The sequence below is a fragment of the Nocardioides sp. CCNWLW239 genome (assembly GCF_037137035.1).
Classification (GTDB): Bacteria; Actinomycetota; Actinomycetes; order Propionibacteriales; family Nocardioidaceae; genus Nocardioides.
The window spans coordinates 94,730-205,535 of the sequence record NZ_JBBBNW010000008.1; the positions used below are offsets into that span (position 1 = coordinate 94,730).

General features: G+C 70.1%; 112 protein-coding genes, 1 tRNA gene, 1 pseudogene and 1 riboswitch (1 of these 115 only partly in view). Of the genes and pseudogenes, 70 read left to right on the forward strand and 44 right to left on the reverse strand.

Annotated elements, in window-relative coordinates; translation table 11 throughout:
* Positions 1–83 precede the first annotated feature (83 nt).
* Together WBG06_RS23960 and WBG06_RS23965 are read right to left on the reverse strand one after the other, a co-directional pair.
* Positions 84–386, reverse strand: a complete 303-nt coding sequence (locus WBG06_RS23960; RefSeq protein ID WP_336739936.1) for a hypothetical protein — start codon at positions 384–386, stop codon at positions 84–86.
* A gap of 48 nt (positions 387–434) precedes the next feature.
* A complete protein-coding gene (locus WBG06_RS23965; RefSeq protein ID WP_336739938.1) occupies positions 435–2,015 on the reverse strand; it encodes an alkaline phosphatase D family protein in 1,581 nt (526 codons plus the stop codon).
* A 189-nt stretch (positions 2,016–2,204) separates the two neighbouring features.
* On the opposite strand from WBG06_RS23965, the gene WBG06_RS23970 reads away from it, so the two are divergent.
* Positions 2,205–2,648: a hypothetical protein gene (locus WBG06_RS23970; protein ID WP_336739939.1), complete on the forward strand. Its 444-nt coding sequence runs from the start codon at positions 2,205–2,207 to the stop codon at positions 2,646–2,648.
* Here the strand turns inward: WBG06_RS23970 and WBG06_RS23975 are convergent.
* On the reverse strand, positions 2,621–3,865 hold the full coding sequence (locus WBG06_RS23975) for an RNA polymerase sigma factor (protein WP_336739941.1): 1,245 nt from the start codon (positions 3,863–3,865) through the stop codon (positions 2,621–2,623). The two genes, WBG06_RS23970 and WBG06_RS23975, sit on opposite strands and share 28 nt — an antisense overlap.
* Positions 3,866–3,901: 36 nt before the next feature.
* Here WBG06_RS23975 and WBG06_RS23980 point away from each other — a divergent pair, with 36 nt between their 5' ends.
* The 6 genes from WBG06_RS23980 (at position 3,902) to WBG06_RS24005 (ending at position 8,704) form a co-directional block, all read left to right on the forward strand.
* Complete coding sequence (locus WBG06_RS23980) at positions 3,902–4,270, forward strand: YciI family protein (RefSeq protein WP_336739943.1); 369 nt, start codon at positions 3,902–3,904, stop codon at positions 4,268–4,270.
* A 47-nt stretch (positions 4,271–4,317) separates the two neighbouring features.
* Positions 4,318–5,262 (forward strand): hypothetical protein, encoded by a 945-nt coding sequence (locus WBG06_RS23985; RefSeq protein WP_336739945.1) that lies wholly within the window; start codon positions 4,318–4,320, stop codon positions 5,260–5,262.
* 21 nt (positions 5,263–5,283) lie between these two features.
* A complete protein-coding gene (lepA, locus tag WBG06_RS23990) occupies positions 5,284–7,158 on the forward strand; it encodes a translation elongation factor 4 (protein ID WP_336739946.1) in 1,875 nt (624 codons plus the stop codon).
* Positions 7,155–7,673 carry a GNAT family N-acetyltransferase gene (locus WBG06_RS23995; RefSeq protein ID WP_336739947.1) on the forward strand — a complete coding sequence of 173 codons (519 nt, stop codon included), beginning with the start codon at positions 7,155–7,157 and terminating at the stop codon, positions 7,671–7,673. The genes lepA and WBG06_RS23995 overlap by 4 nt, the downstream gene beginning before the upstream one ends.
* 70 nt (positions 7,674–7,743) lie before the next feature.
* Entirely contained in the window at positions 7,744–8,220 is a 477-nt protein-coding gene (locus tag WBG06_RS24000; RefSeq protein WP_336739949.1) for a pyridoxamine 5'-phosphate oxidase family protein, read from the forward strand.
* 31 nt (positions 8,221–8,251) lie between these two features.
* A complete protein-coding gene (locus WBG06_RS24005; RefSeq protein ID WP_336739950.1) occupies positions 8,252–8,704 on the forward strand; it encodes an NUDIX hydrolase in 453 nt (150 codons plus the stop codon).
* Here the strand turns inward: WBG06_RS24005 and WBG06_RS24010 are convergent.
* A complete protein-coding gene (locus tag WBG06_RS24010; protein WP_336739951.1) occupies positions 8,689–9,213 on the reverse strand; it encodes a cupin domain-containing protein in 525 nt (174 codons plus the stop codon). The two genes, WBG06_RS24005 and WBG06_RS24010, sit on opposite strands and share 16 nt — an antisense overlap.
* A gap of 56 nt (positions 9,214–9,269) precedes the next feature.
* Here WBG06_RS24010 and WBG06_RS24015 point away from each other — a divergent pair, with 56 nt between their 5' ends.
* Positions 9,270–10,178, forward strand: a complete 909-nt coding sequence (locus WBG06_RS24015) for an aminoglycoside phosphotransferase family protein (protein WP_336739952.1) — start codon at positions 9,270–9,272, stop codon at positions 10,176–10,178.
* 6 nt (positions 10,179–10,184) lie between these two features.
* Here the strand turns inward: WBG06_RS24015 and WBG06_RS24020 are convergent, their stop codons facing one another.
* Both WBG06_RS24020 and WBG06_RS24025 read right to left on the reverse strand, forming a co-directional pair.
* A complete protein-coding gene (locus WBG06_RS24020; protein WP_336739953.1) occupies positions 10,185–11,012 on the reverse strand; it encodes a hypothetical protein in 828 nt (275 codons plus the stop codon).
* A complete protein-coding gene (locus WBG06_RS24025) occupies positions 11,009–11,515 on the reverse strand; it encodes a SigE family RNA polymerase sigma factor (RefSeq protein WP_336739954.1) in 507 nt (168 codons plus the stop codon). Before WBG06_RS24025 ends, WBG06_RS24020 begins: the two co-directional genes overlap by 4 nt.
* A gap of 152 nt (positions 11,516–11,667) precedes the next feature.
* Between WBG06_RS24025 and WBG06_RS24030 the strand changes: the two genes are divergently transcribed.
* The 8 genes from WBG06_RS24030 to WBG06_RS24065 all read left to right on the forward strand — a co-directional run bounded on the left by WBG06_RS24030 (position 11,668) and on the right by WBG06_RS24065 (position 23,421).
* Positions 11,668–13,212 (forward strand): family 10 glycosylhydrolase, encoded by a 1,545-nt coding sequence (locus WBG06_RS24030; RefSeq protein ID WP_336739956.1) that lies wholly within the window; start codon positions 11,668–11,670, stop codon positions 13,210–13,212.
* Between the two features lie 73 nt (positions 13,213–13,285).
* Positions 13,286–13,930 carry an MOSC domain-containing protein gene (locus WBG06_RS24035; protein WP_336739957.1) on the forward strand — a complete coding sequence of 215 codons (645 nt, stop codon included), beginning with the start codon at positions 13,286–13,288 and terminating at the stop codon, positions 13,928–13,930.
* A 72-nt stretch (positions 13,931–14,002) separates the two neighbouring features.
* The gene (locus WBG06_RS24040; RefSeq protein ID WP_336739959.1) at positions 14,003–14,515 is read left to right on the forward strand and encodes a winged helix-turn-helix domain-containing protein; all 513 of its coding nucleotides are present in this window, start codon (positions 14,003–14,005) and stop codon (positions 14,513–14,515) included.
* Positions 14,512–15,756 (forward strand): MFS transporter, encoded by a 1,245-nt coding sequence (locus tag WBG06_RS24045; protein WP_336739961.1) that lies wholly within the window; start codon positions 14,512–14,514, stop codon positions 15,754–15,756. Before WBG06_RS24040 ends, WBG06_RS24045 begins: the two co-directional genes overlap by 4 nt.
* Positions 15,753–17,516, forward strand: coding sequence for a serine hydrolase domain-containing protein (locus tag WBG06_RS24050; protein WP_336739962.1), 1,764 nt, complete (start codon positions 15,753–15,755; stop codon positions 17,514–17,516). The genes WBG06_RS24045 and WBG06_RS24050 overlap by 4 nt, the downstream gene beginning before the upstream one ends.
* 143 nt (positions 17,517–17,659) lie before the next feature.
* The gene (locus WBG06_RS24055; RefSeq protein WP_336739964.1) at positions 17,660–18,340 is read left to right on the forward strand and encodes a hypothetical protein; all 681 of its coding nucleotides are present in this window, start codon (positions 17,660–17,662) and stop codon (positions 18,338–18,340) included.
* Entirely contained in the window at positions 18,337–19,875 is a 1,539-nt protein-coding gene (locus WBG06_RS24060) for a DNA polymerase Y family protein (protein ID WP_336739966.1), read from the forward strand. The genes WBG06_RS24055 and WBG06_RS24060 overlap by 4 nt, the downstream gene beginning before the upstream one ends.
* 114 nt (positions 19,876–19,989) lie before the next feature.
* Entirely contained in the window at positions 19,990–23,421 is a 3,432-nt protein-coding gene (locus tag WBG06_RS24065) for an error-prone DNA polymerase (protein ID WP_336739968.1), read from the forward strand.
* 137 nt (positions 23,422–23,558) lie between these two features.
* Here WBG06_RS24065 and WBG06_RS24070 read toward each other — a convergent pair whose 3' ends face one another.
* Positions 23,559–24,266 carry a GNAT family N-acetyltransferase gene (locus tag WBG06_RS24070; protein WP_336739970.1) on the reverse strand — a complete coding sequence of 236 codons (708 nt, stop codon included), beginning with the start codon at positions 24,264–24,266 and terminating at the stop codon, positions 23,559–23,561.
* 69 nt (positions 24,267–24,335) lie between these two features.
* Here WBG06_RS24070 and hemW point away from each other — a divergent pair, with 69 nt between their 5' ends.
* Positions 24,336–25,547, forward strand: coding sequence for a radical SAM family heme chaperone HemW (gene hemW, locus WBG06_RS24075; RefSeq protein ID WP_336739972.1), 1,212 nt, complete (start codon positions 24,336–24,338; stop codon positions 25,545–25,547).
* A gap of 111 nt (positions 25,548–25,658) precedes the next feature.
* Entirely contained in the window at positions 25,659–25,853 is a 195-nt protein-coding gene (locus WBG06_RS24080) for a PspC domain-containing protein (RefSeq protein WP_336739974.1), read from the forward strand.
* On the opposite strand, the gene WBG06_RS24085 is transcribed toward WBG06_RS24080, so the two are convergent.
* Positions 25,847–26,695, reverse strand: coding sequence for a DUF3097 domain-containing protein (locus tag WBG06_RS24085; RefSeq protein WP_336739975.1), 849 nt, complete (start codon positions 26,693–26,695; stop codon positions 25,847–25,849). The genes WBG06_RS24080 and WBG06_RS24085 overlap by 7 nt on opposite strands.
* A gap of 19 nt (positions 26,696–26,714) precedes the next feature.
* A complete protein-coding gene (locus tag WBG06_RS24090) occupies positions 26,715–26,987 on the reverse strand; it encodes a hypothetical protein (RefSeq protein WP_336739977.1) in 273 nt (90 codons plus the stop codon).
* Positions 26,988–27,184: 197 nt separating this feature from the next.
* On the opposite strand from WBG06_RS24090, the gene hrcA reads away from it, so the two are divergent.
* From hrcA to WBG06_RS24140, 10 genes are all read left to right on the forward strand, one after another.
* Positions 27,185–28,207, forward strand: coding sequence for a heat-inducible transcriptional repressor HrcA (hrcA, locus tag WBG06_RS24095; protein WP_336739978.1), 1,023 nt, complete (start codon positions 27,185–27,187; stop codon positions 28,205–28,207).
* 40 nt (positions 28,208–28,247) lie between these two features.
* Positions 28,248–29,438 carry a molecular chaperone DnaJ gene (gene dnaJ / locus WBG06_RS24100; RefSeq protein ID WP_336739979.1) on the forward strand — a complete coding sequence of 397 codons (1,191 nt, stop codon included), beginning with the start codon at positions 28,248–28,250 and terminating at the stop codon, positions 29,436–29,438.
* A 3-nt stretch (positions 29,439–29,441) separates the two neighbouring features.
* Positions 29,442–30,185: a 16S rRNA (uracil(1498)-N(3))-methyltransferase gene (locus WBG06_RS24105; protein WP_336739981.1), complete on the forward strand. Its 744-nt coding sequence runs from the start codon at positions 29,442–29,444 to the stop codon at positions 30,183–30,185.
* 181 nt (positions 30,186–30,366) lie between these two features.
* Positions 30,367–30,933 carry a hypothetical protein gene (locus tag WBG06_RS24110; RefSeq protein WP_336739983.1) on the forward strand — a complete coding sequence of 189 codons (567 nt, stop codon included), beginning with the start codon at positions 30,367–30,369 and terminating at the stop codon, positions 30,931–30,933.
* Positions 30,934–31,029: 96 nt separating this feature from the next.
* Positions 31,030–31,512 carry a Gmad2 immunoglobulin-like domain-containing protein gene (locus tag WBG06_RS24115; RefSeq protein ID WP_336739985.1) on the forward strand — a complete coding sequence of 161 codons (483 nt, stop codon included), beginning with the start codon at positions 31,030–31,032 and terminating at the stop codon, positions 31,510–31,512.
* 15 nt (positions 31,513–31,527) lie between these two features.
* Positions 31,528–32,580, forward strand: coding sequence for a winged helix DNA-binding domain-containing protein (locus WBG06_RS24120; RefSeq protein WP_336739987.1), 1,053 nt, complete (start codon positions 31,528–31,530; stop codon positions 32,578–32,580).
* A gap of 91 nt (positions 32,581–32,671) precedes the next feature.
* Complete coding sequence (locus WBG06_RS24125; RefSeq protein ID WP_442945502.1) at positions 32,672–33,712, forward strand: PhoH family protein; 1,041 nt, start codon at positions 32,672–32,674, stop codon at positions 33,710–33,712.
* On the forward strand, positions 33,709–34,173 hold the full coding sequence (ybeY, locus tag WBG06_RS24130; RefSeq protein WP_328529513.1) for an rRNA maturation RNase YbeY: 465 nt from the start codon (positions 33,709–33,711) through the stop codon (positions 34,171–34,173). Before WBG06_RS24125 ends, ybeY begins: the two co-directional genes overlap by 4 nt.
* 20 nt (positions 34,174–34,193) lie before the next feature.
* Positions 34,194–35,558, forward strand: a complete 1,365-nt coding sequence (locus WBG06_RS24135; RefSeq protein ID WP_336739992.1) for a hemolysin family protein — start codon at positions 34,194–34,196, stop codon at positions 35,556–35,558.
* Positions 35,551–35,901: a cytidine deaminase gene (locus WBG06_RS24140; RefSeq protein ID WP_336739994.1), complete on the forward strand. Its 351-nt coding sequence runs from the start codon at positions 35,551–35,553 to the stop codon at positions 35,899–35,901. Before WBG06_RS24135 ends, WBG06_RS24140 begins: the two co-directional genes overlap by 8 nt.
* Here the strand turns inward: WBG06_RS24140 and WBG06_RS24145 are convergent.
* The gene (locus WBG06_RS24145) at positions 35,896–37,137 is read right to left on the reverse strand and encodes a PucR family transcriptional regulator (RefSeq protein WP_336739996.1); all 1,242 of its coding nucleotides are present in this window, start codon (positions 37,135–37,137) and stop codon (positions 35,896–35,898) included. The two genes, WBG06_RS24140 and WBG06_RS24145, sit on opposite strands and share 6 nt — an antisense overlap.
* A gap of 160 nt (positions 37,138–37,297) precedes the next feature.
* Here WBG06_RS24145 and WBG06_RS24150 point away from each other — a divergent pair, with 160 nt between their 5' ends.
* Complete coding sequence (locus WBG06_RS24150) at positions 37,298–38,161, forward strand: SGNH/GDSL hydrolase family protein (RefSeq protein ID WP_336739997.1); 864 nt, start codon at positions 37,298–37,300, stop codon at positions 38,159–38,161.
* Positions 38,162–38,164: 3 nt separating this feature from the next.
* On the opposite strand, the gene WBG06_RS24155 is transcribed toward WBG06_RS24150, so the two are convergent.
* The gene (locus tag WBG06_RS24155) at positions 38,165–38,455 is read right to left on the reverse strand and encodes a hypothetical protein (RefSeq protein WP_336739999.1); all 291 of its coding nucleotides are present in this window, start codon (positions 38,453–38,455) and stop codon (positions 38,165–38,167) included.
* Between the two features lie 122 nt (positions 38,456–38,577).
* On the opposite strand from WBG06_RS24155, the gene WBG06_RS24160 reads away from it, so the two are divergent.
* From WBG06_RS24160 to era, 6 genes are all read left to right on the forward strand, one after another.
* The gene (locus tag WBG06_RS24160; RefSeq protein WP_336740000.1) at positions 38,578–39,954 is read left to right on the forward strand and encodes an FAD-binding oxidoreductase; all 1,377 of its coding nucleotides are present in this window, start codon (positions 38,578–38,580) and stop codon (positions 39,952–39,954) included.
* Entirely contained in the window at positions 39,951–41,255 is a 1,305-nt protein-coding gene (locus WBG06_RS24165; RefSeq protein ID WP_336740002.1) for a class I SAM-dependent methyltransferase, read from the forward strand. The genes WBG06_RS24160 and WBG06_RS24165 overlap by 4 nt, the downstream gene beginning before the upstream one ends.
* A gap of 142 nt (positions 41,256–41,397) precedes the next feature.
* A complete protein-coding gene (locus WBG06_RS24170; RefSeq protein WP_336740004.1) occupies positions 41,398–41,934 on the forward strand; it encodes a pyridoxamine 5'-phosphate oxidase family protein in 537 nt (178 codons plus the stop codon).
* 1 nt (position 41,935) lies between these two features.
* The gene (locus tag WBG06_RS24175) at positions 41,936–42,295 is read left to right on the forward strand and encodes a VOC family protein (RefSeq protein WP_336740005.1); all 360 of its coding nucleotides are present in this window, start codon (positions 41,936–41,938) and stop codon (positions 42,293–42,295) included.
* A 25-nt stretch (positions 42,296–42,320) separates the two neighbouring features.
* Positions 42,321–43,100, forward strand: coding sequence for a siderophore-interacting protein (locus tag WBG06_RS24180; protein ID WP_336740007.1), 780 nt, complete (start codon positions 42,321–42,323; stop codon positions 43,098–43,100).
* Entirely contained in the window at positions 43,097–44,035 is a 939-nt protein-coding gene (era, locus tag WBG06_RS24185; protein WP_336740009.1) for a GTPase Era, read from the forward strand. Before WBG06_RS24180 ends, era begins: the two co-directional genes overlap by 4 nt.
* A gap of 15 nt (positions 44,036–44,050) precedes the next feature.
* Here the strand turns inward: era and WBG06_RS24190 are convergent, their stop codons facing one another.
* The 4 genes from WBG06_RS24190 to WBG06_RS24205 are packed head-to-tail and all read right to left on the reverse strand — an operon-like array spanning position 44,051 to position 46,660.
* Positions 44,051–44,893, reverse strand: coding sequence for a septum formation family protein (locus tag WBG06_RS24190; RefSeq protein ID WP_336740011.1), 843 nt, complete (start codon positions 44,891–44,893; stop codon positions 44,051–44,053).
* A gap of 2 nt (positions 44,894–44,895) precedes the next feature.
* On the reverse strand, positions 44,896–45,756 hold the full coding sequence (locus tag WBG06_RS24195; protein WP_336740012.1) for a septum formation family protein: 861 nt from the start codon (positions 45,754–45,756) through the stop codon (positions 44,896–44,898).
* A gap of 20 nt (positions 45,757–45,776) precedes the next feature.
* Entirely contained in the window at positions 45,777–46,265 is a 489-nt protein-coding gene (locus WBG06_RS24200; protein WP_336740014.1) for a flavodoxin family protein, read from the reverse strand.
* Positions 46,265–46,660 (reverse strand): pyridoxamine 5'-phosphate oxidase family protein, encoded by a 396-nt coding sequence (locus WBG06_RS24205; RefSeq protein WP_336740015.1) that lies wholly within the window; start codon positions 46,658–46,660, stop codon positions 46,265–46,267. Before WBG06_RS24205 ends, WBG06_RS24200 begins: the two co-directional genes overlap by 1 nt.
* A gap of 196 nt (positions 46,661–46,856) precedes the next feature.
* On the opposite strand from WBG06_RS24205, the gene leuA reads away from it, so the two are divergent.
* The gene (gene leuA, locus WBG06_RS24210) at positions 46,857–48,617 is read left to right on the forward strand and encodes a 2-isopropylmalate synthase (protein ID WP_336740017.1); all 1,761 of its coding nucleotides are present in this window, start codon (positions 46,857–46,859) and stop codon (positions 48,615–48,617) included.
* A 24-nt stretch (positions 48,618–48,641) separates the two neighbouring features.
* Here the strand turns inward: leuA and WBG06_RS24215 are convergent, their stop codons facing one another.
* A complete protein-coding gene (locus WBG06_RS24215) occupies positions 48,642–49,577 on the reverse strand; it encodes a DMT family transporter (protein ID WP_336740019.1) in 936 nt (311 codons plus the stop codon).
* 67 nt (positions 49,578–49,644) lie between these two features.
* Between WBG06_RS24215 and pdxR the strand changes: the two genes are divergently transcribed.
* Positions 49,645–51,021: a MocR-like pyridoxine biosynthesis transcription factor PdxR gene (gene pdxR / locus WBG06_RS24220; RefSeq protein WP_336740021.1), complete on the forward strand. Its 1,377-nt coding sequence runs from the start codon at positions 49,645–49,647 to the stop codon at positions 51,019–51,021.
* A gap of 6 nt (positions 51,022–51,027) precedes the next feature.
* On the opposite strand, the gene WBG06_RS24225 is transcribed toward pdxR, so the two are convergent.
* Both WBG06_RS24225 and WBG06_RS24230 read right to left on the reverse strand, forming a co-directional pair.
* Positions 51,028–52,773 carry a serine/threonine-protein kinase gene (locus tag WBG06_RS24225; RefSeq protein WP_336740023.1) on the reverse strand — a complete coding sequence of 582 codons (1,746 nt, stop codon included), beginning with the start codon at positions 52,771–52,773 and terminating at the stop codon, positions 51,028–51,030.
* A 126-nt stretch (positions 52,774–52,899) separates the two neighbouring features.
* A complete protein-coding gene (locus WBG06_RS24230; protein WP_336740024.1) occupies positions 52,900–53,709 on the reverse strand; it encodes an ion transporter in 810 nt (269 codons plus the stop codon).
* A gap of 121 nt (positions 53,710–53,830) precedes the next feature.
* Between WBG06_RS24230 and recO the strand changes: the two genes are divergently transcribed.
* The 3 genes and pseudogenes from recO to WBG06_RS24245 all read left to right on the forward strand — a co-directional run bounded on the left by recO (position 53,831) and on the right by WBG06_RS24245 (position 56,656).
* On the forward strand, positions 53,831–54,559 hold the full coding sequence (gene recO / locus WBG06_RS24235; RefSeq protein ID WP_336740025.1) for a DNA repair protein RecO: 729 nt from the start codon (positions 53,831–53,833) through the stop codon (positions 54,557–54,559).
* Between the two features lie 362 nt (positions 54,560–54,921).
* A pseudogene (locus WBG06_RS24240) lies at positions 54,922–55,731 on the forward strand (YibE/F family protein); the annotation flags it as partial.
* Positions 55,732–55,876: 145 nt separating this feature from the next.
* Positions 55,877–56,656, forward strand: a complete 780-nt coding sequence (locus tag WBG06_RS24245; RefSeq protein ID WP_336740027.1) for an isoprenyl transferase — start codon at positions 55,877–55,879, stop codon at positions 56,654–56,656.
* 100 nt (positions 56,657–56,756) lie between these two features.
* Here the strand turns inward: WBG06_RS24245 and WBG06_RS24250 are convergent, their stop codons facing one another.
* From WBG06_RS24250 to bioB, 8 genes are all read right to left on the reverse strand, one after another.
* Positions 56,757–57,149, reverse strand: a complete 393-nt coding sequence (locus WBG06_RS24250; RefSeq protein WP_336740028.1) for a Fur family transcriptional regulator — start codon at positions 57,147–57,149, stop codon at positions 56,757–56,759.
* The gene (locus tag WBG06_RS24255) at positions 57,136–58,155 is read right to left on the reverse strand and encodes a metal ABC transporter permease (RefSeq protein ID WP_336740029.1); all 1,020 of its coding nucleotides are present in this window, start codon (positions 58,153–58,155) and stop codon (positions 57,136–57,138) included. Before WBG06_RS24255 ends, WBG06_RS24250 begins: the two co-directional genes overlap by 14 nt.
* The gene (locus WBG06_RS24260; RefSeq protein WP_336740189.1) at positions 58,155–58,967 is read right to left on the reverse strand and encodes a metal ABC transporter ATP-binding protein; all 813 of its coding nucleotides are present in this window, start codon (positions 58,965–58,967) and stop codon (positions 58,155–58,157) included. Before WBG06_RS24260 ends, WBG06_RS24255 begins: the two co-directional genes overlap by 1 nt.
* Entirely contained in the window at positions 58,964–59,932 is a 969-nt protein-coding gene (locus WBG06_RS24265) for a metal ABC transporter substrate-binding protein (protein ID WP_336740031.1), read from the reverse strand. Before WBG06_RS24265 ends, WBG06_RS24260 begins: the two co-directional genes overlap by 4 nt.
* Positions 59,933–59,943: 11 nt before the next feature.
* Positions 59,944–60,591, reverse strand: a complete 648-nt coding sequence (gene bioD, locus WBG06_RS24270; RefSeq protein WP_336740033.1) for a dethiobiotin synthase — start codon at positions 60,589–60,591, stop codon at positions 59,944–59,946.
* Positions 60,592–60,706: 115 nt separating this feature from the next.
* Positions 60,707–61,840 (reverse strand): 8-amino-7-oxononanoate synthase, encoded by a 1,134-nt coding sequence (locus tag WBG06_RS24275; RefSeq protein ID WP_336740035.1) that lies wholly within the window; start codon positions 61,838–61,840, stop codon positions 60,707–60,709.
* A 1-nt stretch (position 61,841) separates the two neighbouring features.
* Positions 61,842–63,152 carry an adenosylmethionine--8-amino-7-oxononanoate transaminase gene (locus WBG06_RS24280; RefSeq protein ID WP_336740037.1) on the reverse strand — a complete coding sequence of 437 codons (1,311 nt, stop codon included), beginning with the start codon at positions 63,150–63,152 and terminating at the stop codon, positions 61,842–61,844.
* Entirely contained in the window at positions 63,133–64,296 is a 1,164-nt protein-coding gene (gene bioB / locus WBG06_RS24285) for a biotin synthase BioB (RefSeq protein WP_336740039.1), read from the reverse strand. Before bioB ends, WBG06_RS24280 begins: the two co-directional genes overlap by 20 nt.
* A 120-nt stretch (positions 64,297–64,416) precedes the next feature.
* Between bioB and WBG06_RS24290 the strand changes: the two genes are divergently transcribed.
* The 5 genes from WBG06_RS24290 to WBG06_RS24310 are packed head-to-tail and all read left to right on the forward strand — an operon-like array spanning position 64,417 to position 67,553.
* A complete protein-coding gene (locus WBG06_RS24290; protein ID WP_336740041.1) occupies positions 64,417–65,655 on the forward strand; it encodes an alpha/beta fold hydrolase in 1,239 nt (412 codons plus the stop codon).
* 5 nt (positions 65,656–65,660) lie between these two features.
* A complete protein-coding gene (locus tag WBG06_RS24295; protein ID WP_336740043.1) occupies positions 65,661–66,131 on the forward strand; it encodes a hypothetical protein in 471 nt (156 codons plus the stop codon).
* Positions 66,132–66,155: 24 nt separating this feature from the next.
* Positions 66,156–66,701, forward strand: a complete 546-nt coding sequence (locus tag WBG06_RS24300; protein ID WP_336740045.1) for a GrpB family protein — start codon at positions 66,156–66,158, stop codon at positions 66,699–66,701.
* Positions 66,701–67,384, forward strand: coding sequence for a polyprenyl diphosphate synthase (gene uppS, locus WBG06_RS24305; protein WP_336740047.1), 684 nt, complete (start codon positions 66,701–66,703; stop codon positions 67,382–67,384). The genes WBG06_RS24300 and uppS overlap by 1 nt, the downstream gene beginning before the upstream one ends.
* A gap of 34 nt (positions 67,385–67,418) precedes the next feature.
* Positions 67,419–67,553 carry a hypothetical protein gene (locus WBG06_RS24310; protein ID WP_336740049.1) on the forward strand — a complete coding sequence of 45 codons (135 nt, stop codon included), beginning with the start codon at positions 67,419–67,421 and terminating at the stop codon, positions 67,551–67,553.
* A gap of 4 nt (positions 67,554–67,557) precedes the next feature.
* On the opposite strand, the gene WBG06_RS24315 is transcribed toward WBG06_RS24310, so the two are convergent.
* Both WBG06_RS24315 and WBG06_RS24320 read right to left on the reverse strand, forming a co-directional pair.
* Complete coding sequence (locus tag WBG06_RS24315; RefSeq protein ID WP_336740051.1) at positions 67,558–67,890, reverse strand: hypothetical protein; 333 nt, start codon at positions 67,888–67,890, stop codon at positions 67,558–67,560.
* A 40-nt stretch (positions 67,891–67,930) separates the two neighbouring features.
* Positions 67,931–68,797: an SCO6745 family protein gene (locus WBG06_RS24320; RefSeq protein ID WP_336740054.1), complete on the reverse strand. Its 867-nt coding sequence runs from the start codon at positions 68,795–68,797 to the stop codon at positions 67,931–67,933.
* A 172-nt stretch (positions 68,798–68,969) separates the two neighbouring features.
* Between WBG06_RS24320 and WBG06_RS24325 the strand changes: the two genes are divergently transcribed.
* From WBG06_RS24325 to WBG06_RS24345, 5 genes are all read left to right on the forward strand, one after another.
* A complete protein-coding gene (locus WBG06_RS24325) occupies positions 68,970–70,370 on the forward strand; it encodes a glycine--tRNA ligase (RefSeq protein ID WP_336740056.1) in 1,401 nt (466 codons plus the stop codon).
* Between the two features lie 129 nt (positions 70,371–70,499).
* Complete coding sequence (locus WBG06_RS24330; protein WP_336740057.1) at positions 70,500–71,129, forward strand: hypothetical protein; 630 nt, start codon at positions 70,500–70,502, stop codon at positions 71,127–71,129.
* Between the two features lie 65 nt (positions 71,130–71,194).
* The gene (gene dusB / locus WBG06_RS24335; RefSeq protein WP_336740059.1) at positions 71,195–72,331 is read left to right on the forward strand and encodes a tRNA dihydrouridine synthase DusB; all 1,137 of its coding nucleotides are present in this window, start codon (positions 71,195–71,197) and stop codon (positions 72,329–72,331) included.
* 333 nt (positions 72,332–72,664) lie between these two features.
* On the forward strand, positions 72,665–73,435 hold the full coding sequence (locus WBG06_RS24340; protein ID WP_336740061.1) for a mucin-2 protein: 771 nt from the start codon (positions 72,665–72,667) through the stop codon (positions 73,433–73,435).
* A gap of 230 nt (positions 73,436–73,665) precedes the next feature.
* Positions 73,666–74,646 (forward strand): mucin-2 protein, encoded by a 981-nt coding sequence (locus WBG06_RS24345; protein WP_336740063.1) that lies wholly within the window; start codon positions 73,666–73,668, stop codon positions 74,644–74,646.
* Positions 74,647–74,692: 46 nt separating this feature from the next.
* Here WBG06_RS24345 and WBG06_RS24350 read toward each other — a convergent pair whose 3' ends face one another.
* Positions 74,693–75,535 carry an SDR family oxidoreductase gene (locus WBG06_RS24350; protein WP_336740064.1) on the reverse strand — a complete coding sequence of 281 codons (843 nt, stop codon included), beginning with the start codon at positions 75,533–75,535 and terminating at the stop codon, positions 74,693–74,695.
* 80 nt (positions 75,536–75,615) lie between these two features.
* Here WBG06_RS24350 and WBG06_RS24355 point away from each other — a divergent pair, with 80 nt between their 5' ends.
* The 5 genes from WBG06_RS24355 to WBG06_RS24375 all read left to right on the forward strand — a co-directional run bounded on the left by WBG06_RS24355 (position 75,616) and on the right by WBG06_RS24375 (position 78,927).
* Positions 75,616–76,077 (forward strand): Rrf2 family transcriptional regulator, encoded by a 462-nt coding sequence (locus tag WBG06_RS24355; RefSeq protein WP_336740065.1) that lies wholly within the window; start codon positions 75,616–75,618, stop codon positions 76,075–76,077.
* Positions 76,078–76,099: 22 nt separating this feature from the next.
* Positions 76,100–77,341, forward strand: a complete 1,242-nt coding sequence (locus WBG06_RS24360) for a deoxyguanosinetriphosphate triphosphohydrolase (protein ID WP_336740066.1) — start codon at positions 76,100–76,102, stop codon at positions 77,339–77,341.
* 139 nt (positions 77,342–77,480) lie between these two features.
* Entirely contained in the window at positions 77,481–77,810 is a 330-nt protein-coding gene (locus WBG06_RS24365; protein ID WP_336740068.1) for an ArsR/SmtB family transcription factor, read from the forward strand.
* Positions 77,807–78,286, forward strand: a complete 480-nt coding sequence (locus WBG06_RS24370; RefSeq protein WP_336740070.1) for an SRPBCC family protein — start codon at positions 77,807–77,809, stop codon at positions 78,284–78,286. Before WBG06_RS24365 ends, WBG06_RS24370 begins: the two co-directional genes overlap by 4 nt.
* Complete coding sequence (locus WBG06_RS24375; protein ID WP_336740072.1) at positions 78,283–78,927, forward strand: maleylpyruvate isomerase family mycothiol-dependent enzyme; 645 nt, start codon at positions 78,283–78,285, stop codon at positions 78,925–78,927. The genes WBG06_RS24370 and WBG06_RS24375 overlap by 4 nt, the downstream gene beginning before the upstream one ends.
* Here the strand turns inward: WBG06_RS24375 and WBG06_RS24380 are convergent.
* The gene (locus WBG06_RS24380) at positions 78,924–80,306 is read right to left on the reverse strand and encodes a GntP family permease (RefSeq protein WP_336740073.1); all 1,383 of its coding nucleotides are present in this window, start codon (positions 80,304–80,306) and stop codon (positions 78,924–78,926) included. The two genes, WBG06_RS24375 and WBG06_RS24380, sit on opposite strands and share 4 nt — an antisense overlap.
* Positions 80,307–80,371: 65 nt before the next feature.
* Here WBG06_RS24380 and WBG06_RS24385 point away from each other — a divergent pair, with 65 nt between their 5' ends.
* Positions 80,372–81,304: a 2-hydroxyacid dehydrogenase gene (locus WBG06_RS24385; protein WP_336740074.1), complete on the forward strand. Its 933-nt coding sequence runs from the start codon at positions 80,372–80,374 to the stop codon at positions 81,302–81,304.
* A gap of 72 nt (positions 81,305–81,376) precedes the next feature.
* Here WBG06_RS24385 and WBG06_RS24390 read toward each other — a convergent pair whose 3' ends face one another.
* Positions 81,377–84,739 (reverse strand): phosphodiester glycosidase family protein, encoded by a 3,363-nt coding sequence (locus WBG06_RS24390; RefSeq protein ID WP_336740076.1) that lies wholly within the window; start codon positions 84,737–84,739, stop codon positions 81,377–81,379.
* 77 nt (positions 84,740–84,816) lie between these two features.
* Between WBG06_RS24390 and WBG06_RS24395 the strand changes: the two genes are divergently transcribed.
* Positions 84,817–85,635, forward strand: a complete 819-nt coding sequence (locus WBG06_RS24395; RefSeq protein WP_336740078.1) for a carbon-nitrogen hydrolase family protein — start codon at positions 84,817–84,819, stop codon at positions 85,633–85,635.
* Here WBG06_RS24395 and WBG06_RS24400 read toward each other — a convergent pair whose 3' ends face one another.
* Positions 85,636–86,310 carry a class E sortase gene (locus WBG06_RS24400; RefSeq protein WP_336740080.1) on the reverse strand — a complete coding sequence of 225 codons (675 nt, stop codon included), beginning with the start codon at positions 86,308–86,310 and terminating at the stop codon, positions 85,636–85,638. It lies immediately after the preceding gene.
* A gap of 48 nt (positions 86,311–86,358) precedes the next feature.
* On the opposite strand from WBG06_RS24400, the gene dnaG reads away from it, so the two are divergent.
* The 7 genes from dnaG (at position 86,359) to WBG06_RS24435 (ending at position 95,164) form a co-directional block, all read left to right on the forward strand.
* Positions 86,359–88,245 (forward strand): DNA primase, encoded by a 1,887-nt coding sequence (dnaG, locus tag WBG06_RS24405; RefSeq protein WP_336740081.1) that lies wholly within the window; start codon positions 86,359–86,361, stop codon positions 88,243–88,245.
* A 66-nt stretch (positions 88,246–88,311) separates the two neighbouring features.
* Positions 88,312–88,384, forward strand: a tRNA-Asn gene (locus WBG06_RS24410).
* Between the two features lie 246 nt (positions 88,385–88,630).
* Entirely contained in the window at positions 88,631–89,425 is a 795-nt protein-coding gene (locus WBG06_RS24415; RefSeq protein WP_336740083.1) for an SDR family NAD(P)-dependent oxidoreductase, read from the forward strand.
* A gap of 135 nt (positions 89,426–89,560) precedes the next feature.
* Complete coding sequence (locus WBG06_RS24420) at positions 89,561–93,784, forward strand: S8 family serine peptidase (RefSeq protein WP_336740085.1); 4,224 nt, start codon at positions 89,561–89,563, stop codon at positions 93,782–93,784.
* 62 nt (positions 93,785–93,846) lie between these two features.
* On the forward strand, positions 93,847–94,092 hold the full coding sequence (locus WBG06_RS24425; protein ID WP_336740086.1) for a hypothetical protein: 246 nt from the start codon (positions 93,847–93,849) through the stop codon (positions 94,090–94,092).
* Positions 94,093–94,145: 53 nt separating this feature from the next.
* Positions 94,146–94,547, forward strand: a complete 402-nt coding sequence (locus tag WBG06_RS24430; RefSeq protein ID WP_336740087.1) for a DUF5709 domain-containing protein — start codon at positions 94,146–94,148, stop codon at positions 94,545–94,547.
* A 62-nt stretch (positions 94,548–94,609) separates the two neighbouring features.
* Entirely contained in the window at positions 94,610–95,164 is a 555-nt protein-coding gene (locus WBG06_RS24435; RefSeq protein ID WP_336740089.1) for a hemerythrin domain-containing protein, read from the forward strand.
* A 39-nt stretch (positions 95,165–95,203) separates the two neighbouring features.
* Here WBG06_RS24435 and WBG06_RS24440 read toward each other — a convergent pair whose 3' ends face one another.
* Complete coding sequence (locus WBG06_RS24440) at positions 95,204–95,665, reverse strand: DUF3817 domain-containing protein (RefSeq protein WP_336740091.1); 462 nt, start codon at positions 95,663–95,665, stop codon at positions 95,204–95,206.
* A 64-nt stretch (positions 95,666–95,729) separates the two neighbouring features.
* Between WBG06_RS24440 and WBG06_RS24445 the strand changes: the two genes are divergently transcribed.
* From WBG06_RS24445 to WBG06_RS24455, 3 genes are all read left to right on the forward strand, one after another.
* On the forward strand, positions 95,730–96,284 hold the full coding sequence (locus tag WBG06_RS24445; protein ID WP_336740093.1) for a Dps family protein: 555 nt from the start codon (positions 95,730–95,732) through the stop codon (positions 96,282–96,284).
* 11 nt (positions 96,285–96,295) lie between these two features.
* On the forward strand, positions 96,296–96,691 hold the full coding sequence (locus tag WBG06_RS24450; RefSeq protein ID WP_336740095.1) for a hypothetical protein: 396 nt from the start codon (positions 96,296–96,298) through the stop codon (positions 96,689–96,691).
* 94 nt (positions 96,692–96,785) lie between these two features.
* Positions 96,786–97,460, forward strand: coding sequence for a DUF6766 family protein (locus WBG06_RS24455; RefSeq protein WP_336740096.1), 675 nt, complete (start codon positions 96,786–96,788; stop codon positions 97,458–97,460).
* Between the two features lie 46 nt (positions 97,461–97,506).
* Here WBG06_RS24455 and WBG06_RS24460 read toward each other — a convergent pair whose 3' ends face one another.
* The 5 genes from WBG06_RS24460 to WBG06_RS24480 are packed head-to-tail and all read right to left on the reverse strand — an operon-like array spanning position 97,507 to position 101,586.
* Positions 97,507–98,523, reverse strand: a complete 1,017-nt coding sequence (locus tag WBG06_RS24460; RefSeq protein WP_336740098.1) for a DNA topoisomerase IB — start codon at positions 98,521–98,523, stop codon at positions 97,507–97,509.
* Between the two features lie 11 nt (positions 98,524–98,534).
* Positions 98,535–98,801, reverse strand: a complete 267-nt coding sequence (locus WBG06_RS24465; RefSeq protein WP_336740099.1) for a CDGSH iron-sulfur domain-containing protein — start codon at positions 98,799–98,801, stop codon at positions 98,535–98,537.
* Positions 98,798–99,751 (reverse strand): iron-containing redox enzyme family protein, encoded by a 954-nt coding sequence (locus WBG06_RS24470; RefSeq protein ID WP_336740101.1) that lies wholly within the window; start codon positions 99,749–99,751, stop codon positions 98,798–98,800. The genes WBG06_RS24465 and WBG06_RS24470 overlap by 4 nt, the downstream gene beginning before the upstream one ends.
* Before the next feature lies 1 nt (position 99,752).
* Complete coding sequence (locus tag WBG06_RS24475; RefSeq protein WP_336740102.1) at positions 99,753–100,412, reverse strand: class I SAM-dependent methyltransferase; 660 nt, start codon at positions 100,410–100,412, stop codon at positions 99,753–99,755.
* Between the two features lie 34 nt (positions 100,413–100,446).
* Positions 100,447–101,586: a carboxylate-amine ligase gene (locus WBG06_RS24480; RefSeq protein WP_336740104.1), complete on the reverse strand. Its 1,140-nt coding sequence runs from the start codon at positions 101,584–101,586 to the stop codon at positions 100,447–100,449.
* A 37-nt stretch (positions 101,587–101,623) separates the two neighbouring features.
* Between WBG06_RS24480 and WBG06_RS24485 the strand changes: the two genes are divergently transcribed.
* Both WBG06_RS24485 and WBG06_RS24490 read left to right on the forward strand, forming a co-directional pair.
* Entirely contained in the window at positions 101,624–102,448 is an 825-nt protein-coding gene (locus WBG06_RS24485) for a class II glutamine amidotransferase (RefSeq protein ID WP_336740106.1), read from the forward strand.
* Between the two features lie 159 nt (positions 102,449–102,607).
* Entirely contained in the window at positions 102,608–103,516 is a 909-nt protein-coding gene (locus WBG06_RS24490) for a S1C family serine protease (protein WP_336740108.1), read from the forward strand.
* A gap of 53 nt (positions 103,517–103,569) precedes the next feature.
* On the opposite strand, the gene WBG06_RS24495 is transcribed toward WBG06_RS24490, so the two are convergent.
* The 6 genes from WBG06_RS24495 to WBG06_RS24520 form a co-directional block, all read right to left on the reverse strand.
* The gene (locus WBG06_RS24495) at positions 103,570–105,087 is read right to left on the reverse strand and encodes an amino acid permease (protein ID WP_336740110.1); all 1,518 of its coding nucleotides are present in this window, start codon (positions 105,085–105,087) and stop codon (positions 103,570–103,572) included.
* The gene (locus WBG06_RS24500) at positions 105,084–105,299 is read right to left on the reverse strand and encodes a hypothetical protein (RefSeq protein WP_336740112.1); all 216 of its coding nucleotides are present in this window, start codon (positions 105,297–105,299) and stop codon (positions 105,084–105,086) included. Before WBG06_RS24500 ends, WBG06_RS24495 begins: the two co-directional genes overlap by 4 nt.
* A 109-nt stretch (positions 105,300–105,408) precedes the next feature.
* Entirely contained in the window at positions 105,409–106,176 is a 768-nt protein-coding gene (locus WBG06_RS24505) for an ABC transporter ATP-binding protein (RefSeq protein WP_336740113.1), read from the reverse strand.
* On the reverse strand, positions 106,173–107,162 hold the full coding sequence (locus WBG06_RS24510) for a FecCD family ABC transporter permease (protein WP_336740114.1): 990 nt from the start codon (positions 107,160–107,162) through the stop codon (positions 106,173–106,175). Before WBG06_RS24510 ends, WBG06_RS24505 begins: the two co-directional genes overlap by 4 nt.
* 128 nt (positions 107,163–107,290) lie before the next feature.
* Positions 107,291–108,343 (reverse strand): ABC transporter substrate-binding protein, encoded by a 1,053-nt coding sequence (locus tag WBG06_RS24515; RefSeq protein ID WP_336740116.1) that lies wholly within the window; start codon positions 108,341–108,343, stop codon positions 107,291–107,293.
* 54 nt (positions 108,344–108,397) lie between these two features.
* A riboswitch (cobalamin riboswitch) is annotated at positions 108,398–108,584 on the reverse strand.
* Between the two features lie 29 nt (positions 108,585–108,613).
* Complete coding sequence (locus WBG06_RS24520; protein WP_336740118.1) at positions 108,614–109,312, reverse strand: NAD(P)H-dependent oxidoreductase; 699 nt, start codon at positions 109,310–109,312, stop codon at positions 108,614–108,616.
* Between the two features lie 178 nt (positions 109,313–109,490).
* Here WBG06_RS24520 and WBG06_RS24525 point away from each other — a divergent pair, with 178 nt between their 5' ends.
* Positions 109,491–110,806, forward strand: the 5' portion of a protein-coding gene (locus tag WBG06_RS24525) for a sugar ABC transporter ATP-binding protein (RefSeq protein WP_336740120.1). The gene runs 211 nt beyond the window's last position; only the first 1,316 of its 1,527 coding nucleotides appear in the window; the start codon lies at positions 109,491–109,493; the stop codon falls past the right edge of the window.

Here is a 110,806-nt window from a genome sequence, read left to right on the forward strand (position 1 = left end):
GCGGAGGTCGGCTTTGAGTCCGTCGCCGGCGTCGCCGAGGGGTGCGGCTTTCCAGGTCTTGACCTGGCCGAACGTGACCGCCATCAGTTGCCGCCCAGGACGCCGCCGGCGGCGGCTCCGGCGGCGGCGTCCGCGGCTTCTACCTCGTTGAGCGCCTTCTGCATCCCCGTCGCAAGGTTCTGCGAGCTGTCGGCGGCGGCCCTGGTCTCATTGGTCCACAGGGTGCCCAGCTCGGACATGTAGCCGACCGACTCCGCCCCGGGGACCGCGGCCCCGGCCTTGCTCAGGTGACCGGCCGAGTCGGACTTGCGGATGTTGCTCTCGGCCTCTGTGGCGACCGTGATGGATGCCTTCATGTCCTTGGGGACGACATGGATTTCGCTCATGGTCTGATTGGTCCTCCTGGGCCCGAACGGGAGACGGCTAGCCGGACCTTAACGGAAACTCGGGTCCAGCGTCTTCGTAAAAAGAGCACCGCCGTCGACGTCACGCAGCGTGACGGTGAGCTGCCGCGTACCTCCGTCGATCTCGACCTCGCCGAAGAACTGGAAGCCGTCGGCGGGCGACGCGTTGGCGGCCGGGGGAGCGGCCACGAACTCGGCGGCCGCACCGAAGGTGGCGTCCAGCTTGTTGGGTCCGAAGGCGCCGGCGTTGAGCGGGCCGGAGACGAACTCCCAGAACGGGTCGAAGTCCTGGTAGGACGCCCGGTCCGGGGAGTAGGAGTGGGCGGCCGTGTAGTGGACGTCGGCGGTGAGCCAGACGTGGTTGCGGATGCCGAGGCGCTTGAGGCCGGTGAGCACCTTCGCGATGTCGAGCTCGCGGCCCAGCGGGGCGCCGCCGTCACCCTGGGCGATGCCCTCCTGCAGAGGACCGTCGGGGACGACCAGGCCGATCGGCAGGTCGGCGGCGATGACCTTCCAGGTGGCACGGGAGGCGGCCAGCTCGCGCAGCAGCCATCGGGTCTGGCGCTCGCCGAGCACTCCGCCGTCGGCGGTCGTCTCCGCGTCGGTCGTGTTGGCGTCCTTGTGGGTGCGCATGTCGAGGACGAAGAGGTCCATCAGCGGGCCGTAGGAGAGCTTGCGGTAGATCCGGCCGTCCGGGTCGGGGGAGGCGGAGCCGACCGGGATGTACTCGTGGAAGGCCTGCTTCGCCCGAGCGGCCAGCACGTCCACGCGCCGCTCGGTGTAGCGGCCGTCGTCGGGGAGGATCTCGCCCGGGTACCAGTTGTTGGTGACCTCGTGGTCGTCCCACTGCGCCACGATCGGCGTCTGGGCGAGGAAGGCGCGCCAGTTGTCGGCGAGCAGGTTGTAGGCGTACTGCCCGCGGAACTCGGCCAGCGTCTCGGCGACCTTGTGCTTCTCCTCGGTGACGATGTTGTTCCAGACCCGCCCGTCGGGGAGGGTCACGGTCGAGGTGAGAGGGCCGTCGGCGTAGACGTTGTCACCGGAGCTCAGGAAGAAGTCGGCCTCGCGTGCCGCCATCGCCGGCGCGATCCGGAAGCCGCCGAAGTCGGGGTTGGCGCCCCAGCCCTGGCCGGCGATGTCGCCGGACCACAGGAAGCGGATGTCCTGGCGCCTGCTCGGTGCGGTACGCAGCCGGCCCAGCTCCCAGGCGCTGCCGCGCCGCGGGTCGTCGGGGTCGACGGCACGGATCCGGTAGAAGTAGTCGCGCCCGCCCTCGAGTCCGTGGACGCGCAGCTCGCCGGTGAAGTCCGTCTTCGCGGTGACCACCGGTCCGTTGACGGGGCGCGCACGGCGGAACGACTCGTCGGTGGAGATCTCGGCGACCAGGCGCGAGGTCTTGTCGGCACGGCTCCACAGCACCCCGCCCCGGGCGCCGACGTCACCCGACTGGACGCCGTGGGTGAGCGTCGGTCGGTCGCCGCGGACGAAGGCGGGAGCAGAGGCGGGGACGGTGCGAGCGGCGTGAGCGGCTGCTGCGGTCGCGGGGAGGACGATTCCGGCACCGGCGGCGGCACCGAGGCCGAGGACGGAGCGGCGGTTGAGTGGGGTCATGAGCCAAACCTGCCGATGCCCGCGGAACTACCGGTGAGTTCCGCGGGTCGTGTCGGTGAACACGTACGCGGAAGGTGCTGTTCGCGGGTGAAAGAAATGTTTCTTTCACCGAGATGTCGAGATCCTCGGGCGGGATCCGAGAGAGGGGTGAAGGCCGGAGACGCCGGCCGCACACGGAGGAGCGACACCATGAACGACGAGTACGCCATGCCCGCAGCACCCGCCCCGAGCCCGGGCGTCCGCGCCCTGGACCGGCTGATCGGCACCTGGAAGGTGACCGGTGGAGCGGAGGGTGAGGTGACCTACCGCTGGATGGAAGGTGGCTACTTCCTGCTCCAGGACGTCCGCCTGGAGCAGTTCGGCCAGGTCACGACCGGGATCGAGGTGATCGGCAACCTGCGCCCCTTCGGCGAGGAGGCGAGCGCCGACGTGCACTCGCGCTACTACGACAACACCGGCGCCACCCTCGATTACGTCTACGAGCTCGACGGCGACACCCTCACCATCTGGGGCGGTGAGAAGGGCTCGCCGGTGAAGTTCGTCGGCACCTTCGACGAGGCCGGCGACGTCATGACCGGCGAGTGGGACTACGCCGGTCAGGGCGGCTACGAATCGACGATGACCCGAGTCTGAGCCGCGCGTCGCAGCAGATAGTCACGCTCGGCCTCGTTCGCGGTCAGCTCCGCAGCCGCCCGGAACTGGGCGGCTGCGGAGGGGTCGCGGCGCTGGTCCAGCAGGTGCGCCCGCACCGCCAGCACACGTTGCGCCGTCAGCGGGTCCTCGGCAAGGCCGTGCTCGGCGTCGAGCTCGTCCAGGAGACGAAGACCGACCACCGGCCCGAACGCGTGCGCCGCCGCGACGACCCGGCCCAGCCGGACCGGAGCAGTGGGCAGCGTACGTTCGAGCAGCAGGTAGAGACCGAGGATCTCGCGCCAGTCGGTGGCCGCCGCCGACTCCGCCTGAGCGTGGACGGCGGCGATCGCCGCCTGGAGCCGGAACGGGCCCGGGTCGCTGGTGTCCCACACCGCGTCCAGCACCGCCAGGCCTTCCTCGACCAACGTTCGGTCCCATCGGCGGCGGTCCTGCTCCGCCAACGGCACCAGGCCGAGGTCGGCGGTGGTGCGCGCCGGCCGACGCGCCTCGGTGAGCAGCATCAGCGCGAGCAGACCGCCGACCTCGCGCTCGCCGGGAGCCGCCTGCGCGAGCATCCGGGTCAGCCGGATGGACTCGTGTGCCAGGTCGACCCGGCCAAGCTCGGCTCCGGCGGTGGCGGTGTAGCCCTCGTTGAAGATCAGGTAGAGCACGTCCAGGACGGCTCCGACCCGCTCCGACAGGTCGGATCCCGCGGGCGGAGTGAACCGTGCGCCGGCCTTGCGCAGCGTCTGCTTCGCCCGGCTGATCCGGGTGCCCATGGTGGTCTCCGAGACGCCGTACGCATGGGCGATCTCGGCCGTCGTCAGCCCGCCCACGGCGCGGAGAGTCAGCGCCACCTGCCCGGTCCGCGACAGCGCCGGATGGCAGCACAGCAGCACCACGGTCAGACTGTCGTCGGTCGCCACCGCCGGTCCGGCCGGAACGGTCACCTCGGCGATCCCGACCTGGAGCTCGCGCCGGTGGGCAGCCTGCTCGGAACGCAGCAGGTCCACCATCCGCCGGTAGCCGATCCGGGTCAGCCAGGAGCGTGGGTTCTCCGGGACACCGTCGCGCGCCCACTGGATGCTGGCATCCAGCAACGCCTCCTGCACCGCGTCCTCGGCGGCCTCGAAGCGTCCGAAGCGGCGGACCAAGGCACCGAGGACGTACGGCGCCTCCGTGCGGAGGAGATCCTCGAGAACCGCTGGCCCGGTCATGCCGAGAGAGCCTAGTTCCGGCGCTAGATTCGCGACATGAAATACCTGTTGCTGGGATACACGCCCGCCGATGCGTGGGACGCCTCGGACACGGCTTCCGAGGAAGCGCTCGCCGCCTTCGCGGAGTACCAGAAGTTCGAGGAGGAGCTGGTCGCCAACGGCGAGCTCGTCAGCACCGAGGGGCTCGGGCACCCGGCGGTCTCGGTCACCGTACGGCCGGGCGCGGGTGGACCGGTCGCGACCGACGGTCCGTTCGCCGAGCTGAAGGAGGTGCTGGCCAGCTTCGCGGTCATCGACGTGGCCAGCCAGGAGCGCGCCATCGACATCGTGTCGCGGATCGTCGCGGTCCTCGGTGAGCCGATCGAGATCCGGCCGGTGATGGGAGACGACTTCACGCAGAGCTGATCAACCGGGGTGATCCGCTTGGGATGCGGGTGGCAGTATCTGCGGTGATGTGGGCCCGAAAGAACGCGTACGCGGCCGCGCTGCTGCTCCTGGCGGCGCCGGCCCTGTTCGGCTGCGCCGCCGAGCCGGCGGCCGAGGCGGAGTCCGCCTCACCGTCGATGCCTGGGAGCGCAGCGCCCGAACCGACGGCACCCGCGCCGTCGGCCAGCCCGCCGCCCCGCGCGCCGGAATCGCTCGAGATCCCGTCGGTCCCACCAGCCGAGGACCGCGGGATCGTCGAGGGCGGTGACCTGAGCTGGCCGCAGTGTCCCCAGGGGATGGGCATCAAGGAGCGCCGTACGCTCGGGCTGCCGATGCCGCTCGACTCGGCGGAGTACGTCGTCATCGGGCTCACCAACGGCCCCGCGTTCACCCCCAACCCGTGCCTGGCCTCGCAGGTCGAGTGGGCGAAGCAGAACAAGCGGATGACCTCGGCGTACGCGGTCGTCTCCTACCCCGAGGCGGCCACGCTCCGCGAGCGCGGCGAGGAGGGCCCCGGCGACCCGGAGACGAAGATCGGCCGGCTGACCAACGTCGGCTACCAGCAGGCGCGGTGGAACCTCGAGCAGATGGAGCGCGCCGGCCTGGAGTCACCGTCGGTCTGGCTCGACGTCGAGCCGGTCGCTGTCTGGGAGTGGTCCGACGACATCGCGGCCAACCAGGCGGTGGTCAAGGGTGCCGTGGCCGGCTATCAGGAAGCCGGGAAACGGGTCGGGGTCTACTCGATCGAAGGCCTGTGGACGCCGATCGTCGGCGACCTGCAGCTCCAGCTGCCGGAGTGGCGTCCGGCGGGCGAGACCTCGCGGGCCGCGGCGCTCGAGCGGTGCAGCGGTGAGTGGATGTTCCAAGGGGGTGCCGCGGTCATGGTGCAGTGGCTGGAGGACAGCCGCGACCGCAACGTGACCTGCCCCGGCGAGTCGGTGCAGCTGCCGCTTTGGTTCCATCAGTACTGAGCGTGGGAGGATGCCCCCATCATGAGTGCTGCCCCGAAGCCCGGTTCGACGGATCCGGCGATCATCCGCAACTTCTGCATCATCGCCCACATCGACCACGGCAAGTCGACCTTGGCCGACCGGATGCTGCAGCTGACAGGCGTGGTCGACGAACGGGCCGCGCGGGCGCAGTATCTCGACCGCATGGACATCGAGCGCGAGCGCGGGATCACGATCAAGTCCCAGGCCGTGCGGATGCCGTGGACGGTCACCGAGGGCCAGGAGAACGCGGTCGAGGGCGAGACGTACGTCCTCAACATGATCGACACCCCCGGTCACGTCGACTTCACCTACGAGGTCTCCCGGTCGCTGCAGGCGTGCGAGGCGGCGATCCTGCTCGTCGACGCCGCCCAGGGCATCGAGGCGCAGACGCTCGCGAACCTCTATCTCGCGATGGGTGCCGACCTGCACATCATCCCGGTGCTCAACAAGATCGACCTGCCGTCGGCCAACCCGGAGAAGTACGCTCTGGAGCTGGCCAACCTCGTCGGCTGCGAGCCCGAGGACGTCCTCCAGGTCTCGGCCAAGACCGGGCTCGGCGTCGAGGGGCTGCTCAACGAGATCGTGGCCCAGACCCCGGCTCCTGTCGGTGACCCCGACGCTCCGGCGCGGGCGCTGATCTTCGACTCGGTCTACGACACCTACCGCGGCGTGGTGACCTACGTCCGGGTCTTCGACGGCAAGCTGACCCACCGCGACAAGATCAAGATGATGTCGACCGGCGCGGTCCACGAGATGCTCGAGCTCGGCGTGATCAGCCCCGAGCCGGTCAAGGCCGACCACATCGGCGTCGGCGAGACCGGCTACCTGATCACCGGCGTGAAGGACGTCCGCCAGTCGCGCGTGGGTGACACCGTCACCGGCAACAACCGCCCGGCCACGGAGATGCTCGGCGGCTACTCCCACCCCAACCCGATGGTCTTCGCGGGGCTCTATCCGATCGACGGCGACCAGTACCCGGTCCTGCGTGAGGCGCTCGACAAGCTGCAGCTCAACGACGCGGCGCTGACGTACGAGCCGGAGACCTCGGGCGCGCTCGGCTTCGGTTTCCGCGTCGGCTTCCTCGGTCTGCTCCACATGGAGATCACCCGCGACCGGCTCGAGCGGGAGTTCAACCTCGACCTCATCTCCACCGCGCCCAACGTGGTCTACGACGTGATCATGGAGGACGGCTCCGAGCACATCGTCACCAACCCGTCGGAGTTCCCCGAGGGCAAGATCCGCGAGGTGCGTGAGCCGGTCGTCAACGCCACGATCCTCTCGCCGGCCGACTACATCGGCACGATCATGGAGCTGTGCCAGAAGAAGCGCGGCACCCTCGGCGGCATGGACTACCTCTCCGAGGACCGCGTCGAGATGCGCTACGTCCTCCCGATGGGCGAGATCGCCTTCGACTTCTTCGACCAGCTCAAGTCCTCGACCAAGGGCTACGCCTCCCTGAACTACGAGTTCAGCGGCGACCAGGCCGCCGACCTGGTCAAGGTCGACATCCTGCTCCAGGGCGAGCCCGTCGACGCGTTCTCCGCGATCATCCACCGCGACGCCGCCTACGGCTACGGCGTGATGATGGCCGGCAAGCTCAAGGACCTCATCCCGCGCCAGCAGTTCGAGGTGCCGATCCAGGCCGCGATCGGCGCCCGGGTCATCGCCCGCGAGACCATCCGAGCGATCCGCAAGGACGTCCTCGCCAAGTGCTACGGCGGTGACATCTCGCGTAAGCGCAAGCTGCTCGAGAAGCAGAAGGAGGGCAAGAAGCGGATGAAGATGGTCGGCCGCGTCGAGGTTCCCCAGGAAGCCTTCGTCGCCGCGCTCTCCACCACCCAGCCCTCCACCGACAAGGCCGCCGGCAAGAAGTGACGTACGAGGTCCTGCCCGTCCGCGACGACCAGTGGTCGATCGTCGCGTGGTTGTGGCAGGACTTCCGCCACGACCTCGGCTCGGTCGTCAACGGGTTCCCGCTGCCCGACGGGCGCTACCGGCACGAGTGGCTCGACGAATACCCGGCCGCGGACCGCTGCGGTTATCTGGCCTGGGCGCCCCACCCGACCACGGGTGACCCCGCTCCCGTCGGATTCGCGCTCGTTCGTGGGCTCGGTCTGGAGGAGCGGGTCATGCAGGCGTTCTTCGTCGTCCCTGCCGCGCGGCGGGGCGGTCTCGGGCGCGCCTTCGCGCTCGATGTCGTCGGGCGGCATCCTGGACCGTGGGCCATTCCCTTCCAGCACGACAACCTCGCTGCTGTCGCGTTCTGGCGGCGCGTTGCTGACGAGGCGTGGGGGTCACGGTGGGACGAGACCTTGGTTCCGGTTGCAGATCGGGCGGATGTGCCGCCGGATCATTGGATCCGGAGCGTCTCCTCGGACGAGCTTCGCTGAAGTTCGCTGAAAGGACTGTGCGCAAGAACGGTCGGGTCGACCGGGGCCGACCGATGGTTGAGTGGCATCCATGCGTACAGAACAGGTTCGGTTCCCGAAGGAGTACGGCACCCCGAGCGAGCTGCTGGCGTGGGAGGACGTACGTCGGCAGCTGGTCGAGGCGAAGCAGTTCTGGTTCGCGTTCGAGAGGCCGGGGCGGAGCCCGCACGTGACGCCGCTGGACGGGATCTGGTTCGAGGACAAGCTGGTCTACGGCGGCAGCCCCGAGACCCTGCACCGGCGGCTCGCGGCCGCGCATCCGAAGGTGACCGTGAACCTTCCCGACCCGTGGAAGCTCATGGTCATGGAGGGCGAGGTGCGGGAGACGAGCTTCGCGCCGGAGACCGCCGAGAAGATCGCGGGGCTGCTGAACGCGAAGTATCCCGAGTACGGCGAGAACGTCTTCGAGCCGAAGCACTACACCGCGGGTGCCCCGGTCGTGCACCCGCGCCGGATCAGGGCGTGGACGTCGTTTCCCCAGGACGCCACGGCGTTCGTCTTCGACTGATGTCGGAGTTGACCGCGCTAGTCTCGCAGGGATGCACTTCACCGACTACGACACCCGCGTGGCGGCGTACGCCGTCATCGTCGACGACGCGGGACGGATCCTGCTGAGCTGGTTCAACGGCAACCACCGCAACGACCCGGGGTGGACGCTCCCGGGCGGAGGTGTCGACTACGGCGAGCAGATGCCCGACGCGGTCGTGCGCGAGGTGAAGGAGGAGACCGGTTACGACGTCGTGGTCGGGTCTCCGCTCACGACCGACGTGCACGTCGTGCCGTTCGATCCGGGACGCCGGCCCTACCAGTCGACTCGGGTGATCTTCGCGGCGACCGTCACCGGCGGCGAGCTGGGCACGCTGGAGGTGAACGGGACGACCGACTTCGCCGCGTGGATCGGGCTGGATGACCCTGCGATCGAGGCAGAGTCGACCAGCCCCATCGTCCGGATGGGGATCGAGGCGCTGAAGGTCGCTCAGTCGACCCAGTAGTTGTCGTGGAGCTTGTAGAACTCGGCCATGTCGTCCGGACCGAGCTCGGTGCCCTCGGCGAGCTCGCGCAGGCCTTCGAAGTAGCCCTCTCGTGGCGCACCCGGGGTGAAGTGGAGCAGCATCGAGGCGGGCTCGTCGGTGGTGTTGCGGAACCCGTGCAGGCCGCCGACGGGCACGTGCACGAAGTCGCCGGCGCCGGCCGGGATCCACTCCTCGCCGTTGTAGATCCGCACGGTGCCGGTGAGCACGTAGAACGACTCGGCCACAGCACGGTGGAAGTGCGGCCCCGGACCGGTCTCGCCAGGGCCGAAGTGCCAGCGGTAGAGCCCGTAGTCACCGGCCGTCGTCGCTCCGGTCGCGAGATAGTCGACCTTCACCCCGTTGGGATAGGTGAGGTCGGGCGCGGTGGTGTCGGGACGGTAGAACGCCGAGACCTCACCGGCCTCGCCGTCGTAGCGCTCGGGCGGGTAGGGAACGCCCTTGGTCCCCATCGACTCTGGAAGTGACATGAGTCGAAATCTGCCCGATCCGCCCCGGGTTGGGAAGCGGATTTAAGGTTGCCGCCGTGACCCTCGTCCCGGACTCCTTCCTGGCTCTCGCGGCCAACGGGCCGTCGTGGGCGGCCTGGCTCGACGACCTCCCGAGCCTGCTGCGCGACCTGGTCGAGGAGTGGTCGCTGACCGTCGACGGCCGCTCCACCCACGGTAGGTGCGCCGTCGTGGTCCCGGTGCGCACCGCCGACGGCGAAGCCGCCGTGCTGAAGGTCGGCTGGCCGCACTGGGAGGCCGAGCACGAGGCGCTGGCGCTGCAGGTGTGGGGCGGTCGGGGTGCCGTACGTCTGCTGCGGGCCGACCCGAAGCGCTTCGCGCTGCTGCTCGAACGGCTGCACCCCGAGGATCTCTCGGAGATGTGGGACGTGCAGGCGTGCGAGATCGTCGGCGGGTTCTACCGTCGCCTGCATGTTCCGGCTCCGCCGCAGCTGCGTACGTTGTCACAGCAGGCCGCGCGCTGGGCGAGCGAGCTGGGGGAGAAGGAGCGTCGGCTTCCGGTGCCGCCGCGGATGGTCGATCAGGCACGGGCGATCGCGCGCGACTTCGCTGCGGACGAGGACACCGACGGGACGCTGATCCACGCCGACCTGCACTTCGCCAACGTCCTACGTGCCGATCGCGAGGAGTGGCTCGTGATCGACCCGAAGCCCCTCTCTGGCGACCCGCACTACGAGCTCGCGCCGATGCTGTGGAACCGCTTCGACGAGTACGCCGGCCGGATCCGCGACGGGGTGCGGGACCGGTTCTTCGCCCTCGTCGACGCCGCCGAGCTCGACGAGGACCGGGCCCGGGCGTGGGCGATCCTGCGGCTGCTGGTCAACGTCAAGGACGAGGTCGAGGACGACCAGGCGACCGACAAGGCTGGACCCGACAAGGAGTGGATCACCGCGATGATCTCGGTCGCGAAGGCGGTCCAGGACTGAGCGCCGTCAGTCGACCGGCCACTTCTTGTCCGGGACCGGCATCTCGCCGCCGATCCGCGTCCCGTCTGCGTCGTAGACGGCGAAACCGGCGGACTCCAGCTCGTTCGGCACCCCTTCCGCGCTGAGCCAGGCGACCGCGATGCCGCCGTTGATGACGCCGTCGACGTAGCCGTCACCGATCGTGAACTTCACCGACGCCGCCTCGGCGGGGACCGGCAGCATGAAGGTGACCGAGCTCTCGGTCCACGAGCGGCTGAAGGCCTCCCACGGACCCATGCGGGGGAAGGGCCTGATCCGGTCTGCCCCGCCGGCGACGTCCTCGGCCCGCGGACGGCTGGCGTCGGTCGTAGAGGCCGCGCACTCCATCAGATAGTCGTCGGTGTGGAACATCGCCCGCAGATAGCTCTCGTGCCGCGGACCGACGTCGGTGCGCCGCTCCGCGAAGATCGGGTAGAGGGTGGTGCGGTCCAGGGCGCCCGGCATCGACGGGTCCGCCTGCTCCTTCGTGTCCTTGGCGTCCTGGTCGGCCATCGGCAGGCAGGCGCGCTGGATCGTCGCGAGCTCGGTGTCGGACACGTTCGTGGGCTCGCCGCTCCAGGTCAGCACCGGCCGCTTGCCCTCCTCGGCGGGAGCGAGCTCGGTCGCCAGCGGGCCGCGCCCGACGATGGTGGTGACCACCAGGCCGGCCACGAGTGCGCAGGCGGTCGTGGCGGCGATCAGCAGCGACGTACGCCTCCGGCGGAGCCGGTCACCGCGCACCCGGATCTCGGTGAGCGGCCGGTCGAGGGTGAGGTCGCCGCTGGTGCGCAGGGCGTCTTCGAGGTCGGTGCTCATGAGAGGGTCCCTTCGGTGGCGAGATCGGCTCGCAGCGTGGCGAGCGCATGGTGCAGGTGGGCCGAGACGGTGCCTTGCGAGATCTCGAGGACGGCCGACGTGGTCGCCGTGTCGAGATCGAGGATGTAGCGCAGCGCCACCACCTCGCGCTGTCGCTTGGGCAGGCGGCTGACGGCGGCGATGAGGTCGCGGCGCCCGTCGAGGTCGAGATGCTCACTGTGCGCGTTCTCGTGCGAGCCGTCCTCGGACGGACCCACCTCGCCACGGCGCTTGCGCCACCAGGAGATGTCGGCGTTGACCGCGGTGCGCACGACCCAGGCGGCGGGCGACCGGGTGGTGCGGACCGTACGCCACCTCGCCCAGGCGCGGGCGAACGCCTCGGCCACGGCGTCCTCGGCGCGCCCCGGGGCGACGCCGCTGGCGACGGTCGCCCGCAGGCACCGGTCCTTGTGGGACGCGTAGAACGCGCCGAACTCTTCGAAGCTCACAGTCTGTTGACGCATCGGCACCCGGATCCCTTGAGTCGGTCGCGAGAGATTCTCGCCGGAAACTGATTCAGGCACCGGGTTGACGAGAACCACCTCCGCCGATCGCTCCCAGCCCCTACGCTCGATCAGCCGGCGACGGCGCCGGCCGCGGGACGACGGAGGTCGTGATGAGACGTTTCCTGTTCGCAGTGGTGAGTGTCGTGGCGCTGTTCGGGGCGATGATGGCCCCCGCGTCACCCGGGGCGGCGGAGAGCGACCCGCCCGAGCAGTGGCGGAGCCTGTGGGTCGACGGTTTCAACCGGGGCATCTACACCCCGGCGCAGGTCGACGACTTGGTCCAGGTCGCCCAGGACATGCATGTCAACGCGCTGATCGTGCAGACCGCCCGGCGCTGGGACTGCTTCTGCAACGACGCGCTCTATCCGCGTACGGACGCGGCCATCGACCCCGCCCCCTACGACCCGCTCCAGGAGATCATCACCGAGGCGCACGCGGCCGGGATCGAGGTCCACGCCTGGGTCAACGTCAACACGATGTGGAACTCCGCGACGGCACCCCGCTCGCCCGAGCACGCGTTCAACCAGCACGGCCCCACGGCGACCGGTGATGAGCGATGGCTGAACAAGAAGTACGACGGCACCGAGCGTGTGGGCGCGAACTCCTACGCCGACCCGGGCCACCCCGGCGTGGTCGACTACATCGTCGCGGGCGTCCAGTCGATCGTGCAGAACTACGACGTCGACGGGATCAACCTCGACTACGTCCGCTACCCCGACGGCTCCTCCACGACCACCCACAGCGACTGGGGCTACAACGACGTCTCGGTCGCTCGCTTCCAGGCGGCCACAGGACGAACGGACGTCCCGGCTCCGGCCGATGCCCAGTGGAGCCAGTGGCGACGTGACCAGGTCACCGGCCTGGTCCGCAAGATCTACCTCGGGCTCTGGTCGGTGGACCCGGGCGTACGGCTCTCGATGGACGCGATCACCTACGGCAACGGACCGCAGGCGGTGGGCGGCTGGACCAAGACCCGCACGTACGCCGAGGTCCTCCAGGACTGGAAGGGCTGGTTGGCCGAGGGGATCATGGACACTGCCGTGACCATGAACTACAAGCGCGACTGGCAGCCGGCGCAGGCGATGATGTACGACGAGTGGTCGGAGTTCCTCGCCGACAACCAGGCCGGCCGGCAGGCGGTCAACGGGCCGGCGCTCTACCTGAACTCGGTGGCCGACTCGGTGGCGCAGGCGTGGCAGGCGGTCACGCCGAGTGCTGCGGGCAACCAGGGCGCCGGCTGGAGCGGGTACGCCTACGCCAACCCGACTCGCGAGGCCCTGGCCGACCCGTCGAAGCGGCCCGCCGAGCTGGCCGCGCTGACGGCCGCGCTCGCCGGGCCGGGTGGTCCGTTCGAGGCGCCCGCTTCGGTGCCGGACATGCCCTGGAAGTCGGCTCCCGCCGACGGGCACGTGGCCGGCGTGGCCAGGCTCGCCGACGGCACGGTGCTCGACCAGACCGCCGTGACGCTGCGACCGCTCGGCCACGCGGGGCCGTCCCTGTCCGCGGCGGCCGACGGCTCGGGCTGGTTCGGCTTCGTGCACGTGCCGCCCGGGCTCTATCAGGTCCGCGTCGACGTGCCGCAGGGTGCCGACCAGCGTCCTGTCGATGTCGTACGTGTCGAGGCGGGAGAGATCGCGGAGGCCTCGTTCTCCTGAGCCGGACGCCTCGGCCGTGTCTCGCCCGGATAACCGTTCGACGGGCTCCGGGCCGGGCGGCGACACTAGGCGCATGCCAGTCGTGCGAAGCGTCAACGTCGGTCGGTCCCAGCCTGCTGAGTGGGCGGAGGTGGGTGCTACCTCGATGGAGAAGCTGCCGGTCGCGGAGCCGGTGACGGTCGGTGCCGAGGGGATCGTGACCGACTCCCAGACCGACCGTCGCCACCACGGCGGCCGGGAGCAGGCGGTCTACGTCTTCGCCCGCGAGGACCTGGACCTGTGGGGCTCGCGGTTGGGCGTGACGCTGCGCGACGGCCAGTTCGCGGAGAACCTCACCACCGAGGGGATCGACGTCAACGCGGCTCTGGTGGGGGAGCAGTGGCGGATCGGGACGGTGCTGCTGGAGGTCTGCAGCGTGCGTACGCCCTGCAACGACTTCAAGAACTGGATGGGCGTCTCCGGCTACGACAACGCCCGGTGGGTCAAGAGATTCACTGCCGAGGGGCGCCCTGGTCCCTACCTGCGCGTCCTCGAGGAGGGGCAGATCCAGGCCGGCGACGAGATCGTCGTCGTCCACCGTCCCGACCACGACATCACCGTCTCGACCCTCTTCAAAGCCCTCACCACCGACCGCAGCCTGCTCCCGAGCCTCCTCGGGATCGAGCGGCTCGGGGACAAGCCGCGGGCAGTGGCGGAGAAGTACGCGGCTACCCACTGACTCTCCAATAATTGTTTGACGGTTGTGCTCCGGACTCCCAGACTCACTCCCAAACAACTCTTGGGAGGTTTGGTGGACGAGGAGATCTCGCGACTGCGGGCGGCCGGGCACCCGCTGCGGCTTCGGATGCTGTCGCTGCTGACGGGTGCGGAGCTGTCGGCGGCGGAGGTGGCGCGCGAGCTCGACCTGACGCACGCCAACGCCTCCTACCATCTCCGGTTGCTCGAGAGCGCTGGGCTGCTCGAGGTTGCGGGGGAGGAGCGGATCCGCGGCGGGATCGCGAAGCGATATCAGTACGCGTGGCGCAGCGGCGCCGACCAGGGACCGCCGTCACCGGAGGACGACGAGGTCCACACCCGCGCGATCGCCGAGGAGCTCGTACGTCGCCGTCGCCTGCGCGCCGACGGCCCGGCCATCATCTCCGACGCGGAGATGTGGGTCGATCCCGATGTCTGGCAGCGGGTCCACGACCTCATCGAGCAGGCCAGCGGCCTGCTTCACGAGAACGCTCGTCCGCCGCGTACGGAAGGCACGATCCACGTGAACCTGACCGCTTCCGCGTTCGTGATGGGTGACGCCCGGTGAGCGTCAAGGAGAGCCTCTTCGTCCTCAAGGACCGTGATTTCGGCTGGTTCTTCGCCTCACGGTTCGTCAACCTCGCCGGCTCGTCGATGTCGCACGTGGCGCTCGCCTTCGCGGTGCTGGAGGTAACCCACTCGGCCTCGGCGCTGGGCTATGTGGTCGCCGCCCATACCGTCCCGATGGTCGTGTTCCTGCTGGTCGGAGGGGTGATCGCCGACCGGTTCCCGCGACGGCTGGTGCTGCAGCTGAGCAACCTCGCCTCGGCGGCGTCGCAGGCGGCAGCGGCGGCGCTGATCATCACCGGACAGGCCGAGATCTGGCAGCTCGTCGTCCTGCAGGCGATCAACGGCACCACGATGGCGATGGCCTTCCCGGCGATGCAGGGGATGGTGCCGCAGCTGGTCGCGAAGAAGGACCTGCAGCCGGCCAACCTGCTGCTCTCGATGTCGCGTGGCACCCTGACGATCCTGGGTCCCTCGGTCGCCGCCGGCCTCGTGGTCGGCGTCGGAGCGGGCTGGGCACTGGCCGTCGACGCGCTGACCTGGCTGCTCGCCGCGATCTTCCTGCTCCCGGTGCGGATCCCACCGCGTCCGACGGACGCAGAGAAGACCTCGGCTCTCGAGGACCTGCGCGCCGGGTGGACCTACGTCCGTGGCACGACGTGGCTGTGGGTCGTGGTGGTCGCCTTCATGGTGCTCAACGCGATGCAGTCCGGAGGGCTCAACGTGCTCGGCCCGGCGTACGCGAAGTCCTCCTCGCTCGGCGTCGAGGGCTGGGGTCTGGCCAACTCGGCGCTCGCTGCCGGGATGCTCGTGATGACGTTCGTGCTGATGCGAGCCACGATCCGGCGCCCGCTACGGGCGGGGATGTTCGGGATCATGGCGTTCTCGCTGCCCTTCTTCACGCTCGCGCTGTGGCCCGAGACCGTGCCGTTCGTCATCGCGATGGCCGTCGCCGGAGCGGGGGTCGAGATCTTCAGCCTGGGCTGGCAGCTCGCGATGCAGGAGAACGTCCCCGAGGAGATGCTCTCGCGCGCCTACTCCTACGACGCGCTCGGCTCCTTCGTCGCGATGCCGGTCGGGCAGCTGCTCTACGGACCGCTGGCGGGCTGGTTCGGGGCGCAGCCGGTCTTCCTGGCCAGCGGGATCCTCTATGTGTCGGTCTGCCTGGTCACGCTCGCGGTGCCCTCGGTGGTTAGGCTGCAACGCGTCGAGCAAACCGCCACCGAAGGAACGTCTGCATGAGTCTCAACACCGCCCTCGTCGACGAGCTCTTCCAGCAGCGCTTCGAGGAGAATCTGACCCCGGGGCTCGTCTACGGGGTCGTACGCGGCTCCGAGCTCCTCCACTCCGGCGCGTTCGGGGCGACGACCGAGGGTGGTCCGGCGCCGACCGCGGACAGCGTCTTCCGGATCGCGTCGATGTCGAAGTCGTTCACGGCGGCCGCGGTGCTGCTGCTGCGTGACCGTGGGCTGGTCGACCTCGACGAGGCGATCGCGCAGTACGTACCCGAGCTCGTCGACCAGGCTCCCTACTCCGCCGACTCGCCGGCGGTGACGCTGCGGCTGCTGCTCTCGATGTCGGCCGGGCTGCCGACCGACGACCCGTGGGGCGACCGGCAGGAGTCGCTGTCCTACGACGCATTCGGGACGTTCCTCGACGGAGGCTTCTCGACCGGGCGTGAGCCGGGCGTCGGGTTCGAATACTCCAACCTCGGCTATGCGCTGCTCGGCCGGGCGATCGAGAACGTCGTGGGCGGCTCGTCTCCCGAGGGCGCCAACCGCGATTTCGTCGAGCACGAGCTGCTCGCGCCGCTCGGGATGACCTCCTCGGCCTACTCCCCGTCTGCCGTGCCGAACCGGGTTCCGGGGCACGTGCCGCCGCTGCACCCGGCCTGGGCCGGCGACCGGCTCGAGGGCGCGACGACGTGGACCGCGGTGCCGCCGGTGGCGTCGGGGTCCTTCGCGGCGATGGGTGGTCTGCACTCCTCGGTCGCCGACCTGGCGCGCTGGGTCGGCGGGTTCCTGGACGCCTTCTCGTCGGGAGCCGACGGCCATCCGCTGTCGAAGGCGTCCCGGCTGGAGATGCAGCAGCTGCACCGGTTCGGTTCGGTGTCGGCCTCGCTGGATCTCGCGGGAGCCGAGGCGGGGGTCGGTGCGGTCGCCGCCGGCTACGGCTACGGCCTCATGATCGACCACGACAGCCGGCTCGGGCAGATCGTCCACCACTCCGGTGGCTACCCCGGCTACGGCTCGCGGATGGTCTGGCACCCGGCGACGAGGCTGGGTGTGATCACGCTGTCGAACAGCACGTACGCGGGTGCCGGCGTGACCGCCATGGCCGCGCTGCGCTCGCTGGTCTCCACGGAGCTCTCCGGAGAGGCGCCGCACCGGTTCTCGACGGTGGTCAAGGGCCTGCGGCCGCGGCTCGACTCGGCGCTCGAAGCCGCGGTCGAGCGGCTGCGTACCTTTGATCCTGCGGGCTCCGAGGTCTTCGCCTCGCCGGCTCTTTTCGCCGACAACGTGGAGCTGGACGCTCCCGACCCCGCGCGGCGCGTGCAGATCACCCAGGCGCGCGCGAAGGTCGGGCTGCCGCTCGGCGGCGCGCCCTACGGCTACTACTCCCGGGCGATGGGCGTCGCGCTGGCCGTGGTGCCGGCCGAGAAGGGCCGCTACGACATCGAGATCATGCTCTCGCCGGAGGCCGAGCCGCGCATCCAGACGCTGCGGGTGGTCGCCGTCCCCGACGCCCGCGAGAGCGTCATCGCCGCCGCCCGCGCCGCCCTCGAGGAGGACTGCCCGGTCATCGCCGCGATGCGCGCCTTCGGTGAGCCGGAGCTCATCACCACGCCGTTGTCGGGTGATGGCGCCTCGAAGGCCGACTTCCTCGTCGTGGCCGGTGCCACCTACTGGAAGGTCTCGGTGGCCAAGGCGGTGGAGGTCACCGCCCTCCCCACCTCCGACCACCCCCGTCTCGCCTACCTCGCCTCCGCGCTCCGCGGCTGAACCCCGCCGAGGCGTCACCCCCGCCGGCCGAGGCGTCAGTTCGGTCGGCCGAGATGGCATCTGGCTGCCCACTCGACCGACGCAGGTGACGTCTCGGCGACCCCACTCTTGCTCGGTTCGAACAAATGTTCGATACTCGTTGAGTGGGAGTGGTAGCGGGGATCGAACGACACCAGAAGCTGGCTCAGATCGAGCAGCTTCGGTCCAAGGTGCGACGGCTGGAGCAGAAGCCGGGCATGGGGGCGGAGCTGGCGACCCATGAGGCGCTGAGAGGCCTGGTGCAGCTGCGGGCAGGCGGGACGTACGCAGCCGACTCGCTGTCGCTGGCGATGCTGCTGCTGGCGGGACCGTCGAGCGTGGGGGAATGGACCGCAGTCGTCGGGGTGGAGGACTTCGGCGTCGAGGCGGCGGCCGAGGCCGGGGTCGACCTGGAGCGGACCATCCTGGTGCCGCGGCCCAAGGACTCCTGGCTGGAGGCGACCGCGGCGCTGATCGACGTGGTCACCCTGGTGCTGGTCCGGCCGACAGGCCGGGTGACGCCGAGCGTCGCCGAGAAGATCGGCGCCCGGCTGCGCACCCGCGGCGCCGCGCTGGTCGCGCTGGGGGAGTGGCCGAGAGCAGACGTACGCCTGCGGGCGACCGAGCCGCGCTGGGTCGGGCTGGGCAGCGGCGACGGCCATCTCCGGGCGAGGCGGATGGTGGTCGAGGCGGTGCGCGGGACGGCTCCGCCGCGGCGTACGGCGCTGTGGTTCCCGACCGAGGAAGGCGGCACGCAGCGAGTGCTGGAACCTGTTGCTGAGCTGCGGAAACAGGAGTCCGCATGAGCGCCCGGACGCTGATGGTCTGGTGCGCCGACTGGCCGGTCGCCGCGGCGCTGGGCGAGCAGGGGCTGCCGCGGCACCTGCCGGCAGCGGTCTTCGCGCAGAACCGGGTCCAGGCCTCCAACCAGGCCGCGCGGGAGTTCGGGATCAAGCGCGGGATGCGGCGCCGGGACGCGCAGGCGCGCTGCCCGGAGGTGCAGGTGCTCGCCGCCGACGACGCCCGCGACGCGCGCGTGTTCGAGGAGGTGCTGGTGCGCCTGGAGGAGCTGCGTCCCGGCGTCATGCCGCTGCGTCCCGGGCTGGTCGCGCTGCGCTCGCCGGCCCGCTTCTACGGCGGCGAGGCCGAGGCCGGTGCGGCGATCGCCGAGTGCGTGGTCGGGCTCGGGATCTGGGACGTACGGATCGGCATCGCCGATGAGCTCTTCACCGCCGAGCAGGCCGCGCGCAGCGCCGGGCTGCAGGAGACGTACGCGGTGCCGGAGGGCGGCTCCGCCGCGTTCCTGCGAGCCCTGCCGGTCCATGTCCTCGAGGACGCGAACACGGTCAGCCTGCTGCAGCGGCTCGGCCTGACCACGCTCGGCGGCCTCGCCGACCTGCCCGGCGCCGACGTCAAGGCGCGTTTCGGGGCGCAGGCCGCCTGGGTCCGCCGGGTCATCCACGGCGAAGGGGCGCGGCCGGTGAGCGGGCGTACGCCACCGCCCGAGCTCGCCACCGAGGCTGCCTTCGAGCCGCCGCTCGACTCCGCCGAGGCGGTCTGCTTCTCGGCCCGGCAGGCGGCGGAGACGTTCGTGAAGGGTCTGGCGACGCGGCAGGAGGTGTGCACGGAGGTGCGGATCGAGGTCGCGATGGAGACTGTGCCCGGCTCTTCCGTCGCGGACTCCTGCCGCACCTGGGCGCATCCGCGCTGGTTCTCCGCCGTCGACCTCATCGACCGGCTGCACTGGCAGCTGGCCGGGGTCGCGCGCGGGGGCGGGGGAGCGGTGACCGGAGTCCGGTTCGTCCCCGAGGTCGCGGTCTCCGAGGCGGTCCACGCCGACGGGCTCTGGGGTGGCACGAACGAGCGCGTCGACGGTGGCATCGCTCGGGTGCAGGGGCTGCTCGGCCACGAGGCCGTCGTCGCCCCGGTGCTCCAGGGCGGTCGGAGCCCGCGCGACCGGCAGGCGTACGTCCCCTGGGGCGACCGCCCCAGCACCCTCCGAGACCGTGCGCTGCCCTGGCCGGGAAGCATTCCGCCGCCGGCGCCTGCCCGGGTGCTGGCTGACCCGTGGCCGGCGGAGGTCTGCGACCAGGCCGGGCGTCCGGTCGTGGTGCTTCCGCGTGGCGGTGTCTCCGCCGATCCCGCCCGCTACCGGCCCTCGGCCGGCCAGCCCTGGCAGCGGGTCGCCTCCTGGGCCGGGCCGTGGCCGGTCACCGAGGCGTGGTGGGAGCCCGACGGCGGACGGCGGGTCGCCCGCTTCCAACTCGTCGGGGTCGACGGCCGCGCCTGGCTGGCCACCTTCGACACCGACCACTGGCTCACGGAGGCGTCCTATGACTGACCTGGTGTGTGGCGGTTCATCAAGGTATGCAGCTGAACCGTCACTTCCCGTGCGGAGCTCCACGAGGGAAGTGACGGTTCGCCTGCATACCTTGATGAACATCCGAGGTTCCTGATGGGCTGGAACAACCCCGAGATCCCCTGGAAGGAGCTGGAGCGACGGCTGTCCGGCCGCCCTCCGAAGGATCCCTACGGCGACGCGCCGATCTCGCGGCGCAAGAAGCGGCTGACCGAGGAGGAGGTGCGTGGGCCGGAGGGCCCGGTGGTGCCGTACGCCGAGCTCCACACCCACTCCGACTTCTCCTTCCTCGACGGCGCGAGCTCACCCTCGGCGCTGGTCGCCGAGGCGATCCGGCAGGGGCTGCACGGGATCGCGATCACCGACCACGACGGGTTCTACGGTGCGCCGGCGTTCGCCGAAGCGGCGCAGAAGCTCGGCCCGGTCCCGGTCGGCGAGAGCGACCGGTTGCGGACCATCTACGGCGCCGAGCTCTCCCTGGGCCTGACCAAGCCGCAGAACGGAGTCGCCGATCCGGAGGGCAGCCACCTGCTGGTGCTCGCCAGGAACGTGGCGGGCTACCGGCAGCTGGCCGGCGCGATCACCGAGGCCCAGCTGCGTGGCGACGAGAAGGGGCGCCCGGCCTACGACCTCGACGAGCTCGCCGACCGGGCGCGCGAGGGCAACTGGCTGATCCTGACCGGCTGCCGTAAGGGAGAGGTACGCCAGGCCCTCACCGGAACCGGGCCGATCGCCGCCGCCCGGGCGCTGGCCGAGCTCACCGACCGCTTCGGCCGCGACAACGTGGTCGTCGAGCTGACCGACCGCGGCCATCCCGCCGACTCCTACGACAACGACCTGCTCGCCGGCATCGCCCGCGAGACCGGGCTGCCCACGGTCGCCACCAACAACGTCCACTACGCCACGCCCGACCGGCACCGAGTGGCCGATGCGCTCGCGGCGGTCCGCGCTCGGCGCACCCTGAGCGACATCGCCGGCTGGCTCCCGGCCGCGCCTGCGGCGTACGTCAGGTCGGGGGCGGAGATGGAGCAGCTCTTCCGGCGCTACCCGGGCGCGGTGGCACGCAGCGTCGAGATCGCCGAGGAGTGCGCCTTCGATCTGCGCAAGGCCACCCCGAAGCTGCCCAAGCGCGGGATCCCCGAGGGTGAGACCGCCGCGAGCCGGCTGCGTTTCCTGACCGAGCGCGGTTTCGCGGAGCGTTACCAGGAGGCGTACGCGGACAACCCCAAGCACATCGCGAAGGCCCGTAAGCGCGTGGATGATGAGCTCGAGGTCATCGAGCGCAAGGACTTCCCGGGCTACTTCGTGATCGTGCACGACATCGTCGAGTTCGCGCGGAGCGAGGGGATCCTCTGCCAAGGACGAGGCTCGGCGGCGGCGTCCGCGGTCTGCTACGCGCTCGGGATCACCGCGATCGACCCGGTCTTCTACAACCTTCCCTTCGAACGGTTCATCTCCGAGCACCGCGAGGAGGAGCCCGACATCGACGTCGACTTCGACTCCGACAAGCGCGAGACGGTGATCCAGTGGGTCTACGACACCTACGGCCGGCGCAACGCCGCGCAGGTCGCCAACATCGTGGGCTACCGGCCGAAGATGGCGGTCAGGGATGCGGCCAAGGCGCTCGGTCACAGCCCCGGGCAGCAGGACGCCTGGTCCAAGCATGTCGGCTACTCCCGCGTCGAGGCCCCCGACGACATCGGCATCCCTGCTCCGGTCCTGGCGCTGGCGGAGGAGATCCACGGGACGCCGCGCCATCTCGGCATCCACTCCGGCGGCATGGTGCTCACCGAGGAGCCGATCGGAGAGGTGGTCCCGATCGAGCGGGCGCGGATGGAGAAGCGCACCGTCATCCAGTGGGACAAGGACGCCGCCGAATACATGGGTCTGGTGAAGTTCGACCTGCTCGGGCTCGGGATGCTGGCGGCGCTCGACCACATGATGAATCTGGCTCTCGAGCATCTGGGCGAGAGGTGGACCCTCGCGACCATCCCCAAGGAGGAGCCCGCGGTCTACGACATGCTCTGCCGGGCCGACTCGATCGGGGTGTTCCAGGTCGAGTCGCGTGCGCAGATCGGCACCCTGCCGCGGCTGCAGCCGCGCTGCTTCTACGACCTGGCCATCGAGATCGCGCTCATCCGGCCCGGGCCGGTGCAGGGTGGCGCGGTCCATCCCTACGTACGCCGGGCGACCGGGCGAGAGGAGGCCAGCTATGCCCACAAGCTGCTGATCCCGGTGCTGGAGCGCACCCTCGGGGTGCCGTTGTTCCAGGAGCAGCTCATGGAGATGGGCCGGGTGCTCGGTGACTTCTCGCACGACGACGCCGACCTGCTGCGCCGGGCGATGGGCTCCAAGCGTGGCGTCGAGCGCATCGACTCGCTCAAGGAGAAGCTCTATCGGGGCATGCGCGCCAAGGGTATGACCCCACAGACCGCCCAAGCGGTCTACACCCAGATCCTCTCCTTCGCGAACTTCGGCTTCGCCGAGTCCCACGCGCTCAGTTTCGCCAAGCTCGTCTACGCCTCCTCCTGGTTCAAGCTCCACTACCCGGCCGCGTTCCTGGCCGGCCTGCTCCGCGCCCAGCCGATGGGCTTCTACTCACCGCAGTCGCTGACCCAGGACGCTCGTCGCCACGGGGTGGAGGTACGCCGACCCGACCTTCTCCTTTCCAACGCGGTCGCTGATCTGGAGCCTCTCGATGGCGATACGTCACCGACGGGGAGGGAGGACTGTCGGCTGGACGGGGCAAAGACCGAGTGGGTGCCCGGCACCCCCGACCCCACCCCGGAGCACCGGCGCGACGGCAACTTCGCGGTGCGGCTGGGCCTGGATTCCGTACGCGGCATCGGCAAGGACGTCGCCGAGCGGATCGTCGCTGCCCGTGACGAGGCGCCGTTCCAGGACTCTCTCGACCTCTCCCGGCGGGCTGGTCTGGAGCGGGCCCAGCTCGAGGCGTTGGCCACCGCTGGATGTTTGCAGGTGTTCACATCGAGTCGTCGTCAGGCGCTGTGGCAGGCGGGCTGGACGGAGAACGAGGACCAGCTCGAAGGAGTGCGGTTCACGGGCGGGGCCCCCGAGCTCCCCGACCTGGACCCCGTCGAGGAGACCCTCGCCGACCTGTGGGCGACCGGCGTGACCCCCGGCAGCCACCCCTTCGCGCATCTGCGGCCGGGCCTGACCGCTGCCGGGCTTCCGAAGATCGGCGACCTGCCCACCGCGGAGCCCGGCCGGCGCATCACCGTCGCCGGCCTGGTCACCCATCGTCAGCGCCCCGGCACCGCTGGTGGCGTCACCTTCATCAACCTCGAGGACGAGACCGGGATGCTCAACGTCGTCTGCTCGGCCGGCCTGTGGAGGAAGCACCGCAAGATCGCCGTCTCCACCTCCGTCATGCTCATCCGCGGCATCCTCGAGCGCAGCGACGGCGTCACCAACCTCGTCGCCGACCGCCTCGCCCCGCTCGAGGAGATCCACCCCGAGGCAGCCAGGGCCATCCAGTCCCGCCACCGCTCCCGCGACTTCCGCTGACAGCCGAGGCGTCAGCTAGGTCGGCCGAGAGGTCAGCTACGTCGACCGAGTGCGCACACCGGTGACGCCTCGGCCGACGGGAGTGACGCCTAGGCAAACGCGGTGACGTTTCGGCCGACGGGAGTGACGTCTCGGCGTCAGAGGGGCGCGCGGAAGAGCTCGAAGGTCGTACGCCGCCGCACCTCGAACCCGAGCCCGAGGTAGACCGAGATGGCGCCGGTGTTGTCGGCCGAGGCGTGCATCAGCGCGCGGGCGCCGCGGGCGTGGATGTCGGCGGTGACCGCACGGACGAGGCGGCCGGCGAGGCCGCGGCCGCGGGCTTCGGGGGCGGTGCAGACGGCGCTGATCTCGATCCACCCGCTCGGCTGCAACCGCTGGCCGGCCATCGCGACGAGTCGGCCCTCGTGGCGCAGTCCCAGATACGTACCCATCGTGTGGGTCGACTTCTCGAACGGTCCCGGTTCGGTGCGAGCGACGAGGTCGAGCATCTCGGGTACGTCGGCGGCCCCGAGCACGACCGCCTCGGGGTCGGGCGTCGCGACGACCTGAGACGTCTCGACGAGCTGCACCCCTTCGCCACCTCCGTCGACCGACCACCCCTCGCCGCAGACGCCGGCTGCACCGGTGATCAGGGCGGTGCCGCCGGGGCCGACGGCCGCGGCCAGGTCGCGCCACGCCTGCGGCTCGTTCGGATCGGAGACCGCGGCGAACGGCGAGACGTCCGGGCGGTAGCGCCGGGCGAGCCCCGTGCCCTCGGCGAGCCACGCATGTGCCCCGGTCAGTGACGACCACACCGGGTTGTCGAGAACATCGTCGAGAAGAAGATCAGGCTGCGAGACGGACACGCCGGAATTTTCCCACCACCCCTCCCGTCACGGTTAACCCTTTTCGACAGGTGGATCGATAATGGAAGGGTGCCTTCCGTTCTGCCTCCCGGCGATCCCGCCCCCGCCGACGGGTCGCTGCCGGCCGAATCGCTGAGCACGCTGGGGGAGAAGGGGCTGGGCTTCTACGTCCACGTCCCGTTCTGCACGGTCCGCTGCGGCTACTGCGACTTCAACACCTACACGGCGATCGAGCTCGGCGAAGGCGTGAGCCGGCAGACGTACGCCGACCAGGCCATCGAAGAGGTCAGGCTGGCGCGCCGGGTGCTCGGGGAGCGTGACCACCAGGTCGACACCGTCTTCTTCGGTGGTGGGACGCCGACGCTCCTCCCCGCGCAGGACCTCACCAGCATCCTCGGCTCCATCAAGGACGAGTTCGGCCTCGCCGACGATGTCGAGGTCACGACCGAGGCCAACCCCGACTCGGTCGACCTGGCCTATCTCCAGAAGCTGCGCGAGGGCGGCTTCACCCGGCTCAGCTTCGGCATGCAGTCAGCGGTTCCCCACGTGCTCCGCACCCTCGACCGCACCCACGACCCCGAGCGGGTCCCGCTGGTCGTGGAGTGGGCGCGCGAGGCGGGATTCGACCAGGTCTCCCTCGACCTCATCTACGGCACTCCGGGCGAGTCGATCGACGACTGGCGCACCAGCCTCGAGGCCGCGCTGGCCAGCAACCCCGACCACATCTCCGCCTACTCACTCATCGTCGAGGACGGCACCGCCCTGGCGCGCCGGGTCCGACGAGGCGAGATCGCGATGCCGGACGAGGACGACCTCGCCGACAAGTACGAGCTGGCCGACAAGACCCTCCAGAACCACGGCCTGACCTGGTACGAGGTCTCCAACTGGGCCACCGAGGAGTCCCAGCGCTGCCGCCACAACATGCTCTACTGGCAGGGCGGCGACTGGTGGGGCGTCGGCCCCGGCGCCCACAGCCACGTCGGCGGCACCCGGTGGTGGAACGTCAAGCACCCCAAGGCGTACGCCGACCGCATGAGCGCCAAGCAGAGCCCGGCCCATGCCCGCGAGATCCTCCCCGAGGAGGACCGGAGGGTCGAACGCGTCCTGTTGGAGCTCCGTCTCGCCGACGGGCTCTCGACCGATGCTCTCGACGACGAAGGGCGGGCGGCTCTCCCCGAACAGGTACGCCGCGGCCTGGTCACCGTCGCCGACGAGACGATCGTCCTCACCGACACCGGCAGGCTGCTCGCTGACGCGGTGGTCCGAGACCTGCTCCCCTGAGCATCTCGCGAGCAGACCCTGAGCAGCCCTGAGCCCGGGACCTTGGTCCTGACCGAAGGATCAGGGGTGATCCTGATTGGTTAAAGGCGCCCGGCAGGGGAGAGTGGAGCCATGGCTACCACAACTCTTTCCCGCCCCTCCGACAACAAATGGATCGCCGGCGTCTGCGGCGGCCTCGGTGAGCGTTTCGGCATCAACGCCAACCTGATCCGGCTGGCCTTCGTCATCTCCTGCCTGCTCCCCGGACCGCAGTTCATCGTCTACATCGTGCTGTGGATCATCATGCCGAAGAAGTCCGCCTACTGATCCGCGGTCACGAAGTCGATCAGCTCCTCGACCCGCCCGAGCAGCTCGGGCTCGAGGTCGCCGAACGAGTTGACGCGCCCGAGGATGTGCTTCCACGCCCGGGCGATGTCGGCTTGGTCGCGGTGCGGCCAGCCCATGTGCTGACAGATGCCCTTCTTCCACTCGATCGACCGTGGCACGGTCGGCCAGGCCTCCAGCCCGACCCGGGCGGGCTTGACCGCCTGCCACACGTCGATGAACGGATGCCCGACGATCAGCACGTGCTGGCCGACTGCTGAGCGCCGGATCGACTCCGCGATCCGCGCCTCTTTCGAACCCTTGACCAGGTGGTCGACCAAGACCCCGACTCGACGCGACGGCCCCGGCCGGAACGAGACCAGGTGGTCGGCGAGGTCGTCGACGCCGCCCAGGTATTCCACGACGACGCCCTCGATCCGCAGGTCGTCGCCCCAGATCTTCTCCACCAGCTCGGCGTCGTGGCGTCCCTCGACGAAGATCCGCGACTCGCGCGCGACGCGCGCCTTGGCGTCGGCGACGGCCACCGACCCGGAAGCGGTGCGGGTGGGTTTCGCCGGCGCCGCGCGGGTCACCGGGGGAGTGAGGATGACCGGCTTGCCCTCGAGCCAGAAGCCCGGCCCGAGCGGGAACGTACGCCGCTTGCCGTGCCGGTCCTCGAGGGTCAGCGTGTGCAGGTCGCGGTCGATCCGGACGATCTCGCCGACGAAGTCCGTCTCGACCTCCTCCACCACCGCGCCCAGCTCTGCGGGGGTCTCGACGGCGCGCCCGTGCTTGGGCTTGCGCCAGTCACCGGAGAGGACGTCGGATCCGTAGCGATCGCTCATCCGGAGAAGGTTAGTGGGGTCAGCAGCGAGAACCGGTCAGCACTCGCCCGAGCTGCTCCAGAACCTCGTCCGGCGTGGCCGCGGTCTCCGGGAACCGGAAGGTCACGTGGTGGCCGCCGTCGAGGGTGATCCAGGAGACGTCGACGCTCTCGGCGGTGAGATGGGAGAGACGCACCCCGACGATGTGGCGCGGCCGCAGCCCGAGCCGGGCCGAGAGCGAGCGGCACAGATCGGCCTGATGCTCGTCGTTGGCGTGGGCCGTGATGCGGACCAGCAGATCGTCGGCGATCATGGGACTCTCCCGTGGGGCAGAAGCGGTGAAGCGGATGTCTCTAAGGTCAGCCTAACCTAAGGCTATCTCGATAGCGAGAGAAGTAATCCGTTCCACAGAACGAAGCAGCCACCGGAAACTGGTTCCTGTGATACGAACCGGTAGGATTGGCACTCGCAGCGAATGAGTGCCAGGCAGCCAGGATGACAGGAGCGCAGATGCAGAACGAACGCAGGCTCTCTGTCCTTCGAGCGATCGTCGAGGACTACGTGAAGACCGAGGAGCCGGTCGGCTCCAAGGCGCTCGTGGAGCGTCACGGCCTGGGCGTCTCGCCGGCCACCGTACGCAACGACATGGCTGCACTGGAGGAGGAGGGCTACATCACCGCCCCCCACACCAGCGCCGGCCGGGTGCCCACCGACAAGGGCTACCGGCTCTTCGTCGACCGGCTCACCACGGTCAAGCCGATGACCGCCGCCGAGAAGCGGGCGATCGCCGGCTTCCTCGACGGCGCGGTCGACCTCGACGACGTCGTCAGCCGCTCGACCCGGCTGCTCTCCCAGCTGACCCGCCAGGTCGCCGTGGTGCAATACCCGACGCTGAGCCGTTCGACCGTACGCCACGTCGAGCTGGTCGCGCTGGCTCCCACCCGCCTTCTTCTCGTCCTCATCCTCAGCACCGGTCGTGTCGAGCAGCGCCTGCTCGAGGTGGCCGAGGAGGTCTCCGAGGAGACCCTCGCGAGCCTGCGCACGAAGATCAACACCGCCGTGGCGGGTGTCGTGATCGCCGAGGCCGGGGACGCGCTGCGCACCATCGCCGAGCCCACCGACGCCCCGCAGGACACGCTCGCCACCGCGGTCGCCGAGGCCCTGATCGAGGCGATGAACGACCACCGCTCCGACGAGCGGATCTCCATCGGCGGCACCAGCAACCTGGCCCGTTTCGGAGACAGCTTCGACACTGCCGTACGTCCGCTCCTGGAGGCCCTCGAGGAGCACGTCGTCCTGCTCAAGCTGATGGGCGAGGCGACCGCGGGCGGACTGGTCACGGTGCGGATCGGTGCCGAGGGCCCCTACCAGGAGCTGTCGCAGACCAGCGTGGTCGCGACCGGCTACGGACCTGGCGACGAGGCGCTGGCCACGCTCGGCGTGGTCGGGCCGACCCGGATGGACTACCCCGGATCCATGGCAGCGGTGCGTGCGGTCGCGCGCTACCTCTCCCGGATCCTCGACGAGGCTTGAGCAGCAGCAGACTCGATTCAAGGAAGATCAGCGAACTTCGATGGCAGGAAGACAGACGTTGGACCCCTATGAGCTCCTCGGTGTCGACAAGGACGCCGACGACGCAACGATCAAGAAGGCGTACCGGAAGCTGGCACGCCAGTACCACCCTGACGTCAACCCGGACGCCGAGTCGCAGGAGAAGTTCAAGGAGATCTCCCACGCCTACGAGGTGCTGAGCGACCCGCAGAAGCGGGCTGCGTACGACCGCGGTGGCGACCCGTTCGGCGGAGGCTTCGGCGCACAGGGCGCGGGCTTCTCGTTCACCGACATCATGGACGCCTTCTTCGGTGGTGCCGGTGGTGCCGGGGGTGCCGGACGCGGCCCTCGCCCCCGCGTACGCCGCGGGCAGGACGCCCTCATCCGGCTCGACATCGATCTGGCCGAGGCGGCCTTCGGTGTCACCCGCGATCTGAAGGTCGACACCGCGGTGGTCTGTGACACCTGTGGTGGCGAGGGAGCCGCGGAAGGCTCTCACCCGGTCCCGTGCGAGACCTGCCACGGCCAGGGCGAGGTGGCGGTCGTGCAGCGTTCCTTCCTGGGCGAGATCCGCACCCTGCGCCCGTGCAGCGCCTGCAACGGCTTCGGCACCGTCATCCCCGACCCGTGCCGCGACTGCAGCGGCGAGGGCCGGGTCCGTTCCCACCGCACCCTGACCGTCAAGATCCCGCCGGGCGTCGACGACGGCACCCGGGTGCAGCTCGCCGAGCAGGGCGAGGTCGGTCCCGGCGGCGGTCCCGCCGGCGACCTCTACGTCGAGATCCACGTCGCCAAGCACGCCACCTTCACCCGCAGGGGCAACGACCTGCACTGCACCGCGAAGGTCCCGATGACCGCGGCCGCGCTCGGCACCACGCTCACCCTGCCGACGCTGGAGGCCGACCTCGTCGGTGAGGGCGCCGACCAGATCGACCCCGAGGACGCCTCGATCCAGATCGACCTCAAGCCCGGCACCCAGTCCGGCACCGACCACGTCCTGCGCGGCCGTGGCGTGCCCGGCCTGCGCGGCGGCCGTGGCGACCTGATCGTGACCGTCAACGTGGAGACCCCCACCAAGCTCGACCTCGAGCAGGAGGCGCTGCTGCGCCAGCTCGCCGAGATGCGCGGTGAGGAGTCGGTCCAGGGCCAGCTCAAGGCGGCCCACAAGGGCGGCGTCTTCTCCTGGTTCAAGGACACCCTGAACGGGCACTGAGCCATGACATTGCCTGTTCACCTCGTCGAGTCGCTCGCCGGCACCCGTGTCGGCGACGACATCGAGGTGAGCGGCGACGAGGGCCACCACGCCGTCGTCGTACGCCGCCTCCGGGTCGGCGAGCAGGTCGTGCTCACCGACGGTGCGGGCGAGGGCGTCACCGGCACGATCACGGAGACCGGCAAGAAGTCGATGACCGTACGCGTCGACGAGGTCGTCCTCGGCGAGGCACCGCCCGAGCCGGCGCTGACGGTGGTCCAGGCGCTGCCCAAGGGTGACCGCGGCGAGCTCGCCGTCGAGATGCTCACCGAGATCGGCGCGGCCCGGATCGTCCCGTGGGCAGCGGCCCGGTCGGTCGCGGTCTGGAAGGGCGAGCGAGCGGTGAAGTCCCTCGCCCGTTGGCGGGCCACCGCCCGCGAGGCGGCCAAGCAGTCGCGCCGGCTGTGGCACCCCGAGGTCGAGCCGATGGCCACCACGGAGGCGGTCGTGACCATGATCGAGGCAGCCGATGTCGCCGTCGTGCTCCACGAGGAAGGAACCCTCCCGCTCGGTGCCGTCCCGGTCACCGACGAAGGCACCATCCTCGTCGTCGTCGGCCCCGAGGGCGGCCTGACCGAGGAGGAGATCGCCCTCTTCGAGAAGGCCGGCGCCACCACCATCCGCCTCGGCGGCGAAGTCCTCCGGACCTCGACAGCAGGCGTGGCCGCCAGCGCAGCCCTCCTGGCAAGAACCCGCCGCTGGGCCTGACCCGCCGAGCAGTCAGTACTCGACGTCGAGAAGTCAGTTATCGACGTCGACACGTCAGTTTCTGAGGCCGCGTCTCCGCAAACCGCGTGTGTCGCGCCCTCAGTTCTCGACCTTGCGGCGGTTTGATGACCTGAGGCGGGGCGTCCGGCGGGGGCGCTCACGTGCTCTCGGGAGGATCATCGTGGGTGAAACATCCGTCGCGCAGTCGCGTCCGTCGCTTGTGCCGGGGATGGTGGCAGGGCTGGTCCTCGTCGCCTGGATCTGGATACTCCAGGCCCTGGCGAGCTCGGGTGCCGTGAGGGACATGCTCGAACGCGACGGCGTGCCGAGCTTCGGGCAGAACCTGTTCGGCTACGGCCTCGGGTTCTTCGGTCCCGATCTGCGCGTGCTGTCGTCGCACCCGTCGTACGCGGTCGGGGCGATCATGGCCACGGTCGCGATGGTCGCGGTGGTCGCCGGGGTGGTGTGGCTCGGCGGGCGGTTCGTCATCTCGAGCGGAGGTCTCGCGATCCTCCTCATCGCCTGGTTCGCCAGCTGTCTGGCCTGCGCCGCGGGATTCGCCGTGAACGTCGTGGTGCGTGGCGTGCTGAGCCCGAATCCGAGTCTGGGATACGTCTTCGATCTGCTCGGCGCGGCGCCGAGGATCGGGGGAGAGTGGGGCATGACGTATGGGTGGATTCCGGCAGTGGTTGCTCTGCTCGTATGGCTCATCGGATCGCCCCGTTCCTCCGGGGTGCAGGTCCCCTGACGATCCGCGGCTCCGGACGTCGACCTTTCGCGGTCAGAAAGCGACTGCTCGGCGTGGGGGGTTTCCCGGTGGGGTGCCGAGGGTGACGATGGGGGCATGAGGAGCACACGTACGTTCTCGGGCCGCCGTGCCGTCGTCTCCGCAGCGCTCTGCGGAGCACTGGTCGGGGTGGGGGCGCTGGCCGGAGGGTGTGGCAGCGAAGATGCCGTCGCCGAGGATCCGGAGGTCTCGACCCAGCCGTCGGAGGAGGCGTCCGCCCCACCACGTACGTCAGGACTGATCGTGTTGTCGGCGCCGGCCGAGGGAGCAACCGTCGAGGGCAGCTTCGAGGCCTCGGGCAAGGCCAACTCTCCCGAGGCGAACGTGCCGTGGGAGATCCGTGACTCCTCGGGCGAGCCGGTCCTCGAAGGTCACGCGACCGCTGAAGGGTGGATGGACAAGCTCTACCCGTGGAAGACGACGGTCGACGTCTCCGACCTCGAGCCCGGGACGTACGTCTTCATCGCCCGCACCGACGACACCTCCGACGGCGAGGGGAAGCCTGCGGAGGAAGTCGGTGCCACGATCACCGTCGAGTAGGACATCATCGCTACCGTGATCCTCACCGAACGGCAGCTCAACCGGACCCTCCTGCTCCGCCAGCACCTGCTGTCGCGGACGACAGGCACCCCAGCCGAGATGATCGAGCATCTGGTCGGCCTGCAGGCGCAGGACCAGCTGCCGCCCTTCATGGCGCTGGCCGCACGCCTGGAGTCGTTCGACCCTTACACGGTCAGCGCACAGCTCGAGTCGAGTGCGCTGGTCCGGCTCTCCTCGCTGCGCTCGACGATCCACATGCACACCGCGGCCGATGCCGCGCTGATCCGGGCCTGGACCCAGCCCGTCCACGACTTCTACACCCAGCGCGTCGAGATCATCCGCCCGGCAGCGCAGCTGCCCGGCTTCGTGGAGGCGCTCGAGGACGTGCTCGCTCTCGGGGCGCTGCCCAACGCCTCCCTGGAGGCGGGGCTGGTCGAGCACTTCCCCGACGTCCCCGCCAAGGCACTGGGCCTGCGGGCGCGCAACGAGCTGCCCCTGGTCCAGCTGCCGCCGCGGGGCCTGTGGAAGGGCTCGGGCGGGCTCGTCTACGACCTGCTGCCGCGCTGGACGGGAGTGCCGCCGGTGGTCGCCGAGGACGTCGTCCCCGACCTGGCTCCGGAGATCGTGCGCCGCTATCTGCTCGCCTTCGGGCCGGCCACCGCCACCGACATCACCACGTGGTCCTCGCTGACGCGGCTGGGTCCGGTGATCAAGCGGATCGAGGGCCTGGTGACCTACCGCGACGAGGCCGGCAAGATCCTCTACGACGTCCCGGACGCCCCGCTCGCCACCGGCGAGGAGCACGCCCCGGTACGGCTGCTGGGGAAGTTCGACAACCTCTGGCTCTCTCATGCCAACCGGGAGCGGATCACCGCTAAGGGGACCCGGAAGGAGTGGGGTGTCGGGGGTGGCGGTGCGGTCATCATCGCGGGCGGCCACCTCGTCGGTCTCTGGAAGCCGGTCGACGGCAAGGTCGAGATCGTCAAGATGCTGCGCGACCTCGATCCCGACGAGCGCGACGAGCTCGCCGAGGAGACCGTCCGGGTCGAGACCCTGCTCGCGAGCTGACGCCGGAACTATCCAGTAGTAGCCAGGTCGAGGGCCCGCGTACCATGGAGATCAACAGCGCCGTGACCAGGAAGGGCCCACCCGGGCATCCATGACCGATCGAGTACCAAGTCCGCTTCCGAACGAGACTTCGACGCCTTCGACCAAGCACACCGTGGTCGTTCCGAACAGCGTCGACATGGTGACCGTCCTCGGCCCGGCCGATGAGCACCTCGGGATCATCGAGGCCCACTTCGACGCCGACGTGCACGTGCGCGGCAACCGGATCACCCTCCACGGCGCCCCCAGCGAGATCGCGATGATCGAGCGGGTCCTGGAGGAGCTGGTCCAGATCATCCGCACCGGTCAGGGGGTGAGTGGTGAGACCGTCGAGCGCGTGATCAGCATGCTCCGTGCCGACACGACCGAGAAGCCGGCCGACGTGCTGAGCCTCAACATCCTCTCCAACCGCGGCCGCAGCATCCGCCCCAAGACGCTGAACCAGAAGCGCTACGTGGATGCGATCGACAAGCACACGATCACCTTCGGCATCGGCCCGGCCGGCACCGGCAAGACCTACCTGGCGGTGGCCAAGGCGGTCCAGGCGCTGCAGTCCAAGCAGGTCAACCGGATCATCCTGAGCCGCCCCGCGGTCGAGGCCGGCGAGAAGCTCGGCTTCCTGCCCGGCACCCTGACCGAGAAGATCGACCCCTACCTGCGCCCGCTCTACGACGCGCTGCACGACATGATGGACCCGGAGATGATCCCCAAGCTGATGGCGTCGGGGACCATCGAGGTCGCCCCGCTGGCGTTCCTCCGTGGACGGAGCCTCAACGACTCCTTCATCATCCTCGACGAGGCGCAGAACACCACGCCCGAGCAGATGAAGATGTTCCTGACCCGGCTCGGCTTCGGCTCCAAGATCGTGGTGACCGGCGACGTCACCCAGACCGACCTGCCCTCGGGGCAGAGGTCGGGTCTACGGGTCGTCGAGGGCATCCTCGACGACGTCAAGGACATCAGCTTCAACAACCTGACCAGCCACGACGTCGTCCGCCACCGGCTGGTCGCCAAGATCGTCGCCGCCTACGAGGAGCACGACGTGCAGAGCCAGGCGCAGCGCGAGCGGGCTTCCGGGGAGACGAGCCGATGAGCACGGAGATCATCAACGAGTCCGAGCAGGAGATCGACGTCGAGCACGTCGCGAAGCTGGCTCGCTTCCTGCTCGAGCAGCTGCGCGTGCACCCGCAGGCCGACCTGCGGATCAAGTTCGGCGACGAGGCGACGATCACCGAGCTCAACGAGCGCTACTTCGACACCGAGGGCCCGACCGACGTGCTCTCCTTCCCCGGCGACGAGCTCCTGCCCGGCCGCCTCGACGAGGAGCCGGAGGAGGGCGATCTGGGCGATATCATCATCGCCCCGACGATCGCAGCCAAGCAGGGTGAGGCGGCCGGCCACGGCACCGTGGCGGAGATCGAGCTGCTGACCACCCACGGCATCCTCCATCTGCTCGGCTACGACCACGTGGACCCCGACGAGCACGCCGAGATGTTCGGGCTGCAGGCCAAGCTGCTCAAGGCCTGGGGCTCGACGGCCACCGCACCCGAGTAACAGGAGCACCACCACCCACCATGGACGATGCGAGGCTGCTGATCGCAGCCGCAGTTCTGGTCCTGATCGCCGGCATCTTCTCTGCCGCCGACGCGGCGCTCAGCGCCTTCTCCCGCGCTCGGGCTGCCGAGCTCGTCTCGGAGGGCCGTGCCGGCGCCAAGCGCCTGGTCGCGGTGGTCGGCGACCCGGCCCGCTACGTCAACACGGTGCTGCTGCTCAGGATGCTGTGCGAGATCGGCGCGACCGTGCTGGTCGCGCTGTGGGCCTATGACCTCTACCAGGGGCGCTGGTGGCCGACCGTGCTCACCACGACCGCGACGATGACGGTGGTCTCCTTCGTGGTCATCGGCGTCGGCCCCCGCACGCTGGGCCGTCAGCACCACGAGGGCATCGCTCTCGCGGTCGCCGGCCCGATCGGGGCGATCACCGCCATCCTCGGCCCCATCCCGAGCCTGCTGATCATGCTCGGCAACGCGCTCACCCCCGGCAAGGGCTTCCGCAAGGGCCCGTTCTCGACGGAGACCGAGCTGCGCGAGCTGGTCGACATCGCCGAGGCCTCCGACCTGATCGAGGCCGACGAGCGCCGGATGATCCACTCGGTCTTCGAGCTCGGCGACACCCGTGCCCGCGAGGTGATGGTGCCCCGCGGTGACATCGTCTTCCTGGAGCGCCGCAAGACCCTGCGTCAGGCGCTGTCGCTGTTCCTGCGCTCGGGCTACTCGCGGATGCCGGTCATCGACGACAGCCTCGACGACATCATCGGGATGGTCTACCTCAAGGACGTCGTCGCGCGTGACTTCGAGGCGCCCGAGGTCGAGACCACCCAGCGGGTCGAGTCCCTGATGCGCACCCCGACCTGGGTGCCCGACTCCAAGCCGGTCGACGAGCTGCTGGCCGAGATGCAGCAGCACCGCCAGCACATCGCGGTCGTCGTCGACGAATACGGCGGCACCGCCGGCCTGATCACCATCGAGGACATCCTCGAGGAGATCGTCGGCGAGATCACCGACGAATACGACGTCGAGGACCGCGAACCGCTCCACCTCGGCGACGGCTCCTGGCGGGTGCCTTCCCGCTTCCTGGTCAGCGATCTCGAGGAGCTCATCGGCGTTCCCGTCGAGGAGGACGACGTCGACTCCGTACGCGGTCTGATGGCCAAGCATCTCGGCCTGGTGCCGATCCCCGGGACCGAGGTCGAGGCCCACGGGCTCTGCTTCGTGGCCGAGGAGGCTGCCGGCCGGCGGAACAAGATCGGTACCGTACGCATCAGCGTCGTCGCCCCGGCCGAGACCGAGCCCGACGACGAGGACGAGCAGAGCGAGAAGACCGGCCGGGCGAGGTCGGACCGAGCCAAGACGGACAGGACGAGAGAGGCCCATGCCTGAGCAGAGCGAGCTGTCGGCGGAGGACCGCAAGCTGGTGACCCTGGCCCGCGCGACGCGTGCCCGCACCGGCGCGGCCGAAGGAGCAGCCGTACGCGACCTCGACGGCCGCACCTACGCGGCCGCCACCGTCGACCTGCCCTCGCTCCAGGTCTCCGCGATCGGCGTCTGCGTGGCGATGGCGGTGGCCTCGGGCTCCAAGGGACTCGAGGCCGTCGTCGTGCTCGGCGAGTCCGCGTCGCCGGCCGCGAACGATCTGGCGGCGGTGAAGGAGTTCGCCGGTGCGGACGTCCCGGTCCTCCTCGGCGACCCGCGCGGCACGCTGGTCACCTCTGCGCGCTCATAGCCCCGAGCCGGTGCGGCGCGCGGTGAGGGCCGCGTGGAGCAGCGGCAGGTCCTCGGCGCGGGTCGCGTCCAGGCCGGTCAGCTCGGTCACCCGTCTGATCCGGTTGTCGACCGTGTTGGGATGGACATGCAGCGTCGAGGCGGTCCGGCGGCGGTTCAGCCCGCTCGCCAGGAAGACCTGCAGGGTCTCGCCGAGGTCGTCGTGGCCGTCGAGGGGATCGAGCAACGTCTCGAGCAGGTCTCGGCCGGCGCCCGCTCGTGACAGCTGGTGCTCGAGCACCACGTCGACCAGCCGGTAGAGACCGGGCGGCCGGCCGAGCTGCCGCGCGACCTCGAGGACCTCGCGGGAGAGCCGTGCCGCGTCCGGGACCTCGGACGGCGCGGCGACGGTGACGCCGACGTGGAGGTCCGCCCCGGCGGCCCGGCGTACGTCGGCCAGGATCCGCTCCAGGCGCACGATGTGCGCCGAGGAGCTCTCGCGGGCGGCCGTCGCGATCGGGATCAGTGCCTGGCCGCCGTCGGTGGCCGGGATCCAGAGCACCGTCTCCCGGTAGTGCCTGCTCAGCTCCTCGTGGATGCGCCGCAGCTTCCACCGGGCAGCGACGAGCGGGTCGATGCCCGGGTCGGACTCGTCGGGATGGGCGCCGGCCGCCAAGGTGGCGACGAGGTAGGAGGCGGGCAGCGTCATCCCGGCACGTCCGGCAGCCTCGTGGATATCGCCACCCTCCACCAGGGTGTTGACCAGAAGCGTCCGCGACGCCGCCTGCTCGGCCAGCGCCGTCCTGGTGTGCTGGGCGTACCCGGCCGCCACCGCGACCGCGATGTGCTCGAGGAAGCTCATCGTGGTGCGCAGGACGGCGTGCACGGCCTCCACGTCCTCGGGTTGTGCTCCGGCGAGCGCCCGGTCCGCACACACCCGTGCTCCGCGGTGGTAGGCGGCGACCACCATCTCGAACGGGACGCCCTCCTCCGCGCGGCGTGCGGCCGACTCGGCGAGATCTGCCAGCGCCGCGTCGTCAGGCCGTCCGTCGGTGCCGAGCGCCGTCACGAAGAGTCGGATGGCGCGTACGACGACCCGGCGTACGTCTCCTTGGAGCAGGTCCGTGGGCAGGCGGGCATAGACGGGCAGCTCTGCCATCAGGACACGGAGCACCTCGTCGGTGAGCTCCGGGATCCTGGTCGACAGGATCTGGGTGACCTCATGGCCGCCGATGAGGAAGCTGCTGGGACCTGTCACAAGACCATCGTGACAGATGTCCGACGGCCCCGAGCTCCCCTGTGATCCGTCACAGTCGTCGCCCGGAAACTCTGGCTCTGATCCCACCGCCGAGCACCGGTGCGGTGCCCCAGCATCGGGGGGACGGCTCTTCGGCCGCGACGACTTCTGGGAGGAAGAGATGAGACGGTACGTACGGCGTGGTGCGGCCCTGCTGGGAGCAGGTGCGGCGGCGGTGGCCCTGGTCATCGGAGCAGGCCCGGGCGGAGCGGAGCCTGCCGCCGCGACTGGTTCGCTGAAGATGGTTGCCCTGGGGGACTCCTCAGCAGCGGGCCCCCTGGTCGGGACCCAGAGCAGCCTGGACTGCCTGCGCTCGACCTCGAACTGGCCGGCCGTCGCCGCGCGGGCGCTCGGCGCCCAGCTGATCGACGTGACCTGCTCGGGGGCGACCACCGCCGACCTGACCGGACGACGGTTCGGCTACATCGCCCCGCAGCTCGATGCGGTCACCGCCGACACCGACATCGTCACGGTGGCCATCGGCGCCAACGACATCAACATGGGCGGCACCGTGCTCGGGTGCACCCAGCCGTTGCCCGAGCCGCTCGGAGTCTCGTGCAAATCGTGGATGACGGCGCTCGGTGACACCACCGACGCCCAGCTGGCGGCGGTTCGGCCGAAGATCGTCGACGCGGTGAACCGGATCCACACGCGGGCGCCCGGAGCCGCCGTCCACCTCGTCGGCTACCTGCGCTACTGGGACGAGACCGGCTGCTATCCGACCGACCCGATCTGGACCGTCGACGCGCAGTGGCTGCAGTCCATCTTCGACCGGACCAACGCGATGCTCCGTCGGGCCGCGGAGGAGAGCGGAGCGACCTACATCGACATCGCCACGCCGAGCACCGGCCACGGCGTCTGCGCCCCCTACGCGAGCAAGTGGGTCGAAGGGTTCATCCCGACCAGCGCCGCGGCGCCGTATCACCCGAACCAGAGCGGCATGGACGCGGCCGGGGCCCTCGTCGCCTCGGCGATCGGCCGATAGGTCCTAGCGAGCGGCTCGGTGCCCGCCCGTTGCGCCGGTCTCGGCGACGAGCGGGAGGGTGCCGAGCTCGATCGTGACATGGATGCCGTCCTCGTCACGGTAGGCGGTGAGGCCGTTCATCGTGGCCATGTCGACGCCCTTCTCCCGCATGTGCACGACGATCTGGTCGATGGCCAGCGCGAGCCGGGCCTGGGACACGGACTTGTTGCGCCACTTGACCTGGTTCTCGGTGAAGTAGGGGGTTGCCTTCTCGGCGAGCGTGGCCACAGCGTCACGGTGGGCAGCACTGGACATGGGGACCCTCCAGGGTGCACGAGATGGGGGAGCTCGACGGGAGCAGTCGGCGGTTGCGACTGTAAGCGAACTAACCAAAAAATCGAAACCCGAGATCCACCGGCGCTAGTAAGGTGCAAAGAGTGACGGGTGAGACTGGTTGGCAACGACACACCGAGGCCGTCGAGCGGCTGACGACTTCCTATACGAAGATTCCAGAGGGCGCTCCGGTCAGGCTCGCCAAGCGGACCACCAATCTCTTCCGTGCCCGGGCCGCGACCAGCGCCCCGGGTCTCGACGTCTCGGGCCTCGCCGGCGTGATCGAGGTCGATGCCGAGGCGGGCACCGCCGACGTACAGGGCATGTGCACCTACGAAGACCTCGTCGACGTCACCCTGACCTACGGGATGATCCCCTACGTCGTCCCTCAGCTGCGTACGATCACGCTCGGCGGCGCGGTGACCGGGATGGGCATCGAGGCCACGTCGTTCCGTAACGGGCTCCCGCACGAGTCGGTGCTGGAGATGGACATCCTGACCGGGGCCGGCGAGATCGTCACGACGCGACCAGGGGAGGACCTGTTCGACACCTTCCCCAACTCCTACGGCTCGCTCGGCTATGCGACAAGGCTCAAGATCAAGCTGGAGAAGGTGCCCGGCTATGTCGCCCTGCGCCACGTGCGCTTCGACGACCTCGGCCTGCTCACCAAGACGATCGCGCAGATCACCGAGACGAGGACCTACGAGGGGGAGCGGGTCGACGGGCTCGACGGGGTCGCCTTCGAGCCGGGGGAGTACTACCTCACCCTGGCGACCTGGACCGAGAGGGCCACGCAGACTCCGAGCGACTACGGCGGCCAGCAGATCTACTACCGCTCGATCCAGCAGCGAGAGACGGACCTGCTGACGACCTACGACTACCTGTGGCGCTGGGACACCGACTGGTTCTGGTGCTCGGGCGCCTTCGGCGCGCAGAACAAATACCTCCGCCGGGTGTGGCCGCGCCGGCTGCGGCGCTCCGACGTCTACATGAAGCTCGTCGGGCTGGACCGGAGGTTCGGCATCGCCGACAAGCTCGACGCGCGCGCCGGGCGGCTGCTGCGGGAGCGGGTGATCCAGGACATCGAGGTCCCGGTCGAGAACCTGCCGGCGTTCCTGGAGTGGTTCGACGCCGAGATCGGGATGCGGCCGGTGTGGCTGTGCCCGCTGGTCTCCCAGGGGACGAGCGAGGGCGGCAAGTGGCCGACCTACCCGCTCGAGGCCGGCCGGACGTACGTCAACGTCGGCTTCTGGGGCACCGTCCACGTCGGCCCGAGCGCGGTGAACGCTCCGAAGAACCGCGCGATCGAGGAGCAGGTCCACGAGCTCGGCGGGCATAAATCGCTCTACTCCGAGGCGTTCTACGACAAGGATGTCTTCAACGCTCTCTATGACGGGGACAACCTCGCAGCCGTGAAGGCGAGGTATGACCCTGGCAACCGGTTGACCGATCTGTACAGCAAGGCGGTGAAGAGACTGTGAACCAAATCGCAGAGACCATCAACGAACTCTTCGACGGTGGGCTGCCGATCAAGCTCACCGCGTACGACGGCAGTGTCGCCGGCGACAAGGACTCTCCCTTCGGGATGGAGATCCTCAACGCCCGCGGGCTCGCCTTCCTGCTGACCGCGCCGGGTGACCTCGGCCTGGCCCGTGCCTACGTCAGCGGCGACCTCGCCCTCCACGGCATCCATCCGGGCGACCCCTACCCGCTCCTGGACCTGGTCCTGGACAAGACCGACTTCCAGCGGCCCGGCCCGCGCGAGATGGTCGAGCTCGTGCGTGCGCTCGGGGTGACGACCTTCGTACCGCCCAAGCCGCCGCCGCAGGAGCACCTGCCCGCATGGCGGCAGCGGGCCGAGAACGTACGTCACCTCTCGGGCCGTGCGCTCAGCGCGCTGCCGTGGACGCGGCACTCGCCCGAGCGTGACGCCGACGCGATCCACCACCACTACGACGTCTCCAACACCTTCTACGAGTACGTCCTCGGCCCGTCGATGACCTACACGTGTGCGCTCTACCCGACCGATGACGCCACCCTCGAAGAGGCGCAGGCGGCCAAGTACGACCTGATCTGCCGCAAGCTCGGGCTCGAGCCCAGTATGCGGCTGCTCGACATCGGCTGTGGCTGGGGCGGGATGGTGCGCCACGCCGCCAAGAACTACGGGGTGAAGGCGCTCGGCGTGACGCTGTCGCGCGAGCAGGCCAACTGGGCCCAGCGGGCGATCAAGGCCGATCGCCTCGACGACGTCGCCGAGGTGCGTTTCTCCGACTACCGCGACGTGGTCGAGGGCGACTTCGACGCGGTCAGCTCGATCGGGCTCACCGAGCACATCGGCGTGGCCAACTACCCGTCCTACTTCGGATTCATCAGGGGCAAGCTGCGCGACGGCGGCCGGCTGCTCAACCACTGCATCACCCGCCCCGACAACGTCTCGAAGGCGAGCGCGGGGGCGTTCATCGACCGCTACGTCTTCCCCGACGGCGAGCTGATCGGCTCGGGCACCATCGTCTCCGCGATCGAGAACACCGGTCTCGAGGTGCAGCACCACGAGAACATCCGGGTCCACTACGCCAAGACCCTCACGGCGTGGAACCGCAACCTCCGCGACAACTGGGACGCCTGCGTCAACGAGGTCGGCCTCGGCACCGCCAAGGTCTGGGGCATCTACATGGCCGGCTCCCGGATCGGCTTCGAGCGCAACAACATCCAGCTCCACCACGTGCTCGCCACCAAGACCGTCGACGGTCACTCGGGCTACCCCCTGCGGCACACCTTCTGAGGCGGAGAGTGGGCGAAAGTGGCAGGTCGGACCGCGGTCCGGCGGCCACTTTCGCCCACTCTGTCGTGGCGTCCCTGTCGGAATCGGTGGATTCTGTTCGTGGAGTGGGTGAGACATCCTGTTCCAGCCGAAGGAGACAGCCATGGAGACCTACAACCTCGCCGAGATGTACGACGCCCCGTCGATGTCATGGGCGGAGGTGACCGCTCGACTGGACCAGGGCTTCAACCAGGGGCCCGGGTCGCAGGAGGGCGAGCCCGGCCGCTACACGACATGGGTGAGCACGATCAACGCCGACGGCGGCCCGCACATGAACGCTGTCGGCGCCGTGTGGTTCGAGGGCAGCTTCTACCTGGTCACCGGACCGCGTACACGGCGCGGCCGCAACCTGGCCCGCGACCCGCGTTGCGCGCTGTCCCTGTCGGTGCGCGAGTTCGACCTGGTCGTCGAGGGCCGCGTGACCCGCGTGCTCGGCGACGAGCTCGAACGCGTGGCCAGGCACTACCACGACGACGAGGGCTGGCCGGCCGAGGTCGACGGGTCGGGCGAGGCCTTGACGGCCCCGTTCAACGCGCAGAGCGCGGGCCCGGCACCATGGCACCTACATCGCATCGAGCTCACCTCGGCGCACGCGGTGGCGACGGTGGAGCCCTACGGCGCGACCCGCTGGCGGTTCTGAGATGACCGACCTGTTCGCCGGGCTTCCGGTCACGGACCTGGCGCGAGCGGCCCGCTGGTACGAGGCGCTGCTCGCGGGTCCGCCTGCCTTCTATCCCAACGACACCGAGGCCGTCTTCGAGGTCACCGAGCACGGCTACGTCTACGTCGAGGTGAGGCCCGAGCTCGCCGGGCGTGGGTTCGTCACGCTCTTCGTCGACGACCTGGACACCCGCCTCGCCGCGATCGCAGAACGCGGCCTGCGGCCGGAGTCGCAGGAGACGTACGACAACGGGGTCCGCAAGACCATCTTCCGTGACCCGGACGGAAATGAGATCGGTCTGGGAGGTGGCCCGGCGGACGCCAGCGATGCAGGCGGCTGAGCCCGGCGCGGATAACCTTGGCATGATGAGTGTCAAGGCCCAGCAGTACGCCGCGGAGGTGCTGCGGCGCGAGCAGATCACGCCCCACCTCGTACGTCTGGTGCTCGGCGGTCCCGGGTTGGCCGGGTTCGAGTCGACCGGGATCCCCGATGAGTGGGTCGGGCTGATCGTGCCCGGACAGTTCCAGTCGCGCTACTACACCGTGCGGTCGTGGCAGGACGGCGAGCTGACTCTCGACGTCGTCGTGCACGACGTCGGCCTGGTGACCGAGTGGGCCACTCGTCTCGATCCCGTGGGGCAGACCGTCACGATCACCGAGGCGAAGGGCTCCTACGCCGCGCCGGAGGCCGCCGAGTGGCTGCTGCTGGTCGGTGACCTGACGGCGATGCCGGCGATGGCGCGGATCGCCGAGACCACCACCCTGCCGACGCGGATCTGGGCCGAGGTGCCCGACGACCTGCCCGGCTACCTCCCCGACTCTGCCGAGGTCACCTGGTCGGCGCCGCCCTCGGAGACCTCGTCCGACCTGGCTGCGGTCGTGGAGAAGATCGACTGGCCCGCTGGCGACGGCTACTTCTGGATGGCCGGTGAGTCGAGCCAGATGCGGGCGATCCGCAAGCATCTGATGCGGGAGCGGAAGCTCGACTCCCACGCCTACGACGTGATGGGCTATTGGCGCGGCGGCGGCCAGAAGCGGCAGCCGCGCGCGGTCGATCCCGGACCGATCTGGCGTGAAGGCAAGGCCCAGGGGCTCACCGACGAGCAGATCTGGCAGCGATACGACGAGCAACAGGAGCAACAGTGACCGATCCGGAGACCCAGTCAGCTTTCCGGAGCGGCTTCGTGTCGTTCGTCGGACGCCCCAACGCGGGCAAGTCGACCCTGACCAACGCGCTGGTGGGCACCAAGGTGGCGATCACCTCGGACAAGCCGCAGACCACCCGCACCGTGGTCAAGGGCATCGTGCACCGCCCCGACGGCCAGCTGATCCTGGTCGACACCCCGGGGATCCACCGGCCGCGTACGCTGCTCGGCGAGCGGCTCAACGACCTGGTCGAGGCCACCTGGACCGAGGTCGACGTGGTCGCGATCTGCTTCCCGTGCAACGAGAAGATCGGCCCCGGTGACCGTCGGATCGCGGAGAGCGCCAACAAGCTCAAGAAGGGCATCAAGCGGGTCGCGGTCGCCACCAAGACCGACCTCGCCACGCCCGAGCAGATCGGCGAGCACCTGATGTCGATCCAGGCCCTCGGGACCGAGCTCGGCATCGAGTGGGCCGAGATCGTTCCCGTCTCCAGCGTCGGCGGCGACCAGGTCGACCTGCTCGCCGAGCTGCTGATCAAGCTCCTCCCCGAAGGTCCGCCGCTCTACCCCGACGGCGAGCTCACCGACTCCCCGGAGGAGATCATCATCGCCGAGCTGATCCGCGAGGCGGCTCTGGAAGGCGTACGCGACGAGCTCCCGCACTCCATCGCGGTCGTCGTCGAGGAGATGCGTCTGCGCGAGGACCGCCCCGAGGACAAGCCGCTGATGGACATCCACGCCTTCCTGTACGTCGAGCGCGACTCCCAGAAGGGCATCGTGATCGGTCACAAGGGCTCACGGCTCAAGGACGTCGGGCAGCGCGCACGCCTGCAGATCAAGGAGCTGCTCGGGATGCCGGTCTACCTCGACCTGCACGTCAAGATCGCCAAGGACTGGCAGCGGGACCCACGGCAGCTGCGCAAGCTGGGCTTCTGAACGCAGGCCCGCTGGTCAGCTGGGCGCCCAGCAGATCCCGTACGTCTGACCGCCCTGCCACTGCTCAGCGCTGGGGAACTCCCAGGACCACTCGTATTTCAGCGGGTCGTCGGCGACCTCGGCGGCAGCGGCCTTGCAGTCCTCGGCGCCGGCGCTGTTGACCTTCGCCTCGCCGGGGTATTTCCCGGAGCCGAGGTCGATGACCGAGAGCGCCCGCCAGCTGTGCTTGAGGGAGCACGGGACGCGCTTGAAGGCTTCCGACTTCGGCGAAGCGGTGCCGCACATCCGGAACGGCTCGGCGGTCTCGGCGTTGCCCAGGACACCCTTCATGTTGCCCTTGAGCGTCATCAGCGCCTCGGGGCCGGCGATGCCGATCACGTCGCAGCGGAACCAGTTGGCGCCGGCCTCGGACTCCTCGATGGTCGGCGTGAACCACACCGGGCGGAGCATCGAGAGGCGCAGATCGTCGGCGTTGCCGCCGAGATACCGGGTGACCTTGTTGGGGCATGCGGCGGCGACCTGAGCCGCGACCTGCTCGGAGTCGACGGCGAGGAGGTGGCCGTCGACGACGTTCTTCAGCCGGCCCACGGCGTAGGTCTGGGTGGTGTGCTTGCCCTTGCAGCTCACCGCGGTCCCGCCGGCGGTCGGGGCGAGCGCCTCCTTGTAGCTGAGGTTGTAGCAGGCGCCCTCCTTGGGGCTCGGCGCCGGAGAGGCGGAGGCAGAGGGCGGGGCCGACGAGGGTGAGGGAGCCGACTTCGGCTCGCCCCCGCCACAGCCGGCGAGAGCCATCGCTCCCACGACGACGAGAGCTCCCCACAGAGCGGGCTCGAGACCCCGCTTCAGCTCTTTGTGTCGCATGCTCACTCCTCGGTCACCGCCCAGCAGACCGCCCAGCGGTTGCCGGCGTTCCACTCTTTCTCTCCGAACCATGTGTACCCGTAGTCGAAGCTTTCCGGGTAACCCAACCAGGCGTTGACGGAGCCTTTGCAGTATTGAGAGGCCTTCTTCTTGGACTCCGCCACACCGGGGAACTCGGTCGCGGCCTCGCCCAGCTTGATGGTCGTCACCGCCCGCATCTGGTGCGGCTCGGAGCACGGCACCTTCGCGGAGGCGACCGTCTTGCCCTGCGCGCACACCATCCAACGGTCCTCGATGTCCTCGATGTTCTTGACCTTGAGGAGGTTGCGGGTGGTGGTCGGCAGGTCGACGTACTCGGCACCCTGCTGGCCACCCCCGACCACGTCGCAGCGGATCCAGCGCGCGCCCTCGTCCCAGGCCTTCTCCGAGGGACCGAAGTAGACGTGGGAGAGCATCGAGCGCATCAGCACGCTCTGGTTGGTCCCGACGTATTTCTCCAGCAGCTTGCGGCACTGGCTGAAGGCCCACTCGTTGACCTTCTCGTCGCCGTACTCGGCGTCCTTGAACTCGTCCGGGAGCGGTCCGGCGCCGAAGGTCTCGGCGTTGTGTGGCTCGTCGCAGGCGACGTACTTGTCGAAGTTGTAGGCCTCGGCGACGTCCTCGTGGGTCAGGTTGCGGCACTTGCCGACCTCGGGCACTGCGGTCGAGTCCACCTGCTTCGGGTCCTCGCCCTTGGCGGCCGCCCGGTCACCGCCGCACCCGCTGAGCGCGAGGGCAGCGAGCACCACGATCAGGAGGGACAGCGACGTCGTACGTCTAGGGGTATGGCCGATCACGGGGATCGACTCTACTTGCGAAGCCATGAGCGAGCCGAAAGCACAGCTCAGTCGAGGACCGCCGCCAGCGTCGCTCCGAGCTCGTACGCCGCCTCGAGATGGGTGTCCTCGACGTCGCCCAGGACGTCGAGGATGTCGAAGGCCTGGGCCCACCCCAGCGCGCCCACGATGGACTGCACCGAGCGGATCGCGCCGGTGGTGTCGTAGCGGCCGTGGACATAGAGGCCATAGGGCCGCTTGGAGGTGGCACCCGCAGACTCACCCGCCCCTCCGGACGGGTCGAGGGCGCCGCCGACGGCCAGGAAGGTGGAGTCGAAGAAGTGCTTCAGGGCGCCCGACATGTAGCCGAAGTTCGCCGAGGTCCCGAGCACGTAGCCATCGGCCGCCAGGACGTCCTCGGCGCTCGCCTCCAGGGCGGGACGGACGACGACCTCGACGCCCTCGATCTCGGGATCCTCGGCGCCGGAGACCACCGCATCGGTCAGCCGCTGCAGCGAGCGGGTCGGGGAGTGGTGGACGATCAGCAGGCGCGGCATCAGTCGGCGCCCAGCCGGCGGCCGGTGACCTCCTTGGGGTGCAGGCGCACCCACAACGGACGAGGACCCGTCGGCCAGGTGTGGAGGTCCTTGACGGCGTCGGGGATCTGGTCCTCGTGGTAGAGGATCTCCGCGCGACCCTTGAACTGCACCGACCAGCCCACGTGGGTGTCGGGATCGAGATCGTCGACCAGCAGCGCGACCGCGCTCTCGTCGATCTGCTCGGCCATCGAGGAGTGCGCCGAGGTGCGGATCCAGACGCTCTTCTCGTGCACGACATGGTTGACCGGCAGCACCACCGGGCCGCCTGGACCGGTCCAACCGATCCGGGAGATCTGGGTGCCTGTGGCGAGCCGCCAGGACTCCTCGACGGTGAGCTCTTCCAGATGGGCCACGCCCGTTCCTCCCAGTTCGTCGTCGGTTGATCGACAGATCGGTGCCAGTCTGCCAGTTCTGTTCTGTTATTGTTACCGACGTCATGATGCGCAGCCTCCTCCTTAGCTGCCGCAGCGGGGTCTGAGACAGCCGGACTCCCTCGCTGCGGAGGTTCGACGTGCGCCGGCACTCGCTCCCACCTGATGAGGATTCCGCATGACCAACCTGAGCAACTCCAGCAACCAGCAGAAGCCGTCGGGGATGCCGTTCGAGCGCTACCGCGCGTTCGTGCCCGTCGACGTACCCGACCGCACCTGGCCCGCCAAGAAGATCACCAAGGCTCCGCGGTGGCTCTCCACCGACCTGCGTGACGGCAACCAGGCCCTGATCGACCCGATGACGCCGGCCCGCAAGCTGCGGATGTTCGAGCTGCTGGTCGCGATGGGCTACAAGGAGATCGAGGTCGGCTTCCCGAGCGCGAGCCAGACCGACTTCGACTTCGTGCGCAAGCTGATCGAGGAGGACCGGATCCCCGACGACGTACAGATCTCGGTCCTGACTCAGGCGCGCGAGGACCTCATCTCGCGCACGGCCGAGTCGCTGGCCGGTGCCCCGCGTGCCACGATCCACCTCTACAACGCCACCGCCGAGCTGTTCCGCCGGGTCGTGTTCAACGTGACCCCGGCCGAGTGCATCGGGATCGCCGTGCGCGGCACCGAGATGGTGATGAAGTACGCCGAGGAGCACGTCCCCGAGCTGGTCGGCACCGAGGACTTCGGCTACCAGTACAGCCCGGAGATCTTCACCCAGACCGACACCGACTACGCGCTCGAGGTCTGTGAGCGGGTGAGCGACGTGTGGCAGCCGGAGGCCGGCCGGGAGATCATCCTGAACCTGCCCGCCACCGTGGAGATGTCCACGCCCAACACCTACGCGGACCAGATCGAATACTTCGGCCGCGGCCTGACCCGCCGCGAGCACTCGGCGATCTCGCTGCACCCGCACAACGACCGCGGCACCGCGGTCGCGGCCACCGAGCTCGGCCTGATGGCCGGCGCCGACCGCGTCGAGGGCTGCCTGTTCGGCCACGGCGAGCGCACCGGCAACGTCGACCTGGTCACCCTGGGCATGAACCTCTTCTCCCAGGGCATCGACCCGCAGATCGACTTCACCGTCGGCGGCGGCATCGACGAGATCCGCCGCACCGTCGAGTACGTCACCAACATCAACGTCCACCCGCGCCACCCCTACGCCGGCGACCTCGTCTACACCGCCTTCTCCGGCTCCCACCAGGACGCCATCAAGAAGGGCCTGGAGGACCTCGACCGGATCGCCGCCGAGGCCGGCAAGCCGACCAGCGAGATTCCGTGGGAGGCGCCCTACCTGCCCATCGACCCCAAGGACGTCGGCCGCACCTACGAGGCCGTCATCCGGGTCAACAGCCAGTCCGGCAAGGGCGGCGTCGCCTACCTGCTCAAGACCGAGCACTCCCTGGACCTGCCGCGTCGGGCGCAGATCGAGTTCAGCCGGGTCGTCCAGCAGCACACCGACACCGAGGGCGGCGAGGTCGCGCCGGCGGAGATCTGGTCGATCTTCTCCGCGGAGTACCTCGAGCGTGAGGAGCCGTACGCCCTGGAGAGCTGGTCCTCGGTGACCGACGCCGAGGGCGGCGACCAGCAGGTCGTCGACCTCCGCGTCCGCGGTGAGAAGCGCACCTACAAGGGTGTCGGCAACGGCCCGGTGGCCGCCTTCGTCGACGCGCTGAAGGAGGCCGGAGCGGAGATCCGGGTCCTCGACTACGCCGAGCACGCGCTCTCGTCCGGCGGCGACGCGGCCGCGGCTGCGTACGTCGAGTGTGAGATCGCCGGCGAGATCGTCTGGGGCATCGGCATCCACGAGAACATCGTCACCGCCTCCCTGCGGGCCGTCGTCTGCGCGGCCAACCGCGCCCAGGCGGTCACGATCCCGCGCGCCTGACGCGCTCCCGGCGCCGCCGCGGGGTCACCCCCGCGGCGGCGCTCCGCGCAGGCCGACCACCAGGCCCAGCGCGACCACGACCGTGCCCGCCCAGATCATCGGGCCGGGCACGATCCCGTTGAGAGGTACGCCGAAACCGGCCGCCGCCACCGGGACCACCCCCGTCAGCAGGCCGGCCCGCCCGGAGCCGAGGCGCCCGACCGCGGTGAACCAGAGCAGGAACGCGAGCGTGGTGACGACCACCGCCAGATGAAGGGCCGCCATCAGGTCGACGGAGTCGAGCGTGGCGACGGCGGTCGGCCCTTCGGTCATGACGCCGACGACGGCCATGCCGGCGGCGGCCATCCACACCGCGTGGAACGAGACGCCGAAGGCACCCAGGCGGGGGAGGACGGGAACGGCCAGGAGCGTGAAGCCCGCCTCGCAGACCAGCACCAGGAGCGCGTAGCCGATCCCGGCGGCGTCGGTCCTCCCGAATCCCTCGACCAGAGCGGCCCCCGCCGTCACGACGACGGCCCCGACGACCACGGCGCGCGGCGGGAGGGTGCGGGTCGCGACGGCCGGGACGACCGCGAGCAGCATCGGGACCGCGGCGACCGCCACGCCGATCACCGCCGGTTCGGCGTGCGCGACGCCACGGACGACACCGACGTTGAACAGCACCAGGCCCACGGCCGCCACCCCGGCCAGCCACAGCCACTCGCGACCACGCGGCCGCGGCACCTGCCAGCCGGTGACGCGTGCGACCACGAGCAGGAGGAGCGCGGCGAGGGCGTACCGGACCGTCTGGAGGGTGAAGAGCGGGGCATCGGTGATGGCGGCCGAGACGGCGACGCTGCTGCCGACGCAGGCCATCCCGGCTGCGGCGAACACGATGGCGAGCAGGGTGCCGCGACGGGGCGGTGCTCCGGTGTGCCTGGCGGAGCCGGTGTCGGGTCGGGGGAGGGCTTTGACGGTCATGGGGACAAGGTTGGCTGCCTCTTGGTCCGCCAGACAGATCCAAACCTGGCGTGGCAGAGTGGACCAAGTGACCGGAGCGGACTTCCTGCAGCTCGACCCGTCCGGAGTGCCGTCAGGTGGGCTGGCGACCTGGCTCACCGCCGCGCTGCGCGACGCGGTGACCGATGGCCGTCTCGTGGTCGGCGCCCGCGTGCCGGCCTCGCGCACCCTCGCCGCCCAGCTCGGCATCTCGCGCGGGGTGGTGGTCGAGGCGTACCAGCGGCTCACCGACGAGGGCCTGCTCTCCGCACGCAGCGGCGGCGGCACCCGGGTGAGCGCGGCTCCTGGAGCCGTACGTCGCCTGGGTCCTGCCACTCGGCCACCGACCCCCGATCTGGACCTCTCCCCGGGGGTGCCGGATCTCTCGGCGTTCCCGCGGGCCGCCTGGGCCAAGGCCTCGCGGGAGGTGCTCGCCGAGATCGGCAGCGCCGACCTCGGCTACGGCGACCCGCGGGGAGTGCCGGTGCTCCGGGAGGCGCTCGCGGTCTGGCTGGGACGCACCCGGGGGATCACCGTCTCGCCCGACGAGATCCTGGTGGTCAACGGCGTCGCCCAGGGTCTGGTTCTCCTGGCCCGGTGGCTCGAGGAGCGGGGCCGGACCAGGATCGGCTTCGAGGAGCCGGGGTCCTACGGCGTACGAGTGCATCTGCAACGGTGGGGGATGACCACGGTCCCGGTGCCGGTGGACGGTGACGGTCTGGACGTGGCGGCACTCGAGGCCAGCGGGGTCGATGCCGTCGTGGCCACTCCGGCTCACCAGTTCCCGACCGGTGTCGTGCTCGCGCCGCGGCGCCGCCGCGAGCTGGTCGAGTGGGCCCGGGCCGCGCCGCACCGGTTGGTGATCGAGGACGACTACGACGCCGAGCACCGCTATGACAGGCCGCCGGTCTCTGCGGTGAAGGTGCTCGCGCCTGACCGCGTCGTCCACCTCGGCAGCGTGTCCAAGACGTTGGCGCCGGCGATGCGGCTCGGCTGGCTGATCGCCCCGGCCGACCTCCAGGAGGAGCTGGTCGAGGCCCGCTACTGGCTCGATCTGGCCAGCCCGGCGCTGCCGCAGGTCACCCTCGCTCGGATGCTGGCCTCAGGTGCCTTCGAACGTCACCTGCGGCTGGTCCGGCTTCGGCACCAGGCACGCCGCGACGCCCTGCTCGAGGCGCTCACCGAGCACCTCCCCGCTGCACGGATCCAGGGGGTGGCGGCAGGCCTGCACGTGCTGGCGACGCTTCCCGACGGGGTCGACGACACGGCCGTCGCCGCGGTCGCGCTCGAGGCGGGCATCGGCGTCCATCCGTTGAGCCGGCACCGGGAGGGCGACGGTCCGCCGGGCCTGGTGATCGGCTACGCGGCGACGTCGCCCGACCGCCTCCGGGAGGCGGTCAGGCGGCTGGCGCCGCTGATCTCCTAAGAGGTCCTAGGACTCGACGTCGTACTTCGCGCAGAGCCCCAGTCGGCTGCCGGCGATCCAGGCGGTCTTGAACGGAGCCTTGAACATCGTCGCCTCGCTCGGGCAGCCGCCCAGCCCCTGGATGTTGGTCTCGGTCTGGTCGGGGAAGTCGTCACCGGTCATCTCGAAGGTGTCGACGACGATGTAGTCGTGGGTGGTCCCGCACCGGACGACCTTGTCGATGGTGCTGTCGATGCAGGCCCGGAGGTCGGTCGGGAACGGGTTGGGGACCGGGTCCTCGGGCAGCTCGATCATCGGGGCCTTCTGGACCGTGACGCCGACGTCGCACCTCACGTAGCGGTCACCGTCGTTCCAGGTGGCCTCCGTGGGCCAGTACCAGCTCACGATGTAGGCGGTGCGCGCCAGTGCCTCCGGGTTCAGCCCGAGGCCGGTCTCCAGGCGGGTGAAGCAGGCGGCTCCGGCGGCCTCGTTGTCGTTGTATTCCTTGACGTCGGTGGCGACATGGAAGGTGTAGAGCGTGTGCGGCTCGGCGCAGTCCACTGGCTCGCTCTCGTCGACGAACTCGTTGGCTGCGGAGTAGTCGAGGTTGCGGCACTCGCCGACCTCGGGTACGTCGCCACCGCGAGTGCTCACGAAGTAGATCAGGCCGCCGATGAGGCCGACGGCCACCACCGCGGCGAGCACGCCGCCGACCAGTCGGCCGGTGCGCCTCGGCTTCGCCGGGCGCTGCTGACCGGTGCCGGTCGGCACCGTCGTCGGCTGGTCGAAGGGCGATCCGGTGCCCGGTGGTCCGCCCGGTGGTCCGCTCGGTGGTCCGCTCGGCGGGCCCACGGGCGGCACGTACGACGCCGACTTCTGCCAGGGCGACGTCGAGGTGGGCGGCGGTGGCTGGGCTGCGGCGTGAGCCCGTGGGGCGCCGGTGGCCGGGGAGCCCGCGACCGCACCACGGAGCGCCTCGCCGAACGAGCGGGCATCGGGCCAGCGGTCCTCGGCCCGGGGCTCCAGCGCCCGGGCGATGGCCTGGCTCACGGAGGCCGGGAGGGGACGTACGGAGCCTGCCTCGGGCACTCGTGAGGTGAGCCCGAGCGCCGGGGCGGGGGAGCGACCGGCGAGCAGGGCCCAGGCGACCGCACCGAGAGCGCGTACGTCGGCGCGGTGGTCGATCGGCAGCGTCGGGTCGAGCTGCTCGGGCGCCATGTAGGACGGGGTGCCGATGTCGCGGGTGACCTCGTTGAGCGAGTCGAGCGAGCGGGCCACGCCGAGGTCGGCGATCATCACCCGGCGAGCGCCGGCGGTGCCGCCGGAGGTCTCGGAGGTGAGCAGCAGGTTGGCGGGCTTGATGTCGCGATGGATCACCCCGCGCGCCTTCAGCGCCATCAGCCCGTCGGCGGCCTGGGCGACGATGTCAGCGACCTCGTGCGCGTCCAGGCCGCCCGGCGAGCGCTTGAGCAGGTCGGCGACCGAGCCGCCGTCGGCGTACGACATCACGAAGAAGGGGATGCCGGTGCTGGTCTGACCGATGTCGTAGACACGGACGACATGGGGTGAGTCGACCGAGCGGAGCAGCCGCGCCTCCTGCAGGAAGCGCTTGTGGATCTCCGGGTTCGACACCCAGCCGGGGGAGAGCGCCTTGACCGCGACGTGGGAGTCGAGATCGGGGTCGTAGTAGAGCCAGACGGAGGCGAACGCACCCGCACCGATGTGGCGGACCTGCTGCAGCCTCCCGAGATGGGTCGGGAAGGTCGAGCTCATCGCGGGCGTCCCCGAGATCCATGCCGGTCGGTCATGCCCGAATCATGCCCTGAATCCGGCCTCGGCGGCCGTGGTGACACCGGTTTCGAACGGTTTCGCAAAGAAATCGAGATCTAGGTGTGACGCCTAGGGAGCGCGCCAGGACCGCTCGCGCTTGACCGCGGCGTGCTCGTCCGAGCCGACGTTCTCCCGCAGCTCCTTGGCGGACTCGCGGATGGCGTCGGAGATGATCTCGTGGACGCGGGGATCGGCCAGCCCCTCGTCGACCAGGCGCAGTACGGTGTCGGCGACGAGACGGACGATGTCGTCGTGGAAGGGCAGGTACTTCAGCTTGCCCGTCGTCTGGTCCTGGCGGATCAGGTCGATGATGAGCGTGTCGATCTCGGCGCGGTTCTCCTCGATCGCGCTGGAGATGTGCCGGGTGTAGTTGCCGGTCTGGATCACCGCGATCACCTCGTCGAGCACCGCGACCGTGATCGGCTTGCGGATCGCGTTGACGATGGCTCCGGAGAACCTCCCGACCACGTACGCCGAGATCCGGTCGCCGAAGGCACGGTCGGCCGCGCGCATCAGGCGCACGAGGATCACCACCACGCGCAGCAGCCGGAGACTGCGGAAGGCGGGGCTCGCGGCGACCCCGAGCGGGATCATGCCGAGCAGCTCGTACCAGTAGAGCAGCGGGAACCGCCAGCCGAGCCCGGATCGGGACCACCGCCACGCGAACTCGACGGCGAAGATCCCGCACACGACATAGTCGGCGAGGACGACCCGGTCGTACCAGACCGTGGATACGTCCCAGAACGTCACCCACAGGGCCGCGACGACCGAGACGACGGCCAGCGCCAGCATGAACCAGTCGACCACCGTCACCGGCGGCGTCGGGGCGGCGCCGGGCCTGCGGTCGTCGTGGCGGCGGTCGGTGCCCGGGGAACTCATGGTGGGCACGATAGGAGACGCGTCCACCAAAGCCGGCCACACGCGCCGACGACAGGAAGTTGCCCCGTCCTCGGAGTCTGTCGCTGCCACGGTTGTCGGTCCCGCACGGCAGAATGGGTCTGTGCCCCTCTACCGCGACGAGGCGATCGTGCTTCGCACCCACAAGCTGGGTGAGGCCGATCGGATCATCACCATGCTCACCCGTCACCACGGGCGGGTGCGTGCGGTGGCCAAGGGCGTGCGGCGCACCACCTCGCGGTGGGGATCGCGGCTCGAGCCGTTCACCCACGTCGACCTGCAGTTCGCCGAGGGCCGCACGCTCGACACGATCACCCAGGCCGAGACGCTGACGCTGTTCCACGCGGGGATCGGGCTCGACTACGACCGCTACACCGCCGGCACCGCGATGCTCGAGACCGCCGACCGGCTGGTGCACGAGGAGGGCGAGCCCGCGCCGCAGCAGTATCTGCTGCTCGTCGGTGGGCTGCGGGTGCTCGCCCAGGGCGACCGGCTTCCCCGGCACGTGCTCGACTCCTACCTGCTGCGCTCGCTGGCCGTCGCCGGATACGCGCCGAGCTTCGACGGGTGCGCCCGCTGCGGGCTGGAGGGCCCGCACCGGTGGTTCAACGTCTCCATGGGTGGTGCGCTGTGCACGACCTGCCGGGTGCCGGGCTCGGCGACGCCCTCGTCCGAGACGCTCACCCACCTCGGTGCGCTGCTCTCAGGCGACTGGGATACCGTCGGCCGCGCCGAGGACCGGACCAGCAGGCAGGCGAGCGGGTTGGTCGCTGCGTACCTCTCCTGGCATCTGGACCGCAACCTGCGCTCGCTCGAATACGTCGAGAGCTGAGGAACCGCATGGCCCACTCCCACGGCCACTCCCACGGCGGGCACGGGCACGACGCCGAGGTGGAGGTCGAGGCGCTGCCACGGATGGTGCTCACCGTCTCGCTGGTGATCGTCGCCGTCCTCACCGTTGTCGGGGTGGGTGTGTGGTGGCCCGACCGTGCCGCCGTCGAGAAGCTCCAGGGTTCGCAGGAGTTCGTCGCCGATGGTGTCGTCTTCGAGTCGGCCGAGGTGACCTCCGTCTCCGAGCCGTGCGCCCCCGAGGGACAGGCTGATGGGCGGGCCGAAGGCTGCAACCGAGCCTCGGCGAAGCTCACCAGCGGACCCGACACCGGCACCGAGGTGACGGTCACGATCTCGACGCCGATGGCCACCTCCGGTCTGGAGGCCGGTGACGACGTGGAGCTCTCCCGCACGGAGAGGAAGGGAGAGGCGGCGTACGCCTTCTTCGACGTCGAGCGCGGACCGCCGCTGCTCCTGCTGGTCGGCCTCTTCGTGGTCTGTGTCGTGGCCGTCGCGCGGCTGCGGGGCCTGATGGCGGTGCTCGGACTGGGCTTCGCGGGGGCGGTGGTGTGGCTGTTCCTGCTGCCCGCGCTGCTCTCCGGCGAGCCCGCGGCGTGGGTCGCGCTGGTCTCCTCGGTGCTGATCCTCTACGTCGTGCTCTACACGACCCACGGTTTCTCGGTGCGTACGTCGGTGGCGCTCGCCGGCACCCTGGCCGGCGTCACGGTGACCGCGCTGATCGGCACCGTCGCGATCGGCGGGAGCAGGCTGAGCGGCCTCGGCTCGGAGAGCGGGCAGACCCTCTCCTCGCTCGATGCTTCGCTCGACCTGCAGAGCCTGCTGGTGGCCGCGGTGATCATCGCCGGCCTCGGTGCGCTCAACGATGTCACCATCACCCAGGCCTCCGCGGTGTGGGAGCTGCGCGCCGCCGGGCCCTCGACCTCGCGGTGGGACATCTTCCGCGGGGCGATGCGGATCGGCCGCGACCACGTCGCCTCGACGATCTACACGATCGTGTTCGCCTACGTCGGCAGCGCGCTGACCCTGCTGCTGGTGATCCAGCTCTACGACCGCACCTTCTTCTCGCTGCTGACGACCGAGCAGATGGCCGGTGAGATCGTCGCCACGATGGCCGCCGGTGTCGGGGTGGTCCTGGCAATGCCGATCACCACCATCATCGGGGCGCTGACCGTCCCCGGTCCGACGGGTCGGACCGAGGAGGTGGAGTACGACGCGCCTCGCCGTCCGATGGTCCCGCCCCGGCCACACCAGGGCCAGCAGCCGCCCGCCGGGTATCCGCCGACTAGGGTGGGGCCTCGTGAGCAAGCCGGTCCGCACCCCAACACCCCACCCGTCCGGGGCTACCCCGCCCCCGGTCCCCAAGGACCTCGTCCCGGACCACGTGGCGATCATCATGGACGGCAACGGCCGATGGGCCAAGGAGCGTGGCCTCCCCCGGACCAAGGGCCACGAAGAGGGTGAGTCCTCCCTCTTCGACGTCGTCGAGGGGGCCATCGAGATCGGGGTCAAGGCCATCTCGGCCTACGCGTTCTCGACCGAGAACTGGTCGCGCTCGCCCGACGAGGTGAAGTTCCTGATGGGCTTCAACCGCGACGTCATCCGCCGCCGCCGCGACGAGATGAACGAGCTCGGCGTCCGGGTCCGCTGGGCCGGTCGCGCGCCCCGGCTGTGGAAGTCGGTGATCAACGAGCTCAAGATCGCCGAGGAGATGACGAAGCACAACACCGTCTGCACGCTGACGATGTGCGTCAACTACGGCGGCCGCGCCGAGCTCACCGACGCCGCCTCGCGGATCGCGAAGGATGTCGCAGCAGGCCGGCTGAACCCCGACAAGATCACCGACAAGGTCTTCCAGCGCTACCTCTACGTCCCCGAGCTCCCCGACGCCGACCTCATCTGGCGCACCTCCGGCGAGCAGCGCCTGTCGAACTACATGCTCTGGCAGGCCGCTTACTCCGAGTTCGTCTTCACCGACGTCCTCTGGCCCGACGTCGACCGCCGTCACCTGTGGCATGCCATCGAGACGTACGCCTCCCGGGACCGCCGCTACGGCGGCGCCCTCCCCAACCCCGTCTGACCCACCCTCCCCGAGACGACCTTTCGCGCTCAGAAAGTGACGTCCCGGCGCCAGAAACTGACGCTTCGCGGTCAAGAACTGACCTCTCGGGAGGCTGGAGTCAGCGGCAGTCGGTGCAGGTGCCGAAGATCTCCAGGGTGTGGGATACGTCGGTGAAGCCGTTCTCCTCGGCCATGGTCTTGGTCCAGCGCTCGACGGCGGGGCCCTCGACCTCGACGGTGCGGCCGCACTGGCGGCAGACCAGGTGATGGTGGTGGGTGTCGGAGCAGCGGCGGTAGATGGTCTCGCCGTCCTCGGAGCGCATCGCGTCGACCGCGCCGGCCTCGGCGAGCGCGGTCAGGGTGCGGTAGACGGTGGCCAGGCCGACGGCACCGTCGAGGCGGGAGTGGATCTCCTGGGCGGAGTGGAAGCCGTCGTAGGTCTCCAGCGCCTCGGCGACGGCGAGCCGCTGCTTGGTGGGGCGCAGGGCGCCGGAAGGTTCAGTGCTCGTCATAGTGCTCTCCTTCCGCGCCGACGTGCGCCGCGTGACGGTGCCCGTCGTGGATGTAGTCGACGTGGTCGCCGTGCTCGACGGCGACATGTCCGCACTTCTCGCCGTGGTGGTGCGGGTGTTCCTCGTCGACCGGCTTCTCCTCGGGCGAGGTCTCCGGGAACGGGGCCACCAGCGCCCGGCGTCGCCGCAGCCAGGCGCCGACCGGCCAGACCAGGAAGAACCCGGCCAGCGCGACGAGCACGATGCTGGGGCCGGGCTGTACGTTGGCGCCGGTGCGCGACAGCGCGGCCGCCAGCACCAGACCACCGACCGAGGCCACCAGCCCGGCGCCCATCGCACCGAGCAGGGTCATCCGGAACGACCGGGTCAGCTGCTGGACGATCGCGACGGGTACGACCATGAGCGCGGAGACGAGCAGCAGCCCGACGGTGCGCATCGCGATCACCACGCTCAGCGCCGCGAGCACGGCGACCAGGATCGAGTAGAACCGCACCGGGAGCCCGGCGACCTTGGCGTAGTCGGGGTCCTGGGAGACCGCGAACAGCTGCGGCGAGAGCCCGACGCAGATCACGATCAGCACGACCGCGAGGGCCATCGTCACGAGCAGGTCGTCGACCGAGATGGTCAGGATCGAGCCGAAGAGGAACTCCTGGAGCCGTGACGCGCCGGTTCCGGCGAGCCCGGTGACGAAGACACCGCCGGCCAGTCCGCCGTAGAAGAGCATCGCCAGCGCGACGTCGCCTTCGGCGTGCCCGCGCTCGCGGACGAGCTCGATGACGACGGCACCGGCGATCGCCACGACCACCGCGGTCCAGGTCGGCGAGGTCTGGGTCCACAGGCCGATCGCGACGCCGGTGACGGCGACGTGGCCGATGCCGTCACCCATCAGCGCCAGCCGTCGCTGCACGATGTAGGTGCCGACGGCCGGGGCCGCGATCCCGACGAGGAACGCCGCGATCAGGGCGCGCTGCATGAAGGGGACCGAGAAGAGCTCGAGAAGTGTCATCACAGCTCCTTCAGCGGGATGGGGACGGCGGCGTTCTGCTCCGGGGTCGATGCGTCGTCGCAGTGGACGTGGCCGGCGTCGAAGCCTTGGGCATGGACGTCGGCGTCGGTGAGGGGAGGACCGTCGTAGGCCTTGCGGCCGTCGCGCATGACGACGGCACGATCGACCAGCGGTGCGAGCGGCCCGAGCTCGTGGGCGACCAGGACGATCGTGGCGCCGTCGGCCTTGAGCCGTCCGAGCGCCGCGGCCAGGGCGTGCTGGTTGGGCAGGTCGACACCGGCGGTGGGCTCGTCGAGCAGCAGCAGCTCGGGACGTCCGGCGAGCGCCCGGGCGATCAGCACCCGCTGGTGCTGTCCGCCGGAGAGCTGGGCGACACCGCGGTGGGCGTAGGCATCCATCCCGACGATCTCGAGCGCCGCCCGGATCGCGGCCCGGTCGGCGCTGCGCAGCGGCCGCAGCAGCTTGCGGTGGGTGAGTCGGCCGGAGGCGACGACCTCCCAGACCGAGGCCGGTACGCCGCCGGTGGCGGTGCTGCGCTGCGGCACGTAGCCGACCCGCGACCAGTCGTGGAAGCTTCCCAAGGTGCGTCCGAACAGCTCGAGGCGACCGGCCGAGAGCGGGTTGAGGCCGACCAGGGTGCGTACGAGCGTCGACTTTCCGGAGCCGTTGGCTCCCATCAGTGCGACGAACTCGCCACGCTCGACCGTCAGGTCGACATCACGCAGCACGGGGCGCCCGGACAGCGCGACATCCCCGTGCAGCAGCTGCACGGGGACATCAGCGGGGACGGTGCTCTTCCCGGGGAGGTTCACTGACAACCGTTGGCCGCCTTCAGGGCGTCGAGGTTCTGGCGCATGATGGAAAGGTAGTCCTCTCCTTCGGTCTCTGCCGAGAGACCCTCGATCGGGTCGAGCACCGCGGTCTTCAGCCCGAGGTCCTCAGCGAGCGTGTCGGCGAGCGCGGTGCTGACCAGGCGCTCGGAGAAGATCGTGCTCACGCCGTGCTCCTTGGCGTGCTCACCGATCTCTGCGAGCTGGGCCGGGTTGGGCTCGGCGTCGGGAGTCAGGCCGGCGATCGACTCGAACTCCAGACCGTACTTGTCCAGGTAGGCGAAGGCGTCGTGGGAGACCACGACCTCCTTGATCTTGCACTGTGCCAGGCCCGTCTTGAACTCCTCGTCGAGTGCGGTCAGGTCCTCGGTCAGGGCCTTGGCGTTGGCAGCGTAGGTCTCGGCGTTGTCGGGGTCGGCCTTGGCGAGGGCGTCGCTCACGCTCTCGGCGTAGTCGGCCATGAGCGCCGGGTCGTGCCAGAAGTGCGGGTCGATCTCGCCGTGGTCGTGCTCCTCCTCGGCGTGAGCCTCTTCCTCGTCGGCGTGCTCGTCCTCGTGGCCCTCCTCGGCCTTGCGGAGCTCGACGACCTTCTCGACGTCGACCACATCACCCTTGACGTCCTGCTCGATCGCGTCGTCGACGGCGGGCTGGAAGCCGTGCTCGGTGAGGATCACGTCGGCGTCCTGGAGCGCGGCGGTCTGGTTGATGCTGAGCTCGAGATCGTGCGGCTCGACGCCCGGCTTGGTGAGGCCGGTGACGTCGGCGAGGTCACCCGCGACCCGCTTCGCGACGAACTCCAGCGGGTAGAACGCGGCCGCGACCTGGACCTTCTCCGAGTCGGATCCGGAGGCGGAGGAACCGGAGTCGTCGGAGAGTGCGGCGCAGCCGGACGTGAGCAGGAGCGTCCCGGCAGCAAGCAGACCGGCGTAGCGGGTAGTGGGGGTCATGAGAACCATTCTCAGAGATGTTGAGAATGGTTGTCAATTCCTTCCGGGATCCCGAACAGCAGAGGTACGCCGGTCACGCGGGGGAGGTCGACGCGGTTGCACCGCTCGGCGAGCCCCGGGTCGTCCGGCCAGGAGCCGATGATCAGGCCGTCGGGCTCGTACCCGCGAGCACGCAGCGCGGCCACGGTCAGCTCGGTGTGGTTGAGGGTGCCCAGGCCGGCCGCGGTGACGACCACGAACGAGGTGGTCACGCCTGCAGTCCGCAGCGCGTCGGCCAGATCGAGAAGCGTGCCGCCGCCGGTGTCCAGGCGCACCAGCAGGCCACCCGCGCCCTCGACGAGGACGAGGTCGTGGGCGCGCGCCAGGGCCGAGATCGTCGGAACGTACGCAGCGACCGCCGGGATCTCCACCCCGGCCCTCCGGGCTGCGGTGTCCGGCGCGAGTGGCTCCTCGAGCCGGGTCAGCTCGTGGACCTCGATCCCGGTCAGCCGGTGGATCTCGGCGGCGTCGCAGTCGCCGTCGGCGGTGCCGGTCTGCACCGGCTTGACGACCGACACCCGCTCGCCGTTCGTACGCGCCCGCGACGCCAGCGTCGCGGTCGCGACCGTCTTGCCCACGCCGGTGTTGGTGCCGGTGACGATCACCACCCGCGCGGTCATGCCGCGCCTCGGGATGCTGACCGAGTTACCTCGGCGTCGGTGCGCTTCTTTCGTGGAGTTCCGCGAAGAAAGCGCACGCTGACCGAGTTACCTCGGTGAACATCCAGCAGCCCGCTCATCGGACCCCACCCACGATCGCGTCGATGGCCTTGGTGGCCCGGTCCCACTCCTCGGTGGTGACGCCAGCCCCGGCGGTGACCCGCAGCCTGGAGATCCCGTCGGGGACCGAGGGCGGGCGGAAGCAGCCGACGCGTACGCCCTCGGTGAGCAGGTCCGCCTGTGCGGCGACCGCGGCCTCCGGTGAGGGCATCGGCACCGACAGCACCGCGCCGGCGGGCGCCGGCACGCCGAGCGTCGCCGCCAGCCCGGCCACGCGGGCGCGGATGGTGTCGGCGAGATCCGGGCGCGACCGCGCGATCCGTGCCGCAGCGAGGGCCGCGGCGGCCGCAGCGGGGGCCAGGCCGGTGTCGAAGATGAACGGGCGGGCGGTGTTGACGAGATGGTCGAGGACCGCTGGCGGCCCCAGCACGGCTCCGCCCTGGCTACCCAGGCTCTTGGAGAGCGTCGCGGTGACCAGCACGTCGGCTCGTCCGGCGAGCCCGTAGCGGTGGACGAGCCCGGGCCCGTGCACGCCGACGCCGTGGGCCTCGTCGACGACGAGCAGCGCACCGTGCTCTCCGCAGGCCTCGGCGAGCTCGGCCAACGGTGCCTCGTCGCCGAGGACCGAGTAGATCGACTCGGCGAGCACCAGCGTGCGCATCCCGGGACGCGCCACGAGCGCTGCCCGGACCGCGGTCACGTCGTTGTGCGGGACGACGGTCAGCTGAGCCCGGGACAGTCGTACGGCATCGATCAGCGAGGCGTGGATGTGCGCGTCCGAGACGACATGGGCGTTCCTGTCGGCCAGGGCGCTGACGACCGATAGGTTGGCGTGGTAGCCGGTCGAGAAGGTCAGCGCTCCCGGCTGTCCCAGCCAGCCGGCGAGCTCCTCCTCCAGGTCGCCGTGCAGGGTCAAGGTGCCCGTGACCAGCCGGGAGGCACCGGCGCCGGCGCCCCAGAGCATCGCGGCGTCGGCCGCGGCGCGGCGTACGTCTGGGTGACCGGACAGGCCCAGGTAGTCGTTGCCGGCCAGGTCGACGATGTGTTCCGTCGAGGTGGCGTCGTCAGGGCCACGTGGCCGTAGTCGCCGGGTCAGTCCGGCTGCGTCCCGAGCCGTGGCGGACTCCTCGAGCCAGGTCTGCCAGCCCATCTCAGGCCACCTCCGCCGCTGCGCCGACGGCGCGGCAGATGCGGGCGAGGTCGGCCTCGTCGGTGACGTACGGAGGCATCGTGTAGATCAGGTCGCGGAACGGCCGGATCCAGACGCCCTCGCGCAAGGCGGCGTCGGTCGCCTTCGCGACATCGACCGGGTGGTCGAGCTGGACCACGCCGATGGCGCCGAGGACGCGGACGTCGCTGACCCGAGGCAGGTCGGCGAGAGGGGAGAGGCCGGTCGAGAGTGCGCCGGAGACCCGGGCCACGTCCCGCTCCCAGCCTCGAGCCGCCAGCAGGTCGAGCGAGGCCAGCGCGACCGCGCAGGCGAGCGGGTTGCCCATGAAGGTCGGCCCGTGCATGAGTACGCCGGACTCGCTGCGCGAGATCGCGTGCGCGACCTCGGCGGTGGTCAGCACGGCGGCCAGCGTCATGTAGCCGCCGGTGAGCGCCTTGCCGAGGCAGACGATGTCGGGCGTGACCTGCGACGACACGAAGTGGTCGCCGGTGCGTCCGAACCCGGTGGCGATCTCGTCGAAGATCAGCACCAGCCCGTGCTCGTCGGCGATCTCGCGGAGCACGACCAGGCAGCGGTCGTCGTAGACCCACATCCCGCCCGCGCCCTGGACGCGCGGCTCCAGGATGATCCCGGCGAGCTCGTCGGCGTGCGCCTCGGCAACCCGGCGTACGCCTTCGGCCCAGGCCTCCACGTCACCGCCCGGCGCCGGCGGCCGCTCGGCGAAGACCTGCGGTGCCAGCATGTCGGTGAACATCGAGTGCATCCCGCCGACCGGGTCGCACGTGCTCATGCAGCCGAAGGTGTCGCCGTGATAGCCGCCGCGCACGGTCAGGAGCCGGGTACGCTCCGGCCGCCCGCGGCCGCGCTGGGACTGCAGCGCCATCTTGATCGCGACCTCGACGCTCACCGACCCGGAGTCGGCGAGGAAGACGTGCTGCAGCGGCTCGGGGGTGATCTCCACGAGCCGGCGCGCGAGGTCGATCGCGGGAGCATGGGTCAGGCCGCCGAACATCACGTGCGCCATCCGGCCGGCCTGATCGGAGAGGGCGGCGTCCAGCTCGGGCACACGGTAGCCGTGGATCGCGGACCACCACGACGACATCGCGTCGATGACCTCGAGGCGCGTGCCGTCGACGTCGGAGAGGTGCAGGCGTACGCCCTCGGCGCCGGTGACGAGCCGCACCGGCGCCGGGTCGGTCATCGAGGTGTAGGGGTGCCAGAGGTGCTCGCGGTCGAAGGCGAGCAGGTCGGACGCGCTCCCGACGCCCCGATCAAGCGTTGGCAGCGACATCGGTCCCCGCTCCGCGGCGCCGGATCACCGGCCGGTCCTGCTCGTCGTGACCGCCGCAAGCGGACCCGCAGCCGTCGCCGCAGCTGCTGCCGCAGCCACCGCCGGTGGCCCGTCCGGCGACCTTGGCGCGGTGCTCCTCGATGAGCTCGCCGAAGGCACGTTCGTCCATGCCGAGGATGACGAAGCCGTTGTCGCGGAGCATCTCCAGGTCGGCCAGCGCGTCCTGCCCCTCGGAGGTCAGGTAGTCGCCGAGGAAGATCGAGTTGGCGACGTGCAGCGCGGTGGCCTGCAGCGTACGCAGGTGCATCTCGCGTCCGCCCGCGATCCGGATCTCCTTGTCCGGGCAGACGAACCGCGCCATCGCCAGGATCTTCACGCACCGGGTGGGGGAGAGCTCCCAGGTGTTCTCGTACGGCGTCCCGTCGAACGGCATCAGGAAGTTCACTGGGATGGAGTCGGCGTCGAGGTCGCGCAGCGCGAAGAGTGCCTCGACGAGCTGCTCGTCGGTCTCGCCCAGCCCCGCGATCAGCCCCGAGCACGGCGAGAGGCCGGCGTCCTTGGCCTTGCCGATCGTGTCGACGCGGTCCTCGTAGGTGTGGGTCTGGACGATGTTGTCGTGGTGGGACTCGGCGGTGTTGATGTTGTGGTTGTACGCATCCACGCCCGCAGCCTTCAACCGCTCGGCCTGCCCGCCCTTGAGCAGCCCGAGGCAGGCGCAGACCTCGACGCCCTCGTGCGCGTCCTTGAGGGCGGAGGTCATCTCGACGACCTTGTCGATGTCCCGGTCGGACGGCCCGCGGCCGGAGGAGACCATGCAGACCCGGGTGGCGCCACCGCGCAGTCCGGCTCCTGCCTGCTCCAGGGTGTCGTCCTTGGAGAGCCACGAGTATTTGAGGACCGGCGCCTGCGACCCGAGCGCCTGGCTGCAGTAGTTGCAGTTCTCCGGGCACAGCCCTGACTTGAGGTTGACCAGGTAGTTCACCTTCACGGTGTTGCCGAAGTAGACGCGGCGCAGCCGTCCCGCCGCAGCGACGACGGCCATCAGATCTGCGTCCGGGGTACGCAGCACCGTCAGTGCCTCCTCGGCGGTGGCCGCCCCGCCGGACAGGATCCGGTCGGCTAGCTGGTCGAAGGCTGTCGTCATGGGCGGGCTCCTTGGCGATGGCGTAACTGAACGTCGTTCAGGTGAACGGTGTTCAGGTTATGCGGGCGGGCGTGACCCCGCAACGTCGGCCTCCCCATTCGGACGCCTAGGATCACGAGCGTGCGTACCGAGACGATCCCTGGACTGGTCCTCATCGAGCACGAGATCGAGGTGCCGCTCGACCACGTCGGCGGTGGCCCGGAGACGCTGACCGTCTTCGCCCGCGAGGTGCGCCGGCCGGGCGACCGCGACGACCGCGACGCGCTGGTCTTCCTGCAGGGCGGTCCGGGCGGCGAGGGCCCGCGCCCGATCGATCTGCCGATGGCGCCGGGCTGGCTGGACCGAGCCCTGCAGGACTACCGGGTGATCCTCCTCGACCAGCGTGGCACCGGACGGTCGACCCCGATCACCGCGATGTCCGGGATGACCCCGCAGGAGCAGGCCGACCACCTGGCCCACTTCCGGGCCGACTCGATCGTCGAGGACGCCGAGCTCCTCCGCGCCCACCTGGGCATCGATCGGTGGTCGCTGCTGGGGCAGTCCTTCGGCGGGTTCTGCTCGCTGCGCTACCTCTCGACCCACTCCGAGTCGCTGCGCGAGGTGCTCTTCACCGGGGGAGTGCCGCCGGTCGGCCTGCCCGTCGACGAGGTCTACGCCGCGACCTTCGCCCGCACCATCGAGCTCACCGAGCGTCACTACGCCCGCTTCCCCGGCGACCGCGACCGGATGCGCGCGCTCGTCGAGCGCTGCGACGCCGGCGAGATCCGGCTCCCGCACGGCGGCCTGCTCTCCTCCCGCCAGGCGCGCTCCATCGGCAGCCTGCTCGGGATGACCGGCGGCTCCGAGCGGATCCACTACCTGCTCGAGCGTGACCCCGCCGGCCTCGGCTTCGGCCACGAGGTCGCCGCGCTGCTGCCGTTCAGCGGACACTCGCCGCTCTACGTGCTCGTCCACGAGGCCTGCTACGCCGACGGCCAGGCGACCCGCTGGGCCTCCGCGCGGGTCCAGCCCGCGGCGTACGAGGCAGACCCGACCCTCCTCACCGCCGAGCACCTCTTCCCGTGGCACCTCACCGAGGACCCGCTGCTGGCGCCGTTCGCCGAGGCGGCGGACCTGCTCGCCGAGCGGGAGTGGCCGAGCCTCTACGACCCGTCGGTGCTCGCCTCGGTCGACGTGCCGTGCGCTGCGGCGGTTTACTACGACGACCCCTACGTCCTGCGCGAGCACTCGCTGGCCACCGCAGAGCTGGTCCCCACCCTGCGACCGTGGATCACCAACGCCCACCTCCACAACGGTGTCCAGGTCGCGCCCGAGGAGGTCCTCGACCGCCTCATCGGCATGGCCCGCGGGCGGGTCTGACGCCGATGACCCTGCCCGTGACGGCCATCCGCACCGCATCCTTCGTGCTCACCATGGTGCTCGTCGGTCTCCTCTACCCGCTGCTCGCCGCACTGGCCTACGCCGGTCTCCTGATCGCCGCCGCGGTCGGCGACCACGGCGTCGGTGGCCCTCTCGCCGGTCCGGTGCTGGTGCTGCTCGGTGCGGTCGCCGGCGCGGTCTGCGTGGCGGTCGGAGCGCCCGCGGCGATCGCCGCCCGTGTCGTGGGCGGCATCAAGGGCATCCTCGCCGGCGCCGCTGTCCTGGTCGCCCTCGCCGGTGGTGCCACCTGGCTCGCGTGGCTGGTGTTCGACCTGGCGGGCCGACCGTGGGCCGCCGCCGCAGCCCTGCTCGTCGCCTCCGTCCCGGCCGTGCTGGTGCTCGCTCTGTCCGACACCGTCACGAGCCTGGTCACCCAGCTGCCCGCCCGGACGCGGGCGTCTGCCGGTCACGCCTGAGCCGGACCTGTCAGACTCTCGCCCGTGGGCATCGAGGTGAGGGCGTACGACCCGGCGTGGCCGATCCGTTTCGAGGAGGTCGCCGCGACCCTGAGGAGCGCCTTCGCGGACGGGCCGGAGGCGCGCGTGGAGCACGTCGGCTCGACGTCGGTCCCAGGGCTGGCGGCCAAGCCCGTCCTCGACATCGACATCATCGTCGCGCCGGAGGACGTCCCGGCCGCGGTCACCGCCCTCGAACGGATCGGCTACCGCCACCGTGGCGACCTCGGGGTCGCCGGCCGGGAGGCGTTCTACGCCCCTGACACCGATCCGCGGCGTCACGTCTACGTCTGCGCGGCGGGCACCCTCAACGTACGCAACCACCTCGCCGTCCGCGACGTCCTCCGCCGGCGCGACGACCTCCGCGACGAGTACGCCGCGGTCAAGCTCGCCCTGGTCGCCGACCCGACCATGGACATCGATACCTACATCGCCGGAAAATCCGACGTCTTGCAGAAGGTCCTCGCCCTCGCCGACCTCACCGCCGACGAGCTCAGCCAGATCCTCTCGCTCAACGACCCGAGCCGCTGATGTCTCACACTCTTCCGACCCATGTCGGTGTCGTGATGGACGGCAACCGCCGGTGGGCCAAGAAGGCGGGCTTCGCGAGTCCGGGAGCCGGGCACGACGTCGGAGCCGCCCATGTCGAGGACCTCTTGGAGTGGTGCACGCGCTGGCGGATCGACCACCTCACCTCCTACGTCCTCTCCGCCGACAACATCCGGAAACGACCGAAGTCCCAGGTCGAGCACCTGTTCGGCATCCTCACGGAGAAGCTCCCGCGGACCGTCGTACGCAGCGGCCGCTGGGCCCTCCACGTCTCCGGTGACCTCTCGCTCCTGCCCGATGACGCGGCCGACGCGCTGCGTGGGGCCGAGCGTGAGACCGCCGACCGCCCGGCGCACCTCACGATGGCGATCGGCTACGACCCGCACGGTGACATCGTCGAAGGCATCCGCCGCGCGCTCGCCGCAGGTGCCACCGAGATCGACGAGCAGGCCATCACAGCCGCTCTCCCCGGCGGCCCGGTCAAGGAGATCGACCTCGTCATCCGCACCAGCGGCGAACAACGTCTCTCCGGCTTCTTCCCCTGGCAGACCGCCCACGCCGAGATCGTCGTCAGCGAGAAGCTCTGGCCCGACTTCACCGCCGCCGACTTCGCCAACGCCCTTGAGCTCTACGCCGCGAGACAGGTGGGCGACGTAGCGGGCTGACCAGCGGCTCGAGGTCTGCACCACAACCGTGCACATGCGTGAAACTCCCGCGTCGGACCGGCGGCTGGTGCGTCAGAACCCCACATATGCGCTGTTCTGGCACGTCTTCGACGTCACCGCGGCAGTGCCTCGCCGGATCACTTCACTGCGCGAGCTGGTGACGGCGTAGGCGTTCAGAGGCGCAGGGCGTGGGCGGCCATCCGGTAGGCGACCGCGGCTGCTTCGGCATCGTGCAGGGACTCGTCGGCCAGTGCCACCTCCGCGTGCGCGCGGATGCTGACCGCGGGGTCGTCGGTGAGCAGGTCGGCGCAGAGGCCGGCGACCACGTCGCCTGAGTCGTGGTCATCGAGCTCGTCGAGGACGCCTCCGAGATCGAGCAGCATCGCTGCCTCCTCGAAGATCTCCCGCAGGGTCTCCTCATCGACCTCGACGCCGGGTCGTGCCGCTGCCACGGCCGCCAGCTCGAGGATCGGTGTGAGCCGGGGGTCCAGGTCCTGCATCGCCATGGTGCCCAGCATGAGCCTCCCGGCCCTGGCGGGCAACGGGTCAGTCGAGGTCGTCGAGGTTCAGGCCCATCGGTGACTGGCCGGGGATCTCGCCGGAGGCGACGACGGCCTTCGTGAGCGGTCGCAGGAGAGCGATGAGCTCGTCGATCTCGGCCGGCTCCAAGGACGCGTACGCCGTGGCGGCAAGCGCATCGGTCGTGGACTCGATCTCGGCCTTCGTCTCGCGGCCGAGGTCCGTGAGGGAGTCGCCGGAGTCGGTGACGAGCTCACGGGAGCGCAGGCCGGCGACGAGGGCGGACCACTCGGTCTCGTGGATGTTGCGGGAGGTGGCGTAGGCCGACGGGGACAGCCCGGTGGCGAGGGCGTGGAAGACGTGGGACTCGCGGCCGCCGATCCCGGCGGTGAGCAGAGCGGAGATGTGACCGTCGCCGCGGTGCTCGCGCAGCAGCGTGGCAGCGTCCCAGAGAAGGGCGAGTGGATCCTCGGCGACGGAGAGCGAGCGCAGCGCGGCGTACAGGGGCCGACCCTCCATCGGGGCACCGAGAGCGGCGCGCGAGGCGAGCGCGGCGGCCCGGGCGACGTCGTCGGAGTCGGCGAGCGGACCGAGCTGGCGGCGGAGCGCCGCGATCGCTCCCGAGCGCCTCGCCTCGTGCGCCGCCTCGGGCGGTGCGAAACCCCAGGCGTCGGGAAGCGCGCGGGAGACGTGGGAGAAGGCGAAGTTGTAGAAGACCGCATGGACGACCTCGGCCGGGACGACCCCCAGAGGAGCGGAGCGAGCGGCGAAGTAGCCCATCCAGTAGCCGCGGTAGCCGGCGTCCTTGAGCAGGGCGATCGGTTCGGGCGAGAAGTAGCCCACCGCATGGATCGGCTCGAGCAGCTTCCACAGACGACGCGCACTGGGCTCCATGGCGGACGACGTTAGCGCCACTCGCCCGATCGGCCGAGCGAATTGGCCCAGCGAATTGGCCCCGCGGGCGGCGTACATAACAAGATGACACCACGGATACGATTTCCGTGGATCCCCCAGCACCGAGGCCCGGCAGCCGGCCGGGCTCGCATCGAGCAGAGAGCTTTTCATCGTGGCTAAGCCGCCAGCATCGACCCTTGACCTCGTCGTCTCCCTTGCCAAGCGGCGTGGATTCGTCTTCCCCAGCGGCGAGATCTACGGCGGCACCCGGAGTGCCTGGGACTACGGCCCCCTCGGCGTCGAGCTCAAGGAGAACATCAAGCGCCAGTGGTGGAAGGCGATGGTCCAGCAGCGCGACGACGTCGTGGGCCTCGACTCCAGCATCATCCTGCCGCGCCAGACCTGGGTCGCCTCCGGCCACGTCGAGACCTTCAACGACCCGCTGGTCGAGTGCCAGTCCTGCCACAAGCGCTACCGCTTCGACCACCTCCAGGAGGAGTACGCGGAGAAGAAGGGCATCGAGGACCCCGACTCGGTCGTCATCAACGAGGTCGTCGCCTGCCCCAACTGCGGCACCCGTGGCGCCTGGACCGAGCCGCGCGAGTTCTCCGGCATGCTCAAGACCCACCTCGGTGTCCTCGAGGACGAGTCGGGCCTCCACTACCTGCGTCCGGAGACCGCGCAGGGCATCTTCGTCAACTTCGCCAACGTGGTGACGAGCACCCGTCAGAAGCCGCCGTTCGGCATCGCCCAGACCGGCAAGAGCTTCCGCAACGAGATCACGCCGGGCAACTTCATCTTCCGCACCCGCGAGTTCGAGCAGATGGAGATGGAGTTCTTCGTCAAGCCGGGTGAGGACGAGGAGTGGCACCAGTACTGGATCGACGAGCGCACCCGGTGGTACACCGACCTCGGCATCAACCCCGACAACCTGCGCCACTACGAGCACGCCCAGGAGAAGCTCTCCCACTACTCCAAGCGCACCGTCGACATCGAATACCGGTTCAACTTCCCGGGCAGCGAGTGGGGTGAGCTCGAGGGCATCGCCAACCGCACCGACTTCGACCTCGGCACCCACATGAAGCACTCCGGCCAGGACCTGCAGTACTTCGACCAGGCCAACAACGAGCGTTACCTGCCCTACGTCATCGAGCCCGCGGCCGGTCTGACCCGCGCCCTGATGACCTTCCTCGTCGACTCGTACGCCGAGGAGGAGGCTCCCAACGCCAAGGGCGGCGTCGACAAGCGGGTCGTGCTCCGGCTCGACCACCGGATCGCGCCGGTCAAGATCGCCGTGCTCCCGCTGTCCCGCAACGAGGCGCTGAGCCCGAAGGCGAAGGCGCTCTCGGCCGAGCTGCGCGCCAACTGGGCCGTCGACTTCGACGACTCCCAGTCGATCGGCAAGCGCTACCGCCGCCAGGACGAGATCGGCACGCCTTACTGCGTCACCGTCGACTTCGACACCCTCGAGGACAACGCGGTGACCATCCGTGAGCGCGACACCATGAAGCAGGAGCGGATCCCGCTCGAGGGCGTGAGCCGCTACTTCGCCGAGCGCCTGATCGGCGCCTGAGCGGACACCGTTATCGGTCCGTAAACCTTGCAGGGGGCGTCCTGCTGCACGATCTCGAGATCTGTGCGGCAGGATGTCCCCATGCAACGACCGGGGTCCGTACTTGCCGCATCCGTCACGGGTGTGGTCATGGCCATGTCAGTGATGGGGTGCAGCGGCACCGCCCCGAGGACGAATGCGCCCAAGCCGTCCGAGAGCGCATCCGCTTCGCCCTCCGTCTCGCCCTCCGCGTCGGCCTCGCCCTCCGCCGGTGCCCTCACCGAGCCCGGCGCCGACCGGAAGCTCGGCGAGACCGCGACGGTCGAGTGGGCGCCCAAGGAGGGCATCGACGGCACGATCTCCATCACCGTCGACAAGCTCGAGTCGACCTCCTACAAGCAGACGTTCTCCGGCTGGAAGCTCGACGAGGCGACGCTGGCGCGCGCCCCCTACTTCGTGCGCGCCACCATCAAGAACGACGGTGACACCGACCTCGGCGGCTACGACGCACCGCTGTGGGGGCTCGACGGGGAGGGCAACCTGGTCGAGGCGGCCACGTTCAAGGAGCCGTTCAAGCCGTGCAACCCGAAGGCGTTCCCCAAGCAGTTCGCGCCCGGAGCCAGTGTCGACGTCTGCCTCGTCATGCTCGTCCCGGACCAGGGCAAGCTCGTCGGCGTGAGCTTCCGGCCCTACGAGGAGTTCGACCCGATCACCTGGGAGAGCGAGCCGACGCCGTACGTGGCGCCCAAGGGCTCTCCGTCCGCCTCGCCGTCCTCGTGACGCCGACTGCTTGATCTCGACTGCTTGATTTCGTACGGCGCGCCGCTGGCCGGACAATAGAAGGCATGTCTCTCCCCGGCCCGTTGAAGTTCGGCAGCCTCACCGTCGACACCCCTGTGGTGCTCGCGCCGATGGCCGGTGTCACCAACGCCGCCTTCCGGCGTCTGTGCGCCGAGCAGGGTGCGGGCCTCTACGTCTGCGAGATGATCACCTCCCGCGGCCTGGTGGAGGGTGACCAGCACACCAAGGACATGCTCGTCTTCGACGAGGCCGAGACCGTGCGCAGCGTGCAGCTCTACGGCACCGACCCGGTCTACGTCGGCAAGGCGACCGAGATCCTCTGTGGCGACTACGGGGTGGCGCACGTCGATCTCAACTTCGGCTGCCCGGTGCCCAAGGTGACCCGCAAGGGCGGTGGGGGAGCCCTGCCCTACAAGCGCGGTCTGCTCGGCGAGATCCTCGAGCACGCGGTCCGTGCGGCGGCACCTTACGACGTACCGGTGACGATGAAGACCCGCAAGGGCATCGACGACGACCACCTGACCTACATGGACGCCGGCCGGATCGCCCAGGAGAGCGGCGCCGCCGCGATCGCGCTGCATGGACGTACGGTCGCCCAGGCCTACTCCGGCACCGCCGACTGGGACGCGATCGCCGAGCTGAAGTCGTCGGTCGACATCCCGGTCCTCGGCAACGGCGACATCTGGGAGGCCGCCGACGCGATCCGGATGGTCGAGGAGACCGGGGTGGACGGTGTCGTCATCGGCCGCGGCTGCCTCGGCCGCCCCTGGCTCTTCCGCGATCTGGCGGCCGCCTTCGCCGGCGAGTCGGTCAACGTCCTCCCGAACCTCGGCGAGGTGAGCGACATCATGCGCCGACACGCCGAGCTGCTCTGCGAGCACATGGGCGAGGAGCGGGGCTGCAAGGAGATCCGCAAGCACATCGCGTGGTATCTCAAGGGCTTCGGAGCCGGTGGCGAGTTGCGCCGGACTCTCGGTCTGGTGAACAGCCTGGCCGACCTCGACGAGATGCTCGCCAAGCTGGACCGGAACGAGCCTTTCCCCACGTCACAGCTGGGTGCGCCGCGTGGGCGACAGGGTGCGCCGCGCGACAAGGTGGTCCTTCCGGAGGGGTGGTTGGACGACGCCGACGGGCGTGGCTGCGGGTTCGCGGAGAACGTCTCGGAGACCTCCGGAGGCTGAGGTTCGGACGGCTGGAGTCAGTCGATCGACAGATACAAAACAACGCAAAAACTCGGTAAGAGAATTGGAATACCCCGTGTCGTGTGTGTTGTACTCGGTCCGCGTGCCCGGACTTCCCCGACGGGTCTCAACTGGGTCTGACCCATTTGATTCCTTGGAGATGCTCGGGCACTGACCTTGTAGTCGAGCAAAGGATTGCGTGTGGCCGGCAGCCATAGAGGCGACACTCGGGCCGTCCGTAAGACCAAATCAATAGTTGCCAGCGCAGGGGTCGCCGTTCTCGCGACCGGCGTAGCAGTCGGTGCCGGAGCCGCTTTCGCGGAGCCGACGTCATTGGTCACCAAGAACGCAGGCGCATCGCTCACCTCCGCCAAGGCGGGCGTGCCGAGCACCCGTGACGACGCGCGCGTCGCCGGGGATCGACGGGAGACCGTGGTCAGCCGGAGCGGAGGCGACCGTGAGTCGGTCTCCTCGGTCGAGGCGCTGACCAAGGGGCCCGAGCAGGTCGAGACCGGCACCGCCAAGGCGCTCAAGCGTTGGACCACAGAGACTCTGAACCTGTGGACCGCCTACGGCAAGCACGCCACCCAGGCCGGCGAGATCGAGGCCGGCAAGGTCGTCTACGCCACCGGACGCACCGCGTCCGGTCGCGACGAGATCATCTATGACGGCGACGTCGCCTGGGTGACCACCGGCAACCTCAGCGACAAGAAGCCCGAGACCACCGGCATCGCCGCCGGTGTCAGCGCCGCCGCGTGCGGCGACTCCTCGGTCGAGAGCGGCCTGGTCTCCGATGCCGTCACCGTCTACCGCGCCGTCTGCAACGCCTTCCCGGAGGTCGCCTCGATGACCGTCGGTGGCTGGGACGCCCACGGTGAGCACACCTCGGGCAAGGCGCTCGACTTCATGACCGGCGACAAGGCTCTCGGCGACGCGATCGCTGCCTACCTGCAGAAGCACGCCGCGGAGCTCAACCTCTACGACATCATCTGGTATCAGCGCATCTGGACGCCGGTGCGTGCCTCGGAGGGCTGGCGCTCGATGGAGGACCGCGGGTCCGCCACCGCCAACCACTACGACCACGTGCACGTCTCGACGAACTGACACCGCTGCATTCGTACGCAGATCGGCCCGGGCTCACGAGCCCGGGCCGACGTACGTCTGTGGCTAGGTCTGCGGGTAACAACTTCGCCATAGTCTCGGGACGACCGTGGGATACCCCAGCAGGTGTGTGCTTGACTCGGGCGCTGCCCCCACGTTGTCGAGCGAAGGATTGCACAGTGGCCACCAGCCACCGAGGCGATTATCGAGCTGTCCGGAGAACCAAGAACGCCGTGGCGACCGCAGGGATCGTGACGTTCGCGACCAGCGGAGCGGTGGCCGCAGGTGCGGCTGCGGCCAACCCCGGCATCATCGTCGCCGAGGTCGAGGAGAAGGCAGGCGTCCGGCTGCCGTCACCGGCCGAGCGGCGTATCGCGACCACGGCGAAGGCGAAGATCGAGGTCCCGCCGCTGCCGACGACCCGGGAGGACACCCGGAGGTCGAGCGACCGCCGCGAGGTCTTCGGCCGAGAGGCGACGGTCAGCCGCAGCGGCGATCGCGGCGCCCACCCGAGCACCGGCTCGGCCAGCGAGGTCTCGCCGATCGAGTCGTTGACCGAGAAGCCCACGTCGGTCAGCGGCGGTGCCCAGAAGGCCGTGCTGCGCTATCTGCAGGACGATGTCACCGTCTACGCCTCCTACGGGAAGCGGGCCAAGGAGATCGGCACGCTGGAGCTCGGGCGCGCGGTCTACTACACCGGCCGGGACGAGGGTGGCCGCCAGGAGATCGTGCTGGAGGGCAACCCGGTGTGGATCCCCGACGGCAACCTGGGCACGACCAAGCCCGAGCCGCCTCCCGAGCCCACGCCGACCCCGACGCCCGCTCCGCCGCCGACGGAGGCTCCGGGTGGTCTGGACTTCTCGGCCTGCGGCGACTCCTCGGTCGAGGACGGCCTCATCCCTGACGCGGTCGATCTCTACCGCGCCGTCTGCAATGCGTTCCCCGCGGTCGCCTCCGGCACCACCTACGGCTACGACCCGCACGGCGAGCACATCGACGGCAAGGCGCTCGACTTCATGACCGACGACAAGGAGCTCGGCGACGCCATCGCCGCCTTCGTCCGCGAGCACGCCGCAGCGCTGAACATCTACGACGTCATCTGGTACCAGCGCATCTGGACCCCGGTCCGAGCCGCCGAGGGCTGGCGCCCGATGGAGGATCGCGGCGACCCCACCGCCAACCACTACGACCACGTCCACGTAGCCGTCAACTGAGCGCCGAGTCGGCCCGTCACGACGGGCCGACTCGGCGGGGGTCAGGTCAGATCAGGGCGCTGAGCGGGGTCGGCTTGCGGCCACCGACCTGCTCGACGACATCGGTGACGGTGGCGAGCTTGCCGAGGCGGGTCGCGGCGCCGAACGAGGTGAGCAGCGGGGCGACGAAGTCCGGGAGGCCTGCGGAGACGAGGCCGGCGGTGTAGGCCTCGTCGTCGACCTGGACGACCTCGACGGGCTTGCCGGACTTGTCGGCGGCGAGCGCGGCCAGGTCGGTCGCGGTGTAGGCCCGCGGGCCGGTCACGTCGTACGTCTTGCCCTCGTGCCCGTCACCCGTGAGCACCCCGACGGCGACAGCAGCGCAGTCGGCGCGGGTGACGTAGGCCGCGGCGCCGTCGCCGACGTTGGTGACGAGCTGTCCGCTCGCGGCTGCCTGGGCGACGGCGTCGACCTGCATGTCGGCGTAGAGGTTGTTGCGCAGCATGGTCCAGGCGAGGCCGCTCTCGCGCAGTGCGTCCTCGGTGGCGGCGTGGTCGGGAACCACGCCGGCCGGGTTGTCGGAGGTCGGCTCGGGCACCGAGGTGTAGGCGATGTGGCGTACGCCTGCCTTGGCGGCGGCGTCGATGGCGGCGCGGTGGCCCTCGACGCGGGCGCCGACGACGTCGGTCGAGATCAGCAGCACGCGGTCGACGCCGGCGAAGGCGTCGACGAGGTCGGCGGGCTTGTCGAAGTCGGCGGCGCGGACGTCGGCACCGCGCTCGGCGTAGTCGGCGAGCTTGGCGGGGTCGCGGGTGAGGAGGACGACCTCGGCGGGGTCGACGGTGGCGAGGAGCTGGTCGGCGACGAGGCGGCCGAGCTGGCCGGAAGCGCCGGTGATGGCGAGGGTCATGGAAGAGTCCTATCTGTAGTCACGTTGATGACGGTTCTTTAAATGTAGTCATAGCGATGGCAATAAGGCAAGATGGGGGTATGGCCACTCCGACGAACACCCGTTTCGCGGTGGCGGTCCATGTCCTGACCTACCTCGCCTCGTGCGCGGCGGCGGGGCGTGCGACCCCGGTCAGCTCCGAAGAGCTGGCCGGGAGCACCGCGGTCAACCCGGTCCACGTGCGCAAGGTCCTCGGGCCGCTCCGTGCTGCCGGCCTGGTCCGCTCGCGCCCCGGTGCCCACGGGGGATGGGAGCTCGCCGCCGACCCCGGCGTCGTCAATCTCGCCCAGGTGTGGCAGGTGCTGCAGGGAGAGGACCCGGTCCTCGGCATCCACGGCCCGAACCCCGCCTGCCCGGTCGGCGCCAGCATCCAGGGCGTGCTGACCGACCTCGACCGACGGGTCGTCAAGGCGGTCCTGGCCGAGCTCGAGGGCATCACGCTCGACGACGTCCTCGACGACTCCGGGTTCGACCCGACCGACTTCGCCGCGCTCCTGCCGTGAGCCAGCGATAGCCTCTCGGACTGTGGAGCTATACGGAGCCGCCGACCGGGAGCGGATCGTCGCGGAGCCGCCCAAACGGGTGGCTGCGCCGGAACGCACCCAGTTCGAGCGCGACCGCGCCCGGGTGGTGCACGCGGCGTCGACCCGGCGTCTCGCTGCGAAGACCCAGGTCGTGGGGCCGCAGGCCGACGATTTCGTACGCAACCGGCTGACCCACTCGCTCGAGGTGGCCCAGGTCGCGCGGGACCTGTCGCGGGCCCTGAACGGGCCGGACTCGCCGCAGCCCGACATCGCCGAGACCGCTGCCCTCGCGCACGACCTCGGCCACCCGCCGTTCGGTCACAACGGCGAGAACGTCCTCGCCGAGCAGGCCGCGGGGATCGGCGGTTTCGAGGGCAACGCCCAGACGCTGCGGATCCTGACCCGCCTGGAGGCGAAGACCTTCGATGCCGACGGGCGCTCGGTCGGGCTCAACCTGACCCGGGCGACGCTGGACGCCTGCACGAAGTATCCGTGGGGATTCGACGAGCGGCAGGGGTCGAAGTTCGGGGTCTACGAGGACGACCTGCCGGTCTTCACCTGGCTGCGCGCCGACGATGCCGGCCGGCGCAAGTGCGTCGAGGCGCAGATCATGGACCTCTCCGACGACGTCGCCTACTCCGTGCACGACGTGGAGGACGGCATCGTTGCCGGCAAGATCGATCTGGCCGGCCTCGACCTCGACGGTGTCGCCGAGACCGTGGCCGACTGGTATGTCCCGGGCTTCGACCGCGCCCTGGCCGTCTCGACGATCGCCGACCTCCGTGCCGCCGGCTGCTGGATCGCGGACGGTGCTGCTTACGACGCCTCTCGACGGTCCCGGGCGATGCTCAAGAACCTGACCTCCGACATCATCGGCCGGTTCTGCGGCGCGGTGAAGGAGGCCACGTACGCCGCCGGTGGCGGCCCCTACGTCCGCTTCGGTGCCGACCTGGTGGTGCCGGAGCAGACCCGGCTGGAGATCGCGCTGCTCAAGGGCGTCGCGGCCCACTACGTGATGCGCACCGACGAGCGGGCCGTGAAGATGGACCGCCAGCGCAACCTGCTCGGCGAGCTGCTCGAGCACCTCGTCGCCACCGGACCGGACGATCTCGACCGCCAGTTCGCCGACGACTGGCGCGACGCGGCCGACGACGCTGCTCGGCTCCGGGTCGTGATCGACCAGGTCGCCTCGCTCACCGACATCACCGCCCTGGCCTGGCACGAACGGCTCTGTGCAGGCTGACCCCATCAGCCGAAGCGTCGGCTTGGTCGGCCGAGTGGGCACCTCCGTGCCCACTCGGCCGACGCAGTAGACGCCTCGACCGGCGGGACCGACCTCTCGGCCATTGCTCTCACGTCATTTAAGCGTTACCTTAAATGACGTGACCGATGTCTGGTACGCCGTCTCCGACTCCACCCGCCGCCAGGTCCTGGCGCGGGTGGCCGCCGGGCCGTGCTCGGTGGGGGAGATCGCCGACGCACTGCCGGTGAGCATGGCCGCGGTGTCCCAGCACCTCAAGGTTCTGCGCGAGGCCGGCCTGGTGTCGATGACGCCGGCCGGTCGCCGCCGGATCTACCAGGCCAGGCTCGAAGGCCTGGCCGAGCTGCGCGCCGAGCTGGACATCTACTGGACCCAGGCGCTGCAGTCGTTCAAGCAGGTGGCTGAGGACAGCTACCGCGCAGAGAATCGGGCAGCGAAGGAACAGCCATGAGCATCACCCGCGAACCCACGTCCGTGGACCTGGAGATCACCGTCGACGTCCCGGTCGAGCATGCCTTCAAGGTGTTCACCGAGGACTTCGACCGGATCAAGCCACGCGAGCACAACCTGCTCCCGGTCGAGATCGCCGAGACGGTCCTGGAGCCGAAGGTCGGCGGCCGTGTCTACGACCGCGGTGTCGACGGCAGCACCTGCCAGTGGGCCCGTGTGCTCGTCGTCGAGCCGCCCCACCGGCTGGTCATCTCCTGGGACATCACCCCTGACTTCCGGTTGGAGCCGGACCCGTCCCGGTGCAGCGAGGTCGAGTTCACCTTCACCGCGATCGGGGCCGAGCAGACCCGCGTACGCCTCGAGCATCGTCACCTCGACCGGCACGGCGCCGGGTGGCAGGGCTGGCGTGACCGCGCTGCCGGCGACAGCGCCTGGGGGATCTACCTGGAGCGCTTCCGGACGCTCGCCGAGGCGTGAGCCGCACCGCGCTCGCGACGGCCGAGCGTCGCGACCTGGCCGACTTCCTCGAGACGCTGGCACCGGGGCAGTGGGACCAGCCATCGCTGTGCCGCGGGTGGTCCGTGCGGGACGTGGTCGCGCACATGGTGAGCTATGAGGAGGTCGGCCTGGCGGAGTTCGCCGGCAGCTTCCTGCGCTCGGGGTTCCGGTTCGGCGAGATGAACGCTCGCCGGCTGGAGGCGTTCGGGGAGCGAACGCCGGCCGATCTGCTCGACTACCTCCGCGCACACGTGGAGCCGTCCGGGCCCACGGCGATCGCCGATGCCCGGATCGGGTTGACCGACGGGCTCATCCATCATCAGGACATCCGGCGAGCACTCGAGCGACCGCGGACGATCCCGCCGGAACGGCTGGTACCGGTCCTCGACTTCGCTCTGATGGCCCCACCGCTGCCAGCGAGAAGGAACGTACGCGGTCTGCGGCTGGTGGCCACCGACCTCGACTGGTCGCACGGGAGCGGGAGCGGGAGCGGCGCCGACGTCGTCGGCCCGGGTGAGGCGCTGCTGATGGCGGTCTGCGGCCGGGCCGACGCGTTGCCGGAGCTCGCCGGCGACGGGTTGGCGACACTGGCGGGCCGGGTGCGGCGTACGGGCGTCTAGGGAACGACCACCCAGAGCACGGACGCGATCGCGAAGACCGAGAGCCCGAGCGTGGTCTCCAGCACGGTCCAGGTCTTGAGGGTGGTGATGACGTCCATCCCGAAGAAGCGGCTGACCAGCCAGAACCCGGAGTCGTTGACGTGGGAGAGGACGGTCGCGCCGGCGGCGATGGCGAACACGAGCAGCGAGATGTCGAAGCTGCTCAGGCCCGCGGCGGCGACCTGGGCGGAGATCAGGCCGGCCGTGGTGGTCAGTGCCACGGTTGCCGACCCCTGGGCGACCCGCAGCAGCGTCGCGATCAGGAAGGCCTGCACGATGAGCGACATCCCGAGCCCGGAGAGCGAGGATGACAGCGCCTCCCCGATGCCGCTGGTGCGCAGGACGCCGCCGAACATTCCGCCGGCGCCGGTGATCAGGATGATCGCGCAGATCGGGCCGAGCGCCTGGTCGAGGATGTCGCTCGCCCGGCCGATCGGGAACCGGCCGGGGGAGAGCATCAGGAGCGCGATCAGGACGGTGATCAGCAGCGCGATCGGGGTCTGGCCGATGAGCACCAGCGCGCTGGCCCAGGTGTCGTCCTCGCCGATGGTCCCGGCGGCCCGCAGCGTGGAGACGACCGTGTTGAGCCCGATCAGGACGAGGGGCAGCGCGAGGAGAAGGACCACGGTCCCGAACGACGGGGGAGGAGTGTCGCCCTTCGCGGACTCCTCGTCGATCGCGAAGACGTTGGTGGGCTCGGGACTGAATCGAGCACCCAGCCTGGTGCCGACGAGGTAGCCGCCGGGGATCCAGGCCAGCACCGCGACCGGTACGCCGACCAGCAAGGTCAGGCCGATGTCGCCGCCGAGCTCGGTGGCCGCGGCGACCGGGCCGGGGTGGGGCGGCACGACCGCATGCATGGCCGCGAAGCTGGCGGCGGTGGGCAGCGCGTAGACGAGGATCGATCCGCCGAACCGCCGCGCGACCGCGAAGATGATCGGCAGGAAGACGACCAGGCCGGCGTCGAAGAAGATCGGGAACCCGAAGATCAGCGCCGCCACACCGAGCGCCAACGGCGCTCGTTTCTCGCCGAAGGCGCCGATCAGCGTGTCGGCCAGCACCTGCGCTCCGCCGGTCACCTCCAGCAGCCGTCCCAGCATCACGCCGAACGCCACCAGCAGCGCCACCGAGCCGAGCGTCGCGCTGAAGCCGGTCAGCATCGCGGTCGGTACGTCGGCGACCGGGATGCCGGCCGCGACAGCGGTCACCGCGCTCACCAGCACCAGCGAGATGAAGGCGTGCAGCTTGACCTTGGCGATCAGGACGAGGAGCACGACGACCGCGACTGCGGCGATCAGAAGCATCACCCACGTGGGGTATGCGGGTGCCAGCGGTTCCATGGCGGACACCCTAGCGGCGGGATGTGACTGAGGTCACCCCTGATGGGGTATGAGAGTCTGCCGGCATGAGCGATCCCCTCGTGTGGCTACCCTTCGACCCGTCCGAGCTGGGCGAGGTGCCCGCAGGACTCCGCTTCGAGCTCTTCGACCACACCCGGTTCGCGCAGGACGAGGTCGAGGTGCCGGACTCGGTCGGCGAGGTGGCCTTCTATCTGCCGCCCTACATGCTCGGCTCGCGCATCTTCGACGTCGTCAGCCAGATGAAGTCGCTCCAGGTGGTGCAGCTGCTCACCGCCGGCGTCGACGCCGCCCGCGGCCACATCCCCGAAGGGGTGACGCTCTGCAACGGCCGTGGCATCCACGACACCTCGACCGCGGAGCTCGCCGTGACGCTCATCCTGTCGTCGCTGCGGGGCATCCCGGGCCACGTACGTCATCAGGACGAGCACGCGTGGCGGCCGGGCTGGTTCCCGTCGCTGGCCGACAAGCGGGTCCTGATCGTCGGCTACGGAGCGATCGGCCAGGCCATCGAGGCGCGGCTGCTTCCGTTCGAGACCGAGGTCGTCCGCGTCGCGCGGACCGCCCGGGAGGGCGTGCACGGCTTCGACGAGCTCTCCGCCCTCGTGCCGGACGCCGACGTGATCGTGCTGGTCACGCCTCTGACCGACGAGACCCGCGGCCTGGTCGACCGGGAGTTCCTGGGTCGGATGAAGGACGGCGCTCTGCTGGTCAACGTGGCTCGCGGAGGCGTCGTCGTCACCGACGACCTGGTCGCCGAGCTCGCCACGGAGCGGATCCACGCGGCCATCGACGTGGCCGAGACCGAGCCGCTCCCGGCCCGGAGCCCGCTGTGGGGCTCGCCCAACCTGCTCATCACCCCGCACGTCGGCGGCGCGTCGAGCGCGATGTGGCCGCGCGCCTACCGGGTCGTACGCGAGCAGCTCGAGCGGTTCGCCGCCGGCGAGCCGCTCGCGAACGTGATGTCGGGCGACTACTGAGGTAGTCCGGGAGCGAACTGCCCATATACCCGCGAGTACTAGGCAGTTCGCTCCCGGACTACCCCGCCCGTGCTACCGCGTCACCGTCACCGTCGACTCCGCCTTCACGCCGTTCACCACGAGCGTCAGGGTGGCGGTCCCGGGTCGCAGCGCGGTCAGCCGCCGGGTGACCGGGTCCAGGCGTACGGCGCCCTGCCCGTGCTCGCCGATCACGACCCCGTTGCCGCCCCAGTCCGCGGTGACCGGCCACGCGACCGGGACGGTCGCGGCACCCTGGGTGAGGGTGGGCTCCAGCGTCACCGACGACCCGGCGGCCAACGTCGCGGGGGCGTCGATGGTGACGGTGTCGACCGCGGGACGGGTCTCGGCCCGCAGCCAGCGCAGCCGTGCGCCGGGACGCGGGTTGCTGCCGACGACGCCGGCCGCCGGGTCGATCCCGACCATGGTCCAGCCCCGGAAGCCTCCGCCGGCCACGGTGCCGGCCGGGTTCTTGCCCGAGTTGCCGTTGATCAGCATCGAGATGCCCTGTGCCGAGGAACCGTGGAAGACGCCGACGTGACCGTTGATGACGGCGACCGACTTGCCCGAGGACGTACGGAACCTGCCCAGCCGGTCCTCGAGCTGCCGGGCCTCGATCCGGTCACCGAGCTGCGAGGCCTTGTCCGGGAGCGGGTCGTCGATCGGGTGGTGCATCGCGAGGACGACACCGGAGACCGTCGGATCAGCGGCGGCGGCGTCCAGCTGTGACTCCAGCTCGGTCAGCTGGGCCTTGCCGTCGTCGTTGCCGTGCAGCGTCCCCGAGGAGCTGTTGAGGGTGATGAGCTGCGTCGCCCCGATCCGGAACGCGGTGTGGGTCGTCCCGAAGACCGCCTTGAAGTTCGTGATCGGGCCACCCATGACCTCGTGGTTCCCGGGGACATAGGTGTAGGGGATCCGGTCGCCGACCTCCTCGTCGAGGATCCTCTTCGCCAGCGCGATGTCGGCGGGGGAGGCCTCGTCGACGAGGTCACCGTCGATGATCAGGTGGTCGGGACGGGCGGCGACGATCTCCCGGAGCGTCTCGCGGACGTGACGTACGAGATCACTGTCGGGGTTGCGTGCCACGAACTGGCCGTCGGACATCACCGCGATCCGCTGCGGCCGCTCGTCGACGGTGCCCTCGGTGAGGATCACCGGGTCGTGGACGGGCTCGACGTGCGTCGGGGGTGCGGTCGGCGCGACGTTGGCGACGAGGCCGCTGATGGTCAGGTCGCCGCGGTAGGACACCTCGGGCCGAGTCTCCAGGAACCGGATCTTGTCGACGCGGATCGGCATGGCGGTGCCCGGCGGGATCGGGTACGTCACCTGCTGCCATCCGTCCCAGGTGACCAGGTCGCCGTCGAGGTTGCTGACGGTGCCGTCGCCCGAGCGGATCTGGATGCGCGGCCAGATGCCGCTGGCGTCGCCCTCGACCCACAGCGACAGGCTCAGCGGGCTTCCGGGCACGCTCAGCCCGGCCGGCGGGACGGCGTAGACGCCGCGGGTCCCGGTGCTGGTGGTGAAGTCGTGGCGCAGCCGCAGCGCGTCGCTGCCGTCGTGGCCACCGCCGGCGACGGGCGCGACGGTCGCCGTCGCCCGGGCGGTCTCGACCTTCCAGGCGGCGCCGTCGGCGAAGTCGGCCAGGGTGTGCTGCTCGGTGCCGACCAGCACCGTCGAGGTCACGTGGTGATCACCGACGACGAAGTCGATCACCGCGGCCCCGCTGGTCATGGTGGCGCGGACGACGAAACCGTTGGCCCCGTCGCGGGTGACCTCGACACCGGGATCGGCGTCCACGGTGACCTCGCTCGGCTCGATCGGTGCCGGCCGACCGTCCGCGTCGTAGCCGGTGAGCTGGATCGTCGCGGCCTCCCCGGGCTGCTCGATGGCGAGCTGGGACCTGTCGACCGCGAGCCGGTCGAGCGGGCCGAGGACGGTCAGCGGCATCGAGGCGCGGTGGTGTTCGGTCGTGTAGACGACCTCGCTCGACCCCGTACGCCGCGCGTGGGCGGTCGCCCGGTCACCGCTGTCGTCGACGATCCGCGCCCCGGCACCCTGGGTGCGGAACCGGCCCGGCTGCTCGACAGCGGCGTAGGTCGCGTCCAACCCCGACCCGAAGACGGTACGCCGCTGCCCCCGCAGCACTCGATAGGCGCCGGCTCGGTTGGTGACCGGGCGCACCTGCGCCCCGGTCGCGACCCCGGCGGGACGGGCCGAGGAGAAGAACAGCAAGGTGTTGGAGACCTCGCGCTCGCGGCCGTCGGAGGGGGTGTCGACGATCCTCGGCTCCACGTCGCCCGTGACCCGGGCCGCCATCGTGGTCGAGCCACCGCCGTCCAGATTGAGCGCCTGGTAGGCCCCCAGGCTGAGCATGAACCGCGCCAGCTCCGCCCGCGTCATCCCACGGCTCGCGCCCGTCTGGCCGTCCAGAGCGAGCACGATCAGCTTCGTGCCGTCGCGGTTGAGGCCGACCGCCGTCCGCGAGTGGACGCCGTCGTCACCGATCCCGGGGCCGATCTCGCCGTCGACCACGAGCTGGACGTTGCCGCTGACCGCCCAGTCGGCCTCCTCGGCCAGCCCGACGGTGACCTCCACCCGGTCGCCGACCGCGAGGCTGCGTACGACCTCGGCGCCGGTCTCCCGGCCGAGCAGCACCTGGCCGCCGTCGGGAACGGCCGGGGGACCGGCCTCGTCGGCGACGGCGGTCACGATGCCGTCGACCACGGTGGCGCGGGCGACCTCGGCGGAGATGTTCCCCGGTCCGCCGACCGGCCGGTCGAGCGTGTAGTCGCCCCACAGCCGGGTGTAGACGCCGATCCCGCCGGTCGGCAGCGACGGGGTGTTGAACCCGGCCAGGTCGTGGTCGGCGCCGTCGATCGTGACCGTACCGCCCGAGGTCAGCTCGCCGATCGCTGCCTCGGCGCCGGCCATCGAGAGCGTCGGGTCGGACCCGAACCGGGCGTTCTGCAGGCCGTCGCGGCTCTTGGCCAGCCCGATCGGCGCACCGGAGGCGTTGATGTCGTAGAAGCCCGCGTTGATGCCGGCCACCGCGCCGGTCCCGGCCATCTGGCTCGACAGCGTGCCGATCCCCGCGACGGCGCCCGTGTTGCGTACGTCCATCGTCAGCGTCGGCTCGGACAGGTCCGCGGTGAGGACGTTGCCGCGGTTCCACCCGGCGTTCTCGAGGCGCTGGAAGTTGGTGAGCCTCAACCCGGGAGCGACGTCCTGGGTCGCGACCGTCGACAGCGCCTCGCCTCCGGCGGCGAAGTCGTAGCCGTTGGCCTCCTGCTGGTTCGGCGGGATCCCGCCGGGGGCGAGCGTCACCGCCGTTGGAGGTGGCGGAGGTACGTCGGCGGCGACGGGTCCGGCGGAGACGAGAAGAGCCAGGGCGAGAACGAGCGTGAGGAGGGGGCGCACGATCCCACTGTGGCGAGCCCGACGGTGTGACGGAGGCCAAATGGCGAAACCGTGTGTGGCGGATCTGTGAACGGACGATGGTGGGCGAACGGTACGGTCGCGGCGTGCTTCGGATAGCGGTGGTTCAGGAGAGAGCAGTGCCGGGCGACGTGGACGCCAACGTCGCCACGGCTGCGGAGCGGGTCCGTGAGGCGGCGGCGAGCGGTGCCCGGCTGATCGCGCTGCCGGAGACGTTCACGACCTCGTGGGACCTCGACGTGTTCGCCCGCCCGCTGCCCACGCTCGAGGATCCCGCCTGGCTCGCTCCGGTGCAGGCGGCGGTCGACGAGACGGGGGCCGTGCTGGTGCTCAACTCACCGCTCGACCACGCCGGACGCCGTGAGCTCAGCAGCCTGGTCATCGCACCGCAGACGGAGCCGGTGGCGGCCTACGGCAAACAGCACCTCTACCCGCCCGAGCGGGCCCGGTTCGAGGCCGGTGAGCACGGCACGATGATCGAGATCGACGGCGTCCGGGTCGCGCTGTCGGTCTGCTACGACGCGAACTTCCCCGAGCACGCCGCTGCCGCGGCCGCGGACGGCGCGATCCTCTACCTCAACTCCGGCGCCTACTTCCCCGGTGGCGGCCACCGGCGAGACCTGCACTATGCCGCCCGCGCGCTCGACAACTCGATGTACGTCGCCTTCGCGGGCCTCGTCGGCGGTCCGCTCGGCTTCATCGGCGGCACCGCGGTCTACGACCCGCTCGGACGACCGGTCGAACGGCTCGATGACGCCACGCCGGGCATGGTCCTCGCCACGATCGACCCGGCCGAGGTCAGCCGCGTCCGGGACGAGCAGCGGATGTGGGCCGACCGCCGCGTAGATCTCGGCCCCCGGCGTACGCTGCGATTCTGATCAGGGCGTCGGCTCTTCGCCGACGAGCTTGCCGAAGGCGATCATCCGGTCGTCGGTGTGGAAGAGCTCGGCGCAGGTGGTGAGGGTGATCAGACGCTGGCCCTCGACCTGCTCCGGCTCGACCCCGCCCTCCTCGGGGTTGTCGGGGAGGGGATCGGTGACCCAGATCGAGGTGAACGGCACGACCAGGTCGTCGCCGTCGGTGGTGAGGGCATAGATGTAGGTCGTGTCCTTGGTCAGGACGCGGATCTCGTCGCCCTCGCGGAGCTCGGGCATGTCGCGCAGCGGCTCGCCGTGGGTGATCCGGTGGCCGGCGAGCGCGAAGTTGCCGACCTCGCCGGGCCGGGCGGTGCCCTTGAAATGTCCGTAGCCGGCGCCCAGGGCGTCGTCCGAGATCCCCTCGAGGACCGGGATCCGGTAGTCCTTGCCGAAGCGCGGGATCTCGATGAGGGCCTCGGCCGACCCGAACTCGGTGGTCACCTCGGTCTGTCCCGAGTCCCAGCCCTGCTCGATCTTCGAGGTGGTGTCCTGCTGTCGTTCCTTGCTGAGGATCGTGGTGCCGTAGAACTCCCAGGCGACGTAGCCGAGCAGGCCCAACCCGGCCAGGAGCATGACGAGACCGAGCCAGAAGATCCCCCGGCGTACGGGCGATCGGCTCTGGGTGGTGGTGGACATCAGGTCAAGCATCTCAGCCGGACACCTCGCCACGTAGGATCAGGCGTTGTGGCGGGTCGGATCAAGGAGACGAGCATCCAAGAGGTGCGCGAGAAGGCACGCCTCGACGACATCGTCTCCCAGTACGTCACGCTGCGCCGGGCAGGACCGGGGACCTACAAGGGCCTCTGCCCGTTCCACGACGAGAAGTCGCCGTCGTTCAACGTCAACCCGACCCGCGGGTTCTACAAGTGCTTCGGCTGCGGCGAGGGCGGCGACGTCATCGACTTCGTGATGAAGCTCGAGGGCCTGAGCTTCTTCGAGGCGGTCGAGCGGCTCGGCGACAAGGTCGGCGTCCAGGTCCAGCGCGAAGAGGGCGACGAGGCTCCGGTCCGGCGAGGGCCCGGCCGCGGCAAGCTGGTCGAGGCCCACAAGGTCGCCGCCGAGTTCTACGCCGAGCAGCTGCTGACCCCGGACGCGGTGGTCGCGCGCCAGTTCCTCGCCGAGAAGGGCTTCGACCGTGACGCGGCGCTGCACTTCGGCGTCGGCTTCTCGCCGCGCGGGGGAGAGGACCTCTACCGCCACCTGCGGGCGCGGGGATTCTCCGACGAGGAGGTGGTCACCGCCGGTCTGGTGGCCCAGGGCCGGTCTCACTACGACCGGTTCCGCGGCCGGCTGATGTGGCCGATCCGGGAGTCGGGCGGTGACGTCATCGGGTTCGGCGCGCGCCGGCTCTTCGACGACGACCGCATCGAGGCGAAATACCTCAACACCTCCGAGACGCCGATCTACAAGAAGTCGCACGTGCTCTACGGCATCGACCTGGCCCGCAAGGAGATGGCCCGCACCCGCGAGGCGGTGATCGTGGAGGGCTACACCGACGTGATGGCCTGCCACCTCGCCGGGATCACCACCGCGGTCGCGACCTGCGGCACCGCGTTCGGCGACGACCACGCCAAGGTGCTGCGCCGGTTCATCTCCGACGACCAGCAGTTGCGCGGCGCGGTCGTGTTCACCTTCGACGGCGACGCCGCCGGGCAGGCCGCCGCGCTGAAGGCGTTCAAGGGCGACGGCAACTTCACCTCCCAGACCTACGTCGCCGTCGAGCCCGACGGCCTCGACCCCAACGACCTACGGATCAAGAAGGGCGACGAGGCGGTCCGCGAGCTGCTCGCCAACCGCGTCCCGCTCTACGAGTTCGTGCTGCGCAACGTCGCCTCGAAATACGACCTCGACCGGGCCGACGGCCGCGTCGACGCGCTCCGTGAAGCCGCGCCCCTGGTGGCCTCTGTGCGTGACGAGTCCAAGAAGATGGGCTTCACCCGGGACCTGGCACGCTTCCTCGGTGTCGATCCGGACGAGGCTGCCCGAGAGGTACGCCGCGCAGCCGGCCGCCCCGCGCCGTCTGCTGCTCCCTCCCGGCGCGAGCACGCTGGTCCCACTCCGGAGGTGTCCGCCGCTCCGCGTCGCCCGCCGATGCCGCACCCGCGCGAGCCGCGCTTCACGGTCGAGCGCGAGACCCTGAAGCTCTTCGTGCAGCACCCGGTCGCCCTGGGCCGCACCACCGGCGAGATCACCCCCGAGGCCTTCACCCACCCCCTCTACCGCGCCCTGTGGGAGATCATCGCCGGCCTCGGCGGTCCCGGCGCCGGCACCGGCGACGCCCACTGGGCCCAGAAGCTCGGCGCCGCCGCCACCGACCCCCTCGTCAACCGCATCCTCGCCGAGCTCGCCGTGGAGCCGATCCCCTCCGCGAAGGAGCCCGACTCGGCCTACGTCCTGCAATACGTCGTACGCCTACTCGAGCTCCTCGACCAGCGCCGCATCGCCGACGTGAAGAGCCGTCTGCAGCGCTCCGACGCCGCCTCCGACCCCGAGGCCTACAACCGTCTCTTCGCCCAGCTCGCCGCCCTCGAACAGCACCGTCGCGGACTGCGCAACCTCGTCGCCGAATGAGGGCATGCCGATTTCCGATCGCTGCCGCGGGGTTGCTAAGGTTTCACCCGCGCCGCAAGGAGCAATTCCCCTGTAGCTCAATTGGCAGAGCATTCGGCTGTTAACCGGAGGGTTGTTGGTTCGAGTCCAACCGGGGGAGCAACAAGAGCCCGTCTGACCAGCACGTAGAGGTCAGCCGGGCTCTTTCTCATTCCGGAGCACCAGTGCTCGCGCTATCGACGAGGCGAATGGATCGCATCATCAGATGGCGCTTCCGTAATAGGTCCGTCGGCGAAAGAGTGGCTGTCTTAGGCGGGGTTTTCGCGCACCTGACCCATGGACCGGAGAGCCCGCGCTGATGACCTGCGAGGCAGGCATCGAGAACCGCGAGCACGGAGGCGAGCCGATGAGACAGCACGAGGTACGAGCGGGGCGGCTCGCCGGAAAGACGGTCGTCATCACCGGGATCGCCTCCGGACAGGGTCGAAGCGCGGCTTTGCTGTTCGCTCGCGAGGGCGCACATGTCGTCGGATGCGACCTCGATCTCGACGGAGCCGCGGACACGGTCCGGGAGCTGCGCGCGGCCGGAGGTGTCGCCGACGACCCGGTTCAGGTCGACCTGACCGACGAGACGGCGGTGCGCGGCTGGGCCGACGCGGTGGCGACCAGGCATCCGGGCATCCACGTTCTCTACCTGAACGCTGCCGCGACCAGGTTCGCTCCGGTGGAGGAGATCACCTACGAGGCCTGGACGTGGAACACCCGCCACGAGGTCGATGTGGTCTTCCTTCCCATCATCAGCTTCTGGCGCCAGCTCGCCGCGACGGGGCGCGCCTCGGTCGTCCTCGTCGGTTCGACAGCCGGCGTGACAGGTTCGATGACCAACCAACGTCTCGCGCACACGGCGACCAAGGGCGCGGTGGTCGCGATGACCAAGCAGCTCGCCGCGGAAGGTGCCCCGAAGGGGATCCGGGTCAACTGCGTCAGTCCTGGGATGATCGCAACCCCGGCGACTGCCGCCGACCTGCTCGCCCCGGACCACCCCATGCGCACGATCGGTCGGCACATCCCGCTGGGACGAGTCGGAGAACCCGATGAGGTCGCCCACTGCGCACTCTTCCTCGCCTCGGACGAGGCGTCGTACGTCACCGGCGCCAACCTCATGGTCGACGGCGGCTGGTCGGCCGTGCTCCCAGGCTGAGGACGCTGCGCGGCGAGATCTCGCCATGACCGAAGCTCGCCACTCGAAACCGTTCTGGCGAGCACTCAGGATCACTACGTTGCAGCCCGTGCGTCCGTCGCTGGAGAGCGCGGACAGTGATCTGGAGGGTGTGCGATGCCGAGGAACCGCAGACTGATCGTGTCCGCGTTGGCGGCGGTGGTGAGCGCGGGAGTCGCGCTCACCGTGCCGGTGCTGACCAGCGCTCAGGCGGCGGACCCGAAGCCGGCGCGGATCGCGCCGGGGCTGGAGAAGAAGCTCGAGCAGGGCAGCGCAGACTTCTGGGTGCGCATGAGCGCCGAGGCGGATCTCGCCGGGGCCACGCGGATCGAGGACTGGGAGGATCGCGGCGAGGCGGTCGTGGAAGCGCTCCAGGAGCGTGCCGAGCGGTCGCAGCGCGGTGCGGTCCAGCGGCTGAAGGCCGACGGGGCGACGTACGAGACGTTCTGGGCGACCAACGCGATTCTGGTGCGCGGCGGCAGCGCGAAGCTGGCCCGGTCCCTGGCCACCACGGCCGGGGTGAGCGAGCTGCGCGCACCGCAGGAGTACGGCGACCCGGAGCCGGTGACGAAGACCGCCGCCACCGAGCCGCAGTCGATCGAGTGGGGCGTGAAGGACATCCATGCCGACCAGGTCTGGGCCGGCGGCGACACCGGCAAGAACATCGTGGTTGCCAACGTCGACACCGGCGTGCAGTTCGACCACCCGGCGCTGGTGAAGCAGTATCGCGGCAACAACGGTGACGGCACCTTCGACCACGACTACAACTGGTTCGACGTGTCCTCGAACTGCGAGACAGGTCCGTGCGACACCCACGGCCACGGCACCCACACGATGGGCACGATGGTCGGCTCCGACGGAGGCGAGAACCAGATCGGGGTGGCGCCCGGCGCTACCTGGATCTCCGCCAACGGCTGCGACAGCTGTTCGGACGCCGACCTGGTCAAGGCCGGCGAGTGGATGCTGGCCCCCACCCGGGTCGACGGCACCGACCCCGATCCAGGCATGCGGCCGAACATCGTGAACAACTCCTGGGGATCGGAGCAGCCGTCCAACGACCCGTTCCTCGAGGACGTCTCGGTGGCGTGGGCCGCTGCCGGCATCTTCAGCGTCTGGTCCAACGGCAACTCCGGTCCCTCCTGCAACACCAGCACCTCGCCCGGGAGCCGGACCGTCAACTACTCCGTCGGTGCCTACGGCCGCAGCGGTCAGATCGCGGGATTCTCCTCGCGCGGATCGGGCCAGGACGGTGCCGTGAAGCCGGACATCAGCGCCCCGGGAGCGGCGGTCCGCTCGGCGCAGCCCGGGTCCACCTACGGGGATGCCAGCGGCACCTCGATGGCTGCCCCGCACGTGGCCGGGTCGGTCGCGCTGCTGTGGTCCGCCCACCCCGAGCTGGTCGGTGACATCGACACCACCCGGGCGCTCCTGGACGAGACCGCGAGGGACACCGCCGACCTGCAGTGCGGCGGCACCGCGGACGACAACAACGTCCACGGGGAAGGCCGGCTGGACGCGCTCGCGCTGGTCGAGGCCGGCAACCAGGGCCCCACCGGCGAGCTGACCGGCGCGGTCACCGACGCCGACGGAGCGGCGCTGTCCGGGGCTCGGCTGCACATCGTCGGCGGCGAGGGCGACCGGGCCATCGACCGCGACCTGACCGTGGGACGGACGGGCACCTGGTCGCTCACCGTCCCCGTCGGCACGTACGCCGTGACCGCCTCGCGCTACGGCTACGTGGAGGAGTCGGCGACTCTCGACGTCGGCGAGGACGAGACCGTCCGCCACGACTTCGCGCTCGACACCGCGCCGACCGGCGACATCACCGGCACGATCACCGACGGCAGCGGGCACGGGTGGCCGCTCTACGCGAAGGTCACCGTCGAGCACCACCCAGAGGCCACCACCTTCACCGACCCGACGACCGGTGAGTACGCGGTGGAGCTGCCCGAGGGCTCCTACGAGCTCCGTGTCGAACCCCGGGTCGCCGGTTACCGCGACCTCAACCAGCAGGTGGAGCTGACCTCTGCAGGCAAGAATCTGGATCTCGCGGTGCCTGTCGACGACACCTGCACGGCGGGCGGATACGCCTGGCGGACCGACGCCACCCAGACCGACTTCGACGCCGGGAAGCCTGAAGGCTGGACGGTGGTCGACCACAACGGCAAACGTGCGCTCTGGCGGTTCGACGACCCGCGCAAGCACGGCAACCTCACCGGCGGATCGGGCGGCTTCGCCGTCGCCGACAGCATCTACGCCGGCGCGGACACGTCCTTGGTCTCTCCGATGCTGGACTTCTCCGACTACGACGCCCCGGCCGTGCGTTTCCGAGAGGACTTCCGCTACCTCGGTGGCGAGACCGCGGACGTCGACGTCAGCATCGACGGCGGACAGACCTGGCAGAACGTACGTCGGCAGCGGTCCAGCTCGCGCTCGGCACAGGTGCTGGTCCGGCTGCCGCAGGCCGCCGGCCACGACCAGGTCCAAGTCCGCTTCCACTACTACGACGCCAAGGTCGTCTACTGGTGGGAGGTCGACGACGTCCTCCTCGGTGAGATCGACTGCGCACCCACCGTCGCCGGTGGCTACGTGGTCGGCACGGTCCGCGACGCGAACACCGACAAGCCGGTCAACGGTGCGCGAGTGACGGTCGGCGAGACCACCCTCGATGTCCAGCGCACGCCCGAGGACTCCGAGATCGAGGACGGGTTCTACGCGACGTTCGCCCCGTCCGGATCGGCTGATTTCGCCGTGACCGCCCGGAACTACCAGGCCGGCACCACGTCGGTCGACATCGCCGACGACGAGGCGGTCTGGGCGGATCTGAGCCTCGATGCGGGGCGTCTCGAGGTCACCCGTACGGTGAGCGCGACGCTGCAGCAGGGCGACGGTCCTGTCACCGAGACCATCTCGATCGAGAACACCGGGACGTCCCCGTCGACGTACGTGCTCGCCGAGCATGATCCGGACGCCACCACTCCGGTGCGCGCTCCGGCCGACCCGGCCTGGAGCGGGATCCCGGACCTGCCGTACTCGGTGATGGACAACGGCGTGGTGCACCTCGACGGGAAGATCTACTCCATCGGCGGCAGCACCGGCGCCGGGCCGATCGCCGACAACCGGGTCTACGATCCCGAGAAGCGCACCTGGTCCCGGATCGCCCCGCTGCCGGTGGCCACCGCCGGGATGGCGGTCGCCGCGATGGACGACGTCATCGTCGCCACCGGCGGCGCGCAGCAGAAGGACGTCAACCCCGACACCTACGTCTACGACCCCGCGGCCGACCGCTGGACGGTGTGGGACGGCGCGCCGACGCCACGCAACCACGCGGGCCGCGCGGTGCTCGACGACCGGCTCGTGGTGGTCGGCGGCTGCCCCTACTCGTGCGGCAGCTCGGCGGGGACCAGCGACGTGTTCCGCTACGACCCGGTCACCGACGACTGGGACCAGCTGGCGGCGTACCCGGTTCGGGCGTCGTTCCTGTCCTGCGGCGGCTTCGCAGACCGGATCGTCTGTTCCGGAGGCACCGGCGGTGCCCGCGACAGCCGGCACGCCTACTCCTATGACCCCGAGGACGACACCTGGAGCCGGGTCGCCGACGCGCCGGAGTGGATCTACGCCGGTGGTGCAGACGTGGCGAACGGCCAGCTGGTCATCAGCGGTGGCATGCTCGCCGGATCGAAGGTCAGCAACCACGTCTGGGCCTACGACCCGGTGGCGGACCGCTGGTCCTCGCTGCCGAACATGGGCAAGGCGCGCTACCGCTCCGGCGCGGCGTGCGGCTTCATCCGGGTCGGTGGCTCGGAGGGCTTCTCCACGGCCTTCGACGACGCCGAGCGGCTCTCCGGGTACGACGCCTGCGCGGCTCCCGCCCACGACGTGCCTTGGCTCACCGCAGACCCGGTGGACGGCACCTTGGAGCCGGGAGAGAAGGTCTCGGTCGACATCACCCTGGACGGCGACCTCGACCAGCCGGGGGAGTACGCCGCCGAGCTGGCTGTCGAAGAGTCGACCCCGTACCGGGTGGATCCCATCGGCGTGGCGCTCGACGTGACCCCGCCCGCGACCTCCGGCAAGGTGGTCGCCAGGGTGTCGACGGTCACCTGTGACGGCACCGCGGCTCCTGCCGAAGGGGCCGTCGTCGCGCTGGATGCCGGAGGCGACTCCTGGACACTCACCACCCACGACGGCACCGCCGCTCGCTGGGTCGATGTCCGCGAGGGCTCGTTGGTGGCTGCCGCTGCCAAGCCGGGGTTCCGGCCGCGGGGTGCTGTGGTGTCGATCCGGCCGGGGAAGAGCGTCACGGCCGAGCTCGAGCTGACCGAGCTCGGATGTGACTGATCCCGGACCTGTGTCTCACCGCACCGTCGCATGCCGTCATCCGCGTCGGGTACCGCGGGCAGATGACTGAGATGAACCAGGACGAAGCTCGCGTACAGGCCCTTCGAGGTGTGGTCGAACGGGTCACCGCATGGCAGGAGACCGCACCGGAGGGAACGATCCGGGGCGAGCTGACCAAGGCGCTGCACGAGGCGGGGGTGACCCTGACCGAGGAGCAGCAGGCGCTGGTGACGGAGAAGATCTCGCATCAGGAGACCGTCGACGTCGATCTGCTCGCCGCCGACAGCGGAGAAGGTGGGCCGGCCTGAAGTCGGGAGGGTTTCGGAGCATCGACGGGCGGGTCCGGGGATACCGGCGAAGCATGAGTGAAGATCAGCTTCAGCCGGAGGACACCCTCGACGACCGCGGCGTGGACGACGTCCTCGACGAGGGGTTCTCCCCGCCCGAGCGCCCCCGGGGAGTCACCGCCAAGGGAGTCACGCCTCGCGAGGAGAACGAGGGCGAGACCATCGACGAGCGGCGCGCCCAGGAGGAACCCGAGGTCTGGGAGGAGGCGGAGGCCGAGGCCGATGCCGACATCCTGGACGGCCCGGTGACCGGGGAGGTGGGCGAGGCTCGGTCCGGTCGGCTCACCAGCCCCGACCAAGGCGTCCTCGAGGACGACGAGGGCCGGCTGATCGGGCACGACGAGGGGATCGACGGTGCCGGCGCCTCGGCCGAGGAAGCGGCGGTGCACATCGTCGTCGACGACGACGTCGAATGATCCGGCGACCTCGGGGGTACCGGTGACATGCCGAATCCCTACCAGCCCTCGAGGAGAGCGCCGTGACCGAAGACGTGACCGACCTGATCATGCAGGACCACCGCGAGGTGGAGAGCCTGTTCGAGAAGCTCGAGCGAGAACCGGAGGTACGTGCCGGGCTGACCCCGGTCCTGGTGACGCTCCTGGCTGCGCACAGCCGCGCCGAGGAGGCCGAGGTCTACCCGGCCGCCCGCGACGAGGCCGGTGAGACCGAGGATGTCGCACACAGCCAGGAGGAGCACCTGCTGGCCGACCGTCTCCTGGCCGAGCTCAGCGAGTGCGACCCGTTCTCGACGGCGTACGAGAACAAGCTGGCGGAGGTGGTCGACGCGGTCAGCCACCACGTCGAGGAAGAGGAGAAGACGGTGCTGCCGGGCATGCGCGAGCGGCTCGACGACGCGCGCCGCGCCGAGCTGGGCAAGGCCTTCCTGAAGAGCCGGCAGGAGCACCTCGGCGACATGCCGCAGGACATCACCCGCGACGAGATGCGGCGCCAGGCCGCCAACGCGGACATCCCGGCCGGCGACAAGAGCAAGCAGGAGCTACGTGAGGAGCTGGACCAGCACGCCGAGAGCTGAGTCCCACAGCTGAGTCGGCAGCTGGGCGAGACCGCTGGCTCAGCCGACCGGCGGCCCGGCCACGAGCGCGACCACCGTCAGCGCGGCGACGCTCGCGAGGGCGGTGGCGAGACCGCGCACGGGGTTGCGGAGGAGCCAGGCCAAGGGGCGCTCGAGCGGTCGGGCCGGGGATTCCTCGATCAGTCGCCACGCCGGGGCCAGCAGGCCTCGGCGTTCGGCGTAGCGCTCGAACCAGAGGGTGAGGAGCGGCGGGATCGAGGAGGCCAGACCGGCGACCAGGCGGCCGAACGACCAGCGCTGGTCGATCGCGACGGCGACGGTCGTCACGCAGTAGGCGATGAACACGATCCCGTGCAGCATCCCGAAGATGCTGACGCCGAGCTCGGTGGTCTCGGTGACGTACTTCAGGAACATGCCGGCGAGCAGTCCCGTCCAGGTCACCGCCTCGGCGGTGGCGACGATCCGGAAGACGCGAGACGGAGAACGAAGAAGTGCGGGCACGGGGCGAAGTTTATTCGTGTCCTGGTCACGGCATGAATCGGTGCGTTGCGGGTACCGGCTCGGCATGACGACAGACACGTTGCACTACACGATTCCCGGGCTTGACGAGAGCGCAGCGCGAAAGACGATCGACCTGCTGCAGTCTCGGCTGCACGCCACCAACGACCTCCAGCTCACCCTCAAGCACGTCCACTGGAACGTCGTGGGTCCGCACTTCATCGCCGTCCACCAGATGATCGACCCCCAGGTCGACGCCGTACGCGCCATGGCCGACGCCCTGGCCGAGCGCATCGCGACGCTGGGCGGTGCCCCGCGAGGCACCCCGGGCGCGCTGGTCGCCGAGCGGGAGTGGGACGACTACAGCATCGGGCGAGCCACCACCCAGGAGCATCTCGCCGCGCTCGACGTCACCTACCAGGGCGTCATCGGCTCCTACCGGGAGGCGATCAAGGTCCTCGACGACCTCGACCTGGTCACCCAGGACATCCTCATCGGCCAGGTCGAGCAGCTCGAGCTCTTCCACTGGTTCGTCCGCGCACACCTGGAGGACCAGGGCGGCCAGCTGACGACCAGCGGCGAAGCCACGGAGGCAGGCGCGGCGAGGGCCGCGCGCGGCTGAGGAGCGGTGCCGTGAGGTGGCGGTTCACGGCGCTGGCGGCGCTCCTCCCGCTGACCCTCACCGGATGCGGCTCGGGTCAGGACGAGGCAGTACGCGACCGTGCCGCCGCGTTCCACGAGGCACTCGCCGCCCAGGAATGGGCACGTGCGTGCGCGCTGCTCGCGCCGGAGACGCGATCCGAGCTGACGTCCGCCGCTCAGATGCCGTGCCCGGGCGCGCTGGCCGAGGAGAAGCTGCCCGCCCCGGGCCCGGTCGACCGTGTCGACGTCTTCGGGACGATGGCCGAGGTGCGCTACCAGGGCGAGACCCTGTTCCTGTCCCGGTTCGCCGACGGCTGGCGGCTCCTCGCGGCCGGCTGCACGCCGCAGCACCCGAGACCCTACGACTGTGCCGTGCACGGACGCTGAGATGCGAGTCATGTACGTCGCCTATCTGGCGGTCATCGCCGTCGGGCTGCTCTATACCCTCGTCATCGCCCTGAGGCACGGGTGAGGTGCGCCGATGCGTAGATTCCTGAAGGAGAACTCGCTCAGCCTCGCATTCGGGGCACTCTTCCTGGCCAGCCTCGCCGGCCAGGCCGTCGCAGGCTGGCACCAGCTGAACGACGAGCTGTTCGCCGAGGGCCTCCACCAGATGTCACTGGGCGCCTATCTCACCTCGTCGAGCTTCGCCGTGGACGTGACCGAGAACTGGCAGAGCGAATATCTCCAGTTCCTGCTCTACGTGATGCTCACGGTCTGGCTGGTGCAACGCGGCTCCCCGGAGTCCAAGCCGCTCGAGGACGCCGGTCAGGAGTCCGACGAGAAGCAGAAGGTCGGGGCGTACGCACGTCCTGACTCGCCCAAGATGGCGCGGGCGGGCGGTCTGCGGACCGCGTTCTACTCCCGGTCCCTCGGGATCACGATGGGCACCATCTTCCTGCTGTCCTGGCTGGTCCAGTCGGTGGCCGGCTGGGCGTCCTACAACGAGACCAGGCTGCAGCAGCTGCGCGACCCGATCACCTGGGGCTCCTATCTGATCCACTCGGACTTCTGGGCCCGCACGCTCCAGAACTGGCAGTCCGAGTTCCTCGCGGTCGGCTCGATGGCCGTCCTGGCGATCTATCTCAGGCAGCGGGGGTCACCCGAGAGCAAGCCGGTGGGTTCCTCCCACGACGCCACCGGGGTCGAGGGCTGAGCTGCTGCGTACGTGTGGCCGGGGACCGGCGGGACGCGGGGAGACCTCAGCCGTCCTCCGACAGCAGCTGTAGCAGTGCGCGCTCGGCCGCGGCCTGGCGGGCCCGCGGGTCCTTGCTCGCGCTCGGGCGCAGCCGGAGCGTGTGCCCCTGCTCGTGCAGCTCGAGCACGCGCGGGTCGACATAGGAGCTGCGGGCGATCGCGGGGGTGTTCCCGAGGTAGTCCGCGACCTCCTTGATCGCGGCGACCTGCTGCTTGCGCCGGGACCGGGCGGTCGGGGTGGCCCGCTCGGCCGCCTCGGGGTCCTCGGCGAGGGCCAGCGCCGCGAGCACGGTGGCGTGCCAGGTCCGGAAGTCCTTCGCGGTGACGTCCAGGCCGCTCAGCTCGCGCATGTAGTCGTTGACCATGCTCGGCGTCAGTCGTCGCCACCGCCCGTCCTGCTTGTAGGCGAGGAGCTCCTCGAAGCCTGCCCGGCGGCGACGCAGGGTGGCGATCGCCTCCACCGACAGCGGGTCGTCGATGCTGATGGAGTGCTGGACGCCGGACTTCCCGACGAAGTCGAAGACGTAGGCGCCGTCCCGTTTGCGCACGTGGCGACGCTCCAGCGTGGTCAGCCCGAAGCCGCCGTTGTCGTCGGCGTACGCGTCGCTGCCGATCCGGAAGCAGCCCAGGTCCAGCAGCCGAACCGCGAGCGCCGAGGCCCGGGCCTCGCTCATCCCGGTCGTGGTGAGGTCCCGCTCCGCTCGGTCGCGTACGCGGGGCAGCACGGCCCCCAGCTCCAGGACCCGATCGAACTTCTGCTGGTCACGCTTCGCCCGCCAGTCGGGGTGGTAGAGGTATTGACGGCGGCCGGCCGCGTCGGTCCCGACGGCCTGGAGGTGGCCGTTCTCGCGGGGACAGATCCACACGTCCTCCCAGACCGGCGGGATGGCGAGCGCGCGAACGCGCTCCGCCGCATCCTCCGGCAGCCGCTCACCGGACTCGTCGAGGTAGACGAAACCCCGGCCCGCCCGGCGGCGGGTCCATCCCGGCTCCTCCGCCGAGACTCGGCGAAGCCGAACCACCAGGACTCCCGTCACCCAGCGGACGTGCCGCTGGCGCTGTCATGGTCGCTGGCACCGTCGTCGTCGTCGCCGTCGCCGTCGCGCGCGCTCGCGGCGAGCAGCCGATGCGTACCGTCGCACCAGGGTTTGATCGCGGAGCGGTCGCACCTGCACACCGCGCTGACCGGGCGGACCGTGCGGTGGATCTTCCCGTCGGCGTCCTGGATCTCGTGCTGGCCGCGCAGGAGCATCGGCCCCGCCGGGCACAGCACGACCGTCGCGTGCTCGAAGTCGGTCACGAGACACCCCACCGGGTGAGCATCGCCTCGGCATACCGAGCCTCCAGATCGAGGCAGGTGAAGGCGCCGAGGAGCACCTGGTCGCGCTCGTTCGGTTCGTCGTCCAGGAACGTGCCGCAGGCGTCGCGGATGGCGACCTGCTCGTGGACGGCGTCCGCCTCGACGTGCTCGTCGTAGTAGGCCGCCATCTCCTCGGGGAACTCCAGCCGGCGCAGTCCCTGGGCGAGCTGGCGCGAGGGGACCGAGCTCGTCGACTCGAACGCGGCGAAGTGGCCGAGGGCCGCCCCGCGGAGCCGGCGGTGAAGCCCGAACAGCGACAGCGCGTTGTTCATCGCGAGGATCTCGACCGGCGCCTCGTCGACGTAGCCGGCGTGATCGGTACGCAGCCCGGCCGCCTCCAGGCCTCGGCGGAACAGATGATGATGGAGCCGGTTCGGGTCACCGTCGCCGTACTCGTCGAAGAGGATCTCCATCAGTGCGGCCTTCGGCCGGGTGTCGAGCCGGGGCACGACCCAGCTGGTCGGGTCGGCCTCCTTGAGGTGGTAGAGCGAGCGGTGACGCAGGATCTCGAGCACCTGCTCCCGGTCGGCCTTGCGCTGCACGAACCGGGCCAACGACGGTCCGTCATGACCGTCGATCAGGCCGGTCAGGCCGCTCAGGCCGCTCAGCCCCGGCTCGCGATCCTGGCTGAGGGGGCTCTGCTCCCACCGCCGACGCAGCTCGGCCTCGAACGACCGCTCCAGCCCGCGGCGAACGCGCAGCAGGTCGGCGTCCCACTCGAGGTCGGGATCGACGTCGTCGAAGCCGCGGTAGTGGAGCTCGTAGAGCGCCCACATCGTGACCTGGGCGTCCTCCTCGGACTCCGGAACGGGCTCCAGGCCGGCAGTGGCGCCGCTCTGCAGCGCGTTGAACACAGCAGCACTCAGGGTGCCACGCGACTTCGGCAGCATCTCAGCCCACCTTTCCCTCGGCTCGTCGGTACCCCGAGGGGTCACCGCTCATGCTCGACTCCGCCGCCCGAGCGAGGTGAACGAGCACCCCTTCGCCGGGGGAGTCCCGGATCTCCTGGACCCTCAGGTCACCGACCATCTCCCGAAGCCGAGCGGCCTGAGCGGCCGTGCCGAGCTGGAGAACCGCGGAGCCGTCGGGGGAGAGGTGCCGGTCGATCGTGTCCAGGCACGCCTCGGCGACCAGCATCCCGTCCGCGCCGCCGTCGATGGCGGTACGCGGATCCTCGGGGTATCGCTCGACCTGCGCCGTCGGGACCCACGGCGGGTCCGCGATCACCAGGCAGAAGCGCTCATCGGGGTCGAGCGCGTGCTCCATGCTGCCGTGGCGTACCTCCACCAGATCGGCCAGGCCGGCGCGCTCGGCGTTGGCACGGGTGAACGCACACGCGACCGGGTTGGCATCGACGCAGACCAGCCGGCGGCTGGTCATCGAGGCCGCGAGCAGCCCGATCTGGCCGGCACCCGAGCACAGCTCGAGCATCGGCCCGTCCGGCAGGCCCGCGGACAGCTCGGCCGCCCACTCGGACTGGCGTGCGGTCCAGGCACGCGGCCTCAGCACGCGTTCGTCGAAGTCGATGTCGAGATGGCCGAATCGGATCATGGTGGTGGAGACCTCCTGGTCGGGTTCGAAGAGCTCAGGTCAGTTCGGCGAGGCGGAGCACGGTCCGGTCGAGGCGCCCCTCCTCGGAGTGGATCCTGCGTTGGGCCGTGGAACCGGTGCCTCGCGTGAAGACCCGGTCGATGCCATCCTCGACCCGCGCCAGGTCGCCGGAGTCCCGCAACGCCGGGCCGACGTGCTCGACCAGGCGTTCCACCACGTCACGGGCTGGTTTCGGACGGTGGGTCTGTGGATCGAGCAGGTCACCGGTGATGCCGTGCCGGCCCGCCTGCCACATGGCCAGGCGGAGCACCGCGACCGAAGCGGGGTCGGCCAGCCGGCCCTGCGCCCAGTTCCTGGCCGCGGTCTCGACCAGCGCCCGAGAGAGCGCCGCCACCAGCGCGGTGTCGGACGGGTCCAGGCAGACGTCGGCGACCCGAACCTCGAGGGTCGGGAAGCTGCGGGACGGCCGGGCGTCGAAGTATGCCATGCCCTCATCGAGGGGGACGCCGGTATCGACCAGGAGGCGCAGGTGGTCGTGGTAGGCCTGAGCACTTCCGAAGATCTCGGTCGGCCCGTTCGTCGGCCACCGTGTCATCGCCTGGGACCGGAAGCTCTCGTAGCCGGACTCCTCACCGTGCCAGAACGGCGAGTTGGCACTGATCGCGAGCAGCACCGGCAGCCAGACGCGGATCCGGTCCAGCGCCGCCACAGCCTCCTCGTCGGAGTCGACCGAGACGTGTACGTGGCAGCCGCAGGTGAGCTGCTCGGTGGCCGTCAGCCCGAACTGCTCGGTGATCGCCGCGTAGCGCTCGTCGTCGAAGGTCTGGGTTCGTGCCGGCAGCAGCGTCGTTCCGCTGGCCAGGATCAGCGCGCCCACCTCGGTCGCGGCTGCGCGCGCCTTGTCGCGCCACCGCCGTAGCTCCAGCTCGAGCAACCCCAGGTGCTCCGCCGGGGGCGTGTCCGTCTCGACCTGCTGCTGCTGCAGCTCCGGCCCCACCGAGCCACCGGCCTCGCCGTCGTCGACCTCGGTGTCACCCCGTCGGCGGGCCACCCGCAGCACCTCGCTGGCGACCGATCGCGGAACGCCGGTCTCGGCGTCGACGAGAAGGAGCTCTTCCTCGACACCGACTGTCCTGACCTGGTCATGGGTACTGCTTGTCGAAGGTCTGTTCACGCTGTGCACCTGCCTCTCTGGAAGGAGTAGCTCGACGATGTGTCGACTGTTCGGATACGTGACCGAGTCCCCTTGTGCCGTTGCCGACCTGCTGGGAGAGGAGGGCCTGGATGCGTTCACCTCGCTGACCGCCGTGCATTCCGACGGGTGGGGGATGGCCTGGCACACGCCGGACGGCACCTGCACGACGAGCTCGCCGCGCTCGGCCGACGTGGACGCGACCTACCGCAGGCTCGCCGAGACTCCGCTCTCCCACGCCGGGTTCGTGCATCTGCGCTGGGCGACGGGTGGGATCGACGTACGTCCGGAGAACACCCACCCGTTCCTGACCGACGGCGCGGCGTTCGCCCACAACGGCCACATCTCGCCGATCGCCGACCTCGAGGCGCTGCTGACGCCGGAGTCGCGGTCGCGGCTGCGGGGTGACACCGACAGCGAGCGCTACTTCCACTTCGTCCACCAGAACGTGGAGGAGTACGGCGACGAGGCCGAGGGGGTCACCCAAGCCCTGGCGACGCTGGTCCGGAAGTTCCCGCGATGCAGCCTGAACGCGCTGATGCTCACCCGGACGCACATGTTCGCGATCCACATCAACTCGCGCGCCGACTCGCCGCTGCGCGCGCTGCGCGAGCTCTTCGACGACGAGGGCGACATCCCGCCGCGCCACACCACGGAGTACTTCGCGATGGACTACCGCAGGACCGACCACGGTCTCGAGATCGTCTCCAGCGGTCTCGATCAGCCCGGCTGGACGCCGGTGCCTGCCGATACCGCGGTGATGGTCGACCTGAGCACCCACGAGGTCACCAGACTGGATCCGATCGCGCGGCTCGGTGCCGACGCGACCCGAGCAGGCGGCTGACATCGACGGGGCCATGCCCCGCGCAGTACCCCATCGGGCACCGTTTCATTCCGAGCCCCCTCCCCGCAGGACATTCCCAGCCAGTCCGTGCCTGGCTCACAGGAACCACACAGGGACCGGGCGGAACCTTGAGGCATCAACCGCCTCAAGGAGGACCCGATGTCCCGCTCACCTCGCACCAACCGGTCACTCGTCGCCGTCCTGGCAGTCCCGCTCGTCGCGGTCTCGGTCGTCACGACCGGCCTCGCGGTGGCGGCGGTCGGCGGCATCACGTCCTACGCCGCCGAGCACGGGGGCGGGTTCTCCCATGGCCAGGTCGAGACCTTCGGAGGCGACGGCTACCGCGGCGAGACCAGCGGTGGCTACGGCTACGGCGGCGCTGCCGACGGTGGGTCCGTAGATCCCTACCAGCAGGACCTCGGCACCCCGACGGTCGACTCCGAGCCGGCCACCGCCTCCGAGGCGCGAGGCGTCATGCTGATCAACACCGCGCTCGACTACGGCACCGCCCGCGGCGCCGGCACGGGTCTGACGCTCACCGACGACGGCATCGTGGTGACCAACCACCACGTCGTCGACGGCGCCACCTCGATCGCGGTGACGGACCCGAGCTCGGGGGAGACGTACGACGCTGTGGTCCTCGGCTACGACGACGTCCACGACGTGGCGGTGCTGCAGCTCGCGGGCGCGTCGGGTCTGGCGACGGTCGCGACCGACCGCGGGTCCCTCGACCGCGGCGACGAGGTCACGGCCGTCGGCAACGCCGCCGGCCAGGGCTGGCTCTCCGCTGCCGACGGCACGGTCACCGACCCGAGCACCGCGATCACCGTCAACAACGAGGACGGGAGCGCCTCCGGGCTCCGGGACCTGATCGAGACCGACGCCGACGTCGTCTCCGGCGACTCGGGCGGAGCACTGCTCGACGAGGACGGTGAGGTCATCGGCATGAACGTCGCCGCGACCGCCGACTCGGCCGACATCTCCGGCTATGCCATCCCGATCGACACCGTGCTCGACATCGCCGCCCAGATCCTCGCCGGGACCTCCGGCGCGGGCCAGGCCGCCTGACCCCCACTTGCTCGACCCGTCCCAGCCCATCGAGGACGGGTCGAGCAGGGTTGTCAGGCCTGCGGTCCGTCGTCCTCGTCCCGACCGTGCGTCTCGTCGGAGATCGGGCGTTCGGCCCGGATCGGGATCGCGCCGGTGTAGCCCTCGCGTTCGAGCGCGATCTGCTGGACACGGTCACGGACGAGCCGCCAGCCGATCATCAGCGCCGGAACGATGATGACCAGGGTCGCGACGGTCCAGGTCCCGATCGGGTAGTCGAAGCCCATCAGGACGAGCACCGAGGCGAGGAACACCAGCGTCGCGTACCCGGTCCACGGCGAGCCCCACAGCCGGAAATCAGGCCGGTACATCAGGCCCTTCTTCCACTGTCGGTAGAGCAGGATCTGGCAGAGCACGATGGTCGCCCAGGACGCGATGATGCCGAGAGCCGACATGTTCAGCACGATCTCGAACGCCTGCCCCGGGACGATCGCGTTGAGGCCGACGCCGAAGAGCGTGATCACGCCGGTGAGCAGGATCCCGCCGTACGGCACGCCGTTCCGCGACATCCGCGCGGTGAAGCTCGGCGCACTCCCGCTCATCGCCATCGACCGCAGGATGCGGCCGGTGGAGTAGAGACCGGCGTTGAGCGAGGAGAGCGCCGCGGTCAGCACCACGAGGTTCATGATCGTGCCGGAGTTCGCGATCCCGAGCTCGTCGAAGAACGTCACGAACGGGCTCTCGTCGGCCTGGTAGGCCGTGTAGGGCAGCAGCAGAGCCAGCAGCACCAGCGAGCCGACGTAGAACACCGCGATCCGGGCGATCACGGAGTTGATCGCGCGGGGCATGATCTTCGCGGGCTCGGCGGTCTCGCCAGCGGCCGTGCCGACGAGCTCGACCGCGGCGTACGCGAAGACGACGCCGGAGACGACGATGACCAGCGGGAGCACCCCGACGGGGAAGAGCCCGCCGTTGTCGATGATCATGCCGATCCCGGTCTCCTGGCCATTGAGGCCCTCGCCGCGGGCGAGCACGATCGTCCCCAGCACGAGGAACCCGATCAGGGCGACCACCTTGATCAGGGCCGCCCAGAACTCGAGCTCGCCGAAGAGCTTCACCGAGATCAGGTTCATCGACAGCACGACCGCGAGGGCGATCAGCGCGATCACCCACTGCGGGATGACCTCGAACGTGCCCCAGAAGTGCATGTACGTCGCGATCGCGGTGACGTCGACGATCGAGGTCATCGCCCAGTTCAGGAAGTACATCCAGCCGGCGGCGAACGCGGCCGGCTCGCCCATGAACTCACGAGCGTAGGAGACGAACGAACCCGACGACGGCCGGTGGAGCACGAGCTCGCCGAGCGCTCGCAGGATGAGGAAGACGAACACGCCGCAGAAGGCGTAGACGAGGAACAGCCCCGGCCCGGCCTCGTGCAGACGTCCACCGGCCCCCAGGAACAGGCCGGTGCCGATGGCGCCGCCGATGGCGATCATCTGCAGCTGCCGGGGGCTCAGGCTCTTGTGGTAGCCCTCGTCCTCATCTGTCAGGCCGCTGGTCTGACTGGTGATCTGGTCGTCGGTGTCGCTCATCGGCCCGCTCCCGGTCCGGAGTGCGGCGGCTCGGGCACGTCCTTGAACAACATCCACCCGCCGGTGACCGCGATGACCGCTGCGGCCGCATAGCCGATCAGCGACCACCAGCCGAGATGCAGATAGGCCGTCACCCCGACGATCGCGAGCGCAAGGAACACCATCACCATGCCGATGATCGGTGTCCGCGGCTTGTACGGATCCCCAGACACTGAGCTCACCTCCCCCGTGCAGGACCTCCGATGGCCCCGTCCTTGCGCCCATTAGAGCCCATGGTTCGGCTTGCGGCGGTTATCGAAGGTTTGCCCGGCGTTTCCAGGACTAGGTGGCGGCAGGTCCCAGGAAACGGATGACGACGCCGTCGTCGTGATGCACCCGGGCGCGTACGCCGTAGACCTCGGCGATCAGGGACTCGGTCAGCACCTGCGCGGGTGGTCCGCCGGCCACGACGCGGCCCTCGGAGAGCACGAAGACCTGGTCGCAGTAGGTGGCGGCGAGGTTGAGGTCGTGCAAGGCGACGAGGCAGGTCGTGGGCATCCGGCGGACCAGGGCCAGCAGGGCCAGCTGATGGCGTACGTCGAGGTGGTTCGTCGGCTCGTCCAGGAGCAGGATCTCGGGTTCCTGGGCGAGTGCTCGAGCGATCTGCGTACGTTGCCGCTCGCCGCCCGACAGGGTCGCGAAACGCTGCTCGAGACGGTCGGCGATCCCGGCATGGGCAGCCGCCTCCTCGACGACGGCTCGGTCGCGGGCGCTGTCGGGCCCCCAGGGCGGACGATGGGGGACCCGGCCGAGGGCGACGACGTCGCGTACGCGGAGGTCCTGGCTGGTCGCCGGCTCCTGCTCGACGACGGCCAGGCGACGTGCGAGCCGCCGTCGGGACATGCCCGCGAGCGGGCTGCCGTCGAGCAGGACGTCGCCGGAGTCCGGAGGCCGAAGGCCCGCCAGGATCCGGATCAGCGAGGACTTCCCGGAGCCGTTGGGTCCGAGCAGCCCGACGGTCGCGCCGTCCTCGACCTGGAGGGACACGTCGTCGACGACGAGCCTTCCCCGGGGCGCCCACCGCACCCGCCACGCATCCAGCTCGCTCATCGACGCGCCCTCATCAGCACCAGCGCGAACGCTGGCACCCCGATCAGCGCGGTCGCCACCCCGACCGGGAGCTCCTCGGGGTCGATCACCGTCCGGGCCGCGGTGTCGACCCAGATCAGGAAGATCGCGCCGAGCAGCGCCGTGGCCGGGAGCAGCAGCCGGTGGCCGACCCCGACCAGCGCGCGGGCCAGATGGGGAAGGACCAGACCGACGAACCCGATCGCCCCGGAGGTGGAGACGATCACGGCCGTCATCAGCGCGGTCAGCACCAGCAGCACGATGCGGATGCGCGCGACGTCGACGCCGAGCGAGGCGGCCGCGTCGTTCCCGAACGCGAAGGCGTCCAGCCACCCGGCCCCCGCGATGCAGCAGAGCAGCCCGCCGAGCACGATCACCCCGCAGACGAGCACGTCGGTCCAGCTCGCCGAGGAGAGCGACCCGAGCAGCCAGAAGAGCACCCCACGCGTCTGCTCCGCGTCGGCCGCGGTGAACACGATGAACGAGGTGAGGGCCGAGAACAGCTGGGTGGCGGCGATGCCGGCCAGGACGAGCCGGTCGGTGGTGCCGCCCGCGAGCGAGGCGAGCAGCAGCACCAGCGCGAACGAGACGAGCGCACCCACGAACGCCCCGGTGGAGAGGCCGATCGCACCCGATCCGACGCCGAGCACCACGATCGAGACGGCGCCGGTGGAGGCGCCCGAGGAGATGCCGAGCACGAACGGGTCGGCGAGCGGGTTGCGCAGCAGCGACTGCAGGATCACCCCGCAGATGGCGAGGCCGGCACCGCAGATCCCCGCCAGCAGCGTACGTGGCAGCCGCAGGTCCCACACGATGCTCTGCTGGAGCAGGGTGAGGTCGGAGGAACCCAGCCCGGCGCGGTCGGCCACGACCCCGTAGACGTCGGCGATGCTGAGGTCGGAGGGGCCGACGGTGATCGCGCCGGCGACCGAGGCCAGCACCACCAGCGGAGCCAGGGCCAGCAGCACGCGTCTCCTGATAGCCGAGGCGTCACGTACGTCGGCCGAGGCGTCAGGCAGGTCGGCCGAGGCGTCACGTACGTGCCATGTCGGCCGACCGGGGTGACGCCTCGGCAGGCAGGGGTGACGGCTCGATCTCATAGGCCGAGGTCGGCGAGCTGCGAGGCGACGTTCTCGACCGCGTAGACGGTGCGGATCGAAGGGTTGAGCTCAGCGCCGGAGACGGTCACGAAGCGGTCGTTGCGGACCGCGTCCATCTTGGCGGTGACCGGGTTGCTCTTCAGGTACTCGATCTTGGCGCGCGCCGTCTCGGCGGTCTGGTTCTTGCGGGTCAGGTCGCCCAGCACGATGACGTCGGGGTTGCGTTCGGCGACGGTCTCCCAGTTGATCTGCGGCCACTCGTCGGTGGTGTCGTCGAAGACGTTCTCCATGCCGAGGGCGCGGCTGATGATCCCGGGGCCGCCGCAGCAGCCGGCCAGGTAGGGCGACTCGGAGCTGGCGAACCAGTACATCGCGCTCACCTCGCGCGCAGGCGCCTTCGCCCGGGCGGTCTCCAGCCGCTGGCTCAGGTCGGCGACCAGCTTCTCGCCGCGCTCGGGGACCCCGAAGATCCTCGCGAGCTCGGTGATCTCCTGGTAGATCGTCTCGATCTCGAGGGCGTCGACGCGGGTGCCGTCGTCGTCGCCCTCGTTGTCCTTGAGGCACTCGGCGGGGGAGAGGTAGGAGCCGACGCCGAGCTTCTCCAGGTCCTCGGGTGTGGTCACCCCGCCGTCGCCCAGGGTGCTGATGAAGGAGGCGGTGACGAAGTCCGGCTCGGCCTGCAGGACGCGCTCGTAGGAAGGCCAGTTGTCGGCGAGCCGGGGAACCCGCTCGTTGTCCGCGGCGAGCTCGTCGAGCACCGGGTCGGTCCACACCGCGGTGCCGGCCATCCGCTCGGCGAGACCGAGCGAGAGCAGGATCTCGGTGGAGCCCTGGTTGAGCGAGACCGCCCGCTCGGGCGGTGCCTCGAGCGTGATCTCCCGGCCGCAGTTGGTCAGTGTGAGCGGGAACCCGGCGGTGTCAGCGGCGGCCTGCTGCGCGTCGGCGGGCTGGTCCGCGGCGCAGCCGGTCGACGCGGAGCCGAGCACCAGGACGGTGGTCGCGGCGATCGATCGGGCCAGGGTCGTTCGGGTGGGGCGGGACAGGTGCACGTCGGTCCTCGGGCGGGTCGCGGGCTGGTGCGCGTCGCCCGTGCTGACCGGCAGCGGTCTGCTGCAGGGCCAGCAGGTCTTCGGACTCGGGATCGACCGGCGCGAGACGCCTTCCCAGGCCCGAGAGCCCAGTGGCACAGTGTCCCGTCCGTCACCCACACCGCTGCGCGTCAGTCCCGGACTCTCACCGGGTTCCCGTGCCGGGACTACGTCCCGAGCGGCTGGCCCGACGACCGTAGCAGGCGCGCCCACGCGCCCGTGCGAACGCCCTCAGCGCTCGCGGTGAGCGCTGAGCCCGTCCTGCCCGGGCGCGACCGAGTCGTGGAGCCTGATCGTGTGGTCGTACTGCTCGTCGACCATCGGTCGATAGGCGATCCGCGGTTCGGTCATCACGCCTTCGAGACGTACGCGCAGATCGGCCTCGATCCGCGCCATGGCCTCGGGGTCCACGGTGTCGGCGTCGGTGATCAGGTGCGGGCGCAGCGCGTCCATGCCGGTGTACCAGAAGGTGCCGTGCAGCAGCGGCCACAGCACGTCCTCGATGTGACCGCTGATCCCGCGTGGGCCGAGGGTCGCGGCCCGGTCCCCGGCGGTGACGACGGTCAGGGCGCGTTTGCCGACCAGGCCGCCCTTGCCGTACTTGAGCGGCTTGCCGGTCTCCGGATCCGGTACGTCGAAGGCGAACCCCGACTCGAAGACCCGGTCGATCCAGCCCTTGAGGATCGCCGGCACCGAGTACCACCACAGCGGGAACTGCACGACCAGTAGATCGGCCTCCCGCAGGCGGTCCTGGTGGTGGCGTACGTCTGCCTCGCCCCGTTCCACCAGAAGGGGATTGAAACCTTCTCGATAGAGGTCGATCTCATCGACGGTCCAACCGCCCGCGACGAGAGCGTTCCGGCCGATCTCCTGCAGCCGCCCGTTGAGCGACGACGCGTTCGGATGTGCCCATACCCAGAGTGCGTGCATGGGTCTCTGAACGCGGTCTGGCGCGGTCCGATTCCCACCTGGAGGCCCGTGGGCCTCGACCCGTTCTGACGACAAAGTCCGAACCTCGCTCAAATTAGCGGCCGAAGAGTGTTGACGTATGTGATTGCCATCACTAGCGTAAACCAGGCTTGAAACCTTTCAATTCGAGGAGCTGCCCATGCTGGACACACCCGCCGCACTGGAGCTGCGGGACGTGGCCAAGTCCTTCGGCCCCGTACGCGCCCTCCGGTCCGGAAGTCTCCGGGTCGAGGCCGGTTCCATCCACGCGCTCGTGGGGGAGAACGGGGCCGGGAAGTCGACCCTGGTCAAGATCGTCGCCGGGCTCTACCGCCGCGACTCGGGCGACTACCTGCTCGCCGGGGAGCAGGTCGACTTCCGCAACACCGCCGACGCCAAGCAGGCCGGCGTCGCGGTCATCTACCAGGAGCCGACCCTCTTCCCCGATCTCTCGGTCACCGAGAACATCTTCATGGGACGCCAGCCGACCAACCGCTGGGGCCGGATCGACCGCGCCGCGATGCGCACCGAGGTCGTCGAGCTGTTCGCCAGGCTCGGCGTGCCGATCGAGCCCGACCGCCCGACCGAGGGCCTCTCGATCGCCGACCAGCAGCTGATCGAGATCGCCAAGGCGCTCTCTCTCGACGCCAAGGTCCTGATCATGGACGAGCCGACCGCGGCCCTGTCCGGCAACGAGGTCGACCGGCTGATGGCCGTGGCGCGCACGCTGCGCGACCAGGGCTGCGCCGTCGTCTTCATCTCGCACCGCTTCGACGAGGTGTTCGCGCTGTGCGACACGATCACGGTGATGCGTGACGGCGCCTACATCTCCACCGACCCCATCTCCGAGGTCACCGAGGACGAGATCGTCCAGCGCCTGGTCGGACGAGAGGTCTCCGACCTCTACCCGAAGCTCGAGGCGACCGTCGGCAAGCCGTTGCTCGAGGTCAGGGGTCTCACCCGCACCGGCCTGTTCCACGACATCAGCCTCACCGTCCATGAGGGCGAGATCGTCGGCTTGGCCGGCCTCGTCGGCGCCGGACGCAGCGAGGTCGCGCAAGCGATCTTCGGGGTCGACCCCTACGAGAGCGGCGAGGTCACCCTCGACGGGCAGCCGGTCCCGCCGGGTGACCCGAGACGGGCGATCGAGATGGGTCTGGCATTCGTGCCCGAGGACCGTCGCCAGCACGGTCTCGTCCTGGACGCACCGATCTCACGCAACATCACCCTGCCGACCAGCCGCCGGCTGGCACGCACCGGCCTGATCAGCACCGGCATCGAGAACCGCTCGGCCGCCGACTGGGCAGCCCGGCTCGAGGTCAAGGCCGCGACGCTCGACACCCTGGCGGGCACCCTCTCGGGCGGCAACCAGCAGAAGGTCGTCCTGGCCAAGTGGCTCTCGACCCGGCCCAAGGTGCTGATCATCGACGAGCCCACCCGAGGCATCGACGTCGGCACCAAGTCCGAGGTCCACCG

What these genes read in the sequence shown, in the direction of transcription:
- WBG06_RS23960 (WP_336739936.1), bottom strand. Translation starts at nt 386, where the DNA reads ATGAGCGAAATCCATGTCGTCCCCAAGGACATGAAGGCATCCATCACG.
- WBG06_RS23965 (WP_336739938.1), bottom strand. Translation starts at nt 2,015, where the DNA reads ATGACCCCACTCAACCGCCGCTCCGTCCTCGGCCTCGGTGCCGCCGCC.
- WBG06_RS23970 (WP_336739939.1), top strand. Translation starts at nt 2,205, where the DNA reads ATGAACGACGAGTACGCCATGCCCGCAGCACCCGCCCCGAGCCCGGGC.
- WBG06_RS23975 (WP_336739941.1), bottom strand. Translation starts at nt 3,865, where the DNA reads ATGACCGGGCCAGCGGTTCTCGAGGATCTCCTCCGCACGGAGGCGCCG.
- WBG06_RS23980 (WP_336739943.1), top strand. Translation starts at nt 3,902, where the DNA reads ATGAAATACCTGTTGCTGGGATACACGCCCGCCGATGCGTGGGACGCC.
- WBG06_RS23985 (WP_336739945.1), top strand. Translation starts at nt 4,318, where the DNA reads ATGTGGGCCCGAAAGAACGCGTACGCGGCCGCGCTGCTGCTCCTGGCG.
- lepA (WP_336739946.1), top strand. Translation starts at nt 5,284, where the DNA reads ATGAGTGCTGCCCCGAAGCCCGGTTCGACGGATCCGGCGATCATCCGC.
- WBG06_RS24000 (WP_336739949.1), top strand. Translation starts at nt 7,744, where the DNA reads ATGCGTACAGAACAGGTTCGGTTCCCGAAGGAGTACGGCACCCCGAGC.
- WBG06_RS24005 (WP_336739950.1), top strand. Translation starts at nt 8,252, where the DNA reads ATGCACTTCACCGACTACGACACCCGCGTGGCGGCGTACGCCGTCATC.
- WBG06_RS24010 (WP_336739951.1), bottom strand. Translation starts at nt 9,213, where the DNA reads ATGTCACTTCCAGAGTCGATGGGGACCAAGGGCGTTCCCTACCCGCCC.
- WBG06_RS24020 (WP_336739953.1), bottom strand. Translation starts at nt 11,012, where the DNA reads ATGAGCACCGACCTCGAAGACGCCCTGCGCACCAGCGGCGACCTCACC.
- WBG06_RS24025 (WP_336739954.1), bottom strand. Translation starts at nt 11,515, where the DNA reads ATGCGTCAACAGACTGTGAGCTTCGAAGAGTTCGGCGCGTTCTACGCG.
- WBG06_RS24030 (WP_336739956.1), top strand. Translation starts at nt 11,668, where the DNA reads ATGAGACGTTTCCTGTTCGCAGTGGTGAGTGTCGTGGCGCTGTTCGGG.
- WBG06_RS24035 (WP_336739957.1), top strand. Translation starts at nt 13,286, where the DNA reads ATGCCAGTCGTGCGAAGCGTCAACGTCGGTCGGTCCCAGCCTGCTGAG.
- WBG06_RS24050 (WP_336739962.1), top strand. Translation starts at nt 15,753, where the DNA reads ATGAGTCTCAACACCGCCCTCGTCGACGAGCTCTTCCAGCAGCGCTTC.
- WBG06_RS24060 (WP_336739966.1), top strand. Translation starts at nt 18,337, where the DNA reads ATGAGCGCCCGGACGCTGATGGTCTGGTGCGCCGACTGGCCGGTCGCC.
- WBG06_RS24065 (WP_336739968.1), top strand. Translation starts at nt 19,990, where the DNA reads ATGGGCTGGAACAACCCCGAGATCCCCTGGAAGGAGCTGGAGCGACGG.
- WBG06_RS24080 (WP_336739974.1), top strand. Translation starts at nt 25,659, where the DNA reads ATGGCTACCACAACTCTTTCCCGCCCCTCCGACAACAAATGGATCGCC.
- WBG06_RS24085 (WP_336739975.1), bottom strand. Translation starts at nt 26,695, where the DNA reads ATGAGCGATCGCTACGGATCCGACGTCCTCTCCGGTGACTGGCGCAAG.
- WBG06_RS24090 (WP_336739977.1), bottom strand. Translation starts at nt 26,987, where the DNA reads ATGATCGCCGACGATCTGCTGGTCCGCATCACGGCCCACGCCAACGAC.
- hrcA (WP_336739978.1), top strand. Translation starts at nt 27,185, where the DNA reads ATGCAGAACGAACGCAGGCTCTCTGTCCTTCGAGCGATCGTCGAGGAC.
- dnaJ (WP_336739979.1), top strand. Translation starts at nt 28,248, where the DNA reads ATGGCAGGAAGACAGACGTTGGACCCCTATGAGCTCCTCGGTGTCGAC.
- WBG06_RS24105 (WP_336739981.1), top strand. Translation starts at nt 29,442, where the DNA reads ATGACATTGCCTGTTCACCTCGTCGAGTCGCTCGCCGGCACCCGTGTC.
- WBG06_RS24115 (WP_336739985.1), top strand. Translation starts at nt 31,030, where the DNA reads ATGAGGAGCACACGTACGTTCTCGGGCCGCCGTGCCGTCGTCTCCGCA.
- WBG06_RS24125 (WP_442945502.1), top strand. Translation starts at nt 32,672, where the DNA reads ATGACCGATCGAGTACCAAGTCCGCTTCCGAACGAGACTTCGACGCCT.
- ybeY (WP_328529513.1), top strand. Translation starts at nt 33,709, where the DNA reads ATGAGCACGGAGATCATCAACGAGTCCGAGCAGGAGATCGACGTCGAG.
- WBG06_RS24135 (WP_336739992.1), top strand. Translation starts at nt 34,194, where the DNA reads ATGGACGATGCGAGGCTGCTGATCGCAGCCGCAGTTCTGGTCCTGATC.
- WBG06_RS24140 (WP_336739994.1), top strand. Translation starts at nt 35,551, where the DNA reads ATGCCTGAGCAGAGCGAGCTGTCGGCGGAGGACCGCAAGCTGGTGACC.
- WBG06_RS24150 (WP_336739997.1), top strand. Translation starts at nt 37,298, where the DNA reads ATGAGACGGTACGTACGGCGTGGTGCGGCCCTGCTGGGAGCAGGTGCG.
- WBG06_RS24155 (WP_336739999.1), bottom strand. Translation starts at nt 38,455, where the DNA reads ATGTCCAGTGCTGCCCACCGTGACGCTGTGGCCACGCTCGCCGAGAAG.
- WBG06_RS24170 (WP_336740004.1), top strand. Translation starts at nt 41,398, where the DNA reads ATGGAGACCTACAACCTCGCCGAGATGTACGACGCCCCGTCGATGTCA.
- WBG06_RS24175 (WP_336740005.1), top strand. Translation starts at nt 41,936, where the DNA reads ATGACCGACCTGTTCGCCGGGCTTCCGGTCACGGACCTGGCGCGAGCG.
- WBG06_RS24180 (WP_336740007.1), top strand. Translation starts at nt 42,321, where the DNA reads ATGAGTGTCAAGGCCCAGCAGTACGCCGCGGAGGTGCTGCGGCGCGAG.
- WBG06_RS24190 (WP_336740011.1), bottom strand. Translation starts at nt 44,893, where the DNA reads ATGCGACACAAAGAGCTGAAGCGGGGTCTCGAGCCCGCTCTGTGGGGA.
- WBG06_RS24195 (WP_336740012.1), bottom strand. Translation starts at nt 45,756, where the DNA reads ATGGCTTCGCAAGTAGAGTCGATCCCCGTGATCGGCCATACCCCTAGA.
- WBG06_RS24200 (WP_336740014.1), bottom strand. Translation starts at nt 46,265, where the DNA reads ATGCCGCGCCTGCTGATCGTCCACCACTCCCCGACCCGCTCGCTGCAG.
- leuA (WP_336740017.1), top strand. Translation starts at nt 46,857, where the DNA reads ATGACCAACCTGAGCAACTCCAGCAACCAGCAGAAGCCGTCGGGGATG.
- WBG06_RS24215 (WP_336740019.1), bottom strand. Translation starts at nt 49,577, where the DNA reads ATGACCGTCAAAGCCCTCCCCCGACCCGACACCGGCTCCGCCAGGCAC.
- WBG06_RS24225 (WP_336740023.1), bottom strand. Translation starts at nt 52,773, where the DNA reads ATGAGCTCGACCTTCCCGACCCATCTCGGGAGGCTGCAGCAGGTCCGC.
- WBG06_RS24230 (WP_336740024.1), bottom strand. Translation starts at nt 53,709, where the DNA reads ATGAGTTCCCCGGGCACCGACCGCCGCCACGACGACCGCAGGCCCGGC.
- WBG06_RS24250 (WP_336740028.1), bottom strand. Translation starts at nt 57,149, where the DNA reads ATGACGAGCACTGAACCTTCCGGCGCCCTGCGCCCCACCAAGCAGCGG.
- WBG06_RS24255 (WP_336740029.1), bottom strand. Translation starts at nt 58,155, where the DNA reads ATGACACTTCTCGAGCTCTTCTCGGTCCCCTTCATGCAGCGCGCCCTG.
- WBG06_RS24265 (WP_336740031.1), bottom strand. Translation starts at nt 59,932, where the DNA reads ATGACCCCCACTACCCGCTACGCCGGTCTGCTTGCTGCCGGGACGCTC.
- bioD (WP_336740033.1), bottom strand. Translation starts at nt 60,591, where the DNA reads ATGACCGCGCGGGTGGTGATCGTCACCGGCACCAACACCGGCGTGGGC.
- WBG06_RS24275 (WP_336740035.1), bottom strand. Translation starts at nt 61,840, where the DNA reads ATGGGCTGGCAGACCTGGCTCGAGGAGTCCGCCACGGCTCGGGACGCA.
- WBG06_RS24280 (WP_336740037.1), bottom strand. Translation starts at nt 63,152, where the DNA reads ATGTCGCTGCCAACGCTTGATCGGGGCGTCGGGAGCGCGTCCGACCTG.
- bioB (WP_336740039.1), bottom strand. Translation starts at nt 64,296, where the DNA reads ATGACGACAGCCTTCGACCAGCTAGCCGACCGGATCCTGTCCGGCGGG.
- WBG06_RS24295 (WP_336740043.1), top strand. Translation starts at nt 65,661, where the DNA reads ATGACCCTGCCCGTGACGGCCATCCGCACCGCATCCTTCGTGCTCACC.
- uppS (WP_336740047.1), top strand. Translation starts at nt 66,701, where the DNA reads ATGTCTCACACTCTTCCGACCCATGTCGGTGTCGTGATGGACGGCAAC.
- WBG06_RS24310 (WP_336740049.1), top strand. Translation starts at nt 67,419, where the DNA reads ATGCGTGAAACTCCCGCGTCGGACCGGCGGCTGGTGCGTCAGAACCCC.
- WBG06_RS24315 (WP_336740051.1), bottom strand. Translation starts at nt 67,890, where the DNA reads ATGGCGATGCAGGACCTGGACCCCCGGCTCACACCGATCCTCGAGCTG.
- WBG06_RS24320 (WP_336740054.1), bottom strand. Translation starts at nt 68,797, where the DNA reads ATGGAGCCCAGTGCGCGTCGTCTGTGGAAGCTGCTCGAGCCGATCCAT.
- WBG06_RS24330 (WP_336740057.1), top strand. Translation starts at nt 70,500, where the DNA reads ATGGCCATGTCAGTGATGGGGTGCAGCGGCACCGCCCCGAGGACGAAT.
- dusB (WP_336740059.1), top strand. Translation starts at nt 71,195, where the DNA reads ATGTCTCTCCCCGGCCCGTTGAAGTTCGGCAGCCTCACCGTCGACACC.
- WBG06_RS24350 (WP_336740064.1), bottom strand. Translation starts at nt 75,535, where the DNA reads ATGACCCTCGCCATCACCGGCGCTTCCGGCCAGCTCGGCCGCCTCGTC.
- WBG06_RS24355 (WP_336740065.1), top strand. Translation starts at nt 75,616, where the DNA reads ATGGCCACTCCGACGAACACCCGTTTCGCGGTGGCGGTCCATGTCCTG.
- WBG06_RS24370 (WP_336740070.1), top strand. Translation starts at nt 77,807, where the DNA reads ATGAGCATCACCCGCGAACCCACGTCCGTGGACCTGGAGATCACCGTC.
- WBG06_RS24380 (WP_336740073.1), bottom strand. Translation starts at nt 80,306, where the DNA reads ATGGAACCGCTGGCACCCGCATACCCCACGTGGGTGATGCTTCTGATC.
- WBG06_RS24385 (WP_336740074.1), top strand. Translation starts at nt 80,372, where the DNA reads ATGAGCGATCCCCTCGTGTGGCTACCCTTCGACCCGTCCGAGCTGGGC.
- WBG06_RS24395 (WP_336740078.1), top strand. Translation starts at nt 84,817, where the DNA reads ATGGTGGGCGAACGGTACGGTCGCGGCGTGCTTCGGATAGCGGTGGTT.
- WBG06_RS24400 (WP_336740080.1), bottom strand. Translation starts at nt 86,310, where the DNA reads ATGTCCACCACCACCCAGAGCCGATCGCCCGTACGCCGGGGGATCTTC.
- WBG06_RS24415 (WP_336740083.1), top strand. Translation starts at nt 88,631, where the DNA reads ATGAGACAGCACGAGGTACGAGCGGGGCGGCTCGCCGGAAAGACGGTC.
- WBG06_RS24420 (WP_336740085.1), top strand. Translation starts at nt 89,561, where the DNA reads ATGCCGAGGAACCGCAGACTGATCGTGTCCGCGTTGGCGGCGGTGGTG.
- WBG06_RS24425 (WP_336740086.1), top strand. Translation starts at nt 93,847, where the DNA reads ATGACTGAGATGAACCAGGACGAAGCTCGCGTACAGGCCCTTCGAGGT.
- WBG06_RS24430 (WP_336740087.1), top strand. Translation starts at nt 94,146, where the DNA reads ATGAGTGAAGATCAGCTTCAGCCGGAGGACACCCTCGACGACCGCGGC.
- WBG06_RS24445 (WP_336740093.1), top strand. Translation starts at nt 95,730, where the DNA reads ATGACGACAGACACGTTGCACTACACGATTCCCGGGCTTGACGAGAGC.
- WBG06_RS24455 (WP_336740096.1), top strand. Translation starts at nt 96,786, where the DNA reads ATGCGTAGATTCCTGAAGGAGAACTCGCTCAGCCTCGCATTCGGGGCA.
- WBG06_RS24470 (WP_336740101.1), bottom strand. Translation starts at nt 99,751, where the DNA reads ATGCTGCCGAAGTCGCGTGGCACCCTGAGTGCTGCTGTGTTCAACGCG.
- WBG06_RS24475 (WP_336740102.1), bottom strand. Translation starts at nt 100,412, where the DNA reads ATGATCCGATTCGGCCATCTCGACATCGACTTCGACGAACGCGTGCTG.
- WBG06_RS24485 (WP_336740106.1), top strand. Translation starts at nt 101,624, where the DNA reads ATGTGTCGACTGTTCGGATACGTGACCGAGTCCCCTTGTGCCGTTGCC.
- WBG06_RS24490 (WP_336740108.1), top strand. Translation starts at nt 102,608, where the DNA reads ATGTCCCGCTCACCTCGCACCAACCGGTCACTCGTCGCCGTCCTGGCA.
- WBG06_RS24495 (WP_336740110.1), bottom strand. Translation starts at nt 105,087, where the DNA reads ATGAGCGACACCGACGACCAGATCACCAGTCAGACCAGCGGCCTGACA.
- WBG06_RS24505 (WP_336740113.1), bottom strand. Translation starts at nt 106,176, where the DNA reads ATGAGCGAGCTGGATGCGTGGCGGGTGCGGTGGGCGCCCCGGGGAAGG.
- WBG06_RS24520 (WP_336740118.1), bottom strand. Translation starts at nt 109,312, where the DNA reads ATGCACGCACTCTGGGTATGGGCACATCCGAACGCGTCGTCGCTCAAC.